108 protein-coding genes, 1 pseudogene and 1 riboswitch (2 of these 110 running past the window's edge) are annotated in these 113,300 nt (G+C 74.0%); of the genes and pseudogenes, 63 read left to right on the top strand and 46 right to left on the bottom strand.

Features of this window, described 5'->3' with window-relative positions:
- Window positions 1-1,132, bottom strand: the 5' portion of a protein-coding gene (locus tag J3R08_RS18795) for an MBL fold metallo-hydrolase (protein ID WP_209962275.1). The gene continues 248 nt to the left of window position 1, outside the view; 1,132 of the gene's 1,380 nt are visible here — the first part of the coding sequence; the start codon lies at window positions 1,130-1,132; the stop codon falls past the left edge of the window.
- A gap of 191 nt (window positions 1,133-1,323) precedes the next feature.
- On the opposite strand from J3R08_RS18795, the gene J3R08_RS18790 reads away from it, so the two are divergent.
- Entirely contained in the window at window positions 1,324-1,974 is a 651-nt protein-coding gene (locus J3R08_RS18790; protein ID WP_209962273.1) for a bifunctional 2-polyprenyl-6-hydroxyphenol methylase/3-demethylubiquinol 3-O-methyltransferase UbiG, read from the top strand.
- A 10-nt stretch (window positions 1,975-1,984) separates the two neighbouring features.
- On the opposite strand, the gene J3R08_RS18785 is transcribed toward J3R08_RS18790, so the two are convergent.
- From J3R08_RS18785 to J3R08_RS18760, 7 genes are all read right to left on the bottom strand, one after another.
- Window positions 1,985-3,187 carry a sugar efflux transporter gene (locus tag J3R08_RS18785; protein WP_245254769.1) on the bottom strand — a complete coding sequence of 401 codons (1,203 nt, stop codon included), beginning with the start codon at window positions 3,185-3,187 and terminating at the stop codon, window positions 1,985-1,987.
- Between the two features lie 68 nt (window positions 3,188-3,255).
- A complete protein-coding gene (locus J3R08_RS18780) occupies window positions 3,256-3,561 on the bottom strand; it encodes a DUF2470 domain-containing protein (RefSeq protein ID WP_013286808.1) in 306 nt (101 codons plus the stop codon).
- Window positions 3,558-4,223 carry a heme oxygenase (biliverdin-producing) gene (locus tag J3R08_RS32110; protein WP_245254768.1) on the bottom strand — a complete coding sequence of 222 codons (666 nt, stop codon included), beginning with the start codon at window positions 4,221-4,223 and terminating at the stop codon, window positions 3,558-3,560. Before J3R08_RS32110 ends, J3R08_RS18780 begins: the two co-directional genes overlap by 4 nt.
- A 3-nt stretch (window positions 4,224-4,226) precedes the next feature.
- Window positions 4,227-5,096 carry a heme ABC transporter ATP-binding protein gene (locus J3R08_RS32105; protein WP_064445662.1) on the bottom strand — a complete coding sequence of 290 codons (870 nt, stop codon included), beginning with the start codon at window positions 5,094-5,096 and terminating at the stop codon, window positions 4,227-4,229.
- On the bottom strand, window positions 5,093-6,193 hold the full coding sequence (locus J3R08_RS18770) for an iron ABC transporter permease (protein ID WP_113972921.1): 1,101 nt from the start codon (window positions 6,191-6,193) through the stop codon (window positions 5,093-5,095). The genes J3R08_RS32105 and J3R08_RS18770 overlap by 4 nt, the downstream gene beginning before the upstream one ends.
- The gene (locus tag J3R08_RS18765; RefSeq protein ID WP_280841821.1) at window positions 6,190-7,224 is read right to left on the bottom strand and encodes a hemin ABC transporter substrate-binding protein; all 1,035 of its coding nucleotides are present in this window, start codon (window positions 7,222-7,224) and stop codon (window positions 6,190-6,192) included. The genes J3R08_RS18770 and J3R08_RS18765 overlap by 4 nt, the downstream gene beginning before the upstream one ends.
- The gene (locus tag J3R08_RS18760) at window positions 7,221-8,048 is read right to left on the bottom strand and encodes a neocarzinostatin apoprotein domain-containing protein (RefSeq protein WP_064445663.1); all 828 of its coding nucleotides are present in this window, start codon (window positions 8,046-8,048) and stop codon (window positions 7,221-7,223) included. Before J3R08_RS18760 ends, J3R08_RS18765 begins: the two co-directional genes overlap by 4 nt.
- Window positions 8,049-8,240: 192 nt before the next feature.
- Between J3R08_RS18760 and J3R08_RS18755 the strand changes: the two genes are divergently transcribed.
- From J3R08_RS18755 to J3R08_RS18745, 3 genes are all read left to right on the top strand, one after another.
- Window positions 8,241-9,734 (top strand): HtaA domain-containing protein, encoded by a 1,494-nt coding sequence (locus J3R08_RS18755; protein WP_064445664.1) that lies wholly within the window; start codon window positions 8,241-8,243, stop codon window positions 9,732-9,734.
- A gap of 95 nt (window positions 9,735-9,829) precedes the next feature.
- Complete coding sequence (locus J3R08_RS18750) at window positions 9,830-11,020, top strand: WxL protein peptidoglycan domain-containing protein (protein WP_209962271.1); 1,191 nt, start codon at window positions 9,830-9,832, stop codon at window positions 11,018-11,020.
- Window positions 11,017-11,919 carry a hypothetical protein gene (locus J3R08_RS18745; RefSeq protein ID WP_209962270.1) on the top strand — a complete coding sequence of 301 codons (903 nt, stop codon included), beginning with the start codon at window positions 11,017-11,019 and terminating at the stop codon, window positions 11,917-11,919. Before J3R08_RS18750 ends, J3R08_RS18745 begins: the two co-directional genes overlap by 4 nt.
- On the opposite strand, the gene J3R08_RS18740 is transcribed toward J3R08_RS18745, so the two are convergent.
- Window positions 11,916-13,490, bottom strand: coding sequence for an FMN-binding glutamate synthase family protein (locus tag J3R08_RS18740; protein WP_064445667.1), 1,575 nt, complete (start codon window positions 13,488-13,490; stop codon window positions 11,916-11,918). The two genes, J3R08_RS18745 and J3R08_RS18740, sit on opposite strands and share 4 nt — an antisense overlap.
- A 40-nt stretch (window positions 13,491-13,530) precedes the next feature.
- On the opposite strand from J3R08_RS18740, the gene J3R08_RS18735 reads away from it, so the two are divergent.
- The 4 genes from J3R08_RS18735 to J3R08_RS18720 are packed head-to-tail and all read left to right on the top strand — an operon-like array spanning window position 13,531 to window position 16,036.
- A complete protein-coding gene (locus J3R08_RS18735; protein WP_069088477.1) occupies window positions 13,531-14,142 on the top strand; it encodes an RNA polymerase sigma factor in 612 nt (203 codons plus the stop codon).
- Window positions 14,135-14,848: a hypothetical protein gene (locus tag J3R08_RS18730; RefSeq protein WP_064445669.1), complete on the top strand. Its 714-nt coding sequence runs from the start codon at window positions 14,135-14,137 to the stop codon at window positions 14,846-14,848. Before J3R08_RS18735 ends, J3R08_RS18730 begins: the two co-directional genes overlap by 8 nt.
- A complete protein-coding gene (locus tag J3R08_RS18725; RefSeq protein ID WP_280841822.1) occupies window positions 14,845-15,438 on the top strand; it encodes a hypothetical protein in 594 nt (197 codons plus the stop codon). Before J3R08_RS18730 ends, J3R08_RS18725 begins: the two co-directional genes overlap by 4 nt.
- 37 nt (window positions 15,439-15,475) lie before the next feature.
- Window positions 15,476-16,036, top strand: a complete 561-nt coding sequence (locus tag J3R08_RS18720) for a DUF5872 domain-containing protein (protein ID WP_043323404.1) — start codon at window positions 15,476-15,478, stop codon at window positions 16,034-16,036.
- A 64-nt stretch (window positions 16,037-16,100) separates the two neighbouring features.
- On the opposite strand, the gene J3R08_RS18715 is transcribed toward J3R08_RS18720, so the two are convergent.
- Both J3R08_RS18715 and J3R08_RS18710 read right to left on the bottom strand, forming a co-directional pair.
- Complete coding sequence (locus J3R08_RS18715; protein WP_043323406.1) at window positions 16,101-17,294, bottom strand: endo-1,4-beta-xylanase; 1,194 nt, start codon at window positions 17,292-17,294, stop codon at window positions 16,101-16,103.
- Between the two features lie 202 nt (window positions 17,295-17,496).
- Window positions 17,497-18,501, bottom strand: coding sequence for a LacI family DNA-binding transcriptional regulator (locus J3R08_RS18710; RefSeq protein WP_113972916.1), 1,005 nt, complete (start codon window positions 18,499-18,501; stop codon window positions 17,497-17,499).
- 135 nt (window positions 18,502-18,636) lie between these two features.
- Here J3R08_RS18710 and J3R08_RS18705 point away from each other — a divergent pair, with 135 nt between their 5' ends.
- The 31 genes and pseudogenes from J3R08_RS18705 (at window position 18,637) to J3R08_RS18555 (ending at window position 53,984) form a co-directional block, all read left to right on the top strand.
- On the top strand, window positions 18,637-19,947 hold the full coding sequence (locus tag J3R08_RS18705) for an ABC transporter substrate-binding protein (protein WP_043323409.1): 1,311 nt from the start codon (window positions 18,637-18,639) through the stop codon (window positions 19,945-19,947).
- Window positions 19,944-20,942: a carbohydrate ABC transporter permease gene (locus J3R08_RS18700; protein WP_166455984.1), complete on the top strand. Its 999-nt coding sequence runs from the start codon at window positions 19,944-19,946 to the stop codon at window positions 20,940-20,942. The genes J3R08_RS18705 and J3R08_RS18700 overlap by 4 nt, the downstream gene beginning before the upstream one ends.
- The gene (locus tag J3R08_RS18695) at window positions 20,939-21,805 is read left to right on the top strand and encodes a carbohydrate ABC transporter permease (protein WP_043323413.1); all 867 of its coding nucleotides are present in this window, start codon (window positions 20,939-20,941) and stop codon (window positions 21,803-21,805) included. Before J3R08_RS18700 ends, J3R08_RS18695 begins: the two co-directional genes overlap by 4 nt.
- Before the next feature lie 39 nt (window positions 21,806-21,844).
- Window positions 21,845-24,169: a glycoside hydrolase family 3 N-terminal domain-containing protein gene (locus J3R08_RS18690; protein ID WP_043323415.1), complete on the top strand. Its 2,325-nt coding sequence runs from the start codon at window positions 21,845-21,847 to the stop codon at window positions 24,167-24,169.
- Window positions 24,170-24,318: 149 nt separating this feature from the next.
- Window positions 24,319-25,422 carry a glycosyltransferase family 39 protein gene (locus tag J3R08_RS18685; RefSeq protein ID WP_209962269.1) on the top strand — a complete coding sequence of 368 codons (1,104 nt, stop codon included), beginning with the start codon at window positions 24,319-24,321 and terminating at the stop codon, window positions 25,420-25,422.
- A 101-nt stretch (window positions 25,423-25,523) separates the two neighbouring features.
- Window positions 25,524-27,377 (top strand): glycosyltransferase family 2 protein, encoded by a 1,854-nt coding sequence (locus J3R08_RS18680; RefSeq protein WP_209962266.1) that lies wholly within the window; start codon window positions 25,524-25,526, stop codon window positions 27,375-27,377.
- A complete protein-coding gene (locus tag J3R08_RS18675) occupies window positions 27,371-28,504 on the top strand; it encodes a glycoside hydrolase family 26 protein (RefSeq protein WP_209962264.1) in 1,134 nt (377 codons plus the stop codon). Before J3R08_RS18680 ends, J3R08_RS18675 begins: the two co-directional genes overlap by 7 nt.
- A 41-nt stretch (window positions 28,505-28,545) precedes the next feature.
- Window positions 28,546-29,427: a DUF1963 domain-containing protein gene (locus J3R08_RS18670; protein WP_209962262.1), complete on the top strand. Its 882-nt coding sequence runs from the start codon at window positions 28,546-28,548 to the stop codon at window positions 29,425-29,427.
- A gap of 154 nt (window positions 29,428-29,581) precedes the next feature.
- Window positions 29,582-30,472, top strand: coding sequence for a dienelactone hydrolase family protein (locus J3R08_RS18665; RefSeq protein ID WP_187692739.1), 891 nt, complete (start codon window positions 29,582-29,584; stop codon window positions 30,470-30,472).
- A gap of 93 nt (window positions 30,473-30,565) precedes the next feature.
- Window positions 30,566-33,283, top strand: a complete 2,718-nt coding sequence (locus J3R08_RS18660) for a LuxR family transcriptional regulator (RefSeq protein WP_209962260.1) — start codon at window positions 30,566-30,568, stop codon at window positions 33,281-33,283.
- A gap of 558 nt (window positions 33,284-33,841) precedes the next feature.
- Window positions 33,842-36,121, top strand: a complete 2,280-nt coding sequence (locus tag J3R08_RS18655) for an FAD-dependent oxidoreductase (protein WP_209962258.1) — start codon at window positions 33,842-33,844, stop codon at window positions 36,119-36,121.
- Window positions 36,118-36,438, top strand: a complete 321-nt coding sequence (locus J3R08_RS18650) for a putative quinol monooxygenase (protein WP_043323424.1) — start codon at window positions 36,118-36,120, stop codon at window positions 36,436-36,438. Before J3R08_RS18655 ends, J3R08_RS18650 begins: the two co-directional genes overlap by 4 nt.
- On the top strand, window positions 36,435-37,661 hold the full coding sequence (locus J3R08_RS18645; RefSeq protein WP_043323426.1) for a cytochrome P450: 1,227 nt from the start codon (window positions 36,435-36,437) through the stop codon (window positions 37,659-37,661). Before J3R08_RS18650 ends, J3R08_RS18645 begins: the two co-directional genes overlap by 4 nt.
- 52 nt (window positions 37,662-37,713) lie before the next feature.
- Window positions 37,714-38,379 (top strand): TcmI family type II polyketide cyclase, encoded by a 666-nt coding sequence (locus tag J3R08_RS18640; protein WP_043323429.1) that lies wholly within the window; start codon window positions 37,714-37,716, stop codon window positions 38,377-38,379.
- 93 nt (window positions 38,380-38,472) lie between these two features.
- A complete protein-coding gene (locus J3R08_RS18635) occupies window positions 38,473-38,856 on the top strand; it encodes a DUF1622 domain-containing protein (protein ID WP_113972909.1) in 384 nt (127 codons plus the stop codon).
- Window positions 38,857-38,911: 55 nt separating this feature from the next.
- Window positions 38,912-41,031 (top strand): annotated as a pseudogene (locus tag J3R08_RS18630) (heavy metal translocating P-type ATPase).
- A gap of 94 nt (window positions 41,032-41,125) precedes the next feature.
- Window positions 41,126-41,524: a molybdopterin-binding protein gene (locus J3R08_RS18625; RefSeq protein ID WP_043323433.1), complete on the top strand. Its 399-nt coding sequence runs from the start codon at window positions 41,126-41,128 to the stop codon at window positions 41,522-41,524.
- The gene (gene modA, locus J3R08_RS18620) at window positions 41,521-42,303 is read left to right on the top strand and encodes a molybdate ABC transporter substrate-binding protein (protein ID WP_166455975.1); all 783 of its coding nucleotides are present in this window, start codon (window positions 41,521-41,523) and stop codon (window positions 42,301-42,303) included. Before J3R08_RS18625 ends, modA begins: the two co-directional genes overlap by 4 nt.
- Window positions 42,300-43,097: an ABC transporter permease gene (locus J3R08_RS18615; RefSeq protein ID WP_209962256.1), complete on the top strand. Its 798-nt coding sequence runs from the start codon at window positions 42,300-42,302 to the stop codon at window positions 43,095-43,097. The genes modA and J3R08_RS18615 overlap by 4 nt, the downstream gene beginning before the upstream one ends.
- Window positions 43,094-44,149 (top strand): ABC transporter ATP-binding protein, encoded by a 1,056-nt coding sequence (locus J3R08_RS18610; RefSeq protein WP_209962253.1) that lies wholly within the window; start codon window positions 43,094-43,096, stop codon window positions 44,147-44,149. Before J3R08_RS18615 ends, J3R08_RS18610 begins: the two co-directional genes overlap by 4 nt.
- Window positions 44,150-44,253: 104 nt before the next feature.
- On the top strand, window positions 44,254-44,517 hold the full coding sequence (locus tag J3R08_RS18605; RefSeq protein WP_205796395.1) for a hypothetical protein: 264 nt from the start codon (window positions 44,254-44,256) through the stop codon (window positions 44,515-44,517).
- A 49-nt stretch (window positions 44,518-44,566) separates the two neighbouring features.
- Entirely contained in the window at window positions 44,567-45,586 is a 1,020-nt protein-coding gene (locus J3R08_RS18600) for a zinc-binding alcohol dehydrogenase (protein ID WP_374102383.1), read from the top strand.
- 2 nt (window positions 45,587-45,588) lie between these two features.
- Window positions 45,589-45,987, top strand: coding sequence for a 6-carboxytetrahydropterin synthase (locus J3R08_RS18595; protein WP_043323437.1), 399 nt, complete (start codon window positions 45,589-45,591; stop codon window positions 45,985-45,987).
- 4 nt (window positions 45,988-45,991) lie between these two features.
- Entirely contained in the window at window positions 45,992-47,029 is a 1,038-nt protein-coding gene (locus J3R08_RS18590) for a glycosyltransferase family 4 protein (protein WP_209962249.1), read from the top strand.
- Entirely contained in the window at window positions 47,026-47,835 is an 810-nt protein-coding gene (locus J3R08_RS18585) for a class I SAM-dependent methyltransferase (RefSeq protein ID WP_209962247.1), read from the top strand. Before J3R08_RS18590 ends, J3R08_RS18585 begins: the two co-directional genes overlap by 4 nt.
- Before the next feature lie 141 nt (window positions 47,836-47,976).
- Window positions 47,977-48,873, top strand: coding sequence for a lysylphosphatidylglycerol synthase transmembrane domain-containing protein (locus J3R08_RS18580; RefSeq protein WP_231915483.1), 897 nt, complete (start codon window positions 47,977-47,979; stop codon window positions 48,871-48,873).
- 69 nt (window positions 48,874-48,942) lie between these two features.
- Window positions 48,943-49,572: a GTP cyclohydrolase II gene (gene ribA, locus J3R08_RS18575; RefSeq protein WP_030499246.1), complete on the top strand. Its 630-nt coding sequence runs from the start codon at window positions 48,943-48,945 to the stop codon at window positions 49,570-49,572.
- The gene (locus J3R08_RS18570; protein ID WP_209962243.1) at window positions 49,569-50,258 is read left to right on the top strand and encodes a RibD family protein; all 690 of its coding nucleotides are present in this window, start codon (window positions 49,569-49,571) and stop codon (window positions 50,256-50,258) included. Before ribA ends, J3R08_RS18570 begins: the two co-directional genes overlap by 4 nt.
- Window positions 50,259-50,365: 107 nt before the next feature.
- Window positions 50,366-52,045, top strand: a complete 1,680-nt coding sequence (locus J3R08_RS18565) for an extracellular solute-binding protein (RefSeq protein ID WP_209962241.1) — start codon at window positions 50,366-50,368, stop codon at window positions 52,043-52,045.
- Entirely contained in the window at window positions 52,042-53,067 is a 1,026-nt protein-coding gene (locus tag J3R08_RS18560; RefSeq protein WP_064445683.1) for a sugar ABC transporter permease, read from the top strand. Before J3R08_RS18565 ends, J3R08_RS18560 begins: the two co-directional genes overlap by 4 nt.
- Window positions 53,064-53,984: a carbohydrate ABC transporter permease gene (locus J3R08_RS18555; protein WP_043323451.1), complete on the top strand. Its 921-nt coding sequence runs from the start codon at window positions 53,064-53,066 to the stop codon at window positions 53,982-53,984. The genes J3R08_RS18560 and J3R08_RS18555 overlap by 4 nt, the downstream gene beginning before the upstream one ends.
- Before the next feature lie 9 nt (window positions 53,985-53,993).
- On the opposite strand, the gene J3R08_RS18550 is transcribed toward J3R08_RS18555, so the two are convergent.
- The 5 genes from J3R08_RS18550 to J3R08_RS18535 form a co-directional block, all read right to left on the bottom strand.
- Complete coding sequence (locus J3R08_RS18550) at window positions 53,994-54,731, bottom strand: amino acid ABC transporter ATP-binding protein (RefSeq protein WP_064445684.1); 738 nt, start codon at window positions 54,729-54,731, stop codon at window positions 53,994-53,996.
- The gene (locus J3R08_RS18545) at window positions 54,728-55,504 is read right to left on the bottom strand and encodes an amino acid ABC transporter permease (RefSeq protein WP_069088490.1); all 777 of its coding nucleotides are present in this window, start codon (window positions 55,502-55,504) and stop codon (window positions 54,728-54,730) included. Before J3R08_RS18545 ends, J3R08_RS18550 begins: the two co-directional genes overlap by 4 nt.
- Window positions 55,505-55,542: 38 nt before the next feature.
- A complete protein-coding gene (locus J3R08_RS18540; protein WP_209962240.1) occupies window positions 55,543-56,397 on the bottom strand; it encodes an ABC transporter substrate-binding protein in 855 nt (284 codons plus the stop codon).
- A 110-nt stretch (window positions 56,398-56,507) separates the two neighbouring features.
- The gene (locus tag J3R08_RS32480; RefSeq protein WP_255481362.1) at window positions 56,508-56,633 is read right to left on the bottom strand and encodes a hypothetical protein; all 126 of its coding nucleotides are present in this window, start codon (window positions 56,631-56,633) and stop codon (window positions 56,508-56,510) included.
- Between the two features lie 33 nt (window positions 56,634-56,666).
- A riboswitch (SAM riboswitch) is annotated at window positions 56,667-56,777 on the bottom strand.
- A gap of 69 nt (window positions 56,778-56,846) precedes the next feature.
- Window positions 56,847-58,322: an NAD(P)/FAD-dependent oxidoreductase gene (locus tag J3R08_RS18535; RefSeq protein WP_043323460.1), complete on the bottom strand. Its 1,476-nt coding sequence runs from the start codon at window positions 58,320-58,322 to the stop codon at window positions 56,847-56,849.
- 373 nt (window positions 58,323-58,695) lie between these two features.
- On the opposite strand from J3R08_RS18535, the gene J3R08_RS18530 reads away from it, so the two are divergent.
- Both J3R08_RS18530 and J3R08_RS18525 read left to right on the top strand, forming a co-directional pair.
- The gene (locus tag J3R08_RS18530) at window positions 58,696-60,012 is read left to right on the top strand and encodes a hypothetical protein (RefSeq protein ID WP_083297013.1); all 1,317 of its coding nucleotides are present in this window, start codon (window positions 58,696-58,698) and stop codon (window positions 60,010-60,012) included.
- Window positions 60,013-60,076: 64 nt separating this feature from the next.
- The gene (locus J3R08_RS18525; protein ID WP_209962238.1) at window positions 60,077-60,529 is read left to right on the top strand and encodes a hypothetical protein; all 453 of its coding nucleotides are present in this window, start codon (window positions 60,077-60,079) and stop codon (window positions 60,527-60,529) included.
- Window position 60,530: 1 nt separating this feature from the next.
- Here J3R08_RS18525 and J3R08_RS18520 read toward each other — a convergent pair whose 3' ends face one another.
- Both J3R08_RS18520 and J3R08_RS18515 read right to left on the bottom strand, forming a co-directional pair.
- Entirely contained in the window at window positions 60,531-63,062 is a 2,532-nt protein-coding gene (locus J3R08_RS18520; protein ID WP_209962236.1) for a DUF6493 family protein, read from the bottom strand.
- Complete coding sequence (locus tag J3R08_RS18515) at window positions 63,059-64,393, bottom strand: SWIM zinc finger family protein (RefSeq protein ID WP_209962234.1); 1,335 nt, start codon at window positions 64,391-64,393, stop codon at window positions 63,059-63,061. The genes J3R08_RS18520 and J3R08_RS18515 overlap by 4 nt, the downstream gene beginning before the upstream one ends.
- A 59-nt stretch (window positions 64,394-64,452) precedes the next feature.
- On the opposite strand from J3R08_RS18515, the gene J3R08_RS18510 reads away from it, so the two are divergent.
- Both J3R08_RS18510 and J3R08_RS18505 read left to right on the top strand, forming a co-directional pair.
- Window positions 64,453-64,995: a GNAT family N-acetyltransferase gene (locus J3R08_RS18510; protein WP_043323469.1), complete on the top strand. Its 543-nt coding sequence runs from the start codon at window positions 64,453-64,455 to the stop codon at window positions 64,993-64,995.
- 38 nt (window positions 64,996-65,033) lie between these two features.
- Window positions 65,034-65,444, top strand: a complete 411-nt coding sequence (locus tag J3R08_RS18505) for a hypothetical protein (protein ID WP_069088496.1) — start codon at window positions 65,034-65,036, stop codon at window positions 65,442-65,444.
- Between the two features lie 47 nt (window positions 65,445-65,491).
- On the opposite strand, the gene pgi is transcribed toward J3R08_RS18505, so the two are convergent.
- A complete protein-coding gene (gene pgi, locus J3R08_RS18500) occupies window positions 65,492-67,126 on the bottom strand; it encodes a glucose-6-phosphate isomerase (protein WP_166455966.1) in 1,635 nt (544 codons plus the stop codon).
- Between the two features lie 243 nt (window positions 67,127-67,369).
- Between pgi and J3R08_RS18495 the strand changes: the two genes are divergently transcribed.
- The 3 genes from J3R08_RS18495 (at window position 67,370) to J3R08_RS18485 (ending at window position 71,317) form a co-directional block, all read left to right on the top strand.
- Complete coding sequence (locus tag J3R08_RS18495) at window positions 67,370-69,340, top strand: ABC transporter ATP-binding protein (protein WP_209962232.1); 1,971 nt, start codon at window positions 67,370-67,372, stop codon at window positions 69,338-69,340.
- Between the two features lie 77 nt (window positions 69,341-69,417).
- Complete coding sequence (locus J3R08_RS18490; protein WP_209962230.1) at window positions 69,418-70,467, top strand: aldo/keto reductase; 1,050 nt, start codon at window positions 69,418-69,420, stop codon at window positions 70,465-70,467.
- 307 nt (window positions 70,468-70,774) lie between these two features.
- A complete protein-coding gene (locus J3R08_RS18485; RefSeq protein ID WP_209962228.1) occupies window positions 70,775-71,317 on the top strand; it encodes an RNA 2'-phosphotransferase in 543 nt (180 codons plus the stop codon).
- 7 nt (window positions 71,318-71,324) lie between these two features.
- On the opposite strand, the gene J3R08_RS18480 is transcribed toward J3R08_RS18485, so the two are convergent.
- The 6 genes from J3R08_RS18480 to J3R08_RS18455 form a co-directional block, all read right to left on the bottom strand.
- On the bottom strand, window positions 71,325-72,608 hold the full coding sequence (locus tag J3R08_RS18480) for a sulfite oxidase (RefSeq protein WP_209962226.1): 1,284 nt from the start codon (window positions 72,606-72,608) through the stop codon (window positions 71,325-71,327).
- Between the two features lie 84 nt (window positions 72,609-72,692).
- Window positions 72,693-73,331 (bottom strand): hypothetical protein, encoded by a 639-nt coding sequence (locus J3R08_RS18475; RefSeq protein WP_209962224.1) that lies wholly within the window; start codon window positions 73,329-73,331, stop codon window positions 72,693-72,695.
- Window positions 73,328-74,734 (bottom strand): selenium-binding family protein, encoded by a 1,407-nt coding sequence (locus tag J3R08_RS18470; RefSeq protein WP_209962223.1) that lies wholly within the window; start codon window positions 74,732-74,734, stop codon window positions 73,328-73,330. Before J3R08_RS18470 ends, J3R08_RS18475 begins: the two co-directional genes overlap by 4 nt.
- 16 nt (window positions 74,735-74,750) lie before the next feature.
- Window positions 74,751-75,476 carry an ABC transporter ATP-binding protein gene (locus tag J3R08_RS18465; protein WP_209962220.1) on the bottom strand — a complete coding sequence of 242 codons (726 nt, stop codon included), beginning with the start codon at window positions 75,474-75,476 and terminating at the stop codon, window positions 74,751-74,753.
- Window positions 75,449-76,285 (bottom strand): ABC transporter permease, encoded by an 837-nt coding sequence (locus tag J3R08_RS18460; RefSeq protein ID WP_209962217.1) that lies wholly within the window; start codon window positions 76,283-76,285, stop codon window positions 75,449-75,451. The genes J3R08_RS18465 and J3R08_RS18460 overlap by 28 nt, the downstream gene beginning before the upstream one ends.
- Window positions 76,282-77,256 carry a sulfonate ABC transporter substrate-binding protein gene (locus J3R08_RS18455; protein WP_064445699.1) on the bottom strand — a complete coding sequence of 325 codons (975 nt, stop codon included), beginning with the start codon at window positions 77,254-77,256 and terminating at the stop codon, window positions 76,282-76,284. The genes J3R08_RS18460 and J3R08_RS18455 overlap by 4 nt, the downstream gene beginning before the upstream one ends.
- A gap of 141 nt (window positions 77,257-77,397) precedes the next feature.
- Here J3R08_RS18455 and J3R08_RS18450 point away from each other — a divergent pair, with 141 nt between their 5' ends.
- Window positions 77,398-78,564, top strand: a complete 1,167-nt coding sequence (locus J3R08_RS18450) for an LLM class flavin-dependent oxidoreductase (RefSeq protein ID WP_209962216.1) — start codon at window positions 77,398-77,400, stop codon at window positions 78,562-78,564.
- A 30-nt stretch (window positions 78,565-78,594) separates the two neighbouring features.
- Here J3R08_RS18450 and J3R08_RS18445 read toward each other — a convergent pair whose 3' ends face one another.
- From J3R08_RS18445 to J3R08_RS18415, 7 genes are all read right to left on the bottom strand, one after another.
- On the bottom strand, window positions 78,595-79,104 hold the full coding sequence (locus tag J3R08_RS18445) for an NUDIX domain-containing protein (RefSeq protein ID WP_113972889.1): 510 nt from the start codon (window positions 79,102-79,104) through the stop codon (window positions 78,595-78,597).
- A gap of 41 nt (window positions 79,105-79,145) precedes the next feature.
- On the bottom strand, window positions 79,146-79,736 hold the full coding sequence (locus J3R08_RS18440; protein WP_043323490.1) for an NADAR family protein: 591 nt from the start codon (window positions 79,734-79,736) through the stop codon (window positions 79,146-79,148).
- A gap of 289 nt (window positions 79,737-80,025) precedes the next feature.
- Window positions 80,026-80,667, bottom strand: a complete 642-nt coding sequence (locus tag J3R08_RS18435; RefSeq protein ID WP_209962214.1) for an SRPBCC family protein — start codon at window positions 80,665-80,667, stop codon at window positions 80,026-80,028.
- The gene (locus J3R08_RS18430; protein ID WP_064445703.1) at window positions 80,664-81,029 is read right to left on the bottom strand and encodes a helix-turn-helix transcriptional regulator; all 366 of its coding nucleotides are present in this window, start codon (window positions 81,027-81,029) and stop codon (window positions 80,664-80,666) included. Before J3R08_RS18430 ends, J3R08_RS18435 begins: the two co-directional genes overlap by 4 nt.
- Window positions 81,030-81,120: 91 nt before the next feature.
- Window positions 81,121-81,795 (bottom strand): peptidoglycan recognition family protein, encoded by a 675-nt coding sequence (locus tag J3R08_RS18425; protein WP_069088508.1) that lies wholly within the window; start codon window positions 81,793-81,795, stop codon window positions 81,121-81,123.
- A 73-nt stretch (window positions 81,796-81,868) separates the two neighbouring features.
- A complete protein-coding gene (locus J3R08_RS18420; RefSeq protein WP_064445705.1) occupies window positions 81,869-82,615 on the bottom strand; it encodes a lysozyme in 747 nt (248 codons plus the stop codon).
- Between the two features lie 126 nt (window positions 82,616-82,741).
- Window positions 82,742-84,196, bottom strand: a complete 1,455-nt coding sequence (locus tag J3R08_RS18415; RefSeq protein ID WP_209964286.1) for an NAD(P)/FAD-dependent oxidoreductase — start codon at window positions 84,194-84,196, stop codon at window positions 82,742-82,744.
- Between J3R08_RS18415 and J3R08_RS18410 the strand changes: the two genes are divergently transcribed.
- The 8 genes from J3R08_RS18410 (at window position 84,188) to J3R08_RS18375 (ending at window position 91,480) form a co-directional block, all read left to right on the top strand.
- The gene (locus tag J3R08_RS18410; RefSeq protein ID WP_064445706.1) at window positions 84,188-84,538 is read left to right on the top strand and encodes a YciI family protein; all 351 of its coding nucleotides are present in this window, start codon (window positions 84,188-84,190) and stop codon (window positions 84,536-84,538) included. The two genes, J3R08_RS18415 and J3R08_RS18410, sit on opposite strands and share 9 nt — an antisense overlap.
- Window positions 84,535-85,740 (top strand): RNA polymerase sigma factor, encoded by a 1,206-nt coding sequence (locus J3R08_RS18405; RefSeq protein ID WP_166455955.1) that lies wholly within the window; start codon window positions 84,535-84,537, stop codon window positions 85,738-85,740. Before J3R08_RS18410 ends, J3R08_RS18405 begins: the two co-directional genes overlap by 4 nt.
- 140 nt (window positions 85,741-85,880) lie before the next feature.
- Complete coding sequence (locus J3R08_RS18400) at window positions 85,881-86,693, top strand: ABC transporter ATP-binding protein (RefSeq protein WP_043330047.1); 813 nt, start codon at window positions 85,881-85,883, stop codon at window positions 86,691-86,693.
- Complete coding sequence (locus J3R08_RS18395) at window positions 86,690-87,406, top strand: ABC transporter ATP-binding protein (RefSeq protein WP_043323500.1); 717 nt, start codon at window positions 86,690-86,692, stop codon at window positions 87,404-87,406. Before J3R08_RS18400 ends, J3R08_RS18395 begins: the two co-directional genes overlap by 4 nt.
- Before the next feature lie 13 nt (window positions 87,407-87,419).
- Window positions 87,420-88,298: a branched-chain amino acid ABC transporter permease gene (locus tag J3R08_RS18390; RefSeq protein ID WP_209962211.1), complete on the top strand. Its 879-nt coding sequence runs from the start codon at window positions 87,420-87,422 to the stop codon at window positions 88,296-88,298.
- Window positions 88,295-89,440 carry a branched-chain amino acid ABC transporter permease gene (locus tag J3R08_RS18385; RefSeq protein WP_209962209.1) on the top strand — a complete coding sequence of 382 codons (1,146 nt, stop codon included), beginning with the start codon at window positions 88,295-88,297 and terminating at the stop codon, window positions 89,438-89,440. Before J3R08_RS18390 ends, J3R08_RS18385 begins: the two co-directional genes overlap by 4 nt.
- A gap of 52 nt (window positions 89,441-89,492) precedes the next feature.
- Window positions 89,493-90,764 (top strand): ABC transporter substrate-binding protein, encoded by a 1,272-nt coding sequence (locus J3R08_RS18380; RefSeq protein WP_209962208.1) that lies wholly within the window; start codon window positions 89,493-89,495, stop codon window positions 90,762-90,764.
- An 89-nt stretch (window positions 90,765-90,853) separates the two neighbouring features.
- The gene (locus tag J3R08_RS18375; protein WP_064445710.1) at window positions 90,854-91,480 is read left to right on the top strand and encodes a TetR/AcrR family transcriptional regulator; all 627 of its coding nucleotides are present in this window, start codon (window positions 90,854-90,856) and stop codon (window positions 91,478-91,480) included.
- A gap of 16 nt (window positions 91,481-91,496) precedes the next feature.
- On the opposite strand, the gene J3R08_RS18370 is transcribed toward J3R08_RS18375, so the two are convergent.
- The 4 genes from J3R08_RS18370 to J3R08_RS18355 all read right to left on the bottom strand — a co-directional run bounded on the left by J3R08_RS18370 (window position 91,497) and on the right by J3R08_RS18355 (window position 95,034).
- A complete protein-coding gene (locus J3R08_RS18370; RefSeq protein WP_043323509.1) occupies window positions 91,497-92,084 on the bottom strand; it encodes a cysteine hydrolase family protein in 588 nt (195 codons plus the stop codon).
- A 10-nt stretch (window positions 92,085-92,094) separates the two neighbouring features.
- Complete coding sequence (locus J3R08_RS18365) at window positions 92,095-94,182, bottom strand: amylo-alpha-1,6-glucosidase (protein ID WP_209962205.1); 2,088 nt, start codon at window positions 94,180-94,182, stop codon at window positions 92,095-92,097.
- Window positions 94,175-94,543: an SCP2 sterol-binding domain-containing protein gene (locus J3R08_RS18360; RefSeq protein ID WP_187693205.1), complete on the bottom strand. Its 369-nt coding sequence runs from the start codon at window positions 94,541-94,543 to the stop codon at window positions 94,175-94,177. Before J3R08_RS18360 ends, J3R08_RS18365 begins: the two co-directional genes overlap by 8 nt.
- Before the next feature lie 74 nt (window positions 94,544-94,617).
- The gene (locus J3R08_RS18355; RefSeq protein ID WP_064445713.1) at window positions 94,618-95,034 is read right to left on the bottom strand and encodes a MarR family winged helix-turn-helix transcriptional regulator; all 417 of its coding nucleotides are present in this window, start codon (window positions 95,032-95,034) and stop codon (window positions 94,618-94,620) included.
- A 90-nt stretch (window positions 95,035-95,124) separates the two neighbouring features.
- Here J3R08_RS18355 and J3R08_RS18350 point away from each other — a divergent pair, with 90 nt between their 5' ends.
- Window positions 95,125-96,906 carry an ABC transporter ATP-binding protein gene (locus J3R08_RS18350; RefSeq protein WP_374102410.1) on the top strand — a complete coding sequence of 594 codons (1,782 nt, stop codon included), beginning with the start codon at window positions 95,125-95,127 and terminating at the stop codon, window positions 96,904-96,906.
- 103 nt (window positions 96,907-97,009) lie between these two features.
- Window positions 97,010-97,567: a M23 family metallopeptidase gene (locus tag J3R08_RS18345; protein WP_082930909.1), complete on the top strand. Its 558-nt coding sequence runs from the start codon at window positions 97,010-97,012 to the stop codon at window positions 97,565-97,567.
- A gap of 91 nt (window positions 97,568-97,658) precedes the next feature.
- Here J3R08_RS18345 and J3R08_RS18340 read toward each other — a convergent pair whose 3' ends face one another.
- The gene (locus J3R08_RS18340) at window positions 97,659-98,444 is read right to left on the bottom strand and encodes a hypothetical protein (RefSeq protein WP_209962202.1); all 786 of its coding nucleotides are present in this window, start codon (window positions 98,442-98,444) and stop codon (window positions 97,659-97,661) included.
- A 330-nt stretch (window positions 98,445-98,774) separates the two neighbouring features.
- Here J3R08_RS18340 and J3R08_RS18335 point away from each other — a divergent pair, with 330 nt between their 5' ends.
- Complete coding sequence (locus J3R08_RS18335) at window positions 98,775-99,320, top strand: hypothetical protein (RefSeq protein WP_069088515.1); 546 nt, start codon at window positions 98,775-98,777, stop codon at window positions 99,318-99,320.
- Here the strand turns inward: J3R08_RS18335 and J3R08_RS18330 are convergent.
- Together J3R08_RS18330 and J3R08_RS18325 are read right to left on the bottom strand one after the other, a co-directional pair.
- Window positions 99,248-99,553, bottom strand: coding sequence for a hypothetical protein (locus J3R08_RS18330; RefSeq protein ID WP_209962200.1), 306 nt, complete (start codon window positions 99,551-99,553; stop codon window positions 99,248-99,250). The genes J3R08_RS18335 and J3R08_RS18330 overlap by 73 nt on opposite strands.
- 2 nt (window positions 99,554-99,555) lie before the next feature.
- Window positions 99,556-99,831, bottom strand: a complete 276-nt coding sequence (locus tag J3R08_RS18325; RefSeq protein ID WP_064445717.1) for a DivIVA domain-containing protein — start codon at window positions 99,829-99,831, stop codon at window positions 99,556-99,558.
- A gap of 300 nt (window positions 99,832-100,131) precedes the next feature.
- Here J3R08_RS18325 and J3R08_RS18320 point away from each other — a divergent pair, with 300 nt between their 5' ends.
- The 5 genes from J3R08_RS18320 (at window position 100,132) to J3R08_RS18300 (ending at window position 106,053) form a co-directional block, all read left to right on the top strand.
- Complete coding sequence (locus J3R08_RS18320) at window positions 100,132-100,371, top strand: winged helix-turn-helix domain-containing protein (protein ID WP_209962198.1); 240 nt, start codon at window positions 100,132-100,134, stop codon at window positions 100,369-100,371.
- 809 nt (window positions 100,372-101,180) lie between these two features.
- The gene (locus tag J3R08_RS18315) at window positions 101,181-101,810 is read left to right on the top strand and encodes a DUF6642 family protein (protein WP_209962196.1); all 630 of its coding nucleotides are present in this window, start codon (window positions 101,181-101,183) and stop codon (window positions 101,808-101,810) included.
- Window positions 101,811-102,037: 227 nt separating this feature from the next.
- Window positions 102,038-104,947, top strand: a complete 2,910-nt coding sequence (locus J3R08_RS18310; RefSeq protein WP_280841825.1) for a M36 family metallopeptidase — start codon at window positions 102,038-102,040, stop codon at window positions 104,945-104,947.
- 187 nt (window positions 104,948-105,134) lie between these two features.
- Entirely contained in the window at window positions 105,135-105,575 is a 441-nt protein-coding gene (locus tag J3R08_RS18305) for a ribonuclease domain-containing protein (protein ID WP_030499301.1), read from the top strand.
- Window positions 105,576-105,636: 61 nt separating this feature from the next.
- A complete protein-coding gene (locus J3R08_RS18300; RefSeq protein WP_064445722.1) occupies window positions 105,637-106,053 on the top strand; it encodes a barstar family protein in 417 nt (138 codons plus the stop codon).
- Between the two features lie 198 nt (window positions 106,054-106,251).
- On the opposite strand, the gene J3R08_RS18295 is transcribed toward J3R08_RS18300, so the two are convergent.
- The 7 genes from J3R08_RS18295 to uxaC form a co-directional block, all read right to left on the bottom strand.
- Window positions 106,252-106,980 carry an HD domain-containing protein gene (locus J3R08_RS18295; protein WP_209962192.1) on the bottom strand — a complete coding sequence of 243 codons (729 nt, stop codon included), beginning with the start codon at window positions 106,978-106,980 and terminating at the stop codon, window positions 106,252-106,254.
- A gap of 7 nt (window positions 106,981-106,987) precedes the next feature.
- Window positions 106,988-107,446, bottom strand: coding sequence for an ATP-binding protein (locus J3R08_RS18290; protein WP_209962191.1), 459 nt, complete (start codon window positions 107,444-107,446; stop codon window positions 106,988-106,990).
- A 282-nt stretch (window positions 107,447-107,728) separates the two neighbouring features.
- Window positions 107,729-109,072 carry a polysaccharide lyase family 1 protein gene (locus J3R08_RS18285; protein ID WP_209962189.1) on the bottom strand — a complete coding sequence of 448 codons (1,344 nt, stop codon included), beginning with the start codon at window positions 109,070-109,072 and terminating at the stop codon, window positions 107,729-107,731.
- Window positions 109,073-109,100: 28 nt separating this feature from the next.
- The gene (locus tag J3R08_RS18280; RefSeq protein WP_209962187.1) at window positions 109,101-110,267 is read right to left on the bottom strand and encodes a Gfo/Idh/MocA family protein; all 1,167 of its coding nucleotides are present in this window, start codon (window positions 110,265-110,267) and stop codon (window positions 109,101-109,103) included.
- A 25-nt stretch (window positions 110,268-110,292) separates the two neighbouring features.
- The gene (locus J3R08_RS18275; protein ID WP_113972870.1) at window positions 110,293-111,777 is read right to left on the bottom strand and encodes a mannitol dehydrogenase family protein; all 1,485 of its coding nucleotides are present in this window, start codon (window positions 111,775-111,777) and stop codon (window positions 110,293-110,295) included.
- Window positions 111,768-113,069, bottom strand: coding sequence for an enolase C-terminal domain-like protein (locus J3R08_RS18270; protein WP_209962185.1), 1,302 nt, complete (start codon window positions 113,067-113,069; stop codon window positions 111,768-111,770). Before J3R08_RS18270 ends, J3R08_RS18275 begins: the two co-directional genes overlap by 10 nt.
- Window positions 113,066-113,300, bottom strand: partial view of a glucuronate isomerase gene (gene uxaC / locus J3R08_RS18265; RefSeq protein WP_209962183.1) — the final stretch only. It continues 1,199 nt past the right edge of the window; only the last 235 of its 1,434 coding nucleotides appear in the window; the start codon falls outside the window, past its right edge; its stop codon occupies window positions 113,066-113,068. Before uxaC ends, J3R08_RS18270 begins: the two co-directional genes overlap by 4 nt.

Raw genomic sequence — 113,300 nt, 5'->3', positions numbered from 1 at the left:
CTGGGGCGTCGGGGCCGTTGAGGGCGTGGCGCAGTTCGGTGGCGGTGATCCGGCTGGCCGGGGTCATCTCGGCGGTCATCTCCAGGAAGGCGTTGTCGGGTTCGCGGAGGTAGCCGATCACGTGGTCGAAGCCGATGCGGGCGAGGCGGACGACGATCTCCTCCTCGCGGTCCTGCGGGGTCACCACGAGTACCGGCCGGTCGGGTGCGATGACGCTGCCGGCGGTCTCGGCGAACCGGCCGTCGGCCGGGATGTTGAGCGCGCCGCGCAGGTGTCCGGTGGCGTACTCCTGCGGGTCGCGGGCGTCGACCACGACGGCGCCGTCGGCTCGGGCGGCCAGGAACTCGGCCGGGGTGAGTGGGCGGGCCGGTCGGGCGTGGTCGAACAGCTCCCGGGTCTTGCGGTTGAGTACGGCGTCGAAGGCGAAGTAGCCGGGCGCGGCGGGCTGTCCGCCGGTGACCAGGGCGAGGAAGCGCTCCTGGCTCATCGGGGCGCAGGCGTAGTTGGTGCGGCGTTGCTCGCCGATGGTGGACTGCCGTTCGGTGGACAGGTTCTTGCCGCAGGCCGAGCCGGCGCCGTGGGCGGGGAAGACGCGCACCTCGTCGGGCAGGCCCATCAGTTTGTGCTGCACGCTGTGGTAGAGCATCCGGCCGAGTTCCTCGGCGGTCACGCCGAACGAGGCGAGCAGGTCGGGGCGGCCGACGTCGCCGATGAACAGCGCGTCGCCGGTCAGCACGCCGTACGGGACCGCGTCGTCGGCGCGCTCGTAGACCAGGATGCTGATCGACTCGGGCGTGTGTCCCGGGGTCTCCATGATCTCCAGGGTCACGTCGCCGAGGCTGATCCGTTCGCCGTCGGTGAGCTTGCGGCTCGGGTACTCGGTCTCGGCCCGGTGCCCGTAGCCGATCCACGCGCCGGTCGCGGCGGCCACCTCGAGGTGCCCGGCGAGGAAGTCGGCGTGGAAGTGGGTGTTGACGACGCCCTCGATCGTCAGGCCGTGCGCCTTCGCGTCGGTGAGGTACTCGTCGATGTCCCGGCGCGGGTCGACGAGCACCGCCCGGCCGGTGCGGTCGTCGGCGATCAGGTACGAGGCCTGGGACAGGCAGTCGAGGTAGTACTGGGTGAACAACATGAGCCGCACTCCTTCGCGCAGTGATGTCGGGCGATACGGCAACTGTAGCGCATACCCCGGGGGGTATATTCCGAGGCGGCTGTCGCCCGGAAGTATTTGCCGGAACGGCAAGGTTCCTTGCTGGCCGGTGGACCCCGGCGCACGATGGCGAGGGCCCGGGCGGGCAGACGCCCGGCGGCGAGGAGGCGGACATGACGGGGCACCACCACGAGCACCCTGCGGCGGACACCGACCCGGCCCGGTTCTGGGACGAGCGGTACGGCCAGCGGGACCGGATCTGGAGCGGCCGGGTCAACCCGGTCCTGGCCGAGGTGGCCGCCGCGCTGCCCCCGGGCACCGTGCTCGACCTGGGCAGCGGTGAGGGCGGCGACGCGGTCTGGCTGGCGTCGCGCGGCTGGCGGGTCACCGCCGTGGACATCTCGTCCGTCGCGCTGGACCGCCTCGCGGTGGAGGCCGAGCGGGCTGGGGTGGCCGAGCGGATCACCACCGTCCGGCACGACCTCACCCAGGGCTTCCCGCCCGGCCGGTACGACCTGGTGTCCGCGCAGTTCTTCCAGTCGCCGCTGGTCCTGCCCCGGGAGAAGGTGCTGCCCCCGGCGGCCGAGGCGGTCGCGCCCGGCGGCCGGCTGCTCGTCGTCGAGCACGGCGCGCCGCCGCCCTGGGCCGGGCCCGACACCGGCCACCACCGGTTCGCCGAACCGGAGGAGATTCTGGCCGCGATGAGCCTCGACCCGGACGGCTGGGACACCGAGCTGCTGGGCGCGGCGCGCCGTACCGCCACCGGCCCGGACGGGCAGACCGGCGAGCTGATCGACCACGTGGTGCTGGTGCGGCGCCGCTGACCGCCGCCGGTCAGGCCCGCGCGGGCGGCCGGGTCAGCACCAGCACCAGCAGCCCGGCCGCGCACAGAGCGGTGCTCATGCCGTACGCCCACCGGTAGCCGACCTGCGCGGAGAGCCCGAGCAGCGGCCCGGCGAGCATCGCGCCGATCGGAAACGTGTTGGTGAACAGCGTGGTGGCCCGGCCCGGCTCGCCCGGCAGCAGATCCTGCACGTAGGCGATCCCGACGCCGGACACCGCGGCGATGAACAGCGCGTTCACCGGCTGCGCGAACAGCAGGAACGGCACGCTCGGCGCCAGCGCGGCGGTCGCGTAGTAGGCGACCCCGCAGGCGCCGCCGACCAGGATCAGCGGCCGCAGCCGGACCCGCGCGGTCAGCGCGCCCAGCCCGAGGATCAGCGGGATCTCCAGCGCCGCGCACAGGCCCAGCACCAGCCCGGCGCGGGAGGGGTCGTCGTGCAGTTCGGTGTCGATGAACAGCGGCATCGCCTGCACACCGACCGTCAGCGGACACTGGAGCAGCACGAACGTGAGCGCCGTCAGCGCCAGCCGCAGCCGGGACGCGCCGCGCGGGCCGGGCGTGGCGCCGTCCGGATCGGCCGCGACCGGCCGCGCCGGCAGCGGCAGCTCCTCCAGCCGGAACGCGGCCACCAGCGCGGCCAGCGCGTACATGACGGCGGCCATGCCGTAGACCAGGCGGAAGCCGCCGACGTCGAGCAGCACCGCGGCCAGCGCCGGCCCGGCCACCCAGGCGACCGAGAACACGGTACGCATGAGGCTGACGCCGAACGCGGCCCGCGCCGGATCGTCCCGGTCGAACAACGCCCGGGTGTACGCGAACGACTGCGGGAACAGCGAGTTCGCCAGCGCGGTGGCGGTCGCGGTGAGTCCCAGCAGGATCCAGTAGTCGCGGACGTACGCGGTCGTCCCCGCGCCCAGCACGCCAGCCAGCGCGGCGCCGACCAGCAGCGCGCGCCGGATCGGCAGGCGGTCCGACAGCCGGCCGATCAGCGCGGAGGCGACCACCCCGGACAGCGGCGCGACGACCAGGAACACGGTCACCCGTAACGGACTGGCGTGGACCTCCCGGTCGAGGAACAGCGACAGGAACGGCAGCACCACGGCGGTGGACAGACCGACGGTCAGGAAGACCACACCCAGCGGGAGCAGCCGGAATCGGCCGGCGCGCACCGCCGGCCTCGTGTCCACAGCCATGCGGCGGACTGTACGCCGCGGCGGCGCGGCGGCCGACCGGGTTTCCGCGGCCCGGACGGTCCCGGCGCTCAGCCGGCCGGGCGGGGCGGTACGCCGGCCCGGTCGCAGGCCTCCCGGTACATGCGCACCACCTCCCGGCGGATCTGCGCCCGTTCGGTGAGCCGGTGGGCGAACGGGACGCGCACCGGAACCTCCGTGCCGCCGACGGTGACGGCGAAGTCGATGCCGTCGGCGTCCAGGCCGGTGGTGCGGGCCGCGGTGGCGTCCGGCCGGCCGCCGAGCGTACGGCAGATCAGCAGCGCGTCCCCGGCGTGGTCGTCGTTCATGTGCCGGCTGACGGCGGCGACCACCTCCGGCGGGAAACCGGCGCTCACGCGGCGCCCTCCCGGCTGCCCGTCGCCACCAGGCGACCCAGGTCGGTGAAGACCGCGATGTTGTGCTCGTACGCCACCAGCACCTCGTCGCGCAGCGCCGCCCGGCCGGTCTCGTCCAGCGCGAGCGCGTCCAGCCTCGCCCGGTAGGCGTCCTTGTACGATTTCGGATCGGTGATCCGCGGGAAGCGGTAGAACGACGCCCCGGCCTCGCCGGTCACCCCGTAGTGCCGGGCCACGCAGCGCCCGATGTGCCGCCCGCCGGACAGGTCGCCGAGATAGCGGATGTAGTGGTGCGCGATGAACCGCTCGGGCGATCCGGCGCAGGCCGAGGTGATCCGCGCGGCGTACGCGACAGCGGCCGGGACCGGCTCCATCACCTCGCGCCAGCGCGGGCCGAGCAGGAACCGCAGGTCGGCGGCGAGCGCGGGCAGCCGGGTCAGCGCGTCGTCGACGAACGGGCCGGCCAGCGGGTCCTCGCGCATCGTCTCCGCGACGCCCTCCAGCGCCGCGTAGATGCCGTGGTGCGCGACGACGAGCGCGGTGTAGCCGGCCACGTCGAGCTCACCGGCGGTGAGCGCGGAGACGTACCGCTGGGACTCGGCGCTCTGGTGCGCGTCGCGGGTCTCGGCGCGCAGCCGGGCCGCGAACGTCTGTGTATCCATCTGCTATCTCTCCTCGTCGGCTGACGGTCTTGCGGGCCGGCCGCGTCGGGGCACGATCAGCGGCAGCCCGTCACGCGGGTGGGGGACGACGTCGATGTCGTACCGGTAGACCCCGCTGAGCAGCGGGGCGGTCAGCACGTCGCGCGGCGCCCCGGCGGCGCGGACGCGACCGTCGCCGAGCAGGGTCACGGTGTCCGCGTACGCCCCGGTCAGCGTCAGGTCGTGCAGCACCACGACCACGGCGTCCCCGGCGCGGGCCCGCTCCCGGGCGATGTGCATGACCAGTTCCTGGTGCCGCAGGTCGAGCGCGGCGGTCGGCTCGTCGAGCAGCAGCGTGGTGGCCCGCTGCGCCAGGACCCGGGCCAGCGCGGCGCGGGCCTGCTCGCCGCCGGACAGCGCGGGGTACGGCCGGGCCGCGAAGCGGGCGACGTCGCAGCGTTCGAGCACGTCGGCGACGACGGCGTCGTCCTGGTCCCGCTCCGGCCGCCCGGCCCACGGCGCCCGGCCCATCCGCACCACCTCCCCGACGGTGAACGGGAAGCTGAGCGTGTTGCGCTGGGCGAGGACGGCGCGGCGCCAGGCCAGCTCCACCGGGCTCCACGACTCGCGGGGCAGCCCGTCGACCTCGATCCGGCCGGCGGCGGCCGGCACGTCACCGCTGATCGCGCCGAGCAGCGTCGACTTCCCGGCGCCGTTCGGCCCGACCAGGGCGTGCACCTCGCCGGCGCGTACCTGAAGGTCGATTCCGTCGAGCACGGTCCGGCCGGCGCGTTCGACGCGCAGCCCGGCCACCCGGATCCGGACGTGCCCGGCGGGCGCCGGGCGCGGCGGACGGGCGGCGGCGAACCGGCGCGGTGTACGCGGAAGGCTCATCCCCAGCCTCCGGCCCGGTCGCGGGTGCGGCGCAGCAGCCAGAAGAACGCCGGGCCGCCGATGACCGCGGTGAGCACGCCGAGGGGCAGCTCCTGGTGTTCGACGAGGGTACGCGCCGCGAGGTCGGCGCCGATCACCACGACGGCCCCGCCGAGCGCGCTGGCGACCAGCAGCACCCGGTGGCCCGGTCCGGCGACCATCCGGATCAGGTGCGGCACGACCAGTCCGACGAAGCTGATGATGCCGGTGAACGCGACAGCGGCGGCGCCGAGCAGCGCGGTGACGACGATCAGCCGCAGCCGCAGGCGTTCGGTGTTCACGCCGAGGTGCCGGGCGGCGGGTTCGCCGAGCGCGAGCAGGTCGAGCCGGCGCGCGTCGGCGCAGGCGACGGCGAGGCCGACGAGCAGGCACGGCGCGGCGAGACCGACGGCCGTCCAACTGGCCTGGGCGAGGCTGCCGAGGTTCCAGAACGCGATGGCCTGCACGCCGGACTGGTCGGTGACGAACATGAGCAGCCCGATCACCGAGCCGGCGACCGCGTTGACCGCGACGCCGGTCAGCACCAGCGTCACCACCTCGGTCCGGCCGCCGGAGCGGGCCAGCGCGTACACCAGGTAGGTGGTGGCGAGGCCGCCGGCGAAGGCGGCGAGCGGCACGGTCCATCCGCCCAGGACGGTGACGCCGGTGACGATGGCCAGGGCGGCGCCGACGGCGGCGCCGGCCGACACCCCGATGACGCCGGGCTCGGCGAGCGGGTTGCCGAAGACGCCCTGCATGACCGCGCCGGCGCAGCCGAGGGCGGCGCCGACGACGGCCGCCAGCAGCACCCGGGGGAAGCGGACGATCCAGAGCGCGTTCTCGCCCTGCGCCGCCGACGGCAGCGGACCGAGGTCCAGCCCGAGGCGGTGCAGCACGGAGCCGAGCACCTCGGCGGGGGAGATCGCCACCTGGCCGCGCCCGGCGGCCAGCAGGGCGACGAGCACGAGGGCGGCGCCGAGTCCGGCCACCAGGACGGCGCCCCGCCGGCCGGGCGACCGGGGCGCGCCGGTGACTGGCGCCGGGGCGGCGGGTGCGGGCCGCTTCCTTAGCGTGGTCACGACGGGTCCTCGCACGAGTGGACGGCGCGGGCCAGGGCCTGGACGACCCGGCCGGAGCGGACGCCGAAGGTGAGCAGCGTGCCGTCGGCCATGTCGACGACGCGCCGGTTCGCCCCGGCCGGCGTCTGCGCCACGCCGGGCAGCTTCACCAGGCCGTCGACGCCGCCGACGGAGGCGAGCCCGGCGCTCATCACCAGGATCACGTCGGGCGCGGCGTTGATGAGGCCCTCGCTGGTCAGCGGACGGAACTTGGACAGCCCGGCGGCGCTGCCGGCGTCGACGCCGCCGACCGCCTCGATCATCGCGTCGGACCCGGCGCCCCGGCCGCCGATCAGGTAGACCCCGGCGGTGCCGCGCAGGTAGAGGAACGCGATCCGTGGCGCGCGGCCCGCCGGGGCGGTACGCCGGGCCTCGGCGATCTCGCTCCGCACGCGGCTCACCAGCCGTTCTCCGGCCTCGGGCACGCCGAGCGCCGCCGCGATCGCGCGGATGTGCGCCGGTACGCCGTCGAGCGTCGGCTCGGCAGGTACCCGCACGACCGGGATGCCGGCGGCGCGGAGCTGGCGCAGCACCTCGGGCGGCCCGACGCCGTCGTCGACGAGCACGACGCTGGGGTCGAGGTCGAGCACCGCCTCGGCGGAGAGGTCGTGCCCGCCCGGGGTGACCACCGGCAGGTGCGCGGCGGCGGGGAACGTGGTCGAGGTGTCCCGCCCGATGACGTTGCCGCCCAGGCCGAGGCCGAAGACGATCTCGGCGATCGAGCCGTGCAGGTTCACCGGGAGGATGCGGCTGACGTCGTCGACGGTCACCGTCGTGCCGTCGCCGGAGCGTACGGTGGCCGGCAGCGCGGGCGTGGGCGCCGGGCGGACCGGCTCGACGTCGGCGTCGTCCACTGTCGCGGTGACCGGGCCGCAGCCGGCGGCGGACGGCGTACCCGATCGGCCCGGCGCGGCGCAGCCGGTCGCCGCCAGGGTCACCGCGAGCAGCGCGACGAGTGGTCCCCGGCCCGGTCGCCGGTGCGGGCGGCTCACCGGCCGGCACCGCGACGGCGCCGCCAACGGCCGAGGCCGAGCAGGACGACCAGGGCCAGCGCGGCGGCCACCACCCCGACGGTCCATCCGCGTCCGGCCCCGGAGGTGTCGCTGACCCGCGTGACGTGGAGGTCGGAGGCCGCGGCCTGCGACGGCGCCCCGGCCCCGGGCGCGGCGCCCGTCACCCCTGCCGCCCCCGCTGCGGCCGGCGGGTTGCCGGAGGCGGCCGGGGCCGGCGCGTCCTGTCCGGTGGTGGTCCGGGGCGTGGCGGCGGGCGTGGTCGCCTTCGGCGCCGGGCCGGCCTTCGGCGGGGCGCTCGTGGCGCCGGCGGCGAACGTGACCGGCACCCGTACGTCCTGGGACCGGTCGGAGGCCCGGGTGTGGTCGGCGCGGGTGACGACCGCGCACCGCCGGACGGTGCAGTCGACGTCGCCGATGGTGGGGGTCACCTTGACCGTCACCGAAAAGGAGCCGCCGGGGCCGTACGGCTCGGGCAGGCCCTCGGCGTAGGCGGGCGGGTTCGACGAGATCCACTGCGAGGCGCCGAGGCTGCCGGTGGTGTCGGCGCCGCCGCCGCACGGGGTCGCCGCCACGCCCGGTCCGTTGTCGACGCAGTACGCGACGTAGATGCCCTTGTCGACGTCGTAGCCGCGCCCGGAGACGGACACGGTGGCGCCGGAGCGGCTCAGGCCGGTGCTCGGGGTGACGGTGAGCTTCTGGCCGCCGCTGCCGGTGGCGGTGCCGGCGTGGGCCGGCGCGGGCGTGGCGACGACGGCGGCGGTGAGCAGAACGGTGGTCCAGATGGTGCGGCGCCGTGCTCGCATCGGGCTCCTCACACGACAGGTCCGGCCGGACGTGCCGGCCGAGCGGATACTTAGGTTTGGCTAACCTAAGTGGCGAACGCGCGGGTGGCAAGGGGTCCGTTCGGCTGAAGATCTTGGGACGCTTCGTGGATCACCCGATCATCTTAGGTTTGCCTAACCTAATGCCTTCGCTTCCCCTCCGAGAGGAACAGCATGTTCAGATCCAGAGCCGGAGCCCTCCGGTCGATGCGCTGGGCGGCGGTGCTCGCCCTCGGCGTGTCGAGTGCGCTCGTGGGCGCCGGACCCGCCTCGGCGGCCGAGGCCGAGATCGCAAGCGGCAGCCTGACCTGGGGTTTCAAGGCCAGCTTCCGCAACTACGTCAAGGCCGGCAACGGGGACCCGCCGATCGCTGTCAGCAACGGCGCCACCGTCAACGCCGACGGCACGTTCACGTTCCCGTCGACCGGCGGCACGCACGACGCCGCCACCGGTACGACGAACGCCACGTACGGCGGCACCGTGGTGTTCTCGTACCCGGCGCACCTGCTGACCATCACGCTGGCCAACCCGACTGTCGCCGTCTCCGGCGGCACCGCCTCGCTGAAGGCGGACGTCGACCTGGCCACCACGATGACCGAGCCGGTCTCGGTGAAGCAGGCCACCATCGCCACCCTCACCGGCGCTCCCGCCACCAGCGGCAACACGGTGACCGGCAGCAACCTCGCCGCGGCGCTCACCAGCGTGGGAGCCGGCGCGTTCAACGGCTTCTACGCCGCCGGTGAGGCGCTGGACCCGGTGTCGTTCACGTTCACCACGGCAGGCGGCACCGCGCCCGCGACCCCGGCGGTGACCGTCGACCCGGCCCAGGGCCTCGACCCCGCCGGCGCGACTGTCACCGTACGCGGCACCGGCTTCGACCCGGACTTCAACAACGGGGCCGGCATCTACGTCTCGTTCGGACCGAAGGTCGACGAGCACTGGGCCAACGCCGGCGTCCTCCAGGTCACCAAGTGGGTCAACAAGACCAACGAGCCGACCGACGCCCGGGACCGGATGGCCGCCGACGGCAGCTTCACCACGACGCTGCCGATCAGCGCCGTCTACACCGACCGCAACGGCGACGAGGTGGACTGCACCGAGGTGCAGTGCTACGTCATCACCTTCGCCGCCCGCGGCTCGGCCGACCGCCGCCAGGACACGTTCACGCCGATCACCTTCACCCGTACCGGCGCGGGTGGGAACTCGGCCCAGCAGCGGATCACCAGCACGGTGACCGGCGGCCCGCTCAGCCTGAGCGTGGCCGGCGCGAACGTCGCCCTGCCGCCGGTCGGCAAGGGCGAGTACGCCCGGGCGCCGCTGAACACCGCCACGGTGGCCGACCTGCGCGGTGCCGGCACCGGCTGGAGCCTGGTCGGACAGGTGTCCGACTTCACCTCCGCCGCCGGTGGCGTCATCGCCGGGAACTACCTCGGCTGGGCGCCGACCGCGAACGTGGTGGACGACCCGCTGGGCGGCACCACCGGCGCCGTCACCCCGGGTGCGGTGGCCGCTCCCGGCGCCGGTCTCGGCGAGGCCCGAGCGTTGTGCACGGCCGGCGCCGGGACCAGCAACGGCGTCTTCGCCTGCGGCGCCGAGCTCAACCTCGGTGTGCCGGCGTCCGCCGCGGCGGGCGACTACGTCGCCACGCTCACCCTGACCCTCTCCTGATTCACCGACCGGGTCGGCCCTGGTGGGGCACGGGCGACGTGCCCGCGCCCCACCAGCGGCGTCTGCCCGGCGACCACCTCGCAGCGGAGCACGGTATGCCCCTCCTCACGCCCTCCACCCGCATCCCGGTCGCCCGGATCGGCGCCGCGCTCGCCGCCGTGCTGCTCGCGGTGCTGCTCGGGTCACCGTCGCGCGGCGAGGCGGCCCCCCGGCCGGCGCCGTCCGCCGACCCCGGCGCCGCCCGCTGGGCGGTCCAGCCGTCCGGGCCCGGCGGGCCGACCGGGCGCAACTACTTCACCTACGACCTGGCGCCGGGCGCCACGATCACCGACCACGTCGGGGTGACCAACCTCGGTGACCGGCCGCTCACCTTCGCGGTGTACGGCACCGACGCGTACACCACCACCGACGGCGCCTTCGCGCTGCTGCCCTCCGACCGGGCCGCCACCGACGTCGGCGCCTGGATCGGCGTCGAGCGGCGGAACTGGACCGTCCAGCCCGGCCGGCGCGCGGACATCCCGTTCCGCCTCACCGTGCCGCGCGACGCCACGCCGGGCGACCACACCGGTGGCGTGATCGCCGCGGTCGCCCAGGACGGCGTCACCGCCGACGGGCAGCGGGTCCGCCTCGACCAGCGGATCGCCGCCCGGGTCTACCTCCGCGTGGCCGGCGAGGTCCGCCCCGCCGTGACCGTCGAAACGGTACGCGTCGACTACGACACCCCGCTCAACCCGATCGGACGCGCCGACCTCACGGTCACCTACCGGATCCGCAACAGCGGCAACGTCCGCGTCGGCGGCACCGGCGCGGTGGTCGTCGACGGCCCGGGTGGCTGGACGCTGTCCCGGACCAGCCCGGTCGACCTGCCGGAGCTGCTGCCCGGCGCCGAGTTCACCGTCACCGAGCGGGTCACCAGGGTGCCGCCCGCGCTGCGGCTGACCGCGACAGTGGACCTCGCACCCACCACCGTCGACACCGCGCTGCCCCCGGTGCGGCGCACCGCGAGCGTGTGGGCGCCGCCCTGGCTGCTGATCGCCGCTCCGGCGGCCGCGGGAGCCTGGCTCCTCCACCTGCGCCGTCGTCGACGCCGCCCCACCTCGGCCGCGCCCTCCACCACGCCCGGGCCGGCGCCGGTGTCCGAGCCTCCGGCGACGGTTGCACCCGCCGGGCCGGCGTCGGTGTCCGAGCCCTCGGCCGCTCCCGGCGGGCCGGCGGATGCGTCCCGGGCCCCCGTCGCGGGAACGGCCGAACCCCCGGCGGGCGGCACGGCGACCGGTGCCCGGTGACCCCGGTCCTGCCGGCCGCCGCCGCGATCCTCGCGCTGGCCGTGCCGGTCCCGGCACCGCCGTCCGCCCCGGACGGCGCCGCCGTCTCCGCCCCGCCCGCGCCGTCGTCCACTGCGGCCTCCGCGCCGCCGCGGCCCGCTGTCGTCGTGCCGTCCGGCACGCTGACTGTCGGGCAGCGGGTCACCGTCACGCTGCGCGGCTGGCCGGCCGGCCCGGTCCACCTCACGGTCTGCGGTAACGACGCCCGCCGGGGCGCGCTCGACTGCGCCAACGAGCAGGCCACCACCGTCCAGGTGCCGGCGGGCACGACGGCGGCGCCGATCGCGCTGGCGGCACCGCCGGTCGCCTGTCCCTGCGTGCTGCGCGCGCATGCGCTGACCGGCGCCGTCCAGGCCACCGCCGCGCTGCCGGTCCGGGGCGTGACCGCCGCCCCGGCGCCCGCGGCGGCCGCCACGCCGCGACTGCACCTCGACGAGCTGCGCGTCGCCGGCCGCCGCCCGCTACGGGAATGGTTCGGGCTGCCCGAGACGCTCACCGTACGCGTCGCGCTGCGCAACCCCGGCCCGGCCGACGTGGTCGACCCGCCGTTCACGCTGCTGCTCGGCCGGCCCGGACGGGCGCACACCATCGTCGCCGCCCCGCCCCTGGGCACCATCGGCGCCGGGCAGGTCCGGACGTACGAGATCCCGGTGCCGGTGGACGTCGCCGTGCTCGGGGCACACGAACTCCACGGCCGCGTCGACCTGCCGGAACGGCCGGTCGCCTTCGTGGTCGAGACCAGCCGCCACCCCTGGGGACTGCTCGGCGCGGCGGCGGTCCTGGTGGTGGCGCCGATCGTGCTCCGCCCGCGCCCGCCGCGCCGCCGGGGGCGGCACCGCACCGGCGAGGGAACCGGCTAGCCGACGGCGGTGGGGGAGGGCGGCGCGCTGCCGCCCTGCGGCGCCTCGGCGGTCATCAGCCGCACGATCTCCGCCCGGTCCGCTGCCGACGGCATCCCCCACTCCGGCCGGTAGCCGAACGCCCGGTCCAGCGGGATCGACGAGGTGCGGCCGTCGAGGATCTCCACCGCATCGGTGCCGATCAGCCCGGGATGCTCGACGCCGCACGCCTCGGCCACCTTGACCAGGTCGCGGCGCAGCGTACGGATGTAGTTCGCGGCCCGCACCGACTTGCGGGCCGGGTCCAGACCCCGGGCCAGCCACGCGTTCTGCGTGGCGACGCCGGTCGGGCAGGTGTCGGTGTGGCACTTCTGCGCCTGGATGCAGCCGATCGCCAGCATCGCCTCCCGCCCGACGTTGACCATGTCGGCGCCGAGCGCGAACGCCACCACGGCGTTGTCGGGCAGGCCGAGCTTGCCGGCGCCGACGAACACCACCTTCTCGTGCAGGTCGCGTTCGGCGAACGTGCGGTAGACCCGGGAGAAGCCCTGCTGGAACGGCAGCGAGACCGAGTCGCTGAAGATCAGCGGCGCCGCCCCGGTGCCGCCCTCGCCCCCGTCGACGGTCACGAAGTCCACGCCGCGCCCGGTGTCGCGCATCAGCGTGGCCAGATCCTCCCAGAACCCGAGGTCGCCGACGGCGGACTTGATGCCGACCGGCAGGCCGGTCTCGGCGGCGAGCAGCTCCACCCAGTCGAGCAGGCTGTCGCAGTCGGAGAACTCGGCGTGCCGGGACGGGCTGACGCAGTCCTGACCGGCCGGGACGCCCCGGGTGGCGGCGATCTCGGCGGAGACCTTCGCCGCCGGCAGCAGGCCGCCGAGGCTCGGCTTGGCGCCCTGGCTGAGCTTGATCTCCAGCGCGCGTACCGGCGCCGACGCCACCAGGTCCTTGAGCCGCGGCAGGCTGAACCGGCCCTGCTCGTCGCGGCAGCCGAAGTACGCGGTGCCGAGCTGGAAGACCAGCTCACCGCCCATGCGGTGGTACGGCGACAGCCCGCCCTCGCCGGTGTTCTGCAGACAGCCGGCCAGCGCCGCGCCCCGGTTGAGCGCCTCCACCGCGTTGGCGGACAGCGAGCCGAAGCTCATCCCGGAGACGTTCACCACCGACTCCGGGCGGAACGCCCGCGCCCGGCCGCGCGCCGCCCCGAGCACCTTGGCGCAGGGCAGCGTCACGTCGTGCCCGGCGGTCGGCGCCGACGGCGGCACCGCCCGGCCGAACGTGCGGTGCTTGATGATCGGATAGCCGGAGGTGTGCTCGATGTCGTTGTCGGTGCCGAACCCGAAGTAGTTGTTCTCCTGCTTGGCCGAGGCGTACACCCAGCGCCGCTGGTCGCGGGTGAAGGGCCGCTCCTCGTCGTTGCCGGCCACGATGTACTGCCGCAGCTCCGGTCCGATCGACTCGATCAGGTACCGGGCCCGGCCCAGCACCGGGAAGTTGCGGCGCAGCGCGTGGTCGCGTTGCAGCAGGTCCCGCGCCGCCAGCGCGGCGACGGCGGCGACGGCTGCGGGTACGGCTCTTCTCGCCCAGCTCATCCCGCCACTCTTTCCGGCACGGTCACCGGTCAAACGCCTGATGGAACCCGGCCGCCCCGGGCGGTGTCATGGAAGCGGACCGACGGCGGAGGCTGCCCTGGACGACGACGACCTCGTCACCCGCGTACGCGCCGGCGACCGGGAGGCGTACGACGCCCTGGTCGCCCGGCACACCGCGTCCGCGTACCGGACGGCGGTGCTGCTGGGCGCCGGTCCGGACGCCGAGGACGTGGTCCAGGAGGCGTTCGTGAAGGCGTACCGGAAACTGTCCCGCTACCGGGCCGAGGCGTCGTTCCGGTCCTGGCTGCTCGCGATCGTCGCCAACGAGACCCGGAACCTGCACCGGACGCGCAGCCGGCGCGACGGGCTGACGCTGCGCGCGGCGGCGGCGGAACCGGTCGTGGCCGGCGGCGCCGACGACGGGCTCGACGCGGTGCTGGCGGCCGAGCGCCGGGCCGCGCTGGTCGGAGCGCTGCGGCTGCTGCCCGTACGCGACCGCGAGGCGATCGTCTGCCGCTACCTGCTGGACCTCGGCGAGGACGAGACGGCCACGGTGCTGGGGCTGCCCCGGGGCACCGTGAAGTCGCGGACCCACCGGGCGCTGGCGAAGCTGCGTGCCCTGCTGGACCGGGAGGTGGCGCACCGTGGATGACCTGGAGCGGGAGCTGCGTGACCTGACCGGCTGGCTGGAGCCGGCGCGTACGCCCGACGTCACCGCGCGGGTCCGCGCCCGGCTCGACGCGCCCGCGCCGCGCCGCCGTCGGCGGTACGTGCTGGCCACCGTGCTCGCCGCGCTGCTCGTGGTGGCGCTGCCGCCGGGCCGCGCCGCGCTCGCCGACGCGGTGACCGGGCTGCTGCGGTTCTCCGGCGTGGTCATCGACTCCGCGCCCGCCCCGCCGCCGACCGGCACGCCCTCGCCACTGCCCGCGCAGCGGCACGTCGCCCTCGCCGAGGCGCAACGCCAGGTCCGCTTCCCGATCCGGGTGCCGTCCCGCCTGGGCGCGCCGGAACGGGTGCTGGTGGCCGACCCGGACGGCGCCGGCGGCCACCGGGTGGTCAGCCTGCTCTACCGGGGCGGCACGGTACGGCTGGACGCCTTCGACGGCTCGCTCGACATCGTGTTCCACAAGCGGTCCCTCGGCGCGGACGTGACGCTCACCCAGGTCGGTGGCGAGTTCGCGATCTGGGTCGGCGGTCCGCACGCGCTGGCGTACGTGGACCGGTCGGGCACGGAACGGGTCGCCACCGCGCGGTTGTCCGCGGCCACGCTCATCTGGGAGCAGGGCGGGCTGAGTTACCGGCTGGAGGGCGACCTCACCCGCGAGCAGGCGCTGGACGTCGCGGCCTCGCTCCGGTGAGCGACGGGAACCCGGCGGCCCCGGCCGGTGTCCTGTTGACGAGAGCCGTCGACGGGGAGGCCGCGATGTTCGTTGCGAGAAGAGTCCTGCTGGTGCCGGTCCTGCTGCTGGCCGGGTGCTCCGGTCCGGCCACGGTCCCGGCCGGAGCGCCGGTGACCTCGGCGCCGGCGGCCACCGAGCCGGCCGCGCCGGCGGCCTGCGCCGAACGGGTGGAGACCGGCCGGTTGCCGGACTGGGCGGACGCCGGGTTCACCGGCGACACCCGGATGCGGCACGTCTTCGGCGCCCGGGGCCACATCGTGGCGATCCTGTTCGCGTACCCGCTCGTGCACGCCCGGGGCGACGGTGCGAACAACAAGATCCTCTGGGTGCCGCGTCCCGAGGAAGGCCGCTCCGAGCCGGCGCCGCGGACGCCTCTGGTGATCACCGCGACCCGGGACGGGACGGGCGCCCCGGTCGTCCGCGAGGTGGACGGCGGGCCCGGGCCGTCCATCGTCGACCTGCCGGCCGCCGGGTGCTGGCGGCTGAGGCTGGACTGGTCCGGCCGCACCGACACGATGGATCTGGTCTACCGGCCGGGACCCGGCTGACCGGCATGGCCGCCGCCGGCGCGGGTAACGCTGCGTCATGGCGAAGTACACCGAGCCGGAACTGCGCGAGCGCCTCAAGGCCGAGATCCGCGCCTCCGACAAGGGCGGACGACCGGGGCAGTGGTCGGCCCGCAAGTCGCAGCTGCTGACGAACGAGTACAAGAAGGCCGGCGGGGGATTCGAGGGACCGAAGGACGCACGGCAGCGCTCGCTGCAGCGCTGGGGCGGCGAGAAGTGGCAGACCCGCAGCGGTGACACGCGCGCCCGCAACGGCGGCGAGACCCGTCGTTACCTGCCCGAACAGGCGTGGAAGGAGCTGTCGGAGGAGCAGCGGCGCGACACCGACACGCGCAAGCGCCGCGCGTCGCGCTCCGGCCGCCAGTACGTGCCGAACACCGGCCCGGCGAAGCGGGCCCGCCGGGACGCCACCGCCGCGGAGCAGATGACCGAGCTGCCGGTGACCGAGGCGGTCAAGCTCGTGCGCGACCTCGACACCCGTCAGCTCGACGCGGCGCTGCGCCGGGAACGGCGTGGCAAGGCCCGCAAGACGCTCATCGGACGGCTGGAGTCGGAACTGGGCCGCCGCCGGGCGGCGTGAGCGTGATCCCGTGGCGCACCGCGACGCAGGGGCCGGCCCGAAGGCCGGCCCCTGCGCGCGACAGTCAGCGGCGCGGGTGCTGCGGGATGCGCGGCAGCACGTAGGGCGGACCGGAGAACATCAGGTCTGCCTTGAGCTCGTGGTAGGCGAGCTTGGGCTGGTAGTTCTCGTCGTACACGGTGGCCAGGCCCTCCGGCGGGTCGGAGAACGCGCCGGGCACCCAGGAGTGCTTGTCGGTGAAGCCCCAGAGCGTGAACGACAGGCAGTGCCGCTCGGCCAGGCACGCCTGCATCAGCACGCTGAAGCCCGCCGCGGACGCCTGCAGGCGCGGGTTGATCTCGGCGGAGTCGCCGGCCTCCACCCCGTCGGTGATCTGGCTGCGCACGTCCACCTCGGTGAGCGCCGTGGCCAGCCCGAGCCCGGCGAACTTGCGCAGGGCCGCGACCACCTGGAGCGTGCTGAAGTTGCCGTACTGGGTGCCCAGGTGGCCCTGCGCGCCCACGCCGTCGATCGGCACGCCCTTGGCCCGCAGGTCACGGACCATGTTGTAGACGAACTGCGTCTTGTCGTCGGCCGGGTTGCCGGAGCCGAACGCCTCGATGTTGTAGTCGTTGTAGAACAGCAGCGCCTTCGGGTCGGCGGCGCGGGCCCAGCGGAACGCGTCGGCGAGGTAGCCGGGCCCGAGGTTCTGCGCCCAGAACCCCTTGTAGTGCAGGGTGGACGGGGTGTCCCAGGGGTCGCTGACCGCCTCGTTCACCACGTCCCACTGCCAGATCTTGCCCTTGAAGTGGGTGACCACCGCGGTGATGTGGTTGCGCAGGATCTGGCGCAGCTCGGCCTTGCTGATCGAGCCGTCCGCGACGCCGCTGGTCAGCCACGCCGGCAGCTGGTTGTGCCAGACCAGCACGTGGCCCCGGACCCGCTGGTTGTTCTTGCGGGCGAACTCGATCAGCTCGTCGGCCGGACCCCAGTTGTAGGTGCCGCGGGTGGGCTCCAGGCTCTCCCACTTCATCACGTTCTCGGCGGTGACGGTGGAGAACTCGGACGCGGCCAGCTCGCGGTACCGCGGCTCGGCGGCGTCGTTGAGGGCCGCCATGTCCACTGCGGTGCCCACGTACAGGCCGTGGCGCTTGGCCAGCTCGCGCAGGCTCTGCGCGGCCGGGTCGTACGGGCGTCCCGCCGTCGCGGGGACGACGTTGAGGGCGGTGGCGGTCACGACGGCGACCGCGCCGGCGGCGAGCCAGCGTCTCAGCTTCATCTCGTTCCTTCCGGGCAGGTGCGCTCGGCCCGAGGGCCGGCGGTGGCGGTGCCGGGGCCGCCGCGACGTGGAACGGAGCGGCGGGTGCCCGGGCGGGCGGTGCGGCTTCCGAAACTTCCGGGGCGTCTTCCGGAAGTAGCCCGAAACCTTACGGACCTCGATAGCCGCCCGTCAATCGCCGTTCGGGTAGGAGCGGGGCGTCTCAGCGCAGGGGCGCGCAGGAGGCCCGCACGACCAGCTCGGTGGGGAGCTGGATGTGGGTCTCCCGCTCGGCGCCGGCGATCAGGTCGATCAGCAGGCGCAGTGACTCGGCGCCCATGCGTTGCAGCGGCTGCCGGATCGTGGTGAGCGGCGGGTCGACCAGCGCCGACTCGGGGATGTTGTCGAAGCCGATGACCGACAGGTCGTCCGGTACGCGCAGGCCGAGGTCGCGGGCGACGTCCACGGTGGAGATGGCGGAGAGGTCGTTGCCGGCGAAGATCGCGGTCGGCCGGTCGGGGAGGGCGAGCAGTTCGGCGGCCGTGCTGGCGGCGCTCTCGGTGCGGAAGCCGCCCACCCGCACCAGCCGCTCGTCCACCGGCGTGCCCGCGTCGGCCATCGCCTTGCGGAACCCGGCCTCGCGCAGGCGGGCCGACTCCAGGTCGGGACGGCCGCTGATGTGCGCGATCCGGCGGTGCCCGAGCGACAGCAGGTAGTCGGTGGCCAGCACCGCGCCGGCGAAGTTGTCGGAGTCGACAGTGGGCAGGCCGGACGGGCCGGTGTGCGGGTCGACGGCCACCACGTGGAAACCGTGCTTGGTCTCGACCACCGTCGGCGTCACGATCACCGCGCCGTCGATGAGCGTGCCGGACAGGCGTGCCAGCGAGCGCCGCTCCCACCCTATGGCCGCGCCCTTGCCGTCCCCGCTGGAGTAGGCGAGCAGTTGGTAGCCGCTGCCGGCGACCTCGCGGGAGGCGCCCTTGAGCAGCTCGGTGGAGAACGGCTCGAACTCGGCGACCAGGATGCCCAGCACGTTCGTCCGGTGGCTGCGCAGGCTCTGCGCCCCCAGGCTGGCCTCGTATCCGAGTTCGTGGATGACCTGCTGGACGCGCTCGACGGTGGCCTGTGCGACGCCGTACCGACCATTGACAACTTTCGATACGGTTGCCACCGAGACGCCGGCTGTGCGGGCCACGTCTGACATCTTGACGCGCTGCGGGAACACCACGCCGACGATGATAGAGGGCCTTCCCAGGGTGATCGAAGACGTTTTCGAAAACGTTATCGATACCGATTGACTTCACGTTACGGCCCTGTAAAACTCCCCGGCAGGTAACCCGACTAAGTGGTCGAGGAGACATCTATGGCGATGAAGCGCCGTGCTGGCGCCGTCCTGGCACTGTTTGTGACAAGCGCTCTGCTGGCCTCCGCGTGCAGTGGAGGTGGCGACGACGACAAGGCCGCCGAGAGCGAGCTGTACAAGAACCCGGTGACGCTGACCTGGTGGCACAACGCCTCGCAGGACGGGCCCGGCAAGACGTACTGGGAGAAGGTCGCCAAGGACTTCTCCGCGGCCCACCCGACCGTCAAGATCGAGATCGAGGCGATCGAGACGAACCAGCTCCAGCGCACCCGGCTGCCCGCCGCGCTGCTGAGCAACGACCCGCCGGACATCTTCCAGGCGTGGGGTGGCGGCGAGATGCGCGAGCAGGTCGAGGCCGACTACCTCAAGGACATCACCGACCAGGTGAAGAGCGAGGTCGCCGACATCGGCAGCGCCTCCGAGATCTGGCAGGTGGAGGGCAAGCAGTACGGCCTGCCGTTCCGGATGGGCATCGAAGGCATCTGGTACAACAAGGACATGTTCGCGAAGGCGGGCATCACGGCGCCGCCGACCACCTTCGAGGAACTCAACGCCGCGGTCACCAAGCTCAAGGCCATCAACGTCATCCCGATCGCCCTGGGCGCCGGGGACAAGTGGCCGGCCGCGCACTGGTGGTACAACTTCGCGCTGCGGGCCTGCTCGGTCGACACGCTGAAGAAGGCGACCAAGGACCGGACCTTCGACGACCCGTGTTTCGTCAAGGCCGGCCAGGACCTGAAGAGCTTCATCGACACCAAGCCGTTCCAGAACAACTTCATCGCCACGCCGGGCCAGAACGACCCGACCAGCGCCAACGGTCTGCTCGCCAACGGCAAGGCCGCGATGGAACTGATGGGCGACTGGAACCGTGGCACCCTGGACACCGTCGCCACGGACAAGGCGGCCCTGGGCAAGTTCCTGGGCTGGTTCCCGGTGCCGGCGATCTCCGGCTCCGCCGGTGACCCGAAGGCGGCCCTCGGCGGCGGCGACGGCTTCGCCTGCTCGAAGAACGCCCCGGCCGAGTGCGTCGAGTTCCTCAAGTACATCGTCAGCCCCGAGGTGCAGAAGGGCTACGCCGCCACCGGCACCGGCCTGCCGGTCGCCAAGGGTGCTGCCGACGGCGTCACCGACCCGGCGCTGAAGTCCATCCTGGAGGCCACCTCCTCGGCCACCTACGTGCAGCTCTGGCTGGACACGGCCTTCGGCAGCACCGTCGGCACCGCGATGAACGACGCGATCGTCGCGATCTTCGCCGGCAACGGGACACCTGAGAAGGTCGTCTCGGCCATGAAGGCGGCCGCAAGCAAGTGACGTCCGCATCGCAGACCCGTACGCCCGCCGACGGCGCTCTCGCGCCGCCGGCGGGCCTCCGGCCCGGCGCACGAGCCGCCTCACGCCGCGCCGAGACCCGCCGCAAGTGGTACGAGATCGTCGGCCTGACGACGCCGGCGGTCCTCATCTACGTGCTGTTCGTGCTGGTGCCGATGGGCTTCGCGTTCTACTACAGCCTGTTCCGCTGGCGCGGGGTCGGCCCGCCCACCGAGTACGTCGGCTTCCGTAACTACACGCTCGCGTTCCAGGACCCGATCTTCCTCGACGCGCTGCGCAACAACGCCATCATCGTCTTCGGGTCGCTGCTCATCCAGGGGCCCGTCGCGCTCGGCATCGCCCTGCTGCTCAACCGCCGCTTCCGCGGGCGCTCCGCGTTCCGCCTGCTGGTCTTCGTGCCGTACGTGCTCGCCGAGGTCACCGTCGGCATCATGTGGAAGCTGATCCTGACCGACGGCGGCACGCTCGACGCGCTGCTGCGGTCGGTCGGGCTGGGCGGGCTGGTGCAGGCGTGGCTGGCCGACCTCGACGTGGTCATCTGGACCCTGCTGTTCGTGCTCACCTGGAAGTACGTCGGCTTCGCCATCATCCTGCTGCTCGCCGGCCTGTCGAACGTGCCGCCCGAGCTGAACGAGGCCGCCGAGATCGACGGCGCGAGCTGGTGGCAGATCCAGCGTCACGTCACGTTGCCACTGCTCGGCCCGACCATCCGGATCTGGATGTTCCTGTCGATGATCGGCTCGTTGCAGGTCTTCGACATGGTCTGGGTGACCTCCGTGCCCGCGGTGCGGTCGCTCGGCGCCTCGGCCACCATGGCGACGTACATGGTGGACAACGGCTTCTTCGCCCGGCTGTGGGGCTACGGCAACGCGGTCGCCGTGATCCTGTTCGCCATCTCGTTCGTCGCGGCGCTGCTGTTCCAGCGGTTCCTGCTCAGCCGTGACATCGAGGGCGCCATCACCCGGAAGGGGAAGTGACAGTGGCCGTGAACTCCGTACCCGCCCCTTCGCCCGGGCGCCGTCCGGTGCAGTGGAGCTCGCCGCTGACGTACGCGATCGCGCTCGCGGTCGCGGCCGTGTCGATCGCCCCCGTCGTGTACGTCATCGTCGGTGGCTTCCGGACCACGCCGCAGATCGTGAACGACCCGGCCGGCCTGCCCGACCCGTGGGTCTGGGACAACTACTACCGGGTGCTCACGCAGAGCGACTTCTGGCGGCAGGCGTTCAACAGCGCGGTGATCGCTCTGGGCACCACGCTCGGCGTGGTGGTGCTCGGCATGGCCGCCGCGTTCGTGCTCGCCCGGTACTCGTTCCGGGGGCGTGAATGGCTCTACACGTTCTTCACGCTCGGTCTGCTCTTCCCGGCCGGCGCGGCGATCCTGCCGCTGTACCTCCTGCTGCGTGACCTGAGCCTGATCAACTCCTACTACGCGGTGATCCTTCCGCAGGTCGCCTTCTCGCTGCCGCTGACGATCGTCATCCTGCGGCCGTTCCTGTCGGCCATCCCGCGGGAGCTGGAGGACGCGGCCGCCATCGACGGCGCCGGCCGGCTCGGCTTCCTCTGGCGGATCGTGCTGCCGCTGTCGCGGCCCGCGATCGTCACCGTCGGTATCCTCGCGTTCGTGGCGAGCTGGAACGCGTTCCTCCTGCCGCTGCTCGTCCTCGGGGACGTCAACCTGCACACCCTGCCGCTGGGCGTGCAGAACTTCTCCAGCCAGTACACCACCGACACCGCGGGCGTCCTCGCCTTCACCTCACTGGCGATGCTGCCGGCGCTGCTGTTCTTCACCCTCGCGGAGAAGCAGATCGTGGGCGGGCTCCAGGGCGCGGTCAAGGGCTGAGCGGCAGCAGCACCAGCACAACCAATGGAAAGGCACACCATGACAGGGGTCCACGCGGTGGTGGACGGGCCGGTACCGGCCCAGGCAGATTCGGACCACGACCGGTCGGACGGGCACGACGCCGAGACGCGCGTACGGGAACTGCTCGCTCGCATGACGACCGAGGAGAAGATCGCGCAGCTCGTCGGGTTCTGGGAGAAGGAGGACGGTGAGGCGGTCGCGCCCCTGCAGGGCGAGTTCGCCGACAGCGGCCGGCTCGAAGACTTCGCCCGGCACGGGCTGGGTCACCTCACCCGTCCCTACGGCACCCGCCCGGTCGATTCCGCGGCCCGCGCGGCCTGGCTGTGGAAGTTCCAGCGGGACCTGGTGACCGGTACCCGGCTGGGCATCCCGGCCATCGTGCACGAGGAGTGCCTGACCGGCCTGTCGGCCTGGAAGGCGGCCACCTTCCCGACGCCGCTTGCCTGGGGCGCCGCGTTCGACCCCGAGCTGGTCACCGAGATGGCGGCGGCGATCGGGGCCTCGATGCGCGCGCTCGGCATCCACCAGGGACTGTCCCCGGTGCTGGACGTGATCCGGGACCCGCGCTGGGGCCGGGTCGACGAGTGCATCGCCGAGGATCCGTACCTCGTGGGCACCATCGGCACCTCGTACGTGCGGGGACTGCAGTCGCAGGGCGTGCTCGCGACGCTGAAGCACTTCGCCGGCTACTCCGCCTCGCGGGCCGGGCGCAACTTCGGCCCGGTGCACGCCGGTCCCCGGGAACTCGCCGACGTGCTGCTGCCGCCGTTCGAGATGGCGATCCGCGACGGCGACGCGCGCAGCGTCATGCACTCGTACGCCGAGATCGACGGCGTGCCGGTCGCCGCCGACCCGACCATGCTCACCGACCTGCTGCGGGACCGGTGGGGGTTCGACGGCACCGTGGTGGCCGACTACTACGGCGTCGCCTTCCTCAACCTGCTGCACCACGTCGCGGCCGACCACGCGGACGCGGCGGCGCAGGCGCTGGCCGCGGGCCTGGACATCGAGTTGCCCACCGGCGACGCCTTCCTGACGCTGACCGAGTCGGTGCGGGCCGGCACTGTCGACGAGGCGCTGGTCGACCGGGCGGTGTTGCGCGTGCTGCGCCAGAAGCAGGAACTCGGGCTGCTCGACGCCACGTTCGCCGACGAGCCGCCGGGTGCCGTGGACCTCGACTCGCCGGAGCACCGGTCGATCGCGCGCCGGCTCGCCGAGGAGTCGATCGTCCTGGTCGCCAACGAGGGCGTGCTCCCGCTGCCGGCGGGCCGCCGGGTGGCGGTGGTCGGCCCGAACGCCGACCGGCAGGGCGCGTTGTTCGGCTGCTATTCCTTCCTCAACCACGTGCTGGCCCATCACCCGGGCGTGGAGACCGGCTTCGAGGTGCCGACCGTCCTGGAGGCGGTGCGCGCCGAGTTCGGCGCCGACCGGGTCACCTTCGCGGCCGGCTGCGAGGTGGACTCGGCGGACCGGTCCGGCTTCGACGAGGCGGTCGCCGTCGCGTCCGCCGCCGACGTGGCGGTCCTCGTGGTCGGCGACCACGCCAGCCTGTTCGGCCGCGGCACGGTCGGGGAGGGCTGCGACCGGGACGACCTGGAGCTGCCCGGCGTGCAGCGCCAGCTCGTCGAGGCGGTGCTGGACACCGGCACCCCGGTCGTCCTGGTGCTGCTGACCGGCCGGCCGTACGCGCTGGGCTGGGCGCTGACCCGGTGCGCGGCGGTGCTGCAGACGTTCTTCCCGGGCGAGGAGGGCGCCGGGGCGATCGCGGGTGTGCTCTCCGGGCGGGTCAACCCGTCCGGCCGGCTGCCGGTCACCCTGCCCGGCTCGGCCGGCGCGCAGCCGTACTCGTACCTGCACCCGGAGCTGGGGGCGGGCACGAACGGCACCAACCTGCCGGCGACGCCGGTGGCGCCGTTCGGTCACGGGCTGTCCTACACCACGTTCGCGTACACCGACCTGACCGTGCCGGCCGAGGTGCCGGCCGACGGGGCGCTGCGGGTGTCGGTGCGGGTCACGAACACCGGCGCGGTCGCCGGTGACGACGTGGTGCAGCTCTACGGCCGGGACCTGGTCGCCTCGGTGACCCGGCCGGTGGCGCAGCTGCTCGGCTACCGGCGGGTGCGTCTGGAGCCGGGGGCCTCGGTCACCGTCGAGCTGAGCGTGCCGACCACGCGGCTGGCCTTCACCGACCGCACGCTCACCCGCGTGGTGGAGCCCGGGGAGGTCGACGTCTGGGTGGGTACGAGCGCCCGGCGCGACGTCCAGGCGCGGACCACGCTGACCGGCGACACCGTCGAGATCACCGCCGCCTCGCCCCGCTGGACGACCACCGACCTCCGCTGAGCGGGGTCCGCCGGTCGTCCACGGGGCGGACGGCGGACCCTTTCAACTCATATTGACGTTATGTCGGTTTTGGCTCAGTAGGCTCCAGGATGTCATCCAGCCCCGGCTGGATCCCGGTCGCCGGCACCCACAGGGATGCGTGAGTCACGATGATGGACGCGGACACCATGGTCCTGCCCCGGATCGGGGACGCCGCGGTCGAGGACCCCTGGGGCGAGGACCGTCCGCGCCGCTCCACCGCCCGCGCCGCGACCGCCGCCGTGACCCGGTGGCGGATCGCGGCGTGGCTGCTGCCCGCGGTCCTGACCGGCGCGCTCGGCGCGACCCGGATCGCGACAGCGGGTCCGAGCGCCGGGGAGTCGGCGGCCCGCCGGGCGGCGACGTCGCCCTGGCAGGGGATCGGGCTCACCGGCGACGACATCGCGCTCGGGCCGTACCACCTGCTCCTGCGCGGCTGGGCGGAGCTGTTCGGCGCGACGGACCTCGCGCTGCGCGTACCGTCGCTGCTGGCCATGGTCGGGGCCGCGGCGCTCGTCGGCGCGCTCGCCACCCGGATCGCCACGCCCGCCGCCGGCCTGCTGGCCGGCCTGATCTTCGCGGCGCTGCGGACCTCGATCCGGTACGCGCAGCAGGCACAGCCGTACGCCCTGGCGGTGTTCGCCGCCGTGCTCGCCACCTGGCTGCTGGCGTCCGCGCTCGACCGGCCGCGCCCGCGGCGGCTCGTGCCCTACGCGGGCGCGGTGCTGCTGCTCGGTCTGTGCCAGCCGGTGGCGTTGCTGCTGCTCGCCGCGCACGGCTGGGTCGTGCTGGCGTTCCGCCGCCGGGACACCGTCCGGTGGCTGGCCGCAGTGGCCGTCGGGCTGCTGCCGGTCGCCGCGCTGCTCGCCGTCGGCGTGCGTGAGGGCGGGCGCCTGGCGTCCGGCGCGTGGCCCGGCGCCACCGTGCTGGCGGCCACGCCCGGAGAGCTGTTCGGCTGCGTCGCGCTCGGCGGCGTGCTGGCCGGGCTGGCCCTGTTCAGCCTCCCGCTGCGGTACCCGGCCGCGATCTGTACCGCCTGGGCGCTGGTGCCGGCGCTCGGGCTGCTGGCGCTGGCGCAGGCCGTGCCGGTCTGGTCGGCGGTGAACCTGCTGTTCACGGTGCCGGCCTGGGCGGTGCTCGGCGGGGTCGCCCTGGCCCGGGCGCGTGCGGCCGGCGCGCTCGCCGTGCTGGCTCTCGTGGCGCTGCTGGCGGCGGCGGCCCAGCTTCCCGCCTGACCGTCGACGAACGGGCGACGTCTGCCTGATTCGACCCTTTTGTGGTTGATTGTCGGCTTAGCATTCGGTCGGCTCCTGAGCCTGCAGACCATGGGGGAAACGTGGCCGTCGCCGCCGATACACGCCCGTCCCGCGCCACGTCGGCCGGGCCGCCGGGCGGCCGCCCGATCGCGCCCGTCCCGCCCGGGACGCCGGCCGATCCGGACCGCCGGCAGCGCAACGTCCGCGCCCGCCTGGCGTACGCCCGGTGCGGCGCCGTCGCCGGTCCGCTGCGCCCGCCGCGCGGCCCGGACGCGGCGGTCGAGTTCCGCCCCACCACCTCGGTGGCCGCGCGGGTCGTGCTGACGCTGCTGGTGCTCGTCAACAGCGCCGCCGGGCTCGTCTTCGTCGGCTGGCTGCTGCTGCCCCAGCACGTGCCGGGCCCCGGCGTGGTCGGGCTCGGCGGGTGGCAGACCGCCGCCGCCCGGCTCGCGTTCTGCGTCGTCGTCGGCGTCGAGCTGATCCGCCTGGCGCAGAACGTGGTGGTCTGGGTCTTCGCCTTCCACGCCCGGGACCCGGTGCCGGTCGACCCGCCGGTCGGCCTGCGGGTCGCGCTGCTCACCACCATCGTGCCGAGCAAGGAGCCGCTGGACGTCGCGGAGCGTACGCTGCGCCGGCTCCGGGAGATCGTCTACTGCGGGCACGTCGACGTGTGGATCCTCGACGAGGGCGACGACCCGGCGGTCCGGGCGATGGCCGCGCGGCTGGGCGTACGCCACTTCACCCGTAAGGGCCGGCCCGAGTACAACCGGCCCGGCGGCGAGTTCCGGGCCCGGACCAAGTCCGGCAACCACAACGCCTGGCGGGCCGAGCACGAGCACCGCTACGACGTGGTCGCGAACGTCGACCCGGACCACGTGCCGCTGCCGAACTTCCTGGAACGCACGCTCGGCTACTTCCGCGACCCGGATGTGGCGTTCGTGGTGACGCCCCAGGTGTACGGCAACATGCACCAGAACTTCGTCGCCCACGGCGCCTCCGTGCAGCAGTACCTCTACAACGGCCTGATCGCCCGCGGCGGCAACGGCCTGGACGCGCCGCTGCTCACCGGCACCGGGCACCTCTACCGCCCGGCGGCCTGGCGGACCATCGGCGGCTACCAGGACTCGATCATCGAGGACCACCTCACCAGCATCCGCGTGCACGCCGCCGTCAACCCGGCCACCGGCCGCCGGTGGAAGGGCGTCTACACCCCGGACGTGGTGGCGCTCGGTGAGGGGCCGACGTCCTGGGCGGACTACTTCAACCAGCAGAAGCGCTGGGCCGCCGGGATCTGCGAGATCCTGCTCCGCCGCGAGATGCGTACGCCGCGCGACCTGCCGTCGCGCCGTCGCTGGCAGTACCGCCTGCTCCAGTTCTACTACCCGAGCGTCGCGGTGAGCCTGCTGCTGGGCAACGCCGCCACCGCGCTCTACCTGCTGACCGGCGTCGACGCGGGCCGGCTCGACCCGCAGGTGTGGGCGACGCTGTGGGGCGCCACCGTCGGCACCTGGTTCCTGCTCTGGCTCTGGCTGCGGCGCTTCAACATCGCCCCGCACGAACGCGAGGAGGTGGGCGTGGCCGGCATGGCGCTCGCCCTGTTCGCCGGGCCGGTCTACGTGGCCGCGGCGGCCGGCGCGCTGCTGCGCCGCCGGCTCGGCTTCGTGGTGACCGCCAAGGGGGCGCTGCGCACTGTGGAGTCCCTGCGCACGTTCCGGCTGCATCTGTGCTGGGCGCTGGCGGCGGCCGGGCTGCTCGCGGCGAGCTTCGCGCTCGGCCACGACTATCCGCTGCTGCGGATCTGGCCGGCGCTGACGCTGCTGACCGGGCTCGCGCCACCGCTGATCGCCTGGGTGGAGGGCCTGCGGGACCGCCGGCGCCGGTCGGCGGAGGCGGCGTGGAAGCAGCCGGCGGCTGAGGGCGGTGTCCCGTGCTGAGGCCGACCGCGCCCCGGGTGGGCCTCGCGCTGGCCGGGTTGCTGCTGCTCGCGTACGCCTTCGTGGTGGCGCCCGGAGCGTGGCGCGACCCGGGCACGGGCGCATCGGCGCACGGGCGCGTCCCGGCGACGCCGCAGGCGAGCGCCGACGCGCCGGGCGGTGGCCTGTTCCCCCCGGCCGGGCAGGCGTTCTTCGGGGTCATGACCGACAAGGGACCGCACGACTTCGCGCCGGTCGACCGGTTCGTCGAGGCGGCCGGGCGGGCGCCGCAGGTGATGCTCTTCGGCGCCGACTGGGCGTCGGCCGAGTTCGACCGGAGCCTGTTCGACCGGATCGCCGAGCGGGGCATGATGCCCATGCTCGGCTGGGAGCCGTGGGACCACACGGTCGACCTGGCTGCCCGGCGCACCGGCCTGGCGGTCCGGCAGATCGACCGGCTCCGGGCCACCCAGCCGGACTACCGGCTGGACCGGATCGCGCGCGGCGACTTCGACGCCTACCTGCGGTCCTGGGCCGAGGGGGTCCGGTCGCTCGGCTACCCGGTCGCGATCCGCTTCGCGCACGAGATGAACGGCGACTGGTATCCGTGGTGCGAGCGGGCCAACGGCAACCGCCCCGGCGACTACGTGCGGGCCTGGCGGCACGTGCACGACCTCTTCGCCCGGGCCGGCGCCACGAACGTCACCTGGGTGTGGAGCCCGAACGCCCGCTGGGACAAGACGACAGCCGGGCTGACCGGGCTCTACCCGGGTGACGACTACGTCGACTGGGTCGGCGTCACCGGCTACTACGGCACCGGTGCCTTCACCAAGACGTACTGGTCGTTCGACCAGATCTTCGGCCCGACCATCGCCGAGATCCGCAAGGTCACCCGCAGGCCGCTGGTGGTCACCGAGACCGGCGCCGCCGACACCGCCGGACGCAAGGCCCGGTGGATCCGGGAGACGTTCGGCTCCCTGCCCCGGTACCCGGACCTGATCGGGCTGATCTGGTTCGAGGTGGACAAGGAGCAGGACTGGCGCATCGCCGGGTCACCCGCCGCGGCGACCGCGTTCGCCGAGGCGGTGGGCGGCGCGCGCTACGACGTGACCTGGTCGGCGACATCGAGGCCGCGCGCCGGGCCCTGACTCACCCTCCATGTCGGACGGTGCCGCTACTCTCCACGATCATGGATGAGAGAGAGCAGTTCCGGCGGGCGGCGATCGAGCAGGGCGTGCCCGAGGGCGAGGTGGCCCGCTTCGCGGAGCTGATCCGGTTCCGGATCCACGCCTGGCGGCGTGAGGACGGCGTGCACGCCGGGCGGCGGGGCGGGCGGCCGCGGCTGCCGGTGGGCGTGCCGTGGCCCACGTGCCCGGAGGGCTCTCCGTTGCCGTTCCTGCTCCGGCTCGACTGCGCGGCGCTGCCCCGGGTGCCCGACCTCGCCCTGCCGGCCGACGGCACGCTGCTGTTCTTCCTCGACCAGGAGGGCGCACGGGACGTCTGCGGCATCGAGAACGAGAAGGCGTACGCGCGGGTCGTGTACGTCCCGGCCGGCGCCGAGACGGTGGACGGTGTGGACGTCCTACCCGCCGGGACCGACCTGGGCCGTTTCCTCGCCCCCGAGCACGAGATGTACGCCGGGCTCCAGGCGGAACTGCCGGACTGGCTGGACCGCTCGGAGGAGTGGCTGTGCGACACCCAGATCAAGCTGCTGCGCGACCTGCCGCACCGCAAGGAGATGGGCGCGCTGCTCGAGCAGCTCTGGCCGGAGCGGGACGGGTGGATTCAGCACGACGTCTTCGTCGGCGGCTACACCATCTCGGCGCAGGATCCGCCCGAGACGTTCATGACGGACCGGGAGCGGATGCAGCAGGCGAGCTCCCTGCCCCGCGCGGAGCGGCTGGTGGCTCAGTACGAGGAAGAGCAGCGGGTGGTGCGCGAGTGGGTGCCGCTGGCCCAGTTCGGCGTACCGGACGAGGAGTACGTCAACGCGCGGTTCCTGATCCGCCACGACGACCTCGCCGCCGGGCGGTTCGACGGGGTGCTGTCCTTCTGCGAGTTCACCGAGTGACAGCCGGGCCGGTTCAGCGTGCGGACCGCCCGCAGTGCCGCCTCCACGTCCTGCCCGCCGCCCGCGCGGACCGGTGATTTCGCCGATGCGCGGCGCGCCGAAGGCATCGATGCTGACCCATGTCGATGTAATTCCGGCGCAAGGAGTGACCGACGTGCCCACCACCATCCGTTCCCGTACCCCCGTCCGTGCCCTGGCCCGGTTCGCCGTGGCGGCGCTGCTCGCCACCGGCGGCGCGCTCGCCGCCCCGGTCGCGGCGAGCGCCGCCAGCCCCTACGAGCGCGGCCCGGCGCCCACCAGCGCCATCCTGGAGGCCAGCCGCGGCCCGTTCGCCACCTCGTCGATCAACGTCTCCTCGCTGAGCGTGACCGGCTTCGGCGGCGGCGTCATCTACTACCCGACCAGCACCGCCGAGGGCACCTTCGGCGCGGTCGCCATCTCGCCCGGCTACACCGCCTCCTGGTCCAGCCTGAGCTGGCTCGGTCCGCGGATCGCCTCACACGGCTTCGTGGTGATCGGCATCGAGACCAACACCCGGCTGGACCAGCCGGCCAGCCGGGGCCGGCAGCTCCTGGCCGCGCTGGACTACCTGACCGAGCGCAGCTCGGTGCGCGGCCGGATCGACTCGTCCCGGCTCGCGGTGGCCGGTCACTCGATGGGCGGCGGCGGCAGCCTGGAGGCCGCGGCGGCCCGGCCGTCGCTGCAGGCCGCCGTTCCGCTGGCGCCGTGGAACCTTGACAAGACCTGGTCCGATGTACGGGTGCCGACGCTCATCATCGGCGGCGAGACCGACAGCGTCGCGCCGGTGGCGACCCACTCGATCCCGTTCTACAACAGCATCCCGGCGGCCTCGGAGAAGGCGTACCTGGAGCTGGACGGCGCGAGCCACTTCTTCCCGCAGACGACGAACACGCCGACGGCGAAGCAGATGGTGGCCTGGCTGAAGCGGTTCGTCGACGACGACACCCGCTACGAGCAGTTCCTCTGCCCCGGCCCGAGCGGGTCGGCGATCCAGGAGTACCGCAACACCTGCCCGAGCGCCTGAGCCCGTCCGCTGCCGGGGTGGTCGTCGCGACGACCACCCCGGCAGCATGTCCGCCTCTTTTCCGACGGGTTGCCCATCTGTGACACTGCATGCATGCTTTCTGCATCGACAGTGCATATTGCTCTGCGGGGCCGGGACGACGACTGCGACGCGATCCGCCGGCTCCTCGACCGGGACTCCGGCGGCGCGCTGCTGTTCCACGGGCCGCCCGGCGCCGGCCGCAGCGCCCTGCTGGCGTACGCCCGCCGGTGGGCGACGGGACGCACGGTGCTCACCGGCGCCGGCCTGGCCGACGAGTCGACGCTGCCCTACGCCGGCCTGCACCGCCTGCTCGACCCGGTGCTGGACGCGGACACCGCACTGCCGGTGCGGCAGCGCCGGCTGCTGCGCCGCGTGCTCGGCGGCGACGGCTGCCCGGCCGACCAGCGGCTGGCCCTCGCCGCGGCGGTCCGCTCCCTGCTCGCCGCCGTGGCCGCGGACCGGCCGCTGCTGTGCACGGTGGACGACCTCGACATCGGCGACCGGCAGAGCGCCTGGACGCTCGCCGTCGTGGCGCGCCGGCTGCGCCGGCTGCCGGTGGCGGTGCTGCTGACCGCCACCGCCCCGGCCACTGTCGACGGCGTGCCGGCGCACCGGCTGCGCCCGCTGGACGCCGACGAGTGCCACGCGATGCTCACCGACCGGGGGCACCGGCCGTCCGCGCCGGTGGCCGCCGCGCTGGCCACGCTCAGCGGCGGCAGCCCAGCGGCGCTGACCGACCTGGCCGGCAGCCTCACCCCGGCCCAGTGGCGGGGCGAGGCGCCGTTGCCCGGCACGCCGCCGGTGGACGGCGCGCTCGCCGCCGCGTACCGGGCCCGCCTGGACCGGCTGCCGGCGCCGACCCGGCGGATGGTGCTGCTCGCCGCGCTCGACGACGCCGCCGACCCGGGCACGCTGGTACGCGCCGCCTGGTCCGCCGGTCTGACCGTGGAAGCGCTCGCCCCCGCCGAGGCGGCCGGGCTGCTGCGGACCGGGCCCGGCGGGGTGACGTTCCCGCACCCGCTCGCCCGCACGATGATCACCGCCGTCGCGCCGCTGGCCGACCTGCGCGCGGCGCACCTGCTGCTGGCCGGCACGCTCGCCGGCGGCCCGCTGGGCCGCGCGCTGCGCCACGCCACCGCCCCCGACTGCCCGGCCGACGTGCTCGCCGCCGAACTGACGGCGGCGGTGGACGGGGCGTCCGACCGCGCCGCCGCGGCCGCCGCGCTGCGCCGCGCCGCCGAGCTGACCGCCGATCCCGGGCGGGCCGCCGAACTGACGGTGGCGGCGGCCCGCTGCGCCTGGACCGCCGGCGACCCGGACCAGGCCCGGGGGCTGCTACGGCACCTGACCGCCGCGCCGCCCGCACAGGACCGGGCCGACCTGCTCCGCGGCGAGATGCAGCTGCGCTGCGACGCGCCCGCCGCCGCGGTCGCCACGCTGCTGGCCGCCGCCGACGCGGTCGCGCCGGCCGACCGGCGCTCCGCCCTGCTCGCGCTGGTCCGCGCGGGCGAGGCCATCTGCGTCACCGGCGACCAGTTCCGCTACGCCGAGGTGGCCCGCCGCGCGGAGGCGCTGCGGCGGCCCGGCGACCCGCCCGACCTGGACCTGCTGGCCACCTTCGCGGTGGGCGTCGGGGCGACCCTGCGCGGCGACCACGCCCGTGGCGGTCCGGCGCTGCGCCGGGTCGTCGTCCTCGGCGGCCGGCTGTCCGGGCCCGCGCTCACCCCGGGCGCGCTGGTCTGCGCCGCCGCGGCGGCGCTGCTGGTGGCGGTGGACGGGCCCGCGCACCGGCTCGCCGGCCGGGCGGTCGACGTGGCCCGCTCGCGCGGCGAGCTGTCCCTGCTGCCCCGGGCGCTGGAGCTGCGCGCCGTCGCCGAGTACTGGCTGGGCCGGCACGAGGCGGCGGCGGAGACCGCCCGCGAGGGCGTGCGCGCCGCCCGCGACACCGGCCAGCACGCCTGCGCCCAGGTGCACCTCGGCATCCTCGCGGTGCTGGCCGCGGTACGCGCCGACCGGGCCGGCGCGCTGGCCCGGATCGCCGAGATCGGTGACGGGGCCGCGCCCGGGAGCCGGCCGGACGCGTACGCCAGGTGGGCGCTCGGTGTGCTGGACCTCATCGACGGCCGGTACGCCGACGCGGTCGCCCGGCTGTCCACGCTGGCCCGCACCGGCACCGGGCGGGGGCAGGTGCTGGTGCAGGTGATGGCCACGCCGTACCTGGTGGAGGCCGCCGCCCACGACGGCAGGCGCCCGGCCGCCGCGCTCGCCGTGTTCGACCACTGGGCCAGCAGCACGGCCAGCCCGTCGCGGCGGGCCCTGGCGGCGCGCTGCCGCGCGCTGCTCGCGCCCCGGGGCGGCCCGGAGGCCGAACGGGAGTTCCACGCGGCGCTGCGGCTGCACCCGGCCGACACCGACCGGTTCGAGCGCGCCCGCACCGAACTGCTGTTCGGCCGCGAGCTGCGCCGCCGGCGCCGCCCCCGGGACGCCCGGGCCCACCTGCACCGGGCGCGGGAGACGTTCACAGTGCTCGGCGCGACCGTCTGGGCCGACCGGGCGGGCGAGGAGCTGCGCGCGGCGGGGGAGTCGGTCGGGCCGGCGCCGAACGGCCCGGAGCAGCTGCTGACCGGGCAGCAGCTGCACATCGCCCGGTTGGTCGCGCAGGGGGCGACCAACCGGGAGATCGCCACCCGGATGTCGCTGTCCACCCGGACCGTCGACCACCACCTGCGCAACGTGTTCCACCGGCTGGGTGTGCGCTCCCGCACCGAACTGGCCCGCCTGCTGGCCTGACCACCGGCCGCGCCCCGCCCCGCCCCGCCCCGCCGCGCCGCGACCGTCGTCGGGCCGGGCCGCAGGCACGTCGCGCCGCGCCGGCCCCGCGACCGGCACGCCGTGACCGTACACACCCGCCACCCCTCCCCACCCCGGTCGCGGAGAGTCACGGGAGTGTCCGGCGGGACGTGCGCACATGGCCGCCTTTGCTCTGCAGCCGCGTACGCATCGATCACTGACAGTGCTCGTTCGGGATCTTGCCGAAATCGGGCTGACCGTCCGGGCCGCAGCTCAGTGCAGTGATGCGCCGATGGCTGCAGAGCAAAGGCGGCCGAAAGGCCTGCCTGCCCGACCCCGACGCTCTCACGCTCGGTGAGGTCGACGCAGAGTGAGGCAGGTGGGGAATCCGTCTGCCGGCTGCGCCGGTCGCACGGCATCAGCACGCTCCCGACCGTCGTGCGCGCCGTCCCGGCGGCGTCACCGGGGCCGGACCTCCGGCGGGTCGACGGTGACGAGGTGGTGACGCGGGCTGCGGCAGGGTCGCGGCACGACGACGGCACGGTTCGAGGGGGCTGCATGATCAGGACGATGCTCCGGCTGCGCGCGCGCCCCGGGTGCGAGCCCGCCGTCGGGCCCGCGTTCGAGACCGTGGCGGGGCAGCTCGGCGCGCTGGCCGGCAACCTGCGGCACGAGCTGCTGCGCGACGCCCTCGACCCGCGCGGCTTCGTCGTCGTCACCGAATGGGCCGACGAGGCGGCGCTGAGCGCGTACCGGCGCGGGCCGGTGGCGGTCCGCCTGGCCGGCCTGCTCCAGCCGCTGACCGAGCCGGCCGACGGCCCCGGCTACCCGCTGCTGCGCGAGACCGGGGACGGCGAGGGCCCGGTCTACGTGGACGTCGAGCTGACCGTGCCGCGCGACCGCCTCGCCGAGTTCCACCGGGGCTACCCCGAGGTGGTACGGCGGATGACCGCGATACCCGGCTACCGCCGCGAGCAGCTGCTGCGCGAACCCGGCTCGGACATCCACCACATCTTCGCCGAGTGGGACGGCGCCGCGCCGTTCCTCGCCTGGATCAGCGACCCGGCCCACGCCTCCGCGCAGGCCGGACCGATCGCACCGTTCCTTCTCGACATCCGGCGCCGCCTGTTCCACGTCGTGCCCGACGCGGACGGCAGCAGTCACCCCACCACGGGCTGGGAGGCCGACGTGCACAGGACAACAGACGTACTCGTCGTCGGGGCGGGGCCCACCGGGCTGACCGCCGCCGTCGAACTGGCCCGGCGGGGCATCGACTGCCTGGTGATCGACAAGCAGGCGACCCCGCCCGGCCACGCCGACAAGGCGATCGGCGTGCACTGCCGCACCATGGAGATCTGGGAGGAGCAGGGCGTCGTCCGGGAGGCCATGGACGCCGGCATCTGGCTCACCGGCAACATGGTGTTCGTCAACGGCGCGCAGACCCACCGGATGAGCTGGGAGCTGCCCGGCCTGCCGTACGCCCACCTCGGCCTGCCGCAGTACGAGACCGAGCGCATCCTCACCGACCGGCTCGCCGCCCTCGGGGTGCGCCCGCGGCGCGGCGCCGAACTCGCCGACCTCACCCAGGACGCCGACGGCGTGACCGCCACCGTCCGCACCGCCGACGGCGGCACCGAGACGGTACGCGCCCGGTACGTCGTCGGCGCCGACGGCGCGCACAGCCGCGTCCGGGAGCGGCTCGGGCTCACCTTCACCGGCGGGCTGGGCCGGTTCCCGCAACTGTTCATGCTGGTCGACGTCGACGTGAACTGGGACATGCCGGACGGGCACCTGCTGCGGTTCCTGCACATGACCGACGGGCAGATGGACGGCATGCTCGTCTGCGTACCGCTGCGCGGCGAGCACCGCTACCGCATCGCCACCCTCGCCCCGCCCCGGTTCTTCGCCCAGACCGGCGGGCGCGACGCCCCGCCCGGGTTCAGCGAGGAACTCGACGAGCCCACCATCGAAGACGTGCAGGCCGCGCTGGACCGCCTCGCGCCACCCGGCACCCGGGCGAGCAACCTGCGCTGGTCGTCGGTGTTCCGGATCAGCCACGGCATCGTCGACCGCTACCGCGACGGCCGGATCTTCGTCGCCGGGGACGCCGCCCACCTGCACCCCCCGGCCGGCGGCCAGGGCATGAACACCGGCATCCAGGACGCCTGGAATCTGGCCTGGAAACTCGCGCTCGCGGTACGCGGGCTCGCCGCGCCCGGACTGCTGGACAGCTACGAGACCGAGCGGCGGCCGGAGGGCGAGGAGATCGTCGGCCGGGCGGTACGGATGGCCGGCACCGAGGAGGTGGACCGCGCCGACCTGGAACGGCAGTTCCTCCAGGAGATGTCCATGCTGCTCAGTTACGCCGGCAGCCCGCTGGTCGGGGAGACCGTCGCCGACCCGGCCGCGCTCGGCGACGCGCCCCGCCCCGGCGACATCGCGCCCGACGTCGACGGGCTGCGCCGCCGCGGCGTCGGCCACCCGCTGCGGCTGCGTGACCTGACCCGGGGCACCCGGCACACGCTGCTGCTCTACGCCGACCGCACGGCCGGCGCGGAGGAACTCGCCGCGTTCACCGGCCTGTGCGCCGACGCGCGGCGGCTCGCCGGCGGGGAACTCGACGCGTACCTGCTGCTCGACCCGGACGCCGACGAACCGCGACTGCTGGACCCGCCGGTGGTGCGCGACGCCGAGCGCCGCTTCCGCGCCGGGTACGGGCTGGACGGCACCGGCCTGTACCTGATCCGCCCGGACGGGCACGTCGGCTTCCGGGGCGCGCCGGTCGACCCGGACGCGCTGCGCAAGCACCTGCACCTGGTGTTCGGGAGCGCGCGGTGAGCCGGGTCCGGACCGTGCTGGCGATGCGGACCCGGGAGGGGTGCGCGGAGCGCTTCGAGGCCGAATGGCTCAGCGCCGCCGAACAGATCCGCACCCTGGACGGCTGCCTGCACCAGGACCTGGTCCGTGACGCCGACGACCCGCGCAGCTACCTGGTCATCAGCGACTGGGCCGACCGCGAGCGGCTGGACGCGTTCGGCCGCAGCGAGCAGCGCGACCGGCTGCTGCGCGTCATCCGGGAGCTGCGCGAGTCCGCGGACCGGCACACCTACCAGGTGCTGCACAGCGTGGCCGGCGAGCCGGGGGAGGGGCGATGACCGACGACGTGATGCCGGCGAGCGAGCTGTACACCGACTCGTTCGCGGCCGACCCGTACCCCGCGCTGGCGCGGCTGCGCGCCGAGCGGCCGGTCTGCCCGGTCGGCTCGCCGCGCTTCGACTCCTGGCTGATCACCCGCTTCGACGACGCGCGCACCGCGCTGACCGACCCGCGCCTGTCCAAGGACCTGTACGGCCCGGACCAGCACTACCTGAAGATCTTCGGCCCGAACTCCGAGGGCCTGAACCGCAACATGCTCAACTCCGACCCGCCGGAGCACACCCGGCTGCGTCGCGTGGTGTCGCAGGCGTTCGCGCCGCGGCGGATCGAGGCGCTGCGCCCCCGGGTGGCGTCGATCGTCGACCAGTTGATCGACAAGATGGCGCCGCACGGCGAGGCGGACCTGATGCACGAGTTCGCCATCCCGCTGCCGATGACTGTCATCTGCGAACTGCTCGGCGTGCCGCCGGCCGACCACGACCGGGTGCTCGACTGGACCCAGGTCATCCGCACCTCCGGCTCCACCAGCCGGCCGCCGGCGCAGGAACGGGCCGCGGTGCAGGAGGCCCAGCTGCGGCTGCACCACTACCTGGCCGGGCTGGTCCGGGCCAAACGCGACGACCCGGCCGACGACATCATCGCCGCGTTGATCCGGGCGGTCGACCAGGACGGGACGCTGTCCGAGGCGGAACTGGTCACCACCACGTTCCTGCTGCTGTTCGCCGGGCACCAGACCACCGCCGACTTCCTCGGCAACGCGGTGCTGGCGCTGCTCACCCACCCCGAGCAGATGGAACTGCTGCGCGCCACGCCGCGCCTGCTGCCGGCCGCGATCGAGGAACTGCTCCGGTTCGACGGGCCGCTGCCCGTGGCCAGCCCGCGCATCGCCACCGAGGACGTCGACTACCAGGGCGTACGCATCCCACGCGGCGCGATCGTCGGAGTCGCGATCAACGCGGCCAACCACGACCCGGCGCACTTCGCCGACCCGGACCGGCTGGACCTGCGCCGCGTCCGGGGCCCGCACCTCGGGTTCGGGCACGGCGTCCACTACTGCCTGGGCGTCTCGCTGGCCCGGATGGAGGCCGAACTCGCGCTCGGCGCGCTGCTGCGCCGGCTGCCCGGACTGCGCCTGGGCGTGCCGCTCGCGCAGGTGCGCCGGCTCCCCGCCGCCTCGCCGTTCCGCGGCCTGCTGGAACTGCCTGTCACCTTCACCGCCTGACGGCGCCGCCGCCTCGCGCCGCCGCCCCCGTCGCAATCATCAAGGAGCAGTCATGGTCTTCCGCAACGTGATCGTCTGTCACATGGTCCCCGGCAGCGAGCAGATCGTCGGCGACGTGTTCGGCCACTACGACCAGGCCACCCGGCCGCAGGACCTGGGCGTCATCGGCCGGTACCTGCTGTCCCACCACGACCTCTACCTGCACGTGATCGAGCGGGAGCAGGACCCGCGGATCTCCGGGCAGACGCGCGGGCTGCCCGCCTTCCAGAAGATCGCCGAGGAGATCGGCCCGTACGTGACCCCGTACCCGCGCTACTGGAAGAACCCGTCGGACTCGGTGGCGAAGGAGTTCTACCACTGGGCGCCCGAGGGCGAGCCGCCCGCCGACACCACGCTCACCGTCATCGTCGGGCGGATCAAGCCCGGCGCCGAGCCGGACGTGGCGCGGGTCTTCGCCGAGTCCGACGCCGGGTCGCTCCCGGCCGACCTCGGGGTCACCGGCCGCTGGCTCTACTCGATCGACGACGTCTACGTGCACCTGCTGGAACAGGAGACGTCGGCGGCCGAGGCCACCCGCGACCGGCACGGCGACAAGCCCGCCTTCGGCAAGGTGATGCAGGACCTCGGCCCGTACATCGAGCCGTACCGGCCGGAGAAGTGGCAGGGCCCGCAGGACTCCCTGGCCACCGTCTTCTACCGCTGGCAGGCCCAGGACTGAGCACGCCTCCGCGCTCCCGCCCTCCGGGTGGCGGGAGCGCGGAAACGCCGCCCCCGCGACCGGCCGTACGCCAGGCTGGTGCGGGGGTGCCGGGTGCCGACGAAGGAGATCGTCCAGCACGTCGGGGCGCTGCTGGACCTGGCCGGGGTGCTGGTGATCGCGGTCGGCGTCGCGGTCGCCACAGTCGTGTTCGCGGTGCGCTGCGCCCGGACCCGGCAGGTGGTGGCGCACTACCGCGCGTACCGGCAGGGGGTCGGCCGGGCCATCCTGCTCGGCCTGGAGTTCCTGGTCGGCGGCGACATCATCCGGACCGTCGCGGTGTCGCCCACGTTCACCAGCGTCGGCGTGCTGGCGCTGATCGTGCTGGTCCGTACGTTCCTCAGCTTCTCCCTCGAGGTGGAGCTGGACGGCCGGTGGCCCTGGCAGGGCCGCCCTCCGGCGGACCGGCCGAGCGTCGGCGCCCGCCCGCAGCGCTGATCGCCCGTCACGTATTACCCCCAGGGGGTATGGTGGTCGGCGGAGGTGACGCCCGATGGAGCACTCACCCGCTCACCACGGCGACCACGGCACCGATCATGGCGGCGGCGCGCACGCCGGGCACGACCCGGAGCAGTTCCGCCGCCGATTCTGGCTGAGCCTGGCGCTGACCCTGCCGATCGTCGCCACCAGTCACATGGTGATGGACTGGTTCGGCTACTCGCTCGAGTTCCCCGGCGTGCGCTGGGTCGGCCCGGTGCTCGGCACCGTGGTCTTCCTCTACGGCGGCTGGCCGTTCCTCACCGGCGGCCTGCGTGAGCTGCGCGAACGCAGCCCCGGCATGATGCTGCTGATCTCGATGGCGATAGTCGTCGCGTACCTCGCCTCGGCCGCCACCAGCATCGGCCTGTTCGACCTGGACTTCTGGTGGGAGCTGGCCGCGCTGGTCACCATCATGCTGCTCGGCCACTGGCAGGAGATGCGGGCGGTCGGGCAGGCACGCGGCGCGCTCGGCGCCCTCGCGGCGCTGCTGCCCGACGACGCCGAGCGCCTGGACGACGCCGGGCGGCCGCATCCGGTGCCGGTCGGCGAGCTGCGGGTGGGCGACCTGGTGCTGGTGCGCCCCGGCGGACGGGTGCCGGCCGACGGGCGGATCGTCGAGGGCGCCGCCGAGCTGGACGAGTCGATGATCACCGGCGAGTCGCGGCCGGTGGCCCGCGCCGCCGGGGACCGGGTGGTCGCCGGCACCGTGGCCACCGACTCCACCCTCCGGGTACGCGTCGACGCGGTCGGCGCGGACACCGCGCTGGCCGGCATCGGGCGGCTCGTCGCCGAGGCGCAGGCCTCCGGCGGGCGCGCGCAGGTGCTCGCCGACCGGTTCGCCGCGCTGCTGTTCTACCTGGCGGCGTTCGCCGGCCTGGCGACGTTCGCGGTGTGGGCGCTGCTCGGCGACCCCGACCAGGCGGTGGTACGCACCGTGACGGTGCTGGTGATCGCCTGCCCGCACGCGCTCGGCCTGGCGATCCCGCTGGTGGTGGCGCTGTCCACAGCGCTGTCGGCCCGCGCCGGCATCCTGGTCAAGGACCGGCTCGCGCTGGAGCGGATGCGCACCGTCGACACCGTCCTGTTCGACAAGACCGGCACGCTCACCACCGGCCGGCACACGGTGACCGGAGTGGCCGCCACCGGCGGGCTGGACTCCACGGCCGCCCTGGCCCTGGCCGGCGCGGTGGAGGCCGACAGCGAGCACCCGCTGGCCCGCGCGCTCGTCGCCGCCGCCGACGCGCGGCCGACGTCCGACGCCGGGCCGACGTCTCCCGGGCCGAGGTCTCCGACCGGGTCCGACGCCGAGCCCGGCCCGGCGCGTCCGGTCGCGCGCGGCTTCCGGGCGCTGACGGCCGGGGCGTGCGCGCCACCGTGGACGGCGTGGACTGGGCGGTCGGCGGACCGGCCCTGCTGCGCGAACTCGACGCCCCGGTGCCGGACGACCTGGCCCGGGCCGCGCAGGAGTGGTCGGGCCGGGGCGCCGCGGTGCTGCACCTGGTCCGCCTGCCCGAGGGCGGGCCGCCGGAGGTGACCGCCGCGTTCGGGCTGGAGGACCAGGTCCGCCCGGAGGCGCGGGCCGCCGTGGCCGAGCTGCGCGACCTCGGCGTACGCAAGATCGTGATGATCACCGGCGACGCGCGCCCGGTGGCCGAGGCGGTCGCCGCCGACCTCGGGTTCCGGCCCGGCGTCGACGAGGTCTTCGCCGAGGTGCTCCCGGCCGACAAGGACAAAGCGGTGGCCGAGCTGCGCGGTCGGGGACTGACGGTGGCCATGGTCGGCGACGGCGTGAACGACGCCCCGGCGCTCGCGCGCGCCGACGTCGGGCTGGCCATCGGCGCCGGCACCGACGTGGCGATCGAGTCCGCCGGGGTGGTGCTGGCCGGCTCCGACCCGCGCGGCGTCGGCGGCGTGATCCGGCTGTCCCGCGCGTCGTACCGGAAGATGCGGCAGAACCTGGCCTGGGCGGCCGGCTACAACGTGGTCGCGATCCCGCTGGCCGCCGGTGTCCTCGCCTGGGCCGGGATCGCGCTCAGCCCGGCGCTGGGCGCGGTGCTGATGTCCGCCTCCACCATCGTGGTGGCGCTCAACGCCCAACTGCTGCGCCGGGTCCGGATCACCCCGGCCGACTGACCCGCAGTTCCGGTTCCCGAGCCGCCTTGAGGTTCGCGGATGCGAGCCACCATGCCCCTTCCAGCCCGCACCTGCGGGCCGCTAGGGTGAGCGCGTGACGGTGTTCCGGATCGGTGAGGCAGCCGAACTGCTCGGGGTCAGCGCGGACACGGTCCGCCGCTGGATCGACGCCGGCAAGCTGCCGGCCACCCGCGACGAGCACGGTCACCGGGTGCTCGACGGCGCCGACGTCGCAGCGTTCGTCCGCGCCCCCGGCCACCCCGAGCTGTCCTCCGCCCGCAACCGGCTGCGCGGCATCGTCACCGCCGTGGTCAAGGACACCGTGATGGCCCAGGTGGACATCCAGGCCGGGCCGTTCCGGGTGGTGTCGCTGATGAGCCGCGAGGCCGTCGACGACCTCGACCTCCAGGTCGGCGCCGTCGCCGTCGCCGTGATCAAGTCGACCACCGTCGTGGTCGAGCGAGCCACCCCCAGGGGAAGGACCAGCCCGTGACCGTACGGTGGATCCGCGCCGCCCTCGCCGGCGCGCTGGTGGCGGCGCTCGGCCTGACCGGCTGCGGCGGCGCGGACGCCCCGGCCGGACCCGACGGCGCCGGCCCGGTGACGGTGTTCGCCGCCGCCTCGCTCACCGAGTCGTTCACCCGGCTCGGCAAGGACTACGAGGCCGCGCACCCGGGCCGTACCGTCCGATTCAACTTCGGCGGCAGCTCCGGGCTCGCCACCCAGATCACCCAGGGCGCGCCCGCCGACGTGTTCGCCGCCGCGTCCCCGGCCACCATGAAGACGGTCACCGACGCCGGTGACGCCGCGGGCGAACCGGCGGTGCTGGTCCGCAACCAGCTCGTCGTGGCTGTACCCCGGGGTAACCCGGCCCGGGTCGGCGGTCTGGCCGACCTCGCCCGGCCCGGCGTCAAGGTGGCGCTCTGCGCCGAGCAGGTGCCCTGCGGCGCCGCCGCGCGCACCGCGCTGGACGCGGCGGGTGTGCGGCTCACGCCCGCCACGCTCGAACAGGACGTCAAGGGCGCGCTGGCCAAGCTGCGCCTCGGCGAGGTCGACGCCGCGCTGGTCTACCGCACCGACGTCCGCGCCGCTCCCGGGCTCGACGCGGTCGAGTTCCCGGAGTCCGCGCGCGCGGTGAACGACTACCCGATCGTGGTGCTGCGCGCCGCCGGGAACCCGGCCGGCGCCCGCGCCTTCGTCGACTTCGTCCGCTCCGACGCCGGGCTCGCCGTGCTCACCGCCGCCGGGTTCCAGGCGCCGCCCGGCGCATGAGCCGCACGGTACGCCGGCAGCGGGTGCCGATCGCCCTGCTCGTGCCCGCCGGGCTGGGACTGGCCTTCCTCGTCCTGCCGCTGGCCGGTCTGCTGCTGCGAGCCCCCTGGACCACGCTGCCCGAGCGGCTGACCGAACCGGGCGTGCTCACCGCGCTGCGGCTGTCGCTGGTGACCGCCACCGTCGCCACGCTGCTCTGCGTGTCGCTCGGCGTACCCCTGGCGTGGCTGCTGGCCCGGGTGGAGTTCCCCGGGCGGCGGCTGGTCCGGGCGCTGGTCACGGTGCCGCTGGTGCTGCCGCCGGTGGTCGGCGGCGTGGCGCTGCTGCTGGTCTTCGGCCGGCGCGGGCTGATCGGCTCGTGGCTGGACGAGACGTTCGGGGTGACGCTGCCGTTCACCACCGCCGGGGTGGTGCTGGCCGAGGCGTTCGTGGCCATGCCGTTCCTGGTCATCGCCGTCGAGGGGGCGCTGCGCGGCGCCGACCCCCGGTACGAGGAGGCCGCCGCCACGCTCGGCGCCGGGCGGTTCACCACGTTCACCCGGGTCACGCTGCCGCTGGTCGCCCCGGGCGTGGCGGCCGGGGCGGTGCTCTGCTGGGCCCGCGCGCTCGGCGAGTTCGGCGCCACCATCACGTTCGCCGGCAACTATCCGGGCCGCACCCAGACCATGCCGCTGGCTGTCTACCTGGCGCTGGAGACCGACCTGCAGGCCGCGATCGTGCTGAGCCTGATCCTGCTCACCGTCTCCGTGGTCATCCTCGCCGCGCTGCGCGACAAGTGGGTCGGCAGCACATGACCGCGCTGCTGGACGCGCATCTGGCCGCCGAGCGGGACGGGTTCACCCTCGACGTGCGGCTGCGCATCGCCGCCGGTGAGGTGGTGGCGCTGCTCGGCCCCAACGGCGCGGGCAAGACCACCGCGTTGCGGGTGCTCGCCGGGCTGCACCCGCTCACCGCCGGGCACCTCACGCTCGACGGCGCCGACCTGGACCGGCCGGACCGCCGGATGTGGACGCCGCCGGAACGGCGGCCGGTCGGCGTGGTGTTCCAGGACTACCTGCTGTTCCCGCACCTGAGCGCGCTGGACAACGTGGCGTTCGGGCCGCGCCGCCGGGGCGCCGACAAGCGGGCCGCCCGCGCCCGTGCCCAGGAGTGGCTGGACCGGGTCGGCCTCGGCGACCAGGCCCGGCGCCGGCCCCGGCAGCTCTCCGGCGGGCAGGCGCAGCGGGTCGCGCTGGCCCGCGCGCTCGCCGTCGACCCGGCCCTGCTGCTGCTCGACGAGCCCCTGGCCGCGCTCGACGCGCGGACCCGGCTGGACACCCGCGCCGAACTCCAGCGCCACCTCGGCGCGCATCCCGGCGCGACGCTGCTCGTCACCCACGACCCCCTCGACGCGCTGGTGCTCGCCGACCGGCTGGTCATCGTGGAGCACGGCCGGGTGGTGCAGGAGGGTGACGCCGCCACCGTCACGGCGCGGCCACGCACCGACTACGTGGCCCGGCTGGTCGGCCTGAACCTGCACCGCGGCCGCGCCGACGGGCACACGGTCACCGTCGGTGAGCTGGCACTCACCACCGCCGACACCGTCCACGGTGACGTGTTCGTCGCCTACCCGCCGGCCGCTGTGGCGCTGCACCCGTCCCGGCCCGAGGGCAGCCCGCGCAACGTGTGGGCGGCCACCGTCACCGGCGTGCAGCGCCACGGCGACAACCTGCGCGTGCAGCTGGCCGGCCCGGTCGAGGTCGCCGCCGACGTCACGCCCGCCGCCGCGGCCCACCTCGGGCTGATCCCCGGCCGGCCGGTCTGGGCGGCGGTCAAGGCAGCGGAGACGCGCGCCTATCCGGCGTGACAAACACCGCTGGTCGCGGCATGTGCGCAGGTGAGAGGTTTGATCTGCGCTCAACCGGTCACTGGGACGGTAGCGACGACGCAAAGGGGGACACGGTGCCCGACATGATCCGCAACAGGTCCAGTCAGGACGCCGACCTGCCACGGGGAGTCACCGACCCGTTGCTCTGGCGGGCCGCGTACGACGTGGCCGTCGCGCACCGGCCCGACGAGTCCGGCCGGTGCGAGAGCCTGCTGTGTGACGGTCAGGTCGCGCCGTGCGACGCGCTGACGGCGGCCCACCGGGCGATGGAGCTGGCCGGGGACCGGCACGCCGACCGGGCCGAGCCGGAAACGTGGCGTACGGAGCAGCGGCGGCGCGCCGCCTGAGCATCGGGTCGCGGGCGGTTCGAACCGTTGACGCCCCGCTTCCGTGTTTATGATCGACAACTCGGTCGGAATGCGGGGAAGAGGAGAGTTCGTGACGGTAGACGCCCAGGCGTTCTGGCTCCGCGCTCCCGGCGAGGGCGAGATCCGGCCGGTGCGCGTCGCCTCGCCCGGCCCGGGTGAGGTGCTGGTGCGTACCCGCTTCTCCGGCGTCAGCCGCGGCACCGAGACGCTCGTGTTCACCGGCCGTGTCCCGGCCGACCAGCACGCCGCCATGCGCGCGCCGTTCCAGGAGGGCGACTTCCCCGCCCCGGTGAAGTACGGCTACCTCAACGTCGGCACGGTCGAGGCCGGCGACGAGCGGCTGCTCGGCCGTACCGTCTTCTGCCTCTACCCGCACCAGAGCGCGTACGTGGTCCCGGCCGACGCCGTGACCGTCGTGCCGGACGGCGTGCCGGCGCAGCGCGCGGTGCTGGCCGGCACCGTGGAGACCGCGGTGAACGCGCTGTGGGACGCCGCGCCGCTGGTCGGCGACCGGGTCACGGTGATCGGCGGCGGGATGGTCGGCTGCGCGGTCACCGCGCTGCTGGCCCGCTTCCCCGGCGTCCGGGTCGAGCTGGTCGACGCCGACCCGGCCCGCGCCGAGGTGGCCGCCGCGCTCGGCGCCGACTTCGCCGCGCCCGCCGACGCGGCCGGCGGTCGCGACCTGGTGGTGCACGCCAGCGCCACCGCCGACGGGCTGCAGCGCGGTCTGGAGCTGCTGCGTCCCGAGGGCACCGTGCTGGAGCTGAGCTGGTACGGCGACCGGCCGGTCACGCTCGCGCTCGGCGGCGCGTTCCACTCCCGACGGCTGCGCATCCGCAGCAGCCAGGTCGGCACGGTGTCGCCCCGGCGCGCCGACCGCAGCTACGCCGACCGGCTCGCCCTGGCCCTGGACCTGCTCGCCGACCCGGTGTTCGACGCGCTGCTCACCGGCCGGTCCCGCTTCGACGACCTGCCCGACGTGCTGGACCGGCTCGCCTCGGGCCGGCTGCCGGCGCTGTGCCATCTCATCACCTACGGCGAGGAGTGAACGTGTTCAGCGTGACCGTCCGGGACCACATCATGGTCGCCCACAGCTTCCGCGGCGAGGTGTTCGGCCCGGCCCAGCGGCTGCACGGCGCGACGTTCGTCGTCGACGCCACGTTCCGCCGGCCGGAGCTGGACGACGACGGGATCGTGGTCGACATCGGGCTGGCCACCGAGCAGCTCAAGGCCGTGCTCGGCGAGCTGAACTACCGCAATCTCGACGACGAGTCCGCCTTCACCGGGGTGAACACCACCACCGAGGTGCTGGCCCGTACGGTGGCCGACCGGCTCGCCGACGCGGTGACGGCCGGCCGGCTGGGGGAGGGGGCGCGCGGCCTGACCGGGATCACCGTCACCCTGCACGAGTCACACATCGCCTGGGCGAGCTACGAGCGGTCGCTCTGACCGGATGAGCGTCGTCCACGTGGTGCTGCCGGGTGACATCGACGACCCGGCGGACCCCAGCGGCGGCAACGCCTACGACCGGCACGTCTGCCGTGGCCTGGCCGGACGCGGCTGGACGGTCCGGGAACACCAGGTGCCCGGCGGCTGGCCGCACCCGGGGCCACGCGAGCGCGCCGACCTGGCCGGACTGCTCGGCGGGCTGCCCGACGGCGCGACGGTGCTGCTCGACGGCCTGGTCGCCTCCACCGTGCCGGACGTGCTCGCCCCGCACGCCGCGCGGCTGCGCCTGGTGATCCTCGTGCACCTGCCGATCGAGGGGGAGACCGAGGCGCGGGCGCTGGCGGCGGCCAGCGCAGTGGTAGCCACCAGCGAGTGGACCCGCGGCCGGCTGCTCGACCGCTACCGGCTGCGCCCCGAACTGGTGACGGCCGCCCCACCCGGCGTCGACCCGGCGCCCGTCGCCCCCGGCACGCCCGGCGGTGGGCGGCTGCTCTGCGTCGCCGCCGTCACGGCGGTCAAGGGCCACGACGTGCTCGCCGCCGCGCTCGCCGAGGTGGCGGACCTGAACTGGACCTGCGACTGGGTGGGACCGCTGGAGCGGGACCGGCCCTTCGCCGACCGGATGCGCGGGCGGCTCGCCGCCGAGGGTCTGGGCGCCCGGGTCCGGCTCACCGGCCCCCGTACCCGGCCGGACCTGGCCGCCACCTACGCCGCCGCCGATCTGCTGGTTCAGCTCTCGCGACAGGAGACGTACGGGATGGTGGTCACCGAGGCGCTGGCCCGGGGCGTACCGGTGCTGGCCAGCGACACCGGCGGCCTGCCGGCCACGCTCGGGCACGCGCCCGGCGGCGAGCGGCCCGGCCTGCTGGTGCCACCGGACGATCCGGGCGCGACCGCCGCGGCGCTGCGCCGCTGGCTCACCGACCCCGGCCTGCGGGACCGGCTGCGCCGCGCCGCCCGGCAGCGGCGGGACACCCTCACCGGCTGGCCGGTCACAGTGGACCGGCTGGCGACGGCGCTGAAGGAGGCGACCGCGGCATGACCACCTCACTCCCGCCCGGCTTCGCGGACTGGCTGCGGCTGCGAGAGCCCGCCGACGCGGCGGCCCGCAGCGCCGAGCTGGCCGACGCGGTCCGCGACCGGATGCCCGCCGGCCGGCCGCTCGTCGTGCACGACCTGGGCAGCGGCACCGGTTCGATGGCCCGCTGGCTCGCGCCCCGGCTGCCCGGCCCGCAACGCTGGGTGCTGCACGAACGCGACCGGGACCTGCTGGCGCTGGCCCGCTCGGCGCGGCTCACCGCCGCCGACGGGGCCGAGGTCACCGTGACGACGCTCGACTCGGACATCACCCGGCTGACCGCCGCCGACCTGGCCGGCGCGCACCTGGTCACCGCGTCCGCGCTGCTGGACATGCTCACCGCCGAGGAGGTCGGGCGGATGGCGGCGGCCTGCGCCGGGCACCCGACGCTGTTCGCACTCACCGTCAGCGGGCGGGCCGAGTTCACCCCGCCGCACCCGCTCGACGCCGAGCTGACCGCCGCGTTCAACGCCCACCAGCGGCGCACCGTCGACGGCCGGGCGCTGCTCGGGCCGGACGCCGTGGACGCCGCCGTGGCCGCGTTCTCCCGTCACGGCGTCGAGGTCGTGGTGCGCCCCACCCCGTGGCGGCTCGGCCCGGAGCAGGCGGAACTGGTCGCCGAATGGCTCACCGGCTGGGTCGCCGCAGCGGTCGAGGAACTACCGCATCTGTCCGGGCCCGCCGGGACGTATCAGAAGTGGCGGCTCGCCGAGGCCGCCGCCGGCCGGCTCGACGTGGTGCTGCACCACGCCGACCTGCTCGCCGGCTGAACCGTACCGGCTGCTGGCACGTGACAACCGGTGGGAACAAGGGAGGACCGTTTGTCACACGTCGCCGTCGCCGGACCCGTACCGGCTGTCACGCCCGCGCCGCCGCGCCGGGCCCGGACGCGCCGGACCTGGGTACGTCCGCTGCTCGGGCTCGCGGTGCTCGCCGTGCTCGTCGCGTCAGTGGGCACCGGTCCGTTCCTGGCCGGGCTGCGCCTGATCGACGCGCCGGCGCTGGCCGCCGCGCTCGGCATCGGCGTGATCACCACCGTCTGCTGCGCCTGGCGCTGGTCGCTTGTCGCCGGCGGGCTGGGCGTACGGCTGCCGATGCGCGCCGCGGTGGCGCACTGCTACCGGGCGATCTTCCTGAACTCGACGCTGCCCGGTGGCGTGCTCGGCGACGTGCACCGGGCGGTCCGGCACGGCCGCGACGCCGGGGACGTGGCCCGGGGCGTACGGGCGGTGGTCTGGGAGCGCACCGCCGGTCAGGTGGTGCAGGTGGTCATCGCGGTGGCGCTGCTCGCCGCGTTCCCGTCACCGGTGCGCCGGTACCTGCCGTGGCTGGCGGCCGGCCTGGCCGTGGTGGCGCTGGCGCTGGCGCTGGCCGCCCGCGCGGTGCCCCGCTCCGGGGCGTCCCGCTGGGCGCGGGCGGCCCGGACCGTGGTCGCCGACGTGCGCTCCGGCGTGCTGGGCCGCCGGACCTGGGCCGGTGTGGTGATCGCCTCGACTGTGGTGTTCGCCGGCCACCTGGCCACGTTCGTGGTGGCCGCCCGCACCGCCGGGACGGACGCCCCGCTGTCCCGCCTGCTGCCGTTGACGCTGCTCGCCCTGCTGGCCATGGCGGTGCCGCTCAACGTGGGCGGGTTCGGCCCGCGCGAGGGGGTCGCCGCGTGGGCGTTCGCCTCGGCCGGGCTGACCGCCGCGCAGGGTGTGGCGACCGGCACGGTGTACGGCGCGCTGGTGCTGGTGGCCAGCCTGCCCGGCGCCGCGGTGCTGCTGGCGCGGCGGATGCCCCGGCGGGAGCCCGGCAACTGTCGGTGATCCCGCCTACGGTGGGGGAGCGAGGTGTGCGTCGCCGGGTCCGCCCGGCGACCGGACGACAGGAGAACCATGGACGAAACCCTGCCCACCGCGACGGTCCGGACCCGCGTGACGGTCCCGCTACGGTTCCCCGACGGTTACGTGACGACCGCGCGCGTGCACACCTTCCACGGTCTCGTCGACGGGCGCGAGCACCTGGCGTTCGGGCTGGGTGAACACGTCGACGCCGACCCGCCGCTGGTCCGCCCGCACAGCGAGTGCCTCACCGGGGACGTGTTCGGCAGCCAGCGCTGCGACTGCGGGCCGCAGCTGCGCGAGGCGGTCGAGCGCATCGCCGAGGCCGGTGGCTACCTGCTCTACCTGCGGCAGGAGGGGCGGGGCATCGGCCTGTACGCCAAGCTCGACGCGTACGCGCTGCAGGACGACGGCCTCGACACGTACGAGGCGAACCTGGCGCTCGGGCGCGGCGCGGACGAGCGTGACTACACGGTGGCCGCGCAGATGCTCGGCGCGCTGGGCGTGGACCGGGTGGCCCTGCTCAGCAACAACCCGGACAAGGCGGCCCAGCTCGAACGGCTGGGCGTCACGGTGGCCGACCGGGTGTCCACCGGCGTGCACCTGTCGCCGGCGAACGCCGGTTACCTGGCGGCCAAGGTGACCCGCGCCGATCACGCCCTCGACCTGCCGTTCGTGCCGTGACCACCCGCCCGTACGTCCTGCTCAGCTGCGCGATGTCGATCGACGGCTACATCGACGACGCGACCACCGACCGGCTGCTGCTGTCGAACGACGACGACCTGGACCGGGTCGACGCGACCCGGGCCGGGTGCGACGCGATCCTGGTGGGCGCGGCGACGGTGCGCCGCGACGACCCCCGCCTGCTGGTGCGCAGCGAGCGGCGGCGCGCCGAGCGGGTGGCGCGCGGCCTGCCCCCGTCGCCGGTGAAAGTGACAGTCACCGGCAGCGGCGACCTCGACCCGGGGGCGCGCTTCTTCACCATGGGTGACGGGCTCAAGCTGGTGTACTGCCCGAGCGGAGTGGTGGACAAGGCCCGTGAGCAGGTCGGCGCCGTGTCCACGGTGGTCGACGCGGGCGATCCGGCCACCGCGGAGGCGGTGGTGGCCGACCTGGCCGGGCGCGGCGTGACGCGCCTGATGGTGGAGGGCGGCGGCTCGATGCACCTCCAGTTCCTCACCGCCGGCCTGGCCGACGAGCTGCACCTGGTGGTCGCCCCGTTCTTCGTGGGGGACCGTCGGGCGCCGCGCTTCGTCGGGGACGGCCGCTTCCCGTGGCACCCGGGCCGTCGGGCCCGGGTGGTCGAGGTACGCCAGATCGGCGACGTGGTGCTCACCCGCTACGCGTTGTCCGACCGCTGCCCGGCCTGACCCGTCGTCCCGCCCGGTCCACCCTTGTGCAAGCTCACGGTCGTGATTAGTTTGTTGACCATCCATACGAACTAATCCACTGCGCATCCCTTCCCGAAGGGGGACCGATGACCGCGCACCACCCCGACCCGGGCTCCTCCCGCCGTCGCTTCCTCGGCCTGGTCGGCCTCGGCGTGGCCGCCACCACCGCCGGCCCGCTGCTCGCCGGCTGCTCGGAGAAGCCGGCCGGCACCGGCGCCGCCCAGAACCTCGACGCCGTCTCCGGCCTGCTGCCCAACCACAAGGACCTGCCCGGCGGCATCAAGCCCGACATCGTCGGCACCCGGCCGGTGCCCGACGGCTACACCCGCTACCCGGCCAGCCTCGTCGACGCCGTCACCGACAAGCCCGGCACCAGCGGCAAGCAGGTCACCGCCATGACCCCCGCCTGGGGCCCGGCGCCGCCCGGCGTCGCGCAGAGCGCCTACCTCCAGGCGGTCAACGCCGAGCTGGGCACGCCCGTCAACTTCACCATCCAAGACGGCAACACGTACGCCGACAAGCTCAACGCGATGCTCGGCGCGCGCGACGTGCCGGACCTGCTGTGCGTACCGGGGTGGGAGGTGGAGAAGATCCCGCGCTTCGCCGAGGCCATCAAGGTGCTCTTCGAGGACCTGACCGACCACCTCAGCGGCGACGCCGCCGCCGCGTACCCGATGCTGGCGAGCTTCCCCACCGGGGCCTGGCGGCGGGCGGTCTGGAACGAGCGGCTCATGTCCGTGCCCAACCCCACCGACGGGCCGTTCCCGTGGGCGCTGTTCACCCGCAAGGACGTCCTCGACGCGCGCGGCCTGGCCGTGCCGGCGAACCTGGACGACCTGCTCGCCGTGGCCAAGCAGGTAACCGACCCGGCGCGCAAGGTGTGGGCGTTCAACGACGTCTTCGCCATGATCCAGATGTTCCACAAGGTGCCGGGTCACAAGGGCGGATGGCGGGTCAAGTCCGACGGCACCCCCGAGTTCAAGTACGAGACCCCGGAGTTCCGCCGCGCGCTGGAGGTGATGGCCAAGATCTACGCGGACGGCCTGGTCCACCCGGACATCGTGGCCAGCAGGGGCGCGGACGCCAAGCAGCTGTTCGCCAAGAACGGCGCGATCGTGTTCCTCCAGGACGGCGTCGGCTTCTGGCAGGGCGCCCAGGCCGAGCACCAGAAGACCAACCCCAAGCTGAACATCCAGCCGGTGCCGATCTTCTCCGCCACCGGCGGCGACCCGCTGGTCTGGGGCGACGACGAGCCGATTTCCTACACGTTCGTCAAGAAGGGCCTCGGCAAGGACCGGGTCCAGGAGCTGCTGCGGATCATCAACTGGTGCTCCGCGCCGCTGGGCAGCCAGGAGGCGCAGCTGCGGGACTTCGGCGTCGCGGGCAAGCACCACAACCCGTCGCCGAACGGGCCGGTCAAGACCGACCTGGCGTTCAAGGAGATCGCCAACCAGTACTTCTTCATCAGCGGCCGCAACCCCACCATCGGGCCGTTCCCGGACACCCCGCGCTTCGTGCCGGACGTGCTCGCGTACTCCAACGAGATGGTCAAGCACATGCAGCCCAACCCGTGGGCCGGGGTGAAGCTGGAGATGCCCGCCGCGTACAAGGCCAACCAGGTGCCCACCGAGGACAAGTTCACCGACGTGCTGCGCGGCCGCCGACCGCTGAGCGACGTGGACGCCATCGTCAAGGAGTGGAAGGCCGCCGGCGGCGAAGAGGCCCGGAAGCTGCTCGCCGACGCGCTGCCCAAGGCGGGCCGATGAGCGAGCCGGCCGTCCTGGCCGGGCCCGAGCGGGCCCGGCCGGACGCCCCGGCCTCGCCCGGCCGACCGCCCGGCCGACCTCCCCGCCGCCGCCGGGTGCCGCTACGCACCCGGCTGCGCCGGGACTGGCAGCTGCTCGCCATGGTGGCGCCCGGCTTCGGAATCCTGCTGGTCTTCAGCTACCTGCCGATCGCCGGCAACGTGATCGCGTTCCAGGACTACAACCCCTACCTCGGCGACAACCCGTGGCAGGCGTTCGCGCACAGCGACTGGATCGGCTTCGGCCAGTTCCAGCTGCTGTTCTCCGACCCGGCGTTCTGGGACGCGTTCCGCAACACGCTGGCGATCACCGCGTTCCAGCTCGTCTTCTTCTTCCCGCTGCCGATCCTGCTGGCCATCGCGCTGCACAACCTGCTGTCCAGCCGGCTGCGCGGGCTCATCCAGACCATCGTCTACCTGCCGCACTTCTTCAGCTGGGTGCTGGTGGTCACGTTCTTCGTGGCGATGCTCGGCGGCGCGGGGCTGCTCGCCCAGAGCATGCGCGACGCCGGGATGCAGCCGTGGAACGTGATGACCAACCCGGACACGTTCATCGTGCTGGTCACCGTCGAGGCGGTGTGGAAGGACGTCGGCTGGGGCACCATCGTCTTCCTGGCCGCGCTGTCCACCATCGACCAGAACCTCTACGAGGCCGCCGCCGCCGACGGCGCCGGCCGGTGGCGGCGGCTGTGGCACATCACGCTGCCCGGTCTGCGACCGGTGATCGTGCTGCTGCTCATCCTGCGCCTGGGCGACGCGCTCTCAGTCGGCTTCGAGCAGTTCCTGCTGCAACGCGACGCCGTCGGCCGGCAGGCCGCCGAGGTGCTCGACACCTTCGTCTACCACTTCTCCATCGCCACCGGGAACTACGGGTACGGCGCCGCGGCCGGACTGTTCAAGGCCGTCATCGGGCTGGTGCTGATCCTGGCCGCCAACCGGGTGGCGCACATGCTCGGCGAACGAGGGATCTACTCCAAGTCATGACCACGCTGATCCGCCGGGTCGCCGGCGACCGATCCCGCCGGCCGGTGTGGCAGGAACCGCCCACCCCGGTCGGGCAGGGCCTCAAGGCCGTCGTGCTCACAGTGCTCGTGGCGGGCGTGCTGTTCCCGCTCTGGGTGATCCTGGTGACCAGCCTGTCCTCGCGGGAGACCATCGCGCGGGCCGGCGGCCTGGTGGTCGTGCCCCGGGGCATCGACACGTCCGCGTACGAGACGATCTTCGCCGGGGGCGCTGTCACCCGGGCCCTCTGGATCAGCACGCTCGTCACGGTGATCGGCACCGCCATCGCGCTGACGGTCACCGTGCTCGCCGCGTACGGGCTGTCCCGGCCGGGCTCGCTGGGGCACCGCTGGCTGCTGGCGTACTTCCTGATCCCGTTCCTGGTCTACCCGCCGCTGGTGCCCCGCTACCTGGTGGTCACCGGGCTCGGCCTGAAGGACACCATCTGGGCGCTGGTCCTGCCACCGGCGATCAGCGTGTTCAACCTGGTCGTGGTGCGCGGGTTCTTCCAGGGCATCCCGTCGGAACTGCTGGACAGCGCCCGCATCGACGGCGCGAGCGACTTCCGTACGCTCGCGCGCATCGTGCTGCCGCTGTCCCGCGCGGTCATCGCCGTGGTCGGCCTGTTCTACGCGGTCAGCTACTGGAACGTCTGGTTCGACGCGCTGCTGTTCATCGACCGCAACGACATGTACCCGATCCAGCGGGTGCTGCAGAGCTACCTGCTGGCCGGGCAGGCCCCGCACACCTCCGGCGGCAGCAGCGGGGTGACCATGCCGCCGACCGAGGCGGTCAAGATGGCGGTCGTGGTGCTGACCGTCGCGCCGATCGTCGCCGTCTACCCGTTCATCCAGCGGCACTTCGTCAAGGGCGTGCTGATCGGCGCGGTGAAGGGCTGAGGCGGCCGGTCACAGAACCTGGGACAGGAAGCGTCGCAGCCGCGGGTGCTCCGGCGCCTCGAACACCGCCTCCGGCGGGCCGGACTCCAGCACCACGCCCGCGTCCATGAACGCCACCGTGTCGGCGACGCTGCGCGCGAACCCCATCTCGTGCGTCACCACGACCATCGTCATGCCGGCCGCGGCCAGGTCCGCCATCACCGCGAGCACGCCCTTGACCAACTCCGGGTCCAGCGCGCTGGTCGCCTCGTCGAAGAGCATCACCTGCGGGCGCAGCGCCAGCGCCCGCGCGATCGCGACGCGCTGCTGCTGCCCGCCGGAGAGCTGCGCCGGCCGCGCGTCCGCCTTGCCGGCCAGGCCGACCAGGTCGAGCTGGGCGCGGGCGAGCGCCACCGCCTCGTCCTCGTCGAGCTTCTTCAGCTTGCGCAGCGCCAGCGTGATGTTGCGCAGCACGCTCAGGTGCGGGAAGAGGTTGAACTGCTGGAACACCATGCCGATGCGCTGGCGCAGCGCGTCCGGGTCGTCGCGCAGCACGCTGCGGCCGTCCAGCAGCACGTCGCCCCGGTCCGGCTCGATCAGCCGGTTGATGGTGCGCAGCAGCGTCGACTTGCCGGAGCCGGACGGGCCTATCACGCACGCGGCGCCGCCGCGCGCCACGTCCAGGTCCGCGCCGCGCAGCACCCGGTGCGCGCCGAAGGCCAGGTGCACGTCGCGGACGGCCAGGCTGACCGAGGTGGTGGTGGTCATCGCGGGTCCTTTCCGGACGGGGTGAGGTCGACCGGCTCGGCATCCGGCTCCGGCTCGGGCGGCGCGGCCGGGCGGCCCTGCCGGAGCCGCCGGTCCAGCCAGTTCACCGCGTGGGTCAGCGGCACGGTCAGCAACAGGTAGAACAGCCCGGCCAGCAGCAGCGCGGACTGGTTGCCGGTGTTCGCGGCGTAGTCCTGCCCGATCCGGAACAGCTCCCGCTGGCTGGCCAGCAGGCCGAGGAAGTAGACCAGGCTGGAGTCCTTGATCAGCGAGATGAGCTGGTTGACCCAGGCGGGCAGCACCCGGCGTACGCCCTGCGGGATGATCACCAGGCGCATCGCCTCGCCCCAGGAGAAGCCGAGCGCCCGCGCGCCCTCCAGCTGGGCGGCCTCCACGCTCAGGATGCCGGCCCGGAAGATCTCGCCGAGGTAGGCGGCGGCGATCAGGGACAGCGCCAGCACGCCCAGGGGATAGGGGTTCGGGCCCCAGACCTGCATGCCCAGCGGCGCCAGGCCGACGCCGATGAGCAGGATGGTCGCCGCGGCCGGCAGGCCGCGGAACACGTCGGTGTAGATCCGCGCCGGCCAGCGCAACCACCGGGTACGCGAGATGCCGGCGACGGCCAGCAGCATGCCCAGCACCGAGCCGAGCAGGGCGGCGGAGACCGCCAGGGTGAGCGTGTTGGGCAGCCCGACGGTCAGCATCTCGGGCAGCGCCTCGCGCATCGACTCCCAGTCGAAGAACGTCTCCCAGAGGGTGCTCAGTGGGTCCATGTCCGCTCCGTCCGCCCTGCTCGTGCTCGGTTACCGGCTCAGGAGGCGGCCGACGGCGCCGGCGCCGCCACCGACCCGCTGCCGGGCTTGAAGTCGGCCGGGATCGGCCGCCCCGGGTAGTACTCCGCCTGCAGGCGGCTCCACGTGCCGTCCGCGATCACCTCGTCGAGGCCCTTGTTCAGCGCCTCGCGCAGCTCGTCGTTGCCCTTCGCCACGGCGAACGCGGTCGGGGTGGGGCTGAGCTGCTTCGCCGCGACCTTGATCTTGCCGTTGCTGTCGGCGGCGGACTTGTCGCCGATCTCCGCCGGGGCGATCCAGGCGTCCGCGGTGCCGGCCTTGAGCTGGTTGATCGCGCTGTTGTAGTCGGGCACGCGCACCGGGTCGAGGTTCTGCTTGGTGGCGTAGTCGTCCTGCACGGTGCCCTGCACCACCACCACGCGCTTGCCGGCGAGCTGGTCGAAGCCGGTGAGCGTGGAGCCGGCCGGCACGTCCAGGCCGAAGTAGCCGAAGTCGTAGCCGTTGCCGAAGTCCACTGTCTTCTTGCGCGCCTCGGTGATCGTGATCGAGGAGCTGCCCACGTCGAACTTGCCGCTGTTGACCTGGGCGAGCAGGGCGGAGAAGTCGGTGCCGACGAACTCCACCTTCAGGCCGATCTTGGCGGCCACGGCGCGCAGCAGCTCGTTGTCGAAGCCGGTGAACTTGCCGTCCTTGAGGAAGACGTTCGGCGGCGCGTCGGTGAGCGTTCCGGCGCGGATCACGCCGGGCTGGAGCAGGCCGTACGGGTTGTCGGCCGCGTCGGTGTCGTCGCCGCCGCAGGCGGTGAGCGCGGTGACGGCGAGCAGGGCCGCCGCGCCGACGGCGGCGGCACGGGTCAGGACGGTACGGAAACGCACGATGTCTCTCCAGAGTGGATGGACGCGCGGAGGCGCGCGTCGGCGCCGGCCCGCCGGACAGACGACCGGGCCGGAGAAGGATGGATCGGAAAGAGGGGGGTGGCGCTCGCTCAGCGCGCGGGGCGACAGGCGTCGCTGCACACCCGCATCAGGTCGACGTGGCGGCGCTTGACCAGCGCGAAGCGGGCCGGGTACGCGGCGACGTCGCCGGAGGGGGTGGAGGGTGGTGCGGACATCGGTCTCCCTGGTCTGGTGCTGACCTGGGTGCCAGGCCACGCTTGCACCGGCGGCTGCCGGTGCCTGGTCTTCACCCGGGGCACCCCACCGCGGAGGAGGGTTGCCGGCCAGCGAGCCGGGGCTTCGCGCTGGCGCTCATGACCTGCCCAGAAGGCTAGCAGCACCGCCGGGGCGGCCGTCCAGCGGTTATGACCACCCTCACGCGCGGCGCCTTACCGACGGGCCGGGACGACCGGCGCGTCCCGGCCGGTGCCGTGCCGCGACGGGCTGCGCTGCTCGTGGTAGTCCTGTTCCACGTTGACGGTCCAGACGTCGTGCTCCGCGCCGTGCGCGATGTTCTCCGCGGTCAGCATCGCGGTGAGCATCGAATGGTCGGCGTTGTTGTACCGGTGCATGCCGTTGCGCCCGACCGGGTGCACGTTCGGCACGTTCGCGGCAAGCCAGCCCCGGATGACGTCGACGTTGCGCTGGTACCGCTCGTCGTAGACCGGGTACGCCTTCGGCATCCGGACCACGTAACCGGCCTCCACGCAGCCGGGCTTGACCAGGCCCAGCCGCTCCAGCTCGGCGGTGGCGAACGCGACCAGTTCGGCGTCCGGCGTCCGCCACATCTCGTCGCCCTCGAACACGAAGTACTCCAGCCCCAGGCACGTCCGCCCGTCCTTGACCAGGTACGGCGACCAGGAGCCGAAGTTCTGGATCCGGCCCACCCGGGCCGCCGGGTCGTGCACGTAGATCCAGTTGTCCGGGAACGAGAACTCCTCCGGCACCACGAGCGCGACGGTCAGGAAGTCCCGGTACCGCAGGTCGTCGGCGGCGGCCCGCACCTCGGGCGGCGCCTCCGGCCGCATCGCCCGCACCAGCGCGGAGATCGGCATCGAGGAGATCACATGATCGGCCGGCTCGGTCCGCTCACCGTCCGCGTCGACGAGCGTCACCGCTGTCGCCCGCCGGGCCGCCGGATCCCGCCGTACCTCGGTCACCCAGGCGCCGGTGCGTACCGTGCCGCCGCGTCGGGCGACCTCCTCGGCGCAGCGCTCCCACATCATCCCGGGGCCGTGCTTCGGGTACTGGAACTCCTCGATCAGGCTGGTCACGTCCGTGCGGTCGCGCCGGGGCAGCAGCGCGTTGCGCATCGCGGTGGCCAGCGACAGGTTCTTGATCCGCTGGGCCGCCCAGTCGGCCTGCAACTGGTCCGCCGGCATCCCCCAGACCTTCTCCGTGTACGTCTTGAAGAAGATCGAGTAGAGCCGCCAGCCGAACCGCGCCGACACCCACCCCTCGAAGTGCGACTGGTCCTTCGGCGGGCGCAGCCGGGCCCGGCCGTACGAGGCCAGACAGCGCGCCGCCTCCAGCAGGCCGAGGTTGCGCAGCGCGTTCCCGGCGCTGAGCGGATAGTCGAACAGCGCCCCGCGGTAGTAGATACGGCTCATCCGCGGCCGGAGCAGGAAGTCCTCGTCCGGCAGGATCTCGTGCCAGAAGTCCTCGACCCGGGACACCTTGGTGAAGAAGCGGTGCCCGCCGATGTCGAAGCGCCAGCCCTCGCGCTCCACGGTCCGGCTGATCCCACCGACCACGTCGTCGGCCTCGTAGACCCGGACCGGCTCGCCGTGCCGCAGCAGCTCGTACGCGGCGGTCAACCCGGCCGGCCCCGCCCCGATGATCACGGTTCCGTCGCCGTCACCCATGCCGTCCGCGCCCCCTGCCGCCAGCCTCCCGATGCGGCACCGCGCATACCCGCCCCACCGGCAACTTCACCTGCGCACCCACCCCGATGCGCCGCCCACCCACCCCACCCCGCCCCGCCCCGCCCCGACCCGGCCTGGCCCCGTCGATCATGAAGTTGACGGCGTTTGGTGTCTGATTTGTCGCCGCCAACCTCATGATCGACGCGGGCATGGGGGCGTGCCGGACAGGTGTGTGGGCGGGCCGGACGGGGCAGGCCGGAGGGGTGTGGGCCGGACGGGTGCCGGCGGGGACGGGTGTGGGCGGGGACGGATGGGGAATGCGGGCCGGGTTTCCGGCCGGCACGTCGGCCAGGGGCCGACCGGTGGGAGCGCGATGACGGAGGAGCGGCGGGTCGATCCCGGTGGCGCGGCCGACCCCGAACGCGCGGCCGAATCCTTCCGCGCGGCCGAATCTGAACGCGCGGCCGGCCCTGCCGTCGGGGCGCGCTCCGGGCGTACCCGGTGGTGGTCGCGTGGAATCCGGGTCGTCCGCGGGGTGCCCGAGCCGTGGGGATTCGTGTTCGCCGTCTTCGTCGGCTCGAAGCTCGTGCTCAGCCTGCTCGGCGTGCTGGTGCTGGCCGCCTGGGACGGGGTGCCCGGCGCGCCGCCGGCCGGCGAGACCGGGATGCGGGAGCAGCAGGACGCGATTTCGTCGCACCGCTGGTTCTCGCTCTGGTTCGCCTGGGACTCGTTCCTCTACGAGCACCTGGCCCGGCTGCCACTGGACCGGCCGTGGCCGGACTTCGGCTTCCCGCTGCTCTATCCGTTCCTGGCCCGGCCGCTCGCGCCGCTGCTCGGCGGTCACACCGCCTGGGCTCTGCTGCTGGTCAGCAACGTGGCGCTGGTGGTGCAGCTCTACTTCGCGTACCGGCTGGGGGGCCGGCTGCTCGGCGGCGCCGCACCGGCCGACGGCCGGCGAGCGGTCCGGTACCTGCTGCTCCTGCCGACGGCGTTCCTGTTCCAGGCGGCGCTCACCGAGTCCCTGTTCGTCTGCCTGGCGCTGGCCACCTTCTGGTACGCCGAACGACGCCGCTGGCTGGTCGTCGGCGTGGTCGGCTACTTCCTGGCGATGAGCCGCTCCGTCGGCTTCCTCGTGGTGGCGCCGCTGGCGCTGGTGCTGCTCCGCCAGCACGGCTGGCGGGCCGGCCCGCGCGCGTGGCCGCGACTGCTGCGCGAGGGCTGGCCGCTGGTGCTGGTGCCGGCGGGCTGGCTGACGTTCATGGCGTTCTGCCGCTGGCAGAGCGGGGACTGGTTCGCCTACCAGCACGCGCAGGAGACCGGCTGGGCGATCCGGTTGCAGAACCCCGTCGCGACGGCGGTGTCCGCGCTGACCGGCGGCAACTCGGCCGACGCGCTGCGGGTGTGGATCGCGGTGGCGACGCTGGTGGTGGCGGTCGTCGGGCTGCGCCGCCGGGCCGACTGGCCGTACCTGGTCTACACGCTCGTCGTGGTGCTGGTGCCACTGTCGATGGGGCCGCCGGTGTACAAGAGCCTCCTGCGCTACCTGCTCGCCGCGTTCCCGGTCGCGTTCGTGCTGGCCCGCTGGGCTCGCCGGCCCGGCCTCGACGGCTGGCTCACCGCCGCGCTGGCGCTGCTGCAGGGCGCGTTGTTCGCGGTCTGGCTCACCTACTGGACCCACCTGATCATCTGACGACCGCCCCGGCCCGCCGCCCCGTCGTCCGGCGCTCCGCCCGGGCGGACCGCAGAATGGGCTGATGACCGATCGGCGGGTGACCCTGGACGACCTCGGCGCCTGGTTGATCAAGGGCAACGCGGACGCGGTGGACCTTACGGCCCGCTTCGCCGCCGACCCGCGCGTCACCGGCTGGTGCGTCCGCCCCGGCTACCGGGTACGCCTGATGCGCGCCGGCCAGCCGGTGGTGTTCTGGGCCAGCGGCAGCCGGGGCCGGACGCCGTACGGCGTCTGGGGCGTCGGGCGGATCGCCGCCCCGCCGCAGCCCGGCGCGCCGGGCGAGCCGTGGACCGCGCCGCTGGACCTGACGATCCTGGACGAGCCACTGCGGGTACGCCGCGAGGTGCTGCGCGCCGACCCGCGGCTGGCCGGGGCCGAGGTGCTCCGGCAGCCGCAGGCGGCGAATCCCTCGGACCTGACCGTGGCGCAGTTCGACGCGCTGTGCGCCTACCTGCCCGGCGACGGGGGCGGCTGACTCAGGCGGCCAGGGCGGCGGCGAGCCGCCGGGCCTCGGCGACCAGCCGGCTGCTGCCGCCCCGGGCCACCACGTCGGCCAGCCCTGGTACCTCGATCCGGACGCCCGTCGCGGTCGCCGCCTCCGCCGCCAGCGCGAGCAGGTCCGGCGTGCCCCGCGGTGGCGTCGGCCCGGCCAGCAGCGGCGGCAACGCCGCGGCGAGCAGCCGCCAGACGCTCAGCCGGGCGCCCGCCGCCAGCGCGTCCCGCAGCGGCGTGACGGCCCGGGTGAGGATCACCTGCCCCTGCGCCCCCATCTCGCCCAGATGCCCGCCCACCGCCGGCGCGTTCAGGTCACCGGCGGCGGCCAGGATCAGCAGCGCGTCGAGCGCGGCCACCCGGTCCGCCTCGTGCCGGGCGCACAGCCCGTACGCCACGGCCAGGTCCAGCGCGGGCCCGCCCGCACCAGTGCACTCGGCGAGCGCCAGCAGGACCGGCCCACGCCCGGCCAAGTCCTCCTGGGCGGCCATGGCCAGCTCGGGAAGGACCTGGGCGGCGACCACGCCCCGGTGGCCGGGCAGGACGGCCGGCCACAGGTGCCCGGCGTCGAAGATCCGGCGGCCGATCGCCGCCGGCCGCACAGTGAGCAGGCCGAACCGGTCGTCCACGTCGGCCGGTGGGGTGAGCGCGACGAGCCGCCGTCGTTCCGGCAACTGGTCGTAGCTCCAGTCGTAGCGGCCGGACCGGTCCCGCCGGCCCACCGTCACCACCTCCTGCACCGGCGCCGGCACGCCACCGCCGCGCAGCCAGGCCGCCAGCTCGACGCCGCCCGGCGTGCCGAGCGCCTCGGCGCGGGCCGCAAGCGGCTCGTCGACCCCGGCCGGCAGGCGCAACAACGCCTGCGTGTAGTCCCACCTCCAGTACGGCCGGTCGCCGAGCGCCGCCAGCCGCTCGTAGAGCACCTGCGGTTCGACCGCCCCGGTGGCCGAGGTGGGCGCGGACAACAGCCCTGGATCGTCACGGCCGTCCAGGCGCTGCCCGGCCTCGGCCAGCCGGAGGCGGTATAGCCACATCGGCGCGGGGCGGCCGGAGGCCACCGCGGCAGGCCCGCCACCGGCCGTAGCCAGCGTCGAGGCCCAGCCGTCGCGGCGCCGGGTGGCGTCCCCGATACGCGCGACGAACAGCAGCAGCCGGTCGATCTCGAACGAGGGGTCGGACCGGGCCCAGATGTGCTCGTACTCGGCCACCTGCTCCCGGCGCAGCACCGGCGCCAGCGCGACCTCGAGACGGTCGCGGTCACGGGTGCCCAGCCGCAGCAGTCCGTCCATGACCCGTTCCAGCACCGAGGCCGGCCACAGTCCGCGCAGTGTCGCCGCCACCTCCTCCACCAGCTCGTCCACGTCGGCGATCGGCGGTGGCGCGGCCGGCGCCGGCAGCGGCGGCGGCAGGTCGTCACGAGGCTCGGCCACGGTGGCGACCGCCTCTGGCCGGTGACCGTGCCGCGCCGCCAGCGCCAGCGCGCGCTCGCGCAGTCCGGCGTCCGGGTGACCGGCCGCCACGGCGAGCACCGCGCCGACCTCCGTGGCCTGATCCGGGTGCTGCCGGGCCAGCCGGTCGAGCCAGGTCAACTGTGCCCGGACCAGCGCCTTCTCCGGCCGGGCCAGCACCGTCCGGGCGGTTTCCCACAGCGCCTCCGGCTCGGCGGCGTCACCGGCCTCCCGCAGCGTCCGCTGGGCGGCGCGGGCCACCGGCCCCGGCCCGTCGGCGAGCAGCCGCAGGTAGGCGCTCGACCGCACCGCCACCTCGTCCGGAGTCGGCGCGAGCAGGTCGTGCAGGGCCAGGAACGGGCGCAGCGCCGCCGGCCGGTCGCCGCGCAGCAGCCGGCCGAGCACGCCGTTGAGCAGGGCAGCGCGGTCGAGCCGGCCCTCCGCCGCCAGCGCCGCCAGCGCACGGGGCAGGGCATCCGCGTCCGTGCCCGCGCCGTCGCCGCGGGCCAGTTCGGTGCCCACGCCGTCCACCTCGAACAGGCGCGGCAGCAGCGCGTCCAGGAACGGGTCCGCGCGCAGCCGGTCCACGGTCGGCAGGCGCGTCCCGCGTGGGGCCGGGGAGCCCTGTTCGGCCGCCCACCCGCGCACGAAGTCGTCCCCGGTCGGCGGCGGCGCCTTCTCCGCCAGCAGGAGACCGGCGACGAACCGCCAGCCCGCGAGCATCCGGTCCCGGGGCAGCCGGTCGGCCAGCTTGTACGCCACGTCCGCCAGCCAGGTCACCCCGCGTTCCCGGGCCACGTCGACCACCGGCGCGGCGTCGACGCCGCTCAGCCAGACCGAGCGCCGGCCGAGCAGCGCGGCCACCTTCGTCGGCGTGCTCAGCGTCCCCACCGCTGCGACCGCCAGCGTCGCCGCCTCGCCCTGCCACCACCAGGCGTCCCGCCTGCGGCGCACGTCGGCGACCAGTTCGTCGCCGAGCGCCCGGCGGGCCGGCTCGTCCAACCCGGCCAGGGCGGAGCGGACCTCGGACATCCTGCCGCGCACCACCGCCTCGACGAACCCGGTCACGACAGCGCCTCCACCGGCGCCGCGACCATCGACACGGCCAGCGCGTGCCGGCACGGCCCCCGCTGCCCGCGGTGCCGCGCCCACCAGCGACAGGTGCAGGAGTATGCGCCGTCCGGGTGGCGGCGCACCCGGTAGACCTCGGCGTCGGTGCGTACCGTCGCGTCCTCGCCGTCGCGCTCGACCGCGCCGCGCTCGACCAGCGCCCGCGCGCCGAGCAGCCGCGGGTTGTCCCGCTCCGCGCGGCCCGCGTCGTAGGGCATCACCCGGTGGAAGTACGCCCCGTCCGCCACGTCGTACCCGACCCGCCCGGCGGTGCCCAGCTGGGCGAGCGCGGCACGCACCCGCCCGTCGGGCAGCGCGGCGGCGTCGGCCAGCGCGGCCACGTCGATCGTCGGATCCCAGTTGAGCAGCGCGCCCACCAGTTCCGCGTCGTCGACCACGTCGTCACCGGCGAGCGCCGCCAGCGCCGCGCCCTCGCCGGAGAACCCCCGGTACGGCTCGGGGGACAGCGTCAGCGACACCCGCAGCGCCCCGGTGTCCAGCTCCCACGTGCTCGGCACGGCCGGCGATCCGGCGCGCACCGCCGGGCCGTACACCCGCAGCGTGCGGGCGTGGCGCAGCACGCCGCGCAGCGCCGCGAGCCGGCCCGCGCCGGCCAGGCAGACCGCGCCCGGCGCCGGCCGGGAGGTGAGCCGCAGCGTACGCCCGGCGGGCACCGCCCACAGCACGCTGCGGTCCGTCGCGGCGGGCAGCCGGCGCAGGAACGCCGCCGCCTCCGCCGCCGGGATCTCGGCGCGCGGCTCGAAGCCGGCGGTGAGCACGTGCACCTCGGCGAAGCCGCGCAGCCAGCGTCCGGGCAGCGGCACCTTCCGCTCGACCACCGAGCCGTCCATGGTGGAGACGGTCAGGTCGTCCGGGCCGACCGCCACGTGCAGCGGCTCGATGCCGCCCACCCGGGCCAGCGCCTCCCGCAGCGGCGGGTTCACGTCCACGTTCGTGGTGCCGTGGCCGCTGATCTCGCCGTCCAGCCCGGCCGGCAGGACGTCCATCCGGGCGTACACCCCGCAGCAGCCGGAGAACGACTCGAACCGCAGGCGGCCCCGGCTGCCGGTGACCACCGGGTCCAGGCTGGCCGGGTTGACCGGCTGGTGGTAGCGGGTGCGGGCCACCTCGGCGACGGCGAGCAGCCCGGCCGCCGCCGCGGCCGGGGCGGTGAGGAACCCGGCGAAGAAGCGCGGGTTGGCCGCCGGGCCGCCGCAGGTCTGCAGATCGAGACCGGCGGCGCGCAGCGCGGACGGCTGAAGGTATCGGTACGTCTGGACGGCGTTCACGGCGCAGACCGTAGAGGGACCGACCGACAAAAGCGCGACGGTCCTGCTAGCTTCCTCTGATGTTCGCCCACGCCCTCACCGACGACGCGGAGCTGCGTCCACTGTCGCCCTGGCACGCCGACGAGTTCCTGGCCAACCTCGACCGCTGCCGCGAGCACATCTCGCCGTGGGTCGGCGCGTCCTTCGTCGCCACCGACGCCGAGTCGGCCCGCAAGGTCCTCCAGGCGTACGCCGACCGGTGGGCCCGCGACGACGGCGGCCTCTGGGGCATCTGGCAGCGCGGCACGCTCGTCGGCGGCGTGCTGTTCGTGTCGCTGAGCACCGCGCGCGGGGTGTGCGAGGCGGGCTGCTGGCTGGAACCGGGCGCCGAGGGGCAGGGCCTGGTCACCCGCGCCGCGCGCGTGATCATCGACTGGGCGGTGCGGGAGCGCGGCATCCACCGGGTCGAGTGGATCACGAAGGCCGGCAACGACCGCAGCATCGCCGTCGCCAAGCGGCTGGGCATGAGCCGCGACGGCGTCCTGCGCGGGGCCGCCGCGACGCCGGAGGGCCGCGCCGACATGGAGGTCTGGTCGGTGCTGGCGCCGGAGTGGACGGCCTGACCGCCGAAACTGTCGTACCCGGACGTGAACATGTGTCCATGGCTGTCCCCGCACTGGCCGACCGGTCCCCGCAGCCGCGCGCCCTGCCGCTGCGCGAGGTCCGCACCCGGCTCACCCAGCTCGTCTCCCTGGCCGAGCTGACCGACACCGTCACCCTCGTCACCCGCGACGGCGATTCCCGCCCGATCGCCGCGATCGTGCCCGCGCCGGCCGCCCGCACCGGGGCCCAGGCGCGCGCCGACGCCGAACGCGTCGCCGCGATCAGCGCCGGCTGGGCCCGCCGACTGGAGGAGCTGCACCAGCAGTCCGGCCGGCGGCACGCCGCCGAGCTGCGGGCGCTCGCCGACGCGCTGGCCGAGGCGTGGGCCGAACTCGACCGCCGCGCCCCGGCCGGCGACCCGGCGCTGATCCGGCTGCGCGCGGCGCACGCCGACCTGCTGCGCCGCTGACCCGTGGCGTCCCGGCCGGTCGCGCGCGGGACGCCACGGGTACGCGGTCAGCTCCGGCCACGCTCGGCCCGGTAGCGGCGGATCAGTTCGGCGGTCGAGGTGTCCACGTCGGCCAGGTCCGGGTCCGGTCCGGTGAGCTTCGGCGCGAGCTGGTTGGCCATCACCTTGCCCAGCTCCACACCCCACTGGTCGAAGGCGTTGATGTCCCAGACCGCGGCCTCGGTGAACGTGATGTGCTCGTAGAGCGCGATCAGCTGGCCCAGCGTCGACGGGGTGAGCTTCGGCGCCAGGATCGACGTGGTCGGGTGGTTGCCGGCCATCACCCGGTGCGCCACCACCTCGGGCGCGGTGCCCTCGGCCTCCACCTGCTCCCGGGTCCGCCCGAACGCCAGCGCGGCGGTCTGGGCGAAGAAGTTCGACATGAACAGGTCGTGCATGTCGCCCAGGTCGTGGTTGGGCCGGCTGAACGCGATGAAGTCCGCCGGGATCAGCCGGGTGCCCTGGTGGATGAGCTGGTAGAAGGCGTGCTGGCCGTTGGTGCCCGGCTCACCCCAGAAGATCTCCCCGGTCGGGTACGTCACCGGCGAGCCGTCGACGCGTACCGACTTGCCGTTGCTCTCCATGGTGAGCTGCTGCAGGTAGGCGGGGAAGCGGTGCAGGTACTGCGAGTAGGGCAGCACCGCGTGGGTCTCCGCGCCGAGGAAGTCGGTGTACCAGACGTTGAGCAGGCCGAGCAGCGCCGGCACGTTGCGTTCCACCGGAGCGGACCGGAAGTGCTCGTCGACCGCGTGGTAGCCGGCCAGCATCTCGCGGAACCGCTCCGGCCCGATGGCCAGCATCACCGACAGGCCGACCGCCGACGGCAGCGAGTAGCGCCCGCCCACCCAGTCCCAGAAGCCGAACATGTTCTCCGGGTCGATGCCGAAGTCCCGGACCCGCTGCTCGTTGGTGCTGACCGCGACGAAGTGGCGGGCCACCGCGTCGTCGTCCGCGTCCAGCCCGGCGAGCAGCCAGCGCCGCGCCTGGTCGGCGTTGGCGAGCGTCTCCTGGGTGGAGAACGTCTTGGAGACCACCACGAATAGCGTGCTCGCCGGGTCCAGGTCGGCGGTCTTGTCGTGGATGTCGGTCGGGTCGATGTTCGACACGAACCGGCAGCTGATGCCCGCGTCCCGGTACGCCTTCAGCGCCTCGTACGCCATCACCGGTCCCAGGTCGGAGCCGCCGATGCCGATGTTCACCACAGTGGTGATCCGCTCGCCGGTGTGGCCGCGCCACGAGCCGGAGCGCACCCGCTGCGCGAACGCCGACATGCGGTCCAGCACGGCGTGCACGTCGGCGACCACGTCCTGGCCGTCCACGGTGAGCGAGGCGTCCGCGGGCAGGCGCAGCGCGGTGTGCAGCACGGCCCGGTCCTCGGTCACGTTGATGTGCCGCCCGGCGAACATGGCCGCGATCCGGTCGGCCAGCCCGATCCGCTCGGCGAGCGCGCCGAGCAGCGCGACGGTCTCGTCGGTGATCAGGTTCTTGCTGTAGTCCACGTGCAGGTCGGCGACCTCACCGGTGAGCCGCTCACCCCGCTGCCCGTCGGCGGCGAACAGGTCGCGCAGGTGCGTGCCGCGCATCGCCTCGGCGTGCTTGCGCAGCGCCTGCCATTCGTCGGTGGTGGTGACGTCCACAGCCATCGGGTCGATCTTCTCCTTCACGACGGGCGGTCGGCCGGCCTGCGCCGGCGAACCCCACAAGCCTGCCACCCGGACCGGTCGCGCGCGACGCGACCCGGCGGCGACCACCGTGCGGGCGGTCTTTCGCCCGCCGCCCGGTGGACACGCGGTTGGGACGCCTGTACGACACGCCGAACACGGGGAGACATCTGTCGATTGCGGAACGTAAGCTCCGGAGTCGTCGGCGTACCGGAGGAGACGCGTATGGCAGCGGTTTTCGGTCCTCGGCGCCCCTCGGACGAGCACCCGCCGGACGAGCCCGCCCCGGCCGGGAGCGCGGCGGGCGACGAGACGTCGCTGCCGGAGCTGGCGGACGGGCACTGGATGAACCGCGCCACCGAGTTCGCCCACACCAGCTTCTGGTCGGTGGCGCGCCGGCTGCCCGCCCTCGTCCGCGAGGCCATCGGCCTGGCCTGGGCGACCAGCCGCCGAGACACGCTCGCCTCGATCGGGCTCAACGTGGTCGCCGGCCTGCTCACCACCTTCGGCCTGCTCGCCACCACCGGCGTGCTCCGGCAACTCTTCGCCGACGGGCCCACACCGGACCGGATCCGGGCGGCCCTGCCCGCGCTCCTGCTCGCGGCCGCCGCCGTGACGGCCCGGGGAGCGCTGACTGTCGCCGCCGGCTGGGCGCAGGCGCGGCTCATCCCGCAGATCAACTACCAGGTGGAACTCCGGCTGTTCGAGGCGACCACCGCTGTGGAACTCGCCGCGTTCGACGACGCCGGCTTCGCCGAGGAGATGGATCGTGCCCGGGATCGGGGCATGGCCGAGGCCGCGTCGATCGTGGACCACACCGTGAACCTGGTGACCGGGGTCGTGGGTGTGCTGGCCACCGCCGCCGCGGTCACCGTCATCCAGCCCGTCCTGCTGCCGTGCCTGCTGCTCGCCGCGGTGCCCGAGGCGGTCACCGCGGTCAAACTGGCGCGGCGGCAGTACCTGGCGCTGCTGGCCTGGATCACCCGTCGCCGCCGGATGTACCTGCTGGCCCGTTTGATGGCCGATCGGCACACCGCCGCCGAGATCCGTGCCTACCAGATGCGGGACTTCCTGCTGGCCGAGTACCACCGGATGATGACCGTCGAGACCCAGGCCCAGCTCCGGCTGGCCCGTTCGCAGACCGTCACCCGAGGACTCGGCCTGTCGGTGACCGGCGTGGCCGCGTTCGCGGTCTACGCCGTACTGGGCGGGCTGCTGATGGGCGGCGTGGTCGCGCTGGCGGCGGCGGCCACCGCGCTGCTCGCGCTCCAGTCCGCGCGTACGAGCCTGCGCACCGCGATCTTCGCCACCAACTCGCTCTACGAGGACGCGCTCTACTACCAGGACTACCGCGACTTCCTCGACCGGGCCACCCGGCGGATCCCGGCCGGCGGGCACCTGCCCGTCGACGGGTTCACGCGCATCGACGTCGAGCGGGTCAGCCTGCGCTACCCGGACACCGACACGGCGGCGGTCGACGAGGTAAGCCTCACGTTCCGGCGCGGTGAGGTGATCGCGCTGGTGGGGGAGAACGGCTCCGGCAAGACCACGCTCGCCAAGCTGATTGCCGGCCTCTACCGGCCCACCGGCGGCACGATCCGCTGGGACGGCGTGGACACCGCCGAACTGGACCCACGGCAGACCGCCGCCCAGGTCGCGGTGATGAGCCAGGACTGGTGGAGGTTCCCGTTCACCGCCCGGCAGAACATCCGCGTCGGCCGCCACGACCGCGCCGACGGGCCTGGCCCCAGCGTGGAGACCGCCGCCCGCGACGCCGCCGCGCACGACATGATCAGCGAGTTGCCGTTCGGGTACGACACGCTGCTGGACCGGCAGTTCAAGGACGGCCAGGACCTGTCCGGCGGGCAGTGGCAGCGGCTGGTGGCCGCACGAGGCCTCTACCGCGACGCCCGGCTGCTGATCTGCGACGAGCCGTCCGCAGCGCTGGACGCGCGTGCCGAGCACGCCCTCTTCCAGCATCTGCGGCGGCACCCGGACCGGGCCGTCGTGCTGATCACCCACCGGCTGGCGAACGTGCGGCACGCCGACCGGATCTTCGTGATGGACCACGGCCGGCTCGTGCAGTCCGGCGACCACGACACGTTGATGGCCCAGGGCGGGCTCTACCGGGAGCTGTTCGAGTTGCAGGCGGCCGGCTACCTCGCCGGCAGCGCGGAACCCGCCGCCGACGGTTGACCTCCAGCGCACTCGAACTCCTACCGTGACCGGACCGCGCGCCATCCGGCCGGCGCGGTGCGAACCAGGGAGCTCACATGCGCTATCGCGTCCTCGGCGGCACCGGCATCGAGGTCAGCGTCCACTGCCTCGGCACCATGATGTTCGGCGCGGTCGGCAACCCCGACCACGACGACTGCGCCCGGATCGTCCACGCGGCACTCGACCGCGGCGTCAACTTCGTGGACACCGCCGATATGTACTCGGCCGGCGAGTCCGAGGAGATCGTCGGCAAGTCCCTGCGCGGCCGGCGCGACGACGTGGTGCTCGCCACGAAGGTCCACTTCCCGATGGGGGAGGGGCCCAACCGGGGCGGCAACTCGCGACGCTGGATCGTCCGGGCGGTCGAGGACAGCCTGCGCCGGCTGGGCACCGACTGGATCGACCTCTACCAGGTGCACCGTCCCGACCACACCACCGACGTCGAGGAGACGCTCGGTGCGCTCACCGACCTGGTCCGGGCCGGGAAGATCCGCGCGTTCGGCTGCTCGACCTTCCCGGCCGAGGAGATCGTGGAGGCGCACCACGTCGCCGAGCGGCGTGCGCTGGGCCGATTCCGCACCGAGCAGCCGCCGTACTCGATCCTCGCGCGCGGCGTCGAGACGTCGGTGCTGCCGGTGTGCCGCCGCTACCGGATGGGCGTGCTGGTGTGGAGCCCGCTGGCCTCCGGGTTCCTGTCCGGCCGCTACCGGCAGGGGCGGCCCGTCGACCTCGGCGCCGGCCGTCCGGCGCTCACCCCGGCCCGGTTCGACCCGGCGCTGCCGGGCAACGCCGCCAAGTACGCCGCCGTCGAGCAACTGGTCGCGCTCGCCGACGAGGTTGGCTGCACGCTGCCGCAGCTCGCCGTGGCGTTCACCGCCGTGCATCCGGCGGTCACGTCGACCATCATCGGGCCGCGCACGATGGACCAGCTGGACGCGCTGCTCGCCGGGGCGGAGCTGACGCTCGACGACGCGGTCCTGGACCGCATCGACGAGATCGTCCCGCCGGGCACGAACCTCTACCAGCCCGACGGCGCCTGGTCCCCGCCCACGCTGACCGACCCGTCCCACCGCCGCCGCCCCCTCCCAGCCCGAGCCGCTGCCTGACCCCTCGCTCCTCCCGCCCGCCCGTCCCGCCCGCCCTCAGCCCTCCATCTCGCCGATCATGGGGTTCCTGCCCCGGCAAAAGACCGTAAACCGGGCACCCGAGGGGCCGAAACCGCAAGATCGACGAGGCGAGGGGAGGCGAGGCGAGGCGGGTGCGGTGGGCGGGGCGGAAACGTGGGGCGAGGTGGCGCGGGGAGGCGCTGCGGAAGGGGCGAGGCGGGGCCGGGGAGGGGCGAGAGGGAGGGGCGAGGGGGTGCGGGTGGGGAACTGCGTCGACAGGGCAGGGGCGTGGCTCCACACTGGGCGGGTGGAACATCGCGATCTTGTTCGGGTGAGCAAGCGGCTGTCGCTGGCGTTGCGGCACCGGCCCGACGCGTACGGCCTGCGGCTCGACCGGGCGGGCTGGGTGCCGGTCGCGGACGTGCTCGCCGGGCTGGGGATCAGCCGTGCCCACCTGGACGCCGTGGTCGCGGGCAACGACAAGCAGCGCTTCGCGGTGGAGACCGGCCCGGACGGGGCCGACCGGATCCGCGCCAACCAGGGGCACTCGGTTCCGGTCGACCTCGGCCTCACCCCGGCCGCGCCGCCGCCCCGGCTTTTCCACGGCACCGGCGAGGCCGTGCTGGACGCGATCCGGGAGCAGGGGCTGCGCCGGGGCGGGCGGCACCACGTACACCTGTCACCTGATGTGGCGACGGCCCGGCGCGTCGGCGCGCGCCGGGGCGGCGCGGTGGTGGTGCTGACCGTGGACGCGGCGGCGATGGCCGAGGCGGGGTACCTGTTCTACCGCTCGGCCAACGGGGTGTGGCTCACCGACACCGTGCCGCCGGCCTACCTCGGCGCCACCTGAGCGGCGGTCAGCAGGCGGTGACCGGGTGGGCCACCACGGCGTCGAACAGGTATGCGAGGTCGTTCACGGCGGCCCGGTCGGGCTGGACGGCGCCGGTGCAGTCGGTGGCCCGGGCACGCAGCGTGTGCCGGCCCGTGGCCGGCGGGCGCCAGCGGACGGTCCAGCGCTGCCAGGCGCCGCCCCGGTCCGCGGTGACCAGGTCGGCCGGGCGCCACCCGTCGCCGGTGTCCACCTCGACGTGCGCGATCGGGCCGTTGCCGGACCAGGAGCGGCCGGTCAGCAGCACCTCCTCACCGGCCGGCAGCCGGGCGTCCCAGGGCAGCTCGAACGCGCTGCGCACCGGCTGGGCGGTGAGCGCGGTGCCGCCGGCGGGGTGGCCGGGGCCGAACATGCGGTAGAACTGCGTGTTCCACGGCGAGAACAGCGGGGTGGTGGAGACCTCGATCGCGCCCACCCACTTGATCGAGGCGATGCCGACCCAGCCGGGCACCACGACCCGCACCGGGAAACCGTGGTCGGCTGGGAGCGGCTCGCCGTTCATCTCGTACGCCAGCAGCACGTCGTCCAGCGCCTTCGCGATGGGCATCGGACGGCGTACCCGGCCGAGGTTGACCCCGCCGGAGACGTAGTCCGGGTCGAGGCCCTCGGGCATCACGTCGACCGCCTCGTCGCGCAGCCCGGCCAGGCGCAGCACGGTGCCGAGCCGCACGCCCCGCCAGCGGGCCACGCCGACGCTGCCCAGCCCCCACGCCACGCCCGGGGCGGGGTCGCCCTGCTGCTCGGCGAAGTAGCGCCGCCCGTTGCCGGCGCACTCCAGCAGTGCCGCGTGCTCCTCGACGGGCAGCCGGCGCAGCTCGTCGAGGTCGAACTCGACCGCGTCGTCCCGGGTCGGCGTGCCGCGCAGCCCGTCGCCGAACAGGCGCAGCCGCCAGGTGGCCGCGTCCAGGTGCGGCGTGACCGTGTGGTTGCGGACGAAGAAGCGGTCGATCGGGACCACGTACCCCTGGCCGGCCATCGACGGCCAGCGCATCTCGGCGTTGGTGTCCAGCGGGCGCAGCAGCTCCGCCGGCAGCGGCTTGACGATCGGCGCGCCGGGGTCGACGCCGACCGGCGCGGACGTCACCGCTACCGGCTCGCGCTCCGCGGCGGCGGCGGTCACCGCGGCCATCGCCGCGCCCACCTCCAGCAGCCGGTCACGGTCGACGCCCGGCCCGTGTGCCTGCCCGGCGAGCCACTGCCGGCTCCGGTCGGCGTCGTGGACGGCTTCGGCTGAGGACGGGGACTGACTCACGGCTGACCTCCGGGGTGGGCGACGCTGCCTTTCCTATTCAACCAGTAGGACTTCCCGTCGATCCATAGCAGGTCGGCGGCACGGTCACGCCGCGCCGATCAGCGTCACCACCCCGGCCACCACGAGCACGCCGGCCCAGAGCCGGTCGACGTTGAACCAGGCCCGGCGCAGCACAGCGACGCCGAGCACCTCGTACACGGCCACGGCCACGGCCAGCGCGACGCCGAGCATGGCGGCGGTGTGCACGGCCGCCGCGAACAGGCCGGTCAGCGCGCCGGCCGGCGCGGCGGCGAGGTGCCCGGCGTGCGGGCCGGCGCCGACCGCCGGTTCGGCGAGCAGCACCGGCAGCAGCATCAGGCCCGCGCCGTGCGCCGCCGACATCAGGAACGACCAGGCGGTGAGCTGCGCGGCCGACAGCCGCATCCCGGCCCACCGGAAGTGCCGGTCGGACAGCAGCCGCCACAGCCCGAACCCGACGAGCAGCACCCCGCCGGTCACCGCGACCGCAGTGCTCGCCGTCACCGACCGGGTGGCGCTGACCAGCGCGGCGACCACCGCCACCGACGCCAGGTGACCGGCCGCGATCGGCGGCAGCGCGGCCAGCAGCGCGGCCCGGCGGCGCTCCTGCAGGCCCCGGGCCACCGCGAACAGCCAGCCCATCGCCGGGTTCAGGCCGTGGAACGCGCCGAGGCCGGCCAGCGCCGCCCAGGTCGCGCCGGTCACGGGAAGCAGTACGAGTCGGACGACGCGTCGCCGCCCTGCAACCGGGTCTGGTGCACGCGCAGGCCGCGGAACTCCTCCCCGCGCGGGAAGAACCGCGGATCCGGCACGAGGCCGCCGCTGCCCGGGTCGACGTCGAGCTTCGCCACCCAGGCGCCCACCCCGTCGGGGTAGAACTGGTCGTCCCAGGCGCCGTAGAGCGAGTTGCTGACGTAGACGCGGCGGCCGTCGCGGCTGATCTCGACCATCTGCGGGCCGCCGGCCAGCGGCTCGTCCGGGTACGCCGGGTGCGGCGTGCGGTTGACGATGCCGCCCAGGCGCACCGAGCCGACGCGTACCGGGTGGAACGGGTCGCTGACGTCGTAGCGGATCAGCTCTCCGGTGCCCCAGCAGGAGACGTGCAGGAACCTGTCGTCCACTGACAGGTCGATGTCGGTGACCAGCGGCGGCACCGCCCCGAACGGCTTGAGCAGGTCCGGCAGGTCCGCCGGGTCGGCCGGCTCGGCCGGGATGTCGATCACCTTGGTGACCGCCCAGGCGTCGCCGTCGCGGTGCCACAGCCAGATCGAGGCGGACAGGTCCTCGACGCTGATCACCACGCCGACGAAGCCGTACGACTTCGTCGGGTCGTGCGCGGGGCGCAGCTCCAGCGGCATCTGGTACTGGTCGCCGAGGTCGACGCGCTGCACGTGCCGGCGCTTCGCCAGGTCCCAGAAGTGGATCGCGTGCCCGTACTTCCGCCCCAGCAGCAGTTCCCCGACGATGCCGTCCTCGATCATCGACGGCGTGCCCCACTCGCTGGTGACCAGCACGTCCTGCGTGTAGTGCCACCAGAAGTCGTACGCCAGGAACTGCGGCCCCCGGTCGGCCTCCCACGCGCCGCGTACCTCGAACGTGGTGTGGTCGAGCACGGCGATGCCGCCGGGCCCCTCCTGCCCGTCCGCGCCGCCGAGCGCGGAGACGTAGATGCCGTCCGGCCCGCAGTGCACGGTGTGCGGGCGGGAGTACCCGGCGCGCTTGCCGAGTTCCTCCGGGCCGATCACCTTCACCAGTTCGGGGCGGCGCGGGTCGGGCTTGGTGGCGAGCACGTGGATCCGGGACGAGCGCAGGCCCGGCACGATCAGGTAGCGGCGTTCCACGTGCGGGTGCGGCGCGGTCGGGCAGAGCGCGCTGCTGCACGCGTTCCAGCCGAAGTGGTGCAGCTCGTCGCCGGTGTTCGGCAGCTCGGTCCAGCCCACCACCCGGCCGTACGAGTCGGAGTCCGGGTCGGTGTCGAGCACCGCGATGGCGTCGGGGCGCTGCCCGGCGCGGTCGAACGCGGCGACGTACGCGAGCTTCTCGGCCGGCGCGGTGGCGGCGAGCGCGGGGGAGGGGTAGAAGGTCGGGTCGGGGGTCCAGCGGGTCATCGGTTCTCCCTCGCGGTCAGCCGGCGGGTACGCCGAGGCGGTCGAGCAGGTGACGGCGCAGCGCGCCGAGGGCCGGGTCGTCAGGGCTCGGGGCCGGGCCGAGGCGTACCGGCACCTCTTCGGCGATCACGCCGTCGTCGAGGAGCAGGACGCGATCGGCGAGCAGCAGCGCCTCCTCCACGTCGTGGGTGACGAGCAGCGCGGCGAAGCCGTGCTGGGCGCGCAGCCGCCGCAGCAGCCCCTGCATGCGCAGCCGGGTCAGCGCGTCCAGCGCGCCGAACGGTTCGTCCAGCAGCAGCAGGTCCGGTTCGCGGACCAGCGCGCGGGCCACCGCGACCCGCTGCGCCTGCCCGCCGGACAGCTCGGCGGGCCAGGCCCGGCCCCGGTCGGCGAGCCCGACCTCGGCCAGCGCGCGGCCGACCCGGTCGTCCACGTCCGGCCCGGTCAGCCCGAGCGCCACGTTGTCCGCCACCCGCTTCCACGGCAGCAGCCGGTGCTCCTGGAACACCACGGCGGCGGTGCCGTGCACCGTGTGCTCGCCGCCCGCGTCGCCGTCGAGCCCGGCCAGCACGCGCAGCAGCGTGCTCTTGCCGGATCCGCTGCCGCCCAGCAGCGCCACCGTCTCCCCGGCGCCGATGGTCAGGTCGACCCCGGCCAGCACCACCGCCGGGCCGAACGCCCGGGTCACCGCGCGTGCGGTGAGCACCGGCCCGGTCAGGTCGCGCGCAGTCCGCGTCGCCACGCCAGCGTCCTCCTCTCCGCGTACCGGATGAGCAGGTCGGAGGCGAGCCCCAGCAGCGCGTAGATGAGCAGGCCGAGCACCACCACGTCGGTCTGGCTGAACTCGCGCGCCTCCATCATCAGGAAGCCGACGCCGGTCTGCGCGTTCACCTGCTCGCCGACGACCAGGCTGAGCCAGGCCGCGCCGATGGCCAGCCGCAGCCCGAGGAACAGCGACGGCAGCGCGCCGGGCAGCACCACGTGCCGCAGGCGGGCCGCCGCGCCGAGACCACAGGTGCGCGCCGCCTCGACCAGGCGTTCGTCGATGTCGCGGATGCCGGCGTACGTGTTGAAGTAGATCGGGAAGAACGCACCGAGCGCGACCAGCGTGACCTTCAGCGACTCGCCGATGCCGACCCAGATGATCAGCAGCGGCACCAGGCCCAGGTGCGGCAGCATCCGGGCCATCTGCACCGGCGGGTCGACCAGGTCGTCACCGAGGCGCAGCAGCCCCGCCGCCGCGCCGAGCACCAGCGCCAGGCCGCCGCCGATGAGCAGGCCGAGCGCGGCGCGGGTGAGCGAGTCGAGCAGGTGCACGCCGAGCGTCCCGTCGCGCGCCAGCCGCCACCCGGTCGCCAGCACCGCGCTGGGAGCGGGCAGCTTCTCCGCGGCGAGCAGGCCGGTGCGCGCGGCGACCTCCCAGGCGAGCACCAGCACGACCGGGCTCACCGCGCGCCGCCACCGCCGCGAGGCGCGGGCCCGGGACCGCCGCGGCGTCGCCCGATCGGGTACGACAGCGGGGCTCGCCTCGGCCAGCGCCGGACCGCTCACTGGAACGCCTCGTTGAACCGGCCGTCCACCCGCCCGGCGATGTCGACCGGTCCGGGCACCAGCTTCAGCTCCACGAAGCTGTCCGCGATGGCCTGCAACTCGGCGCCGATCTCCGGGGTGACCGGGGCGAGCGGCTTGGCGCTGCGGGCCAGCGCCCGGGTGGTCACGTCGAGCGGGATCTTCAGCTCCGGGGCGAGGACGGCGGCCCGCTCGGTCGGGTGGGCGATGCCCCAGTCGGTGGTCTGCCGGTACGTGTCCAGGAACGCGCGTACGTCGGCGGTGCGGTTCTTCACCGCGTCCGGCGCGGCCAGCACGTACTCGCGGTTGCCGGCCAGGCCGGTGGCGTCGGCGAGCACCCGTACGCCGGGCTGCTCGGCCAGCGCGAAGTAGGGATCCCAGATGATCCAGGCGTCGACCTGCCCGTTGTCGAACGCGGGCCGCCCCTCGGCGGGCTTGAGGTACTTCACCTTGATGTCGGCGAGCGTCATCCGGTTCGCCTCCAGCAGCTTGACCAGCAGCCAGTGCACGTTGGAGCCCTTGTTCAGCGCGACCGTCTTCCCGCGCAGGTCGGCGAATCCACGATACGGGCTGCCCGCCTTGACCAGAACCGCCTCGCCCTGCGGGATCGGCTGGGACGTGCCGACCACGGAGAACGGGATCTTGCCGGCGGCGGCGAACACGGGTGGGGCCTCGCCGACCTGGCCGATGTCGATCGAGCCGGCCTTGAGCGCCTCGGTCAGCGCCGGGCCGCTCTCGAACAGCGACCAGGTGACGTTCTTCGCGTCGCCGCGCGCCTTGACCAGGCTGAGCCCGCCGAAGCGCTGGTAGCCGATCCGCAGCGGGCCGTCACTGCCGCCGCCGCTGGCGTCGGCCGCCTCGCCGCCGCAGGCCGTCAGCGCCGTCGCGGCCAGCAGCGCGAGGGTGGTGAGCAGCGCGGCCACCGGCCGGCGGCGGGTTCTGGGGGTACGCATGGCGACTCCTCGGGGAGGGATGGACCCGGCCATCGACGGGCGACAGCAACCTACCAACCCGATAGGTTTTATGGGTAGTCTGTCGGCGCGGTCGTCCCACCACTCAGGAGACGGCCCGTCCGACGCGCACCGGAGGCCCCCATGTCGCTCACCTTCCACTGGTTCCTGCCGACCTACGGCGACAGCCGGGACATCGTGGGCGGCGGACACGGCGTACCGGTCGGCACGGCCGGTGGCGCGCGACCCGCGAGCGTGGCGTACCTGGGGCAGATCGCCCGCACCGCCGAACAGCTCGGTTTCGCCGGCGCGCTCACCCCCACCGGCGCCTGGTGCGAGGACGCCTGGCTGACCACCGCCATGCTCACCGAGGTCACCGAGCGGCTGAAGTTCCTCGTCGCGTTCCGGCCCGGCCTGCTCTCACCCACCCTCGCCGCGCAGATGGCGTCCACGTTCCAGCGCCTGTCCGGCGGGCGGCTGCTACTGAACGTGGTCACCGGCGGCGAGTCGGCCGAGCAGCGCGCGTACGGCGACTTCCTGGACAAGGACGCCCGCTACGCGCGTACCGACGAGTTCCTGCACGTGGTGCGGGCGCTGTGGCGCGGCGAGACGGTCGACCACGACGGCGCCCACGTGCGGGTCGAGGGCGCCCGGCTCGGCCGGCTGCCCGACCCGGTGCCGCCGGTCTACTTCGGCGGGTCGTCCGGCGCGGCCGGGCCGGTGGCCATCCGCCACAGCGACGTGTACCTGACCTGGGGCGAACCGCCCGCGCAGGTGGCCGGCAAGCTGGACTGGATCCGTGGGCTCGCCGCCGGGGCCGGACGCGAGCTGCGGTACGGCATCCGGCTGCACGTGATCAGCCGGGACACCGCCGAGGAGGCGTGGGCCCAGGCGCGCAAGCTGCTCGACGGCATCCCCGAGGCTGACGTACGCGCCGTGCAGGAAGGGCTGCGACGCAGCGAGTCCGAGGGGCAGCGGCGGATGCTCGACCTGCATGGCGGCTCCCGCGACGGGCTGGAGGTCTCGCCGAACCTGTGGGCCGGATTCGGGCTGGTACGCGGCGGCGCGGGCACCGCGCTCGTCGGCAGCCACGCCGAGGTCGCCGACCGGATCGCCGAGTACCACGCGCTCGGCCTGGACGAGTTCATCCTCTCCGGTCACCCGCACCTGGAGGAGGCGTACTGGTTCGGCGAGGGCGTGCTGCCGATCCTGCGGCGGCGCGGGCTGTGGCGGCACCCGGCCGGCGAGCCGGAGATCGAGGCGCCGGCCGCCGTGCCGTTCTCACCCCAGCCGGTTCCGGCCCGCGGCTGACCGCGCCGCACGCTGCCGGGGTCGGTCCGGTCAGAGCGGGCGTTGCCCGGCGAGGAAATCGGCGAGCACCCGGGTGTGCGTGGAGAAGGCCAGCTCGACCGGATCGGTGAGCACCAGCCACTCGGTGGCCTCCTCGGTCGGCGCCGACGGCGGCAGGTCACCGATAGCCCGCTCGGGCAGCACCCCGAAGACCATCATGGTGCCGCCAGCCGGAGCGCCGTGCACCGCGAACAGCCGCGCCTCGCCGGCCTCGGCCAGCAGCCCGGTCTCCTCGCGCAGCTCCCGCACGAGCGCCTCGGACCACTCCTCGCCGTACTCGACGAAGCCACCCGGGAGTGCCAGCAGCCCCCGGGCCGGTTCGATGTCGCGGCGTACCACGACCACGCCGAGCCCCCGCGGCGTGCGGACCGGCAGCACCGCCACCGCGACCGGCAGCGGATTGCGCCACACCGTCTCGCCGCACGAGGAACAGACCCGCGGCCACCCGGCGCCCGCCGGGTAGGCCGCGCCGCAGAAGGAGCAGTGCGAGTACGGGGTCACGCCGCAGCACGTTACCCGCACCTGCCGCCCGAGGTCAGACGTCACCCCCTCTGGCCGGCGAGCTGGGCGCGCGCCTCCATCAGGGCGAAGCCGAGCAGGTTGTCGCCCCGCCAGGTCGCCGGGTCGGCGGCGCGCGGGTCGTCGGCGGTCAGGCCGATGCCCCAGACCCGGTCCGTCGGGCTGGCCTCGACGAGCACCCGGTCGCCGGTGCCGAGCAGGAACCGCCGCAACGGCTCGTGCTGGGCGAACTTGGCCACGCTGCCGGCCACCACGATCTCGTAGCGGCGGGCCGCCCAGGTCGCCTCGTCGAAGTCGCGCACCTGCCGGCCGAGCGCCTTGGCCCGGTGCGGGTGCCCGGCGGCCAGCACCCGCTCGGCGACCGCGTGGTCACCGAAGAGGGTGGCCTTGTGCCACATCATCCAGTGCTCGGCGGTGGCGAACTCCCGGCCGTCCACTGTGAACGCCGCCGGCCACCACTGGCTCAGGCAACCGGCGCCGACACCGCCGTCGCGCTGCGGCCGGTGCCCCCAGAAGCGCAGATACTTGAACGTCGCGCCGGTGTCGAGCGCGGCGGTCAGGTCGGCGACGGAACGGATCGGCATGCCCCGCAGTCTGCCCCACCCCACCGACATCCCACCGCCGCTTTTCGCCCCTGCAACGATCACCCGCATCTCCGCCGGGACAACGACGGATGCCCTGCTTGGAGAGGCCTGCTCCACATCACGAGATGCAAAGAGATCTTGAAAGGAAAAGGCTCCTATGGCGACCCTTTCCTTCCAAGATCTCGAAGAGCTCGACCGAGCCCGTCGATCTTGCGATTTGGTGCCCCGCAAACTCCGTCAAACGGACATTCCGAGGGCCCAAACCGCAAGATCGACGAGGAGAAGGCGGGGGAGGGCGGGAGAGGGAGGGAGAGGAGGGTCAGGGCGTGGGGGCGCCTGTGTAGAACGCGGTGACGCGCTCGCCCGCGCCTTGTGCCTCCTCGGCCGGGGTGCCGGCTTCGATGCTTGCCTCCGTCCAGCTCCTGCTGGACTCGGTGACGAAACGGAGGCCCTCGGGTGAGGCCATCCACTCGGCTGCGGCGGCCGGGTCGACGCCCGTGCCGTCGGCCGCGAAGTGGGAGGCCAGCCCGACCAGCGCCAGGTCCCAGCCGATGCCGACCGCGCCCGGGCCGTACTCGGCCCACCGCTGGTCGTCGACGTGCGCGACGTGCTCCAGCTCGAAGCGGGTACGCCCGGGGCCGGCCTCGCGCAGCCGCACCTCGATCCAGCTCACCTCGTCGCCGAACTCCCAGGTGGCGGCGAAGCCGTGCGGCGGGTCGCAGCGTTCGACGGTGCCACCGGCGTTGCCCTCCAGCTGGTAGCGGCCGCCGAGGCTCAGGTCGCCGGAGACGGGCAGGAACCAGCGCGGTATCCGTTCCGGGTTGGTGCAGGCGTCGAAGACGTCGTCCACGGGCGCGTCGTACGTCTGGGCGATGGTGAGCACCCGCGCCTGCCCGGCGGGGAGCGTGCGGTCGCCGATGCGGCGCTCGACGGCGCTGATCTGTCCGGTCACTTCGATCATGGTTCGGTCCTCTCGTCGTCGGTGTCGTCTGCGCGCAGCCGTCGTTCGCGGCGGCCCCGGGCCAGCTCGGTGGCGAGCGCGGCCAGTGGCGGCGTCCAGAAGCGGCGGAACCCGTCCAGCCACGCGTCGATCTCGCGCAGCGGGCCGGGATCCACGGCGTAGAGCCGGCGGGTGCCGTCGGCGCGCACCGTGGTGAAGCCGTGTTCGCGCAGCACCTTGAGGTGCTGCGAGACGGCGGGCTGGCTGATGCCGAACTCGCGCCGCACGGTCTCACCGAGCGCCCCGGCGGGCTGCTCACCGTCGGCGAGCAGCTCCAGGATCCGGCGGCGGACCGGGTCGCCGAGGACGTCGAAGGCGTGCACGACACCTTTGTATCAGACGCGGCTTATATAAGCGAGCACTGACGCGCTGCGGGACGCCCGTCGCACCCGGGCGTCCCGCGTACCCCCGTGGTCAGCCGCCGAGACGGGCGGCGACGGTACGGCGCAGCTCCGGCAGGCGGTCGTGCAGCAGGCCCGGGCACTGCGTGTCGTTGAAGTCCTTGTGCCCGTAGATCTCGGTGGGCGCGATGCCGTACTGCTGGCAGGTGAACGCGCAGAACGTCACCAGGCTGTTCCAGAGCGCCTGCGGCGGCTGCACATCCAGGTAGATGCCGTCGTTCTCGATGCCGATGGCCTGGCTGTTCTGCCCGACGCAGTGCGCGCCCTGCACCATGGTCTGGCCGTGCAGCAGCGCGTAGAGGCTGCCGTGCCGGCCCTCGGTCAGGTAGCCGCCCCGGCTGTTGGTGAAGTGCTGCCCGGAGTCGAGCCAGCCGTTGCCGTCCATGTGCAGGTTCTGGATGTCGCGGGAGTTCCGGTACGCCTGGGCGAGGCTGTAGTCGGTGGTGTTCGGGAACGCGGTGTGGTGCACGATGATCTTGTTGGGCCGGCTGGCCACCACGCTCACCGGCGACGAGGGCGGGCGGGCGCCCCAGGTCGCGCAGTTGGCGATGGTCGGCTGGTCGACCCGGGTGGCAGCGGCCCGCGCGTCGGGGCCGGAGCCGATCTGGGTCAGCGCGCCGACGCCGGCGGCGGCGCCGAGCAGGACCGCGCCGCGCAGCACGGTCCTCCGGTGGACGGGAACAGACATCGCAGCCTCCTCGTGGGGTGAGGTACGGCCGGGCGTGGCGGGACCGGCACCGCCCGCCACGCCCGGGCCGGGGTCAGCAGGGTCCGTTGCAGGCCAGCACGCGCAGCCGGTCCAGCGAGCCGTTCCACACGTTCTGGTCACCGGGGAAGACCCCGGAGGAGGACCACTGCCAGAACGAGTACGTGCCCCAGCCGGCCGGCAGCGTGCCGACGCTGCTTGCGTAGCGGGCGATCCACAGTGGGTTGTTGGCCGCGAACTGCGAGGTGTTGCCGGTGCAGGTGCTCCACCAGTCGGTGGTGGTGTAGATGGTGGCCCACCGTCCGGTGCGGGCGTAGTACTGGTTGACGAACGAGGCGATCCAGCTGCGCATCGACGCCTGGCTCAGGCCGTAGCAGGTCGCGCCGTACGGGTTGTACTCGATGTCCAGCGCGCCGGGCAGCGTCCGCCCGTCCTTGGACCAGCCGCCGCCGTGGTCGACGAAGTAGTTGGCCTGGACGGCGCCGCTGGTGGTGTCGGGGCGGGCGAAGTGGTACGAGCCGCGGATCATCCCGACGTTGTAGGAGCCGTTGTACTGCTGGGCGAAGTACGGGTTGGTGTAGTACGTGCCCTCGGTCGCCTTGACGTAGGCGAACCGGGCGCCGTTGGCCCACGCCCCGGACCAGTTCACGTTGCCCTGGTAGCTGGACACGTCCATGCCGGGTAGTCCGGCCGGGGCGGCGGAGGCGGGTGCCGCTGCGGACAGGGCCGCGGCGGCGACGGTGACGGTGGCGAGCAGCGCGGCTCCGGCCGCGCGCAGCGCCGATCGGATCGATCTGTGCATCTGTCCTCCCTGGGGGTTGCCGCGCTCCGGCGGCGGGAGTATGACGAAAGGAACTGTCGTCATTAGTGCACAGGGCGGAGAAACTTTTCAATAGAGCGCATCGAAGAATCTCACTGAATTGGGTGCTCAGCCGAGCTGGGCGAGCGCCTCGGCGGCGGCGCGCTCGCCGGCGGTCACCGCGCCCTCCAGGTAGCCGCTCCACCGGGTCGCGGTCTCCGTGCCGGCCCAGTGCACCCGGCCCACCGGCGTGCGCAGTTCCGGGCCGTACGCGCACCACGCGCCGGTCGGCAGGACGCCGCAGAAGCAGCCGCGCGTCCACTCGTCGGCAGACCAGTCGTACTCGACGAGGTCGTCGGGGCGCGCGGCGGCCGGGCCGAAGATCGCGGCGAGCGCCTCGCACAGCGCGTCCCGGCGCGCGCCCTCCGGCAGCCGGCGCAGCGCCCGGGCCTGCGCGCCGTAGCTGAACGCGGTGAGGATCCCACCGGGTACGTCCGGCAGCGAGTTGTCCACCGTCTCGGTGAGCGGCCCGGTGTCGGTGCTGGACACGCCGGAGCGGCCGTCGGCCCGCCAGAACGGCTCCGGATAGAGCGCGTGGACCTTGAGCGCCGCGCCCATCGGCATCCGCTGGGTCAGCCCGTCGCGCAGCGGCGGCAGCGGCGGGTCGTACCGGATGCGCCCGGCCAGCGTCGGCGCCAGCGCGACCACCACCGCGTCGCCGCGGTACGTCTCGCCGCCGCAGCGCACCCGCACCCCGTCGCGGCCCTGCGCGACGCCGTCCACCGGGGCGCGCAGGCGCAGGCTCCCGGGAGGCAGCGCGGCGGCCATCCGCTCGGCCAGCGCGGCCGGGCCGCCGGCGATCCGGTCCTGCTGGGCGCCACCGGCCATGCGCAGCAGCGACCGGGTGCCGCCGCCGCTGCGCAGGTAGAACAGCATGTGCAGCAGCGAGACCTCGTCCGGCGAGGCGGCCAGCAGGCCACCGGCGAGCATCCGGCCGGCGTACCCGGCGGTGACCGGGTCGGCCCCGCTCGCGTCGAGCCAGCCGCCGAACGTGACCCGGTCCCACAGTGCCGCCCCGTCCGCCCGCCACGGCGCGGCCGGGTCGAGCCCGGCCGCCATCTCGTCGAGCGTGCCCAGCAGCGCGGACAGCCCCGGCGGTTCCCCGGTGGCCGGGCGTGCGCCGAGCAGCAGCGTCGCCGCGCCGTGCGCGGGGGAGGGGAACGTGGCCAGGCCGTACGCGGCGGCGAGCGCGTACATCCGGTCCTGGGTGGGGCCGATCCACTGCGCGCCGAGATCGAGCCAGCCGCCGCCTGGTAGCGGTCGGCTGAGCGTGCGGCCGCCCACCCGGTCCCGGGCCTCCAGCACCCGCACCTGCGCGCCCGCCGCGTCCAGCGCGAGCGCGCAGGCCAGACCGGAGAACCCGGCGCCCACGACGACGACCCGGTGGCGGCGCACGCGGCGGCGTACCCCGCTCCCGGCCGGATTCACCCGGCCCGGCGTGTCGAAACCGGCGCCAGCCGTTCGTGTGGAGGGTGAAGGGGCGGCGCGGGGCCGTCCGGTGACGAGGAGAAGCCGATGAAGCAGTACCTGATCAGCATGTACCAGCCGGCCGGCCAGGGACGCCCGGACCCGGAGTTCCTGGCCGGGGTGATGCGCGAGGTCGAGGCCATCGGCCGGGACCTGCGGGAGGCGGGGTGCTGGGTGTTCGGCAACGGCCTGCACGACCCGCAGACCGCCACCGTGCTGCGCCCGGCCGGTGACGAGGTGCTGGTCACCGACGGGCCGTTCGCCGAGGGCAAGGAGTACCTGGGCGGCGTCACCATCATCCGGGCGCCCGACCTGGACGCCGCGCTGGACTGGGGCCGCCGGTACGCGCTGGCGACCACGCTGCCGATCGAGGTCCGCCCGTTCCAGGGCGAGGGATGACCGACGTCGAACGGGTCTTCCGGGCCGAGTACGGCCGCGCGGTAGCCGTCCTGGTCCGTCTCCTCGGCGACATCGACCTCGCCGAGGAGGCGGTCCAGGAGGCGTTCGCGATCGCGGTGACGCGCTGGGCCGCCGACGGGCCGCCGCCCAGCCCGGCCGGCTGGATCATCACCACCGCCCGGAACCGGGCGATCGACAGGTTGCGCCGCGAGGCCACCCGGACTGCCCGGCACGCCGAGGCCGCCCTGCTGCACGCCGCAGACCCGCCCGCCGAGGAGGGGCCCGTGCCCGACGACCGCCTGCGCCTGATCTTCACCTGCTGCCACCCGGCGCTCGCCGCGCCCGCCCGGGTGGCGTTGACGCTGCGCCTGCTCGGCGGCCTGAGCACCGCCGAGATCGCGCGCGCCTTCCTGGTGCCGGAGCGGACGATGGCCCAGCGCCTGGTCCGGGCCAAGGCGAAGATCCGCGACGCCGGTATCCCGTACCGGGTGCCGCGCGACGCGGACCTGCCGGACCGGCTGCGCGGGGTCCTCGCGGTGGTCTACCTGATCTTCAACGAGGGGCACACGGCCAGCGCGGGGGAGCGGCTGGGCCGTGCCGAGCTGGGCGCCGAGGCGATCCGGCTGGGCCGGCTGCTGGTGACGTTGATGCCGGACGAGCCGGAGGCGCTCGGCCTGCTCGCGCTGATGCTGCTCACCGAGGCGCGCCGGGACGCCCGGACCGGGCCGGACGGGGCGCCGGTGTCGCTGTCCGAGCAGGACCGTGGCCGGTGGGACCGGGAGCTGATCGCCGAGGGCCAGGATCTGGTCCGCCGGTGCCTGCGGCGGGGCCGGCCCGGCCCGTACCAGCTCCAGGCCGCGATCGGCGCGGTGCACGCGGACGCGCCGACCGCCGCCGCGACCGACTGGGGACAGATCCTCGCGCTCTACGACCAGTTGGCGGCCGTCGCGCCGGGACCGGTGGTGGCGCTGAACCGGGCGGTCGCGCTGGCCGAGGTACGCGGACCGGCGGCCGCTCTGGCCGAAGTGGACCGGCTGGACCTGACCGGATACCACGTGTGGCACGCGATCCGGGCCGACCTGTTGCGCCGCCTCGACCGTCCGGCGCAGGCCCGGATCGCGTACGACGCGGCGATCGCCGGCACCGGCAACGCGGCGGAGCAGACGTTCCTGCGCCGCGCCCGCGACCGGATGGCGGGATGATCACACCTACAGTGCACGTTGGAGGCCGATAACCCCGGGAAATGAACCGTGATCGTCTGGGCATTGACGCGGCGGCAGAGAAAAGTACACTCCCGGTGTAATTAGTTTTTCCGCGCTCCGTCGACCGGCACGAGGTGACGATGAGCCCACCGGCCACCCCCGCCGACGATCAGGGTCTGGCGCTGCACCACGTCGGCGTACGCTTCGGCGGCCTGGTCGCCCTCGACGACGTCTCGCTGCGCGTACCGCCCGGCCGGGTCGTCGGCGTGATCGGGCCCAACGGCGCCGGCAAGACCACGCTGTTCAACGTGGTCTGCGGCTTCGTCCGACCCACTGAGGGCTCGCTCACGCTCGACGGCCGGCCGTTCCGGCCCCGCCCGCACGCCCTCACCCGGCTCGGCATCGCCCGTACGCTGCAGGGCGTCGGCCTGTTCGCCGGGCTGACCGTGCTGGAGAACGTGGTGGCCGGCGCGAGCCACACCGCCCGCGCCGGTTTCGCCGCCGCGCTGTTCGGCCTGCCGCGCAGCGACAACGACGAGCGCCGGCTGCGCGCCCAGGCCCTGGACCTGCTCGCCGAGCTGGGCATCGACAAGCACGCCGACGCCGCGCCGGGCACCCTGCCCTATGCGGTACGCAAGCGGGTCGCGCTGGCCCGCGCGCTGATCGCCCGCCCCCGGCTGCTGCTGCTCGACGAGCCGGCCGGCGGTCTCGGCGCCGACGACGTGGCGGAGCTGGCCGACCTGGTCCGCGCGCTGCCCGACCGGGCCGACGGCTGCGCCGTGCTGCTCGTCGAGCACCACATGGACCTGGTCATGTCCGTCTGCCACGACCTCGTGGTGCTCGACTTCGGCAAGGTGATCGCCGCCGGGGCGCCGGAGAGCATCCGCGACGACCCGAGGGTCACCGAGGCGTACCTGGGCGCCGACGTGCCGGTCGAGGGGAGCACGCCGTGACCGCCGTGCTGGAGGTGGAGGCGCTCAGCAGCGGCTACGGCCCGGTGCCGGTGCTGCGCGACGTCGCGTTCACCGTCCCGGCCGGCACCGTCACCGCCGTGCTCGGCGCCAACGGCGCGGGCAAGACCACGCTGCTGCGTACCCTCTCGGGCCTGCTGCGGCCCACCGGCGGCCGGATCCGGTACGCGGGCGAGGACCTGCGCGGCGTCCGGGTGGAACACCTGGTCCGGCGCGGGCTGGCGCACGTGCCGGAGGGGCGCGGCGTGGTGACCGAGCTGACCGTGGCCGAGAACCTGCGCCTGGGCGGGCTGTGGCGGCGTGACCGGGCCGACGCCCGGCGCGCGCAGGACGAGGTGTACGAGCTGTTCCCGGCGCTGGCCCGCCGCCGCGACCACGCCGGACACCAGCTCTCCGGCGGCGAACGGCAGATGCTCGCGATCGGCCGCGCGCTGATCGCCCGGCCCCGGCTGCTGCTGCTCGACGAGCCGTCGCTCGGGCTGGCGCCCAAGGTCACCGCGCAGATCATGGCGCTGCTGCGGCGGCTGCGCGACGAACGGGGGCTCACCGTGCTGCTGGTCGAGCAGAACGTGCGCTCCGCGCTCTCCGTCGCCGACCAGGGCATCGTCATGTCGCTCGGTCGCGTGGTGACCGCCGCGCCGGCCGCCCGGCTGCGCGACGACGACCAGCTCCGGCACGCGTACCTCGGATTCTAGGAAGGGGTCGCGGATGGAGCGGTTCTGGTTCCTCACCTTCGACGGGCTCGCCGCCGGGGCGGTCTACGCGGCGTTCGCGCTCGCGCTGGTGCTCATCTGGCGGGCCGCCCGGGTGGTCAACTTCGCCCAGGGTGCGATGGCGGTGGCCACCGCCTACGTCGGCTACGCGGTCGTCTCCGCCACCGGCTCGTACTGGCTCGGCCTGGCCGCCGCGATCCTGTCCGGACTGGCCCTGGGCGCGCTGGTGGAGCGGGTGCTGATGCGCTTCGCCGGGCCCGGCGGGCCGCTCAACCAGGTGATCGTCGCGCTCGGCCTGGTGCTCGTCATCCAGGCGGTGCTCGGCATGATCTTCGGCAACGAGTACCGTCCCGCCCCGGCGCCGTTCGACACCGACGCGCTCACCATCGGCGGGGTGGCCGCGCTGTCCCCGTACGACCTCTGGGTGCTCGGCGCGGCGCTGACGGTGGTGGCGCTGCTCGCGGTGCTGTTCACCCGCACCCCGATCGGATTGCGGATGCGGGCCGCCGCGTTCGCGCCCGAGGTGTCCCGGCTGCTCGGCGTCAGCGTCGGCCGGATGCTCACGCTCGGCTGGGCGCTCGCCGCCGCCGTCGGCGCGCTGGCCGGGATGCTCGTCGTCCCCACCGGACTCGGCCTGCACTCGCACGCCATGGACCTGGTCTTCGTGATCGCGTTCACCGCCGCCGTGGTCGGCGGCCTGGACAGCCCGGTCGGCGCTGTCGTCGGCGGCCTGCTGGTCGGGCTGATCCTGTCCTACGTCACCGGCTACCTCGGACCGGACACCACCCCGCTGGCCGTCCTGGTGCTGCTGCTGGCCGTCCTGCTGGTCCGCCCCGGCGGGCTCTTCTCCGCGGCGAGAGCGAGGCACGTGTGACGACCACCCCGACCGAGACCGCGCCCGCCACGGCGTCCCCGCTGCGCCGGCTGCTGCCCGGCGCGCCGGCCGGACGCGATCCGCGCGGCTCCACGCTGCTGCGCCACCTGGCCGTGGCCGTGTTCGCCGGCACGCTCGTCGTGCTGGTCACCAACCAGCTCGCGCGGTACCAGAACCTCCAGGTGGCGCGCGTCTGCGCGTTCCTCTGCGTCACCGCCGGGCACACCGTGCTGGTCGGGCTCAACGGCCAGCTCTCGCTCGGGCACGGCGCGCTGATGGCCACCGGCGCGTACACCGTGGCGCTGACCCAGCAGGCCCTCGACGAGCGGGCCGTACGCGGGTGGTGGACGCTGCCGGCGTCGCTGCTCGCGGGGGTCGCGGTGACCGCGCTCGGCGGACTCGTCGTCGGGCTGGCCGCGGCCCGGCTGCGCGGCCCCTACCTGGCCGGCGTGACCCTCGCCGTGGCGACGCTCGTCCCGGCGGTCACCACGATCTTCACCGGCGTGTTCAACGGCGAGCAGGGGCTGTCGTTCCCGGCGCAGACGCCACCGGCCGCGCTCGGCGCCTACTTCCAGCCCGAGCGCTGGCTGGCCTGGATCGCGCTGGCCGCCGCGCTGCTCACCATGCTGCTGCTGGCCAACCTGGTGCGCAGCCGTTTCGGCCGGTCGCTGCGGGCGGTCCGCGACGACGAGGTCGCGGCCCGGCTCGCCGGCATCCCGGTGGCCCGTACGCAGGTGCTCGCGTTCGTGGTCAGCGCCGCCTGCGCCGGGCTGGGCGGCGGCGTGTACGCCATACTCACCGCCACCGTCGCGCCCGGCAAGTTCCCGCTGGACCTGTCGCTGTTCCTGCTCATGGCGATCGTCATCGGCGGGCTGGGCAGCCTGGCCGGCGCGGTCTGGGGCGCGGTGCTGCTGGTCGCGCTCCAGGACCTGCCCGGCCTGCTCACCGAACACCTCAGCCTCTCCGCCGGGCTGGCCCAGCGGCTGGAGGGCAACCTCGCGCTGGCCGTGTTCGGCCTGGTCCTCATCGTCGTCATGCTCGCCGCCCCGGGCGGCCTGCAGGGCGGCGTGCGTGCCCTCACCGCCCGCCTGCGCGGAGCCGTCCGCCGCCGTCCCGCCACCCCCCGGCCGCCGGACCGCTGACCTCACCGGTTCCACCCACACCGTTCGCACCGTCGCACCGGAATGGAGAACCATGCGCACCACCACCCGCCGCGTTCTCGCGGCCGCCGCCGGCCTGGCCCTGCTGGCCGCGCTGCCGGCCTGCGCCGACGACGAGAAGCAGGCCGCCGAGAACGTTCCCGGCGTCAGCGACTCCGAGGTCGTCATCGGCACCCACCAACCGCTCACCGGACCGGCCGCGCCCGGCTACTCGAAGATCTCCGCCGCCACCAAGGCGTACTTCGAGCACGTCAACGCCAAGGGCGGCGTGCACGGCCGGAAGATCGTCTACAAGGTCGTGGACGACGGCTACAACCCCGCCAACACCGAGAACGTGGTCCGCAAGCTGGTGCTCGACGACAAGGTCTTCGCACTGCTCGGCGGCCTCGGCACGCCCACGCACACCAATGTGCTGGAGTTCGTCAAGACGCAGAAGGTGCCGGACCTGTTCGTCGCCTCCGGCAGCCGCAACTGGAACGAGCCGGACAAGTACCCGACGACGTTCGGCTGGCAGCCCGACTACACGGTCGAGGGCAAGATCCTGGCCAGCTACGTCAAGCGGGAGTTCCCCGGCGCGAAGGTCTGCCACTTCGGGCAGAACGACGACTTCGGGCGGGACTCGCTGGTCGGCGTCGAGCAGGTCCTCGGCCCGGTCGCGGCGAAGCAGACGTACACCACCACCAACCAGCAGGTCGGCCCGGCGATCGGGGCGCTGCGCGCGGCCGGCTGCCAGGTGGTCATCTCGGCGACCATCCCGGGCTTCACCGCGCTGGCCATGGGCCAGGCCGCCGGGCAGGGATTCAAGGCGCAGTGGGTGGTGTCCAACGTGGGCGCCGACTACACCACGCTGGCCGCCCAGCTCGGCGACAAGAAGGTGATCCTCGAGGGCATGGTGGCCGACAACTACCTGCCGAACGTGGCCGACACCGCGAACCCGTGGATCCAGGAGTTCACCAAGATCCACCAGAAGTACAACGCGGGCAACCCGGTCGACGGCAACGCCATCTACGGCTACTCGATGGCGTACACGTTCGTCCAGGCGATGCTCGCCGCCGGTCCGGACCCCACCCGGGAGAAGCTGGTCGAGGCCGTGCGCAAGGGCGGCTTCCGCGGGCCCGGCCTGGTCCCCTTCCGGTACGCCGACGGCGTGCACGCCGGCTACGGCGGCGTCCGGCTCACCAAGGTGAGCAACGGCGTGCAGGAGTACTTCGGTCCCGCGTACACCACGGACGACGGCGACGGCGCGGTCACCGAGTTCACCGAGCCGCCGACGAACCCGCCCGCCGACGCGGTGCCGACCGCCTGAGGCGTCCCGCCGGGCGGCCGGGTGCCGGTCGCCCGGCGGCACGCACGTAGAGTTGCCGCCGGTACCCGAGCAACAGGAGATCCGTACCCATGATCGAGGTGGAGGCCGACCCGCCGGAGCGGGTGGACGGCCGGGCGGCGCGAGCCGAGCGGACCCGGGCCGCGATCGTGGAGGCGCACCTGGCCCTGATCGACTCCGGTGACCTGCGCCCCACCGGGGAACGGATCGCCGAGCGGGCCGGGGTGTCGCTGCGCACGCTCTGGACCAACTTCAAGGACATGGAGACGCTGTTCGCGGCGACCGGGCGGCGGGTCGGCGAGCGGCAGGCCGCGCTCTGGCGGCCGGTGTCGCCGGAACTGCCGCTGACCGCCCGGATCGCCGCGTTCTGCGACCAGCGCGCCCGGCTGCTGGAGGTGCTGGCGCCCTCGGCCCGCGCGTCGGCGCTGCGGGAGCCGTTCTCCCCGCAGTTGCGCCGCAATCGGGAGGCGGCGGTCGCCCGGGTCCGGCACGAGATCGAGGCGGTGTTCGCCCCGGAGCTGGCGCACGCCGGTCCGGGCCGCGCGCAGTTGCTGGACGCGCTGACGGTGGCCGGCACCTGGTCGTCCTGGTCGATGATGCGCGACTCGATGGGTCTCGACGTGGACGCCGCCCGCGCGGTGATGGCCCGGATGCTCGGCGCGCTGCTGGTCGACGCGATCGCCGCCGGCCTGCGCTGAGCGCCCCGGCGGCCGGTCAGGCGATCTCGCCGGTGGTGGCGATCTCGCCGAGCTGGCCCAGCGTGCTCAGGTACGCCTCGTGCAGCTCGTCGGTGGCCGCCGTGCACGCGTCGGAGACGGTGACGATGCGGTACCCGTTGTCGACCGCCTGGTAGGCGGTGGCGGCGACGGCCAGGTTCGTCGCGACGCCGGTGAACACCACGGTCCGCACGCCCCGGCCGCGCAGGATCAGGTCCAGTTCGGTGCCGGAGAATCCACCGAGCCGGGTGCCGGTGACCACGACGTCGCCGGGCTGTCGCCCGACCTCGTCGACGATGCGGGTCTTCGGGTCGCCCTCCAGGAACGCCCCGCGTTCGGCGATCATCGCGAAGCTCGGGGTGTTGGTGATCAGGTCCGGGTAGCCGGGCCGGTAGGCGACCCGGGTGAAGACCACGAGGCCGCCCGCTGCCCGCGCGGCGGCGGCGACCCGTGCCGCGTTCGCCGCCACGCCGTGCCGGGCCACCTGGTCGGCGAAGAACGGGCCGAAGACGCCGTCCGGGCTGACCACCTCGGGTTGCCAGTGGACGCCCACGACCGCGGTGTGCTCCCAGTCGATGCGCTGCATGTCGATCCCGTCACGGTGCGGAGAGCTGCTGTGGCGCCAGCTCGTAACGGCTCAGGCCGCCGGCGGCGGTGCTCCTGCCGAAGGCGTCCAGCCGCCCCCAACGACCGGGGATGTCGAGCAACGCCACGTAGTCGAGGCTAGCAGGCAGAGCCGGCCGGGCCACGAGATCGTCGCCGACCGGCCGCAGGCCGAGCATCGTCCGCAGGAGCAGCAGCGGCGCTCCGGCCGACCACGCCTGCGGGCTGCACGCGGTCGGATACCGGATCGGGTAGCGGGTCTCGGACCGGTTGTGCCCGGCGAACGCCTCCGGCAGCCGGCCGTCGTAGAAGGCCGCCGCGTCCAGGATGCCGGCCGCGACGCGGGCCGCCTCCTCGGCGTACCCGTAGCGCCGCAGTCCCCAGGCGATGAACGAGTTGTCGAACGGCCAGATGGTCCCGACGTGGTAGCCCACCGGGTTGTAGCGCGCCTCGCCCTCGGCCAGCGTGCGGACACCCCAGCCGCTGAACATCGCCGGTGACATCAGGTGCCGCACCAGGGCCTCGGCCTTCGGCTCCTCGACGATGCCGCTCCACAGCAGGTGGCCGATGTTCGACGACAGGGCGTCCACCTTGCTGCCGTCGCCGTCCAGCGCCAGCGCCATGTACTCGCCGTCGTCGATCCAGAAGTCGTGGTTGAAGCGGCGCTTGAGGTCGGCGGCGTCCCGCTCCAGCCGGTCCGCGTACGCCGCGTCGTGCCAGATCTCGCGGGCCAGCCGGGCGGTGCGCACCTTCGCGTCGTACGCGTACCCCTGGAGTTCGCAGGTGGCGCGCGGGAAGCCCGGCAGCCGGCCGTCGCGGTAGGAGATGCTGTCCCAGGAGTCCTTCCAGCACTGGTTCTCCAGGCCGTTCACCGGGTTGCGCCGCTCGTAGGAGACGTAGCCGTTGCCGGCCCGGTCGGCGTAGTGGTCGATCCAGTCGACGGCCGCCCGCGCCTCCTGCTCCACCGCGCGCACGAGGGCGGCGTCGCCGGTCCACCGCTCGTACTCGTCGAGCAGCACGAGGAACAGGGGAGTGGCGTCCGCGCTGCCGAAGTAGGGGCTGTGCGGCGTCTCGTCGAAGACGGTCAGCTCGCCGTAGCGCATCTCGTGCAGGATCCGGCCCGGCTCCTCCTCCCGGAAGTCGTCGATCCGGCTGCCCTGGCGGAAGGCGAGCACGGTGAGCGTGGTGGCGGCGAGTTCCGGTGCGAACGGCAGCGCCTGGAGGCTGGTGAGGATGCTGTCGCGGCCGAACAGGCTCATGAACCAGGGCAGCCCGGCGGCCAGCACGCACCCGGTCTCGGCGAGGAACGGGCTGAACCGCAGCGCGGCCAGGTCGATGAGGCTCTGCCGGTAGGTGTTCTGCAACGGCCCCCAGCTGGTCTCCAGTCGCGGCGCCCGGTCCAGCCACTCCCGTAGCTCGGCGGGCTTGTCCCGGGCGTTGCCCTCGACCCGTCCGGGCAGGCTGAGCCGTTCCAGCCCGCGGGGCAGGGGGAGGTCCGGCTCGGCGGTCAGCCGGGTCTGCCACCGGCCGTGCGGTTCGATGTGCACGCGCAGCGTCAGGCCGTTCTCGTCCACCTCCGCCGGAGCCGTCGCCGACACGATCGTCTCGCGGCGGTAGCGTTCGCGCTGGTAGCCCAGGACGAGTCGCGGGCCGTCGACCCGCCGGTAGTGCCGCCCCTCCCGGTTCGTCGTGCCCTCCTTGACCGCGAAGAGGTCCGCGAAGTCCGCGTCCACCTCGATCCGTACGGTCAGGTCGACGGCTCGCCGGTCGTTGTTGACCAGGACCAGTTCCTCGTGGAGTCCGCTGTTCAGCCTGTGGGTGCGGCGCACCTCGAGCGTGCTGTTGACGTAGACGTCCTGCGCGCCCGGGACCAGGTAGAACCGGTTCTCGAAGTACTGGATGTCGTCGATGGACAGCGTGCTGAGCCGCTCGCCGTCGATGGTGAGCTGCCACCGGGACAGCAGGCGGGTGTCGTGGGCGAACAGGCCGTGGGTGCCGTCGGCCGCCGGGACGATGTCGCCGGCCCGGTCGCAGACCAGGAAGATCGTCCCGTCGAAGATGCCGACGTGGTCGTCACCCATGCTCGTCTCCCCGGTGTCCTTCCGGGCGCGAGCCGGGCGGGGAGGGGAACAGCCGGCGTACGGTCGCGAACAGCCGGGGGCTGCCCTCCACCTCGGCCTCGCCGCGCAGGACGGTGGTCAGGAAGTACGCCTCGCCCCGGGCGATCCGGTCGAAGACGGCCCGGTCCGCCCGGACGACCGCGTCCCCGCCGGTGGCCTGCCGTGCCGCGGTGACCTCGCCCCGGGCGATGGAGACCAGCCAGTGGTCGACCGACCCGTCACCGGCGATGTCGAACCGGACGCTGCCCTCGTGGAGCGCGGTCAGCCCGCGCTGCCGGCGCTGCCCCAGGCTCCGGAAGAACTCTTCGGTGGCGTCGACCATCGGCCCTCCTCCCGATGGCGCTATTCCCCGCCACGGGGCCTGTCGCCTCACCCGGATCGGGTGAAACCGCTGATCTAGTCCTCGCGCAGGCGGCGCAGGATGCGGGTCAGCTCGTCCCGGTCGTCCGGCGAGAGCGCGCCGAAGAACCGTTCCGCCTCGGTGGCCCGCGCCTGCCGGATCGCGGCGCCCACCCGCTCGCCCTCGGCGGTGGGCGCGACCAGCGTGGCCCGCCGGTCGGCCGGGTCGGGCCGGCGTTCGACCAGCCCGCGCTCCTGCAACCCGTCGATCACCTCGGTGGCCGATCGCGGCGCGATGCGCAGGTGCTCGGCGAGCGCGCCGGGACGCAGCGCGCCGTGACGCATCAGCACGCCCAGCGCCCGCGCCTGCCCGGGGCTGATCTCCCACGGCGCAAGCGCGCGCTTGGTCTGGTGCCGCAGCCGGCGGGTCACCGCCCAGAACGTCTCGGCCAGGCTCTCGTCGCTGCCGTCCACGGGGAATACGGTAACAGGCTTTCGTGTTGTTCCCTCATGTTGAGGTAACCTCAGCATTGTCCCCCCACATGAGGAGCACCCTTGGATCGAATCCCCGACGGCCGCCGCGACGGCCGAACCGTCTCCCCGGCCGAGAAGGCCCAGGCCCGCGACGTGTCCCTGCGCCGGATCGGCGGCCTGTTCACCGCCCACCGCGGCCCGCTCGCCACCGTGGTGGCGATCATCGTGGCGTCCTCGATCATCGCGATGGCCACGCCGTTCCTGCTGCGTACCGTGATCGACAGGGCCCTGCCGGAGCGTGACCTGACCCTGCTGGCCTGGCTGGTCGCGGGCATGGTCGCGGTCGCCGCCGTCACCGCCGTGCTCGGCGTCGCCCAGACCTGGATCTCCACCCGCGTCGGCCAGCAGGTCATGCACCGGCTGCGCGCCGACGTCTTCGCCCACCTCCAGCGGCAGTCGATCGGCTTCTTCGTGCGCACCCGCACCGGCGAGGTCCAGTCGCGCATCACCAACGACATCGGCGGCATGCAGGCGGTGGTCACCTCCACCGCCACCTCGATCGCCGCCAACCTCACCACAGTGGTCGCCACCACCATCGCCATGCTGGCGCTGAGCTGGCGCCTCACGCTCGTCTCGGCGGTCGTGCTGCCGCCCGCGCTGTGGCTCACCCGCCGCGTCGCCCGGCTGCGCCGGGAGATCACCGCCCAGCGCCAGCGCGAGCTGGCCGACCTCACCGTGACCATCGAGGAGGGGCTGTCGGTCAGTGGCGTCCGGCTGGCCAAGACGCTCGGCACCGGCCCGGCCCTGGTCGACCGGTTCACCGCGTCCTCGGCCCGCCTGGTCGACCTGGAACTGCGCTCCGAGCTGGCCGGACGCTGGCGGATGGCCGCCATGAGCATCGTCTTCGCCGCCATCCCCGCGGTGATCTACCTCGGCGCCGGGTTGCCCGGCACCGCCGGCACGCTCACCATCGGCACGCTCGTCGCGTTCACCGCCCTGCAGGGCAACCTGTTCCGGCCGCTGATGGGCCTGCTCAACGTGGGCGTCACGCTCACCGCGTCGCTCGCGCTGTTCGCCCGCATCTTCGAATACCTCGACCTGCCCGTCGAGGTCGCCGAGCCGGCCCGCCCGGTCCTGCTCGACCCGGCCACCGCCCGCGGCCACCTGCGCGTCGAGGATGTCACCTTCAGCTACCCGGGCAGCGACACCGCCGCCCTCGCGGGCGTCAGCCTGGACGTCCCGGCCGGCACCAGCCTCGCCCTGGTGGGGGAGACCGGCTCCGGCAAGAGCACGCTCGCCGCGCTGATCAGCCGGCTGCACGACCCGGACGCCGGCCGCATCACCATCGAGGGGATCGACCTGCGCGACCTGCGCCCGGCCGATCTGGCCGCCGTCGTGGGCGTGGTCAGCCAGGAGACGTACCTGCTGCACGGCACCGTGCGGGACAACCTCCGGTACGCGCGTCCGGACGCCACCGACGCCGACATCGAGGCCGCCGCCCGCGCCGCCCGCATCCACGACCTCATCGCCGCGCTGCCCGCCGGGTACGACACCATGGTCGGCTCACGCGGCCACCGGTTCTCCGGCGGCGAGCAGCAGCGCCTGGCGATCGCCCGGACCCTGCTGCGCGACCCGCGGATCCTGGTGCTGGACGAGGCGACCAGCGCGCTGGACACCGAGACCGAACGCGCGGTCCAGCGGGCGCTGGACGAGCTGGCCCGGGGCCGCACCGTGGTGACCATCGCGCACCGGCTCTCCACCGTGCGCGACGCCGACCGGATCGCGGTGCTCGACCACGGCCGGATCGTCGAGTCCGGCACCCACGACGCGCTGCTGGACCGGCGCGGCCGCTACGCCGCCCTGGTCGGCTGACCGTAGGAAAGTTTTGATCGAGCATTCATCCGTGTAGCTATTTACCCGACCTCCGCGCGGCCCATAGCATCGACCTGGATCACTCGATGCGAGGAGGGGAACGATGTCGCTGACGACCACCGCCGCCCGGTGGCGCGTGCCGGCGCTGCTCACGACCGCCGTCGTCGCGGGCGCGATGCTCGGCGTGCAGCCCGCGCAGGCCGCCCGGCCGGGCTTCCGGATGCCGTTCCTGTGCGGCCAGACCTGGCAGGGCAACAACTGGAACGGGCACAGCCCGGCTCACGCCATCGACTGGAACCACTACGACGCCAACGGCAGCCCGGACGACCTCAACCGCCGGACGGTCGCCAGCGCCGCCGGCACCGTGCTGGAGTCGTACTACTCCACCACCTCCGGCTACGGGAACACCATCGTCATCGGGCACGGCGACGGCTGGCGCACCCGGTACGCCCACCTCAACTCGCGCGCGGTGGCCACTGGCGACACCGTGAAGCGCGGCGACGTCATCGGCCGGGTCGGCGCGACCTCGGCGAAGTACGACCTCAGCCCGCACCTGCACTACGAGCAGATCCACAACGGCAGCGTCGTGGTGGCCGTCGTGCAGGGCGTGACCTGGTCAGACGGGCTGAAGCGCAACCAGAAGAGCACCAACGGCTGCTGATCGGCCTCGCCGCGTACCTGACCGCCCGCCGGACCCGGCCGGACGAGGCGGCCGTAGCGGGCTGACCGCCGCCGTCCGTCCGTGCGGCGCGTCAGACAGCCGGTGGCTGCGGCTCGCCGGGACGCGGTCGCTGCCCCGGAGCCGGGCGCGGCGCGGGCGGGGGGAGCAGCGGCTCCAACGGGAACAGGTCCGCCGGCCCCTCGGCGTCCGGCGCTCGCGGCGCGGGCCTCGCTCCCGCCGCCTCCGGCTGCCGGTCGCGCCGGTCCCGCTCGTCGGCGTACTCGGCGCGGCGGCGGGCCAGGTCGCGCTCGCACTCCAGCGCGATGCGCTGCTCCCAGTACGGCTGGAGCAGCCGGCGCACCCGCTCGTCCAGATGCACCGTGACGTCCGGCTCGCAGGCGAACGTCACCTCCCCGCGCGCGTACGTCCAGGGCGGTGGATCGTCCTCGGCCAGCGCCGCCGTCAGCGCGGCGTGCAGGTCACGCGGCCGGTGCGGCGGCACCTCCACCGCGTACCGGACGGCCAGCCGGTGCAGCCGCTGCGTGGCCTGCGCCTGGAAGTAGTCGACGTACCAGCCGAACAGCTCCGGCCGCGCGGTCTCCGACGACCAGGTGTAGGTGGCCCGCACCAGGAACACGTACACCTGGCCCTGCGCCGGCACCACGAGCGGCTCCGGGGCGCGCCGGTCGACTGTGGTCACCGGCGTCTCCGGCTCCTCGGTCCACCAGAGCCGCCGCAGCGTAGGCTGCGCGCCGTCCCAGAAACGCCGGGTCCGCAGGCGCGCCGCGTCGCCGAGCGCCCGCGCCCGTACCCGCCAGCCGTTGCGCGGCGCGGGCCGCTGGTCGGCCGGCCCCGGATCCTCCGGCACCGCGGTCATCGCACCCCCTCCCTGCCGGATCGCGGCACCGCGTCCCGCGGCGTCGCCGGGACGCGCGGGCCGTCGGGTGAGGGGTGGCCGGACCGCCGTGGCGGTCCGCGATCCACGCTAACAACAGCGACCGGTGTACGCGCGCAGCCGCGCGGACGGCTCCGCCCCGCTGGTTGACCGATCGGACGAGCCGTCCCGTAGTCCTATCCGTGGGACTCGGGGCGGGTTCGGTCCCGTTCACGAGACCGACCATCCAAACTCGATCGGCATGCCTTGATCTGTTATCGAAGCGCTTCGTAGCGTGAGGCTCCGCGATGCTTCGGGGGAGGACCAGAACGCATGGGCGTAGACGCTCGCCACGCCGCCGGCCAGACCGTGACGTACGTGCGGTCCCGGGCGGAGCGGCAGTACGACCGGGTCTGGACTCCGGACTTCCTGCACCTCACCCCCGACGTACAGGGCTTCGCCGTCTTCCACCGCGGTGGCCTGGTGCTGGTCTACGGCGCGGTGTCGCCGGAGGACCCGGCCCGCTGGGTCTTCCGGATGGCCTGCGCGGCCGGCGCCGACGTGCCGGACATCTCCGGGGCCATGGCCTGGGCGAACATCCGCAACCGGCTGGCCGAGGAGGGGCGTTACTACTGCGTCGTCAAGGCCGACCAGAGCGCCTGCCACGTGGTGTTCGCGCTGGACGTCCGCAGCCCGCTGCTCGACGACGCCACCGCGCCCGACGCGCAGGCGCTGCGCGAACTGCTGCACTTCTCGCTCGCGGTGTGCGTGCACAACGCCGTGGCGGACTTCCGCGACCTGGCGTCCTACCTGCCGGCGCGGCCGCTCGCGCCGACCGAGATCGACGCCTGGACGCTGTTCGCCGGCACCCAGGACTGATCGCGCGGCAACGGTTCGCCGGCCCGGCGCAGCCCGGCGAGCTGCACGAAGATCTCCCGCTTCGCGGTCGCGGTGCCTCGACGGTTGAGCACGTAGCCGGTCAGCCAGATCCAGCCGGTGTGCGGCACCTCGGCGCCGACCGACGCGACCCGGAACGTGAGCGCCCGGTCGCCGCCGAACTGCACGGACGCTCGGCCGTCGACGCGCAGCAGGTCACCGGGTTGCGGGCGCACCGCTACCAGTGGCCGTCGTTCGGCGGGCGGCACTCGCGGGCGTGCATGGTCTGCCAGTCCCGCAGGGCGCGCTTCAGCCTGTCGTTCTCCTGCGCGAGCAGGCGTACCTGTCGGTGCAGCTCGGTCAGCTCGTCGGCGACCCGGGCCTGGAACTCGCGTACCTGATCGGGGTCGACGCCGCGCCTGCGGGCGTCGAAGGCGCGGGTGCGCACCTCGTGCGGGGTCAGCCGGGCCGGTGGGGCGGTCAGGTAGAGCCGACCGGATCGATGCGGCGTCATATCGGTCCTTCCAGGAGCGGGGGACAGGTGCGGTGGGTCTGGAGGGGCGGGCCGCACGCCGGCCGCGGGCGGCCCGCCCGCTCCGCCGCCGCAGCCCGGATCGGCGGTACGGAGGCGGAGCAGTCCGGAGGGTCGGGACGGGTACGCACACCCGCCCCGACCGGGGGATGAGCCGAACTCGTTGCCACGCGAGGAGCGGCCCGGTAGCAACACTAACGGCTTAGCCGTTTAAGTCAACCACTGATTGTTGTCGTTCATGGGCGTTTCGTGATCGAATTGGCGGGCCACGCAAGGAGCGCCATGCCTACGACACCCGACTACATCCGCATCTCCGACGACATCATCGCTGCTGTTCGGAGCAGGCGGCTCAAGCCAGAGGACAAGCTGCCGTCGATCGCCCAGATGGCGGCGGACTACAAGGTCGGTACCTCGACCATCCAGATGGTCTACGTCCGACTGGAGGCGCTCGGCGTTATTCGGCGTCACCAGGGCAAGGGCATCTTCGTGACCGACCCGAAGACCTGGATGAGAGAGCCGTAGGGCCGAGCCCGTCCGATCGGCATCCACGCTGCGCAGTCGCCGACTGTGTCGAGTCCTATGTCAGCCGCAACCCGCGATAGCGTAACCATCGAGACAGTTCAGACAGGACGGCGGTGGGTGAACGTGCTGCAGATCCTGGCAACGCAGTTGCCCGCTCTGCTCGGTGTCCTGGTCGGCACTGTGGGCACAATGCTCGCTACAGGTCTGAACGAGCGAACCCGCTGGCGCCGTACGCAGACGGTCAGATGGGACGAGCGGCGTCTCGACGCATACGTGGAATTGACGAAAGCGGTCAAAGAGATCCACGCCGTGGCCACCCGAATGCTCGGAGAGCATCGGCCTAACGCGAGGCGACCGGCGCTGGACCGGAATGAAGGACTGGTTCGGCTGGCGGAGGCGGACGTCCGGCATACCCTCGCCTGGGAGGCGGTGCTACTGCTTGGTGATGAGGTTACCGTTCGCGCTGCTGCTGAGTGGAGGCACGCCGTGCGCGACATCGAGTCGGCGGCGCGTGCGCTTCCCCGTCCCCCAACGGACGTATCGGGGATGATTCATCGGGCCGACGTCGGCCGTGACGGCTTCTACCGCGCAGCGCGGCAGAGCCTCGGTGTCCGCGGGGGGTCGGTGGAGCAGGTGAGGCGCCTGCTCCCGAAGTCCGGTAGAGCGGCCCCTGCGGTGTTGGCGCAGCGCCAGTCCCCGGTGCGAGATGCAAGCGACGATCGGCCATCTAGTTAAGACGTTTTCCGGGATGGAGATCGCGTCTCTATGCCCCGTACGGTTGCGGTTTCGGTGACCGTGGGGAGATCCGTATGCCGACGCGCAAAGGCGTCTTCTGTGTTGAGGGCGAATGGCATCCAGACATGACCAAGCGCTGGTCTGTGCGGCCGATGCTGGAGCTGCTAGAAGGGCTGGGTAGCCTCCGGGCTATCCACCGGAGCGCCGTCACCCGCGATCAACTGCGGTACCTTCTCGGTCAATGGTCTTTGGCCAGGTACGCCTCTTTCGAGGTTGGGTTCTTCGCGTTGCATGGCTCCCCGCGCCAGCTATGGCTATCACAGAAAGAGTCGACGAGCCTCGATGAACTGGCGGAGTGGGCGGCGGGTGCGTGGAGCGGCAAGCGAATCTACATCGGGGCTTGTTCAGTCCTTCGAGGGTCTGACGCCGACATGGTCGGTTTCCTGAGGCGAACCGGTGCCGCGATGATGTGCGGCTTCACAAAACAGGTCAACTGGATCGAAGCGGCGGCCTTCGAGACGGTGCTCCTGGACAGGCTCGTCAATAGCGGGAAGGTCAACAGCGTTCAGCAGCTCGTTGCCTCCGTGCGATGGGCGCCGCTGGCGCACCATCTCGGGTTCCGAGTGGTTTACGCAACTGGTGAGAGCTTCAAGATCCCGGCGATGCGGGTAGGAGGATCGGCTGCCTCTGTCGGAAGGGATTGAGAACGACCTTCGGCGGCGCTCCTGCGAAGGGCCCGGCGCGGAGCTCTGGTGGTCTGCTCGACGTGCCGGGTGGGTGGCACATCTCTGTTGACGGGCGAAGAAATCGACGCAGCAACATTTATGGATGTTCGGATGGTGTCGGCGCGTCGATCGTCCTGGTCGGATGGCGGAACGGACATCGCCGTTCGACGATGACAGGAGGGACCGTGCGCACACCATCCCGTGCGTTGACGGGGACCACCGCGCTGCTGCTGGCAGCCGGTCTGGTCCTGACCGCCGCTGGCGGCGGCCAGGCGGCACCCCGGGAACAGACCCGTACCCAGGCGCCACCCGACCACCTGCCGGGCGACCGGCACGACACCAAGGCCACCGACAACCGCAAGGGCCGCGTCGCCGCCACCGAGCGGCAGCGGGACCGGGCCGCCGCGCTCGGCGCGCGCGTGCGCTGGACCGACTTCGGTACGCCCGCCACGCTCACCTCCACCGGCAAGCCCCTGGCCACCGGCCTGCCCGCCGACCCGGCCGCCGCCGCGCGCGCGTACGTGGCCGCCAACCGGGACGTGCTGGGCCTGACCGCCGAGGGCGCCGCCGCGCTGGAACTGCTGACCGTGGCGCCGATGGGGCAGGGCGCGACGGTGCTGTTCCGGCAGCGCTTCGGTGACCTGCCGGCCGCCGTCGACGGCATGCTGTCGGTCGGCGTACGCGACGGAGCGGTGTGGCACGTCAGCTCCTCGCTCGCCCGCGACGCCGGTACGCCGGCCCCTGCGACGATCAGCGCCGAGCAGGCCCGCAAGGCGGCGATCGCCGATGCCGGCCGCGGCGACGCGCAGGTCATACGTACCTCATTGGTCGCGGTGCCCACCGCGGACCGTGGGCCGCGCGCGGCGTGGGAGGTGGTCCTCGGCGCGGACACCACCGGCGCGGACCCGGCCGCCTACTCCACCTACGTGGACGCCCGCGACGGCGCCGTGCTGGTCCGCGAGGACCTGATCGACCACGCCTCGGACCACCCGTCCTGGGAGGTCTTCCCGAACTCGCCCCGGGTCGACAGGTCCTCCGTCGACACCCGTAAGCGGTGGTGCGCCGTGCCGGCGCGCGGCTGCGCCGAGGTGGTCGGGGTGCCCGGGCACCCGGCCTGGGACGTGGACCCGGCGACCGGCGAGTCCACCACCACGACCAAGGGCAACAACGCGATAGCCGTGCAGAACTGGTTCAGCAACGACGCGTTCAGCGTCGGCACGGAGACCGCCACGCCCCGCCCGGACCGCAAATACGCGTACCCGTGGACGAACCAGTGGCAGGAGCAGCGCTGCAACCCGGAGGTGTTCACCTCGCCGCGCGCCAACGACATCGACGCGGCCCGGGCGAACCTGTTCGCGATGCACAACCGGATGCACGACTGGACGTACCACCTCGGGTTCACCGAGGAGACCTGGAACATGCAGCAGGACAACCTCGGCCGCGGTGGTCTCGGTAACGACCCCGAGCAGGGCAACGCCCAGGCCGGTGGCGTCAGCGGCGGCCCGCCGACGTTCCCGGCCCGCAACAACGCCAACCAGATCACCCCGCCGGACGGCGTCGCGCCGACCACGAACATGTACCTGTGGCAGCCCACCGCCGGCTCGTTCTACGCGCCCTGCGTCGACGGCGACTTCGACATGTCGGTGATCGCCCACGAGTACGGTCACGCGGTCACCAACCGCATGATCGCCGGCCCGAGCGCCGGGGTCAGCACGCCGCAGGGCATGAGCGAGAGCTGGTCCGACCAGCTCGCGATGGAGTACCTCTTCGAGCACGGGTACGCCGCGCCCGGCCGGCGCGGTTTCACCATCGGCGAGTACACCACGCAGGACCCGAACGCGGGCATCCGCAACTACAACATGAGCGACAGCCCGCTGAACTACAGCTCGCTGGACTACGACTTCGTCGGCCTGCAGGTGCACGCCTCCGGCGAGGTGTGGAGCGCCACCAACACCGACATCCGCGCGGCCATGATGCGCCGCTGGGGCAGCGGCACCCCGGCGATCCAGAAGGCGTGCGCGACCGGCGCTCGCGACGTGACCGCCTGCCCCGGCAACCGGCGCTGGATCCAGCTGGTCTTCGACTCGTTCCTGCTGATGGCGGTCAGCCAGGTCAGCATGGTCGACGCCCGGGACGCGATGCTCGCCGCCGACCGGATCCGCTTCGGCGGGGCCAACCAGGACCTGCTCTGGAACGCGTTCGCCAAGCGCGGCCTGGGGGAGGGCGCGGTCAGCGTCGGCCACACCGACCCCGACCCCACGCCGGGCTTCACCTCCCCGTACGCCCGGGAGGGCTCGCTGCGGCTCCTGCCGGTGGGCGAGCGCGGGCCGGTGGCCGGTGCGCAGCTGTTCGTCGGGCGCTACCAGGCGCGGGCCGTGCCGGTCGCGGACACCGACCCGGCGACCCCGCTGACCGACCGGGTGGACCTGGTGCCCGGCACGTACGAGTTCGTGGTGCGGGCCCCCGGCTACGGGCACACCCGGATCGGCCCGGTGACGATCAAGGCGGGCCAGAACCGGACGCTGCCGGTGAAGCTGCGACCCAACCTGGCCTCGGCGACCACCGGCGCGACAGTGGCCGGTGACGGGATCAACCTGCCGCAGATCGTCGACGACGACGAGGCCACCAACTGGGCCTCGCTCGGCGCGCCGGTCGCCGGCCGGCAGGTCACCGTCGACCTGGCCGGCGGCGTCCAGCAGGTACGCCGGGTGCAGGTCAGCGCGATGCTGCGCCCGCCCGTCACCGGTGACGCGGACACCGGCACCCAGAGCCGGTACTCCGCGCTGCGGCAGTTCCGGGTCCTGGCGTGCACCGCGCAGGGGCCGGTGACGTGCGCCGACGCGGCGGACTTCCGGCCGGTCTACACCAGCAAGCCGGACGCCTTCCCGTCGGTGGCGCCGCGTCCCCGGGCGCCGGAGCTGATCATGCGATCGTTCGACATCCCGCGCACCACTGCCACGCACCTGCGCGTCGAGGTGCTGACCAACCAGTGCACCGGCGCGCCGGACTACGCCGGTGAGCAGGACGACGACCCGCGGGCGGCGACCGACTGCGCCACCGCCAGCCCGCAGGCGCAGAACGTGCGGATCGCCGAGTTCCAGGCGTTCTCGCACTAGCTCCACGCGGCGGGTGCGGACGGGCGGCCCCTGTCGTCCGTCCGCACCCGCCGCCGTGTGTTCACGCGGGATTCGGGGCGCCGTCGCCGGATCGGGGCTGTACCGGGGGCAGGATCCCGGACAGACTGAGCGTCGACCGGTCATCAACGCCGGTCGATGCGCTGTCGTCCCGTTCAAGGAGGATCCCTTGACCCCGTTCCGCGCCGCCGTCACCCGCGTACGCCGCGCCCTCGCCGCGTCCGCCCTGGTCGCCGCCGTGGCCGCCGCCGCGCTCGTCGCCCCCGCCACTGTCTCCACCCGGCTTGCCGAACCGGCCGCTGCCGCCGTCTACGGCTCCTGCACCCAGTCCCGCTGCGCCGACGCGCGCACCGCGCGGTCCGGCTGGTCCGCGAAGAGCTTCCCGACCAGCCGCGGCTGGTACTCGTGGAGCGGCGGCCAGTGCAACTTCGCCGGCGGCCGGTTCTACAACTACGAGGGACAGCTGCCCTCCGGCGCCACCTACTACGAGTACGACGTCTACCCGCGCGCCTGCAACGCCTCCCGGGACGCGTACCGGATCGTGGTCAACAAGAGCACCGGGGCGACCTGGTTCTCACCCGACCACTACGCCAACTTCTACCGGCTCTGAGCAGCCTCGACGCCGGCCGGGCTCCCGACGCCCGGCCGGCGCCGTCGGGAAAGGACGGATCATGGGTACGCGGTTGCCGGCCTGGCTCGGGTACGACTTTGCGCCGTCCGAGCCGGACGGTGTGCCGGTCTCCGGCGTGGCCGGCCGCACCCGGGCCGGGCTGCACGAGACGCTGGCCGGTGCGCTGGACCTGCCCGACTGGTACGGCCGTAACTGGGACGCCCTGGCCGACGCGCTCGCCGACCGCCTCGACGCCGGTCCGCTGACAGTGGTCGTGACCGACGCGGCGTACCTGCTCGCCGACGAGCCGCCCGCGCAGCTCGGCACGCTGCTCGACGTGCTCGGCGCGGTCGCCGCCGGTGGCCACGAGACGCTGCGGGTGGTGCTGCACGACCACCCGGACCGGCTGCCCGCCCTGCGCGACCGCGTCGCCGCCGTGCTCGGCGGACGGCTCGCCGGCCCACCCGCCACCGGCTGATCCCACCACCCGCACCCGTCACCCTCACCCGGCCTGCCGACCGGGGCGGTGATCAAGGAGTTTGTGTCCGAATCAGGCCGCCGGAGCGACCCAAACTCCTTGATCAACGCCGCGAGGGCGGGTGGTGATCATGAAGTTGGCGGGGGTGGGGAGCGCTCTCCCGGCGGTCAACTTCATGATCGACGGGGCGGGTGGGGGTCAGGTGGGGTGGTCGAGGATGGCGCTGAAGCGCTCCTCGGCCAGGTCGAGCTGGGCGAGGATGTGCTCCTTGACCGGTGGCGACAACGGTGTGTCCGGGCGGGCGACCAGGTCGCGGAAGACCGGCACCAGCGGGCGGTACTTCGCGGCGGCGCGGGCCACCTTCGGCCCGACCGTGTGGATCACACCCACACCGTTGTCGGTGAAGTCGGACACCTTGATCACCCGGGCCCAGGGCTCCCGTTCCAGGCTGGCCGCCACGTGCTCCCGGTACTGCTCGTCGCGGTCCCGCCCCGGGTCGTACTCGGGGTTGGTGACCGCCGCGACCAGCCGGGCGACCCGCGACCCGAACCGGCCGGACAGCGCGGCGAGCGCCGCCGATGTCACGTCGGGCCCGGTGGCCGAAGGGTCGAGCCCGGCCAGATCGGCGGGGTGGTCCTCGACCGCGTCGTGCAGCAGCCCCGCGACGATCACGTCCACGTCCCGCACCTGGTAGTGGTGCATCAGCCGGATCGACACCCGCAGCAGGTGGTTGAGGTACGGCTCGCGTACCCGCCGGTCGTCGCGGTGCAGGTCGGCGGCCAGGTCGAGCGCCTCGGTCAGCCGGTCGCGGTCGGCCTCGTCGAACGCCTCGATCTCCAGCCGGAACCGGGCCAGCAGGCCGGGCTCACCGTGGATCTCGGTGATCGCGTGCATCGGCATGGTGGCGAGGTACGCGGGGAACTCCATGCGTCCCTTATAGCTGATCTTCGCTAGATCCGGTGCCCGCCGGGCCGCTCACGTCGTCGGTCAGGCGCTTGACCAGGCGTACGCAGGTGCCCTCCGGCGTGCCGACGATGGTTGCCTCGTCCATCACCCGCGCCATGATCAGCCGCCCGCGTCCCCGGTCGCCGCTCTCGTCGCCGTCGGCTGGCCGCCAGCCGCCCTGGTCGCGTACCTCGATCTCCAGCCGGTCGCCGCGCAGCTCGGCCCGCAGCGTGGTGAGCCCCTCCGGTGCGAAGCGGTACCCGTGCTCGATGGCGTTGGCGCACGCCTCGCCGGTGGCGATGAGGACGGTTTCGACGTCCCACTCGCTGACGCCCCGGGCGTGCAGCCAGCCGCGTAGCCGCTCGCGGGTGGCGGCGAGCTGGCCCGGGTCAGCCGGCAGCTCGATGGTGAGGACCGGGCCGGCGGCCCCGGATGTCTCACCCGTCACGTCCGGCCCTCCGTCCCGTGCCCGTCCCCGGACCTGGGCGCCCACTCGCGCTGTCACCGCCCGATTCTCACCCTGTTGTCCCCGGTGACCGCCGATTCATTCCCCCGGCGGCGCTGTCCGTCAAACGTGATCATTGCGCATCGGGGGCGGCGTGTCAGCCGGCGGCCCGGCAGGGCGGCAACGGCGGCGGGCCGGCGCCCCCCGGAGGGGACGCCGGCGCGGGATGAGCGGACGGTCACGCCGGCGGCGTCGAGGCGGTGCGCGTGCGGGCTCAGGCGCAGGTCAGAGCGGCAGCCGCCCGGCGCCGGCGAAGGCGTCGACGACGAGCGGGACCAGCGGGGCCGGCATCGGCCGGGCGGCGCGCAGCGTCGGCGTCCATCCGGCGTCGCCGCCGAGGTCCGGGTCGTGGACGGCGTTGTACGCGGCGAGCAGGCTCACCGGCCGGGGCAGGCGGTCACCCTGGCGCACCCAGCTGCCGCGCTCGGTGAGCGCGGTGCCGCCCCAGTCGTACAGCAGGTCTGCGGGGCCGGCGTCGCCGGTGAGCGTGAAGAAGTTGTTCTCCGCGTACAGCGCGGACTGCACGCCGACGCCGAGGGCGTACTCGAAGCCGGGCCCGCCGAGCCGGTAGTGGTTCTCGTGCACGTCGACCTGGCCGAACCGTACCCGGGGCAGCCGTTGCAGCGTGCCGTCGAACAGGTTGTGCCGCACGGTGACGGCGAGCCGGCCCACGTCCGGCCCGACGGTGTTGGACGAGCCGATCAGCATCACCTTGTCCCGGCCGGTGAACCGGTTCCAGGAGACGGTGACCAGGCTGGCGGTGTGCGTGACGTCCAGCGAGCCGTCGTGCACCTGCCAGGGCCGGCCGAAGTAGACGGGCTGCGTGCTGTCCGGGTTGTCGCCGTCGGTGAACGTGTTGTGGTCGATCCAGACGTGTTCGCTGCGCCGCACCGAGATCTGGTCGTACTGGGAGTTCCAGTTGCCGGTGTCGCCGTCGGTGGGGGACCAGGCGGGGAAGCAGTCCCGGGCGTCGACGAATTCGATGTTGCGCACGATCACGTTGTCCACCCGGTCGATCATCAGCGTCAGGCCGGTGAGCCGGGCGCCGCGCAGGCCGATGATCGTGGTGTTGGAACCGACGTTGATCTGGGTCAGCCGGGTCTGGTTGGCCACCGACCGCACCCGGGCGGCCTCCAGCGGCCCGCTCGGGTTCGTCCGCCCCCAGGTCGCCGGGTCGTACGCGGCCAGGTAGGCGGGCAGCGAGTACTCCGGGTCGGCCAGGTCGGCGCAGTCCAGCGGCGTGCCGTCCGGGCCTTCGAAACCGTCGACGGTTCCGGCCACGTACACAATCTTGGAGGTGGCGTCGGTGGCGTTCGTGGCGTTGTCGCCGCCGAGCGCGGCGACCAGTTCGGCCCGGGTACGCACGACGTGCACCCGCTCCGGCGTGGCGGCCGACCCGCCGGTGGTGCCGGTGCCGGCGGCGGCCCAGCCGTCGTTCGCGGCGAGGGCCTGGCGGCCGATCAGCTCGGCGGCCCGGGACGGCTCACCAGGTGCGGCCGGCGCGGGCGCGGCGGTGGTGAGGACGAGCGCGGCGGTCAGCGCCGCGACGACTGCGGTTCGGGTACGCATGACTCGTTCCGTTCTCCTGGAGGGACATTCACTGCGCGGGCAGGTCCACCACGTACGGCGTGACCGCCCACGGCACGCCCGCCTCGGACGGCAGCGCGCCGGTCTGCGCGGCGGTCCGCAGCACCGCGCCGACGCCCCGCACCATCCGCACCCGCTGCGGCCCGTCGCCCGCCTCGCGCACCAGGTCCCCGTCGAGCAGCGTCGGAACGGGCGCGTCCCGCAGCGCGTCCAGCACCGCGGTGAACGGTTCGGTACGCGCCAGCGGCGCGATCAGCGGCGTGCCGTCGGCGCGGTGGTCGAGCAGGTTCGCCAGCAGCCCGCGGCGGCCGGGCACCGGGCGTGGCGTGTCGTCGCCGGGTAGCCGCAGCCGGTCGGTGGGGTACTCCAGCACCGCCCGGCCCCGCTCGCCGGTGACCAGCACCTCCCCGGGTACGTGTTCCTCGGCGGCGAGGGTGAGCGCGGCCAGCACGGGCGGCCCGGCGTGCGGGGTCAGTCGCAGCACTGTGGTGTCGTCCACCTCGATCGGGCGCACCCGGTAGCGCTCGACGGCGATCCGGGCGGGGCGGACGGGTGCGCCGGTGACCGATTCGGCGACGGCGAGGCACTGCATGAGCGCGTGGGCGAGCGGGTTGGCGAGCGCTCCGTCCAGCGCCGGGCGGCCGTCGACGGTGCGTCGCCCGGCCCACGGGGAGCGGGCGTAGTAGGCGTCCGGGCGTTGCCAGGCGGCGAGTGTGGCGATGCCGGTGACCGGGCCGAGCCGCCCGAGCGCGCCGGTCAGTTCGGTCAGCGCGGCCGAGCCGAGCGCCTGGAAGTTGACCTGCACGGCCCGGCCGGCGGCGTCCGCGGCGGCGGTGAGCGTCAGGTGTTCGGCGAGGTCGAGCACCGGCGGCTTCTCCAGCAGCAGGTCCGCCCCGGCGGCGAGCGCGTCGAGCGCGATCGGCAGGTGGGTGTGCGGCGGCGTGCAGATCACCACCACGTCGGGCCGGGACTCGGCGAGCATGGCCCGGTGGTCGGTGAAAACGGCCGCTTCCGGCGGGACCGGCGCGTCCGGTTCGGCATCCAGCGGCCGCACGTCGACCAGCGCCACCAGGCGCGCCCGCCCGGCCGCGTGCAGTTCCGCGATGGTCCGGCGGTGCCAGCGGCCGTGCCCGTTCGCCCCGATCAACGCCACCCGTGGCGGCCCGCCGGCGCTCACCGGGCGCCGCCCGGCGTGCTCCCGGTCACCGGGCGTCCGCCAGCGTGGCCCGGACGCCGTGGCGTTCCAGCGCGGTGAGCCAGCCGGTCACGTCGGCGCGGAACTCGTCGTCGGCGGCCAGGTCGGGCGGGAACACCTCGCGCAGCGCGAAGACCGCGTCCACCACCCCGGCCGGGGTGTGCGCTCCGGCGGCGAGGGCGGCGCGCAGCCGGTCGGCGAGCGGGTCGTCCAGCGGCAGCGGCCGGCCGTCGTCGGCGTACCCGAGCAGGAACCGCAGCCAGGCCGCCACCACGAGCGCGCTCCACCGCGCCGACCGGCCGGCCGCCCGCAGGTCGGCGACGGTGTGCAGCACCCGCTGCGGCAGCTTCTGCGAGCCGTCCATGGCGACCTGCGTGGTCCGGTACCGGATCGCGGGGTTGGCGAAGCGGGCGAGCACCTGCTCGCCGTAGGCGGTCACGTCGACGCCGGCCGGCGGGGTGAAGCTCGGCGTGATGTCCTCGGCGACCAGCCGCCGCAGCACCGCCTCCAGGTGCGGCAGCGTCAGCGCCTCGGCCACCGTCTCCGCGCCGGCGAGCGCGCCCAGGTACGCGGTGGCCGAGTGCACGCCGTTGAGGGCCCGCAGTTTCAGCCGCTCCCACGGGCCGGCGTCGTCGGTGAGCACCGCGCCGGACCGTTCCCAGGCCGGTCGGCCGCCGGGGAAGTCGTCCTCGATCACCCACTGCGACCACGGTTCGGCGGCGATCGCCGCCAGGTCGGTCACGCCCAGCGCCCGGCGCGCGGTGTCCCGGGTCTCGTCGGTGGCGGCCGGCACGATGCGGTCGACCATGGTGCCGGGGCAGGTGACGGCGGTGAGCACCCGTTCGGCGCTCGCGTCCGGCACCCGGGCCAGCGCGAGGCACTGCTCCACCAGCCCGCGCAGACGGCGTCCGTTGGCGGGCAGGTTGTCGCAGCTCACCAGCGCGATCGGCCCGGCGTCGGCGGCGGCGCGGGCGAGCAGCCCGCGCACCAGAAGACCGGGCACGGTACGCGGGGGACGGCCGGTGGTGAGGTCGGCGGTCAGGTCCGCGTCCACTGTGAGCGCTGCGGTCACCGGGTCCAGCCGGTACGCCTTCTCGGTCACCGTCAGCGTGACCACCCGGATCGCCGGGTCGGCGAGCAGGCCGACCACCGCGTCCGGGTCACTCGCGGCGTGCCGTACCCCGGCGAGCGCGCCGACCACCCGGGTGGCCGCGGCGTCGGGGGCGAGCGTGGTGACGCTGAACAGGCAGTCCTGCGCGGCCAGGGCGTCGACCACGTCGGTGCTGCGCGGCGCGACGCCGATGATGCCCCAGTCGCCGCCGGCCGCGCCGACCGCCGCCTCGGTGTGCACCGCCTGGTGGGCGCGGTGGAACGCGCCGACGCCGAGGTGGACGATGCCGGCCGGCACGGTGCCGGGGCGCAGCAGCGGCCGGGACTCCGGCGGCAGGTGGCGCAGCGTGGCCAGGCCGAGCCGGTCGGGGGTCAGCGCCATGCCGGGCCGTCCGGGAAGCGGAACCGCGCGATCGACTCCGGGCGCATGGTGGAGCTGTAGCCGGGCACGGTGGGCACCAGGTAGCGCCCGCCCCGGGTGCGGACCGGGTCGGTGAAGTGCTCGTGCAGGTGGTCGACGTACTCGACCATGCGGCCGTCCAGGCTCGTGCCGACGCGCAGATGGTCGAAGATCGCGAGGTGCTGCACGTACTCGCACAGGCCCACGCCGCCCGCGTGCGGGCAGACCGGCACGCCGAATTTCGCGGCCAGCAGCAGTTCGGCGAGCACCTCGTCCACGCCGCCGACGCGGCAGGCGTCGATCTGCATCACGCCGATCGCCTCGGCCTGGAGCAGCTGCTTGAAGATGACCTTGTTGGCGGCGACCTCGCCGGTGGCGACCCGGCAGCGTCCGCCGGTCAGCTCGGTGACCGCGCGGGCGATCCGGGCGTGGCCGAGCACGTCGTCGGCGTGCGTGGGCTCCTCGATCCAGTACGGGTCGACCTCGGCGAGCACGCCCATCGCGGCGATCGCCTCGTCCACGTCCCACACCTGGTTGGCGTCCATCATCAGCAGCGCGTCCGGGCCGATCTCGGCCCTGATGATCCGGGCCCGCCGCAGGTCGTCCTCGATCCGCCCGCCGACCTTCATCTTCATCGCGCGCCACCCGGCGGCGTACGCGTCGCGGGTCAGCGCGCGCACCTGCTCGTCCGGGTAGCCGAGCCAGCCCACCGACGTGGTGTACGAGGGGAACCCGTCGCGTTCCAGCCCGGCGAGCCGGTCGGCCAGGCCGTCGCGTCCCTTGTCGAGGATGGCCGCCGCCTCGTCCGGGGTGAGCGCGTCGGTGATGTGGTGGAAGTCGACAGTCGCGACCAGCTCGTCGGTGGGCATCTCGGCGAGGAGGCGCCACATCGGCTTGCCGGCGAGCTTGGCGCGCAGGTCCCAGACCGCGTTGACGAGCGCGCCGGTGGCCATGTGGATGACGCCCTTCTCCGGGCCCAGCCAGCGCAGCTGCACGTCGGCGGCCAGGGAGCGCCAGAACGCGACGGGTTCGGCGGCGATCTCGGCGACGGTGCGTCCGCGTACGTGGTGGGCGAGCGCGCGGACCGCCGCGCAGGTGATCTCGTTGCCCCGGCCGTTGGTGAACGTGAACCCGGTGCCGGTCGGCCCGCCGTCGGTGGTCAGCTCCACGTACGTGGCCGAGTAGTCGCCCCGGTTTATCGCGTCCGAGCCGTCGCCGCTGGCGGCGGTGGGGAAGCGCACGTCGTGCACCTCGACGTCGACGATTGTGGTCATGAAGGCCCACCTCCGAACTTGAAGACCTGCTTCGGCAGCCGGTACGCCAGGTCGACGATCGTCTCGGCGGCCTCGTCAGCGGTCATCCGGTGCTCGGCGACGAGGCGGGCGAGGAATCCGGCGTCGACCCGGCGGGCCACGTCGTGGCGTACCGGGATGGAGCAGAACGCGCGGGTGTCGTCGACGAACCCGGCGGTGTTGTAGAAGCCGGCCGTCTCGGTGACCGCCTCG

Origin of the sequence: Micromonospora sp. HB375 (assembly GCF_017872985.1) — a bacterium.
In the GTDB taxonomy this organism is placed as follows: Bacteria; Actinomycetota; Actinomycetes; order Mycobacteriales; family Micromonosporaceae; genus Micromonospora; species Micromonospora chalcea.
The sequence above is the reverse complement of the archived record's forward strand: the minus strand, read 5'-3'. Positions and strand labels throughout refer to the sequence as shown.

Bases quoted from the DNA above. Each gene is read 5' to 3' on its own strand.
- J3R08_RS18790 (WP_209962273.1), top strand. From the start codon at position 1,324: ATGACGGGGCACCACCACGAGCACCCTGCGGCGGACACCGACCCGGCC.
- J3R08_RS18785 (WP_245254769.1), bottom strand. From the start codon at position 3,187: ATGGCTGTGGACACGAGGCCGGCGGTGCGCGCCGGCCGATTCCGGCTG.
- J3R08_RS32110 (WP_245254768.1), bottom strand. From the start codon at position 4,223: ATGGATACACAGACGTTCGCGGCCCGGCTGCGCGCCGAGACCCGCGAC.
- J3R08_RS32105 (WP_064445662.1), bottom strand. From the start codon at position 5,096: ATGAGCCTTCCGCGTACACCGCGCCGGTTCGCCGCCGCCCGTCCGCCG.
- J3R08_RS18760 (WP_064445663.1), bottom strand. From the start codon at position 8,048: ATGCGAGCACGGCGCCGCACCATCTGGACCACCGTTCTGCTCACCGCC.
- J3R08_RS18755 (WP_064445664.1), top strand. From the start codon at position 8,241: ATGTTCAGATCCAGAGCCGGAGCCCTCCGGTCGATGCGCTGGGCGGCG.
- J3R08_RS18750 (WP_209962271.1), top strand. From the start codon at position 9,830: ATGCCCCTCCTCACGCCCTCCACCCGCATCCCGGTCGCCCGGATCGGC.
- J3R08_RS18740 (WP_064445667.1), bottom strand. From the start codon at position 13,490: ATGAGCTGGGCGAGAAGAGCCGTACCCGCAGCCGTCGCCGCCGTCGCC.
- J3R08_RS18735 (WP_069088477.1), top strand. From the start codon at position 13,531: ATGGAACCCGGCCGCCCCGGGCGGTGTCATGGAAGCGGACCGACGGCG.
- J3R08_RS18720 (WP_043323404.1), top strand. From the start codon at position 15,476: ATGGCGAAGTACACCGAGCCGGAACTGCGCGAGCGCCTCAAGGCCGAG.
- J3R08_RS18715 (WP_043323406.1), bottom strand. From the start codon at position 17,294: ATGAAGCTGAGACGCTGGCTCGCCGCCGGCGCGGTCGCCGTCGTGACC.
- J3R08_RS18705 (WP_043323409.1), top strand. From the start codon at position 18,637: ATGGCGATGAAGCGCCGTGCTGGCGCCGTCCTGGCACTGTTTGTGACA.
- J3R08_RS18690 (WP_043323415.1), top strand. From the start codon at position 21,845: ATGACAGGGGTCCACGCGGTGGTGGACGGGCCGGTACCGGCCCAGGCA.
- J3R08_RS18685 (WP_209962269.1), top strand. From the start codon at position 24,319: ATGATGGACGCGGACACCATGGTCCTGCCCCGGATCGGGGACGCCGCG.
- J3R08_RS18670 (WP_209962262.1), top strand. From the start codon at position 28,546: ATGGATGAGAGAGAGCAGTTCCGGCGGGCGGCGATCGAGCAGGGCGTG.
- J3R08_RS18660 (WP_209962260.1), top strand. From the start codon at position 30,566: ATGCTTTCTGCATCGACAGTGCATATTGCTCTGCGGGGCCGGGACGAC.
- J3R08_RS18655 (WP_209962258.1), top strand. From the start codon at position 33,842: ATGATCAGGACGATGCTCCGGCTGCGCGCGCGCCCCGGGTGCGAGCCC.
- J3R08_RS18645 (WP_043323426.1), top strand. From the start codon at position 36,435: ATGACCGACGACGTGATGCCGGCGAGCGAGCTGTACACCGACTCGTTC.
- J3R08_RS18640 (WP_043323429.1), top strand. From the start codon at position 37,714: ATGGTCTTCCGCAACGTGATCGTCTGTCACATGGTCCCCGGCAGCGAG.
- J3R08_RS18615 (WP_209962256.1), top strand. From the start codon at position 42,300: ATGAGCCGCACGGTACGCCGGCAGCGGGTGCCGATCGCCCTGCTCGTG.
- J3R08_RS18610 (WP_209962253.1), top strand. From the start codon at position 43,094: ATGACCGCGCTGCTGGACGCGCATCTGGCCGCCGAGCGGGACGGGTTC.
- J3R08_RS18605 (WP_205796395.1), top strand. From the start codon at position 44,254: ATGATCCGCAACAGGTCCAGTCAGGACGCCGACCTGCCACGGGGAGTC.
- J3R08_RS18600 (WP_374102383.1), top strand. From the start codon at position 44,567: ATGATCGACAACTCGGTCGGAATGCGGGGAAGAGGAGAGTTCGTGACG.
- J3R08_RS18590 (WP_209962249.1), top strand. From the start codon at position 45,992: ATGAGCGTCGTCCACGTGGTGCTGCCGGGTGACATCGACGACCCGGCG.
- J3R08_RS18585 (WP_209962247.1), top strand. From the start codon at position 47,026: ATGACCACCTCACTCCCGCCCGGCTTCGCGGACTGGCTGCGGCTGCGA.
- ribA (WP_030499246.1), top strand. From the start codon at position 48,943: ATGGACGAAACCCTGCCCACCGCGACGGTCCGGACCCGCGTGACGGTC.
- J3R08_RS18565 (WP_209962241.1), top strand. From the start codon at position 50,366: ATGACCGCGCACCACCCCGACCCGGGCTCCTCCCGCCGTCGCTTCCTC.
- J3R08_RS18560 (WP_064445683.1), top strand. From the start codon at position 52,042: ATGAGCGAGCCGGCCGTCCTGGCCGGGCCCGAGCGGGCCCGGCCGGAC.
- J3R08_RS18555 (WP_043323451.1), top strand. From the start codon at position 53,064: ATGACCACGCTGATCCGCCGGGTCGCCGGCGACCGATCCCGCCGGCCG.
- J3R08_RS18550 (WP_064445684.1), bottom strand. From the start codon at position 54,731: ATGACCACCACCACCTCGGTCAGCCTGGCCGTCCGCGACGTGCACCTG.
- J3R08_RS18545 (WP_069088490.1), bottom strand. From the start codon at position 55,504: ATGGACCCACTGAGCACCCTCTGGGAGACGTTCTTCGACTGGGAGTCG.
- J3R08_RS32480 (WP_255481362.1), bottom strand. From the start codon at position 56,633: ATGTCCGCACCACCCTCCACCCCCTCCGGCGACGTCGCCGCGTACCCG.
- J3R08_RS18535 (WP_043323460.1), bottom strand. From the start codon at position 58,322: ATGGGTGACGGCGACGGAACCGTGATCATCGGGGCGGGGCCGGCCGGG.
- J3R08_RS18530 (WP_083297013.1), top strand. From the start codon at position 58,696: ATGACGGAGGAGCGGCGGGTCGATCCCGGTGGCGCGGCCGACCCCGAA.
- J3R08_RS18525 (WP_209962238.1), top strand. From the start codon at position 60,077: ATGACCGATCGGCGGGTGACCCTGGACGACCTCGGCGCCTGGTTGATC.
- J3R08_RS18510 (WP_043323469.1), top strand. From the start codon at position 64,453: ATGTTCGCCCACGCCCTCACCGACGACGCGGAGCTGCGTCCACTGTCG.
- J3R08_RS18505 (WP_069088496.1), top strand. From the start codon at position 65,034: ATGGCTGTCCCCGCACTGGCCGACCGGTCCCCGCAGCCGCGCGCCCTG.
- pgi (WP_166455966.1), bottom strand. From the start codon at position 67,126: ATGGCTGTGGACGTCACCACCACCGACGAATGGCAGGCGCTGCGCAAG.
- J3R08_RS18495 (WP_209962232.1), top strand. From the start codon at position 67,370: ATGGCAGCGGTTTTCGGTCCTCGGCGCCCCTCGGACGAGCACCCGCCG.
- J3R08_RS18490 (WP_209962230.1), top strand. From the start codon at position 69,418: ATGCGCTATCGCGTCCTCGGCGGCACCGGCATCGAGGTCAGCGTCCAC.
- J3R08_RS18470 (WP_209962223.1), bottom strand. From the start codon at position 74,734: ATGACCCGCTGGACCCCCGACCCGACCTTCTACCCCTCCCCCGCGCTC.
- J3R08_RS18455 (WP_064445699.1), bottom strand. From the start codon at position 77,256: ATGCGTACCCCCAGAACCCGCCGCCGGCCGGTGGCCGCGCTGCTCACC.
- J3R08_RS18450 (WP_209962216.1), top strand. From the start codon at position 77,398: ATGTCGCTCACCTTCCACTGGTTCCTGCCGACCTACGGCGACAGCCGG.
- J3R08_RS18440 (WP_043323490.1), bottom strand. From the start codon at position 79,736: ATGTCGGTGGGGTGGGGCAGACTGCGGGGCATGCCGATCCGTTCCGTC.
- J3R08_RS18435 (WP_209962214.1), bottom strand. From the start codon at position 80,667: ATGATCGAAGTGACCGGACAGATCAGCGCCGTCGAGCGCCGCATCGGC.
- J3R08_RS18425 (WP_069088508.1), bottom strand. From the start codon at position 81,795: ATGTCTGTTCCCGTCCACCGGAGGACCGTGCTGCGCGGCGCGGTCCTG.
- J3R08_RS18420 (WP_064445705.1), bottom strand. From the start codon at position 82,615: ATGCACAGATCGATCCGATCGGCGCTGCGCGCGGCCGGAGCCGCGCTG.
- J3R08_RS18410 (WP_064445706.1), top strand. From the start codon at position 84,188: ATGAAGCAGTACCTGATCAGCATGTACCAGCCGGCCGGCCAGGGACGC.
- J3R08_RS18405 (WP_166455955.1), top strand. From the start codon at position 84,535: ATGACCGACGTCGAACGGGTCTTCCGGGCCGAGTACGGCCGCGCGGTA.
- J3R08_RS18400 (WP_043330047.1), top strand. From the start codon at position 85,881: ATGAGCCCACCGGCCACCCCCGCCGACGATCAGGGTCTGGCGCTGCAC.
- J3R08_RS18390 (WP_209962211.1), top strand. From the start codon at position 87,420: ATGGAGCGGTTCTGGTTCCTCACCTTCGACGGGCTCGCCGCCGGGGCG.
- J3R08_RS18380 (WP_209962208.1), top strand. From the start codon at position 89,493: ATGCGCACCACCACCCGCCGCGTTCTCGCGGCCGCCGCCGGCCTGGCC.
- J3R08_RS18375 (WP_064445710.1), top strand. From the start codon at position 90,854: ATGATCGAGGTGGAGGCCGACCCGCCGGAGCGGGTGGACGGCCGGGCG.
- J3R08_RS18370 (WP_043323509.1), bottom strand. From the start codon at position 92,084: ATGCAGCGCATCGACTGGGAGCACACCGCGGTCGTGGGCGTCCACTGG.
- J3R08_RS18365 (WP_209962205.1), bottom strand. From the start codon at position 94,182: ATGGGTGACGACCACGTCGGCATCTTCGACGGGACGATCTTCCTGGTC.
- J3R08_RS18360 (WP_187693205.1), bottom strand. From the start codon at position 94,543: ATGGTCGACGCCACCGAAGAGTTCTTCCGGAGCCTGGGGCAGCGCCGG.
- J3R08_RS18345 (WP_082930909.1), top strand. From the start codon at position 97,010: ATGTCGCTGACGACCACCGCCGCCCGGTGGCGCGTGCCGGCGCTGCTC.
- J3R08_RS18340 (WP_209962202.1), bottom strand. From the start codon at position 98,444: ATGACCGCGGTGCCGGAGGATCCGGGGCCGGCCGACCAGCGGCCCGCG.
- J3R08_RS18335 (WP_069088515.1), top strand. From the start codon at position 98,775: ATGGGCGTAGACGCTCGCCACGCCGCCGGCCAGACCGTGACGTACGTG.
- J3R08_RS18325 (WP_064445717.1), bottom strand. From the start codon at position 99,831: ATGACGCCGCATCGATCCGGTCGGCTCTACCTGACCGCCCCACCGGCC.
- J3R08_RS18320 (WP_209962198.1), top strand. From the start codon at position 100,132: ATGCCTACGACACCCGACTACATCCGCATCTCCGACGACATCATCGCT.
- J3R08_RS18315 (WP_209962196.1), top strand. From the start codon at position 101,181: ATGCCGACGCGCAAAGGCGTCTTCTGTGTTGAGGGCGAATGGCATCCA.
- J3R08_RS18300 (WP_064445722.1), top strand. From the start codon at position 105,637: ATGGGTACGCGGTTGCCGGCCTGGCTCGGGTACGACTTTGCGCCGTCC.
- J3R08_RS18295 (WP_209962192.1), bottom strand. From the start codon at position 106,980: ATGGAGTTCCCCGCGTACCTCGCCACCATGCCGATGCACGCGATCACC.
- J3R08_RS18285 (WP_209962189.1), bottom strand. From the start codon at position 109,072: ATGCGTACCCGAACCGCAGTCGTCGCGGCGCTGACCGCCGCGCTCGTC.
- J3R08_RS18275 (WP_113972870.1), bottom strand. From the start codon at position 111,777: ATGGCGCTGACCCCCGACCGGCTCGGCCTGGCCACGCTGCGCCACCTG.
- J3R08_RS18270 (WP_209962185.1), bottom strand. From the start codon at position 113,069: ATGACCACAATCGTCGACGTCGAGGTGCACGACGTGCGCTTCCCCACC.